The sequence below is a fragment of the Saccharopolyspora sp. NPDC045941 genome (assembly GCF_056431445.1).
In genome coordinates, this window is record NZ_JBWKKU010000007.1 from 1 (window position 1) to 103,458 (window position 103,458).

Annotated in this window: 88 protein-coding genes, 1 tRNA gene and 2 pseudogenes; 46 read left to right on the top strand and 45 right to left on the bottom strand. The window is 71.4% G+C overall.

Translation table 11 applies throughout. The annotated features are described in order from the left end of the window. Nucleotides 1-89: 89 nt before the first annotated feature. The 3 genes from AC07FN_RS07325 to AC07FN_RS07335 all read right to left on the bottom strand — a co-directional run bounded on the left by AC07FN_RS07325 (nucleotide 90) and on the right by AC07FN_RS07335 (nucleotide 2,681). On the bottom strand, nucleotides 90-1,250 hold the full coding sequence (locus AC07FN_RS07325) for an LLM class flavin-dependent oxidoreductase (RefSeq protein ID WP_478394828.1): 1,161 nt from the start codon (nucleotides 1,248-1,250) through the stop codon (nucleotides 90-92). Nucleotides 1,251-1,550: 300 nt separating this feature from the next. Then, nucleotides 1,551-2,552, bottom strand: coding sequence for a selenide, water dikinase SelD (selD, locus tag AC07FN_RS07330; RefSeq protein WP_478394829.1), 1,002 nt, complete (start codon nucleotides 2,550-2,552; stop codon nucleotides 1,551-1,553). A 33-nt stretch (nucleotides 2,553-2,585) separates the two neighbouring features. Next, nucleotides 2,586-2,681 (bottom strand) — tRNA-Sec (locus AC07FN_RS07335). Nucleotides 2,682-2,704: 23 nt separating this feature from the next. On the opposite strand from AC07FN_RS07335, the gene AC07FN_RS07340 reads away from it, so the two are divergent. Then, entirely contained in the window at nucleotides 2,705-3,493 is a 789-nt protein-coding gene (locus tag AC07FN_RS07340; protein WP_478394830.1) for an alpha/beta fold hydrolase, read from the top strand. A 15-nt stretch (nucleotides 3,494-3,508) separates the two neighbouring features. Here AC07FN_RS07340 and AC07FN_RS07345 read toward each other — a convergent pair whose 3' ends face one another. Then, nucleotides 3,509-4,492 carry a sigma-70 family RNA polymerase sigma factor gene (locus AC07FN_RS07345; RefSeq protein WP_478394831.1) on the bottom strand — a complete coding sequence of 328 codons (984 nt, stop codon included), beginning with the start codon at nucleotides 4,490-4,492 and terminating at the stop codon, nucleotides 3,509-3,511. Between the two features lie 80 nt (nucleotides 4,493-4,572). Further along, nucleotides 4,573-5,511 carry a siderophore-interacting protein gene (locus tag AC07FN_RS07350; protein ID WP_478394832.1) on the bottom strand — a complete coding sequence of 313 codons (939 nt, stop codon included), beginning with the start codon at nucleotides 5,509-5,511 and terminating at the stop codon, nucleotides 4,573-4,575. Between the two features lie 61 nt (nucleotides 5,512-5,572). On the opposite strand from AC07FN_RS07350, the gene AC07FN_RS07355 reads away from it, so the two are divergent. Beyond that, complete coding sequence (locus AC07FN_RS07355) at nucleotides 5,573-6,574, top strand: ABC transporter substrate-binding protein (RefSeq protein WP_478394833.1); 1,002 nt, start codon at nucleotides 5,573-5,575, stop codon at nucleotides 6,572-6,574. 60 nt (nucleotides 6,575-6,634) lie between these two features. On the opposite strand, the gene AC07FN_RS07360 is transcribed toward AC07FN_RS07355, so the two are convergent. Continuing rightward, nucleotides 6,635-6,763, bottom strand: coding sequence for a hypothetical protein (locus tag AC07FN_RS07360; RefSeq protein ID WP_478394834.1), 129 nt, complete (start codon nucleotides 6,761-6,763; stop codon nucleotides 6,635-6,637). A gap of 23 nt (nucleotides 6,764-6,786) precedes the next feature. Here AC07FN_RS07360 and AC07FN_RS07365 point away from each other — a divergent pair. Continuing rightward, a pseudogene (locus AC07FN_RS07365) lies at nucleotides 6,787-7,047 on the top strand (MFS transporter); the annotation flags it as partial. A gap of 115 nt (nucleotides 7,048-7,162) precedes the next feature. Here the strand turns inward: AC07FN_RS07365 and AC07FN_RS07370 are convergent. Genes AC07FN_RS07370 through AC07FN_RS07380 form a run of 3 tightly spaced genes read right to left on the bottom strand, consistent with a single transcriptional unit; the run spans nucleotide 7,163 to nucleotide 9,910 of the window. Next, on the bottom strand, nucleotides 7,163-7,798 hold the full coding sequence (locus tag AC07FN_RS07370) for an IclR family transcriptional regulator (protein ID WP_478394835.1): 636 nt from the start codon (nucleotides 7,796-7,798) through the stop codon (nucleotides 7,163-7,165). A 2-nt stretch (nucleotides 7,799-7,800) separates the two neighbouring features. Then, nucleotides 7,801-8,697, bottom strand: a complete 897-nt coding sequence (locus AC07FN_RS07375) for a hydroxymethylglutaryl-CoA lyase (protein ID WP_397525558.1) — start codon at nucleotides 8,695-8,697, stop codon at nucleotides 7,801-7,803. Nucleotide 8,698: 1 nt separating this feature from the next. Continuing rightward, nucleotides 8,699-9,910 (bottom strand): CaiB/BaiF CoA transferase family protein, encoded by a 1,212-nt coding sequence (locus AC07FN_RS07380; protein ID WP_358574323.1) that lies wholly within the window; start codon nucleotides 9,908-9,910, stop codon nucleotides 8,699-8,701. A gap of 306 nt (nucleotides 9,911-10,216) precedes the next feature. Here AC07FN_RS07380 and AC07FN_RS07385 point away from each other — a divergent pair, with 306 nt between their 5' ends. Beyond that, nucleotides 10,217-11,557: a GntP family permease gene (locus AC07FN_RS07385; RefSeq protein ID WP_478394836.1), complete on the top strand. Its 1,341-nt coding sequence runs from the start codon at nucleotides 10,217-10,219 to the stop codon at nucleotides 11,555-11,557. 48 nt (nucleotides 11,558-11,605) lie between these two features. On the opposite strand, the gene AC07FN_RS07390 is transcribed toward AC07FN_RS07385, so the two are convergent. The 11 genes from AC07FN_RS07390 to benA form a co-directional block, all read right to left on the bottom strand. Continuing rightward, complete coding sequence (locus tag AC07FN_RS07390) at nucleotides 11,606-12,400, bottom strand: alpha/beta fold hydrolase (protein WP_478394837.1); 795 nt, start codon at nucleotides 12,398-12,400, stop codon at nucleotides 11,606-11,608. After that, complete coding sequence (locus tag AC07FN_RS07395) at nucleotides 12,400-13,446, bottom strand: ABC transporter ATP-binding protein (RefSeq protein ID WP_478394838.1); 1,047 nt, start codon at nucleotides 13,444-13,446, stop codon at nucleotides 12,400-12,402. The genes AC07FN_RS07390 and AC07FN_RS07395 overlap by 1 nt, the downstream gene beginning before the upstream one ends. Then, a complete protein-coding gene (locus tag AC07FN_RS07400) occupies nucleotides 13,443-14,426 on the bottom strand; it encodes an ABC transporter ATP-binding protein (protein WP_478394839.1) in 984 nt (327 codons plus the stop codon). The genes AC07FN_RS07395 and AC07FN_RS07400 overlap by 4 nt, the downstream gene beginning before the upstream one ends. Next, nucleotides 14,423-15,343 (bottom strand): ABC transporter permease, encoded by a 921-nt coding sequence (locus AC07FN_RS07405; RefSeq protein WP_478394840.1) that lies wholly within the window; start codon nucleotides 15,341-15,343, stop codon nucleotides 14,423-14,425. The genes AC07FN_RS07400 and AC07FN_RS07405 overlap by 4 nt, the downstream gene beginning before the upstream one ends. A 23-nt stretch (nucleotides 15,344-15,366) precedes the next feature. Continuing rightward, nucleotides 15,367-16,311 (bottom strand): ABC transporter permease, encoded by a 945-nt coding sequence (locus AC07FN_RS07410; RefSeq protein ID WP_478394841.1) that lies wholly within the window; start codon nucleotides 16,309-16,311, stop codon nucleotides 15,367-15,369. A 4-nt stretch (nucleotides 16,312-16,315) separates the two neighbouring features. Further along, on the bottom strand, nucleotides 16,316-17,857 hold the full coding sequence (locus tag AC07FN_RS07415; protein ID WP_478394842.1) for an ABC transporter substrate-binding protein: 1,542 nt from the start codon (nucleotides 17,855-17,857) through the stop codon (nucleotides 16,316-16,318). A 364-nt stretch (nucleotides 17,858-18,221) separates the two neighbouring features. Then, a complete protein-coding gene (locus AC07FN_RS07420) occupies nucleotides 18,222-20,861 on the bottom strand; it encodes a helix-turn-helix transcriptional regulator (RefSeq protein ID WP_478394843.1) in 2,640 nt (879 codons plus the stop codon). 28 nt (nucleotides 20,862-20,889) lie between these two features. Continuing rightward, complete coding sequence (locus AC07FN_RS07425) at nucleotides 20,890-21,666, bottom strand: 1,6-dihydroxycyclohexa-2,4-diene-1-carboxylate dehydrogenase (protein WP_478394844.1); 777 nt, start codon at nucleotides 21,664-21,666, stop codon at nucleotides 20,890-20,892. Then, nucleotides 21,663-22,682 carry a benzoate 1,2-dioxygenase electron transfer component BenC gene (benC, locus tag AC07FN_RS07430; protein WP_478394845.1) on the bottom strand — a complete coding sequence of 340 codons (1,020 nt, stop codon included), beginning with the start codon at nucleotides 22,680-22,682 and terminating at the stop codon, nucleotides 21,663-21,665. Before benC ends, AC07FN_RS07425 begins: the two co-directional genes overlap by 4 nt. A gap of 10 nt (nucleotides 22,683-22,692) precedes the next feature. Continuing rightward, nucleotides 22,693-23,190: a benzoate 1,2-dioxygenase small subunit gene (gene benB / locus AC07FN_RS07435; RefSeq protein ID WP_478394996.1), complete on the bottom strand. Its 498-nt coding sequence runs from the start codon at nucleotides 23,188-23,190 to the stop codon at nucleotides 22,693-22,695. 8 nt (nucleotides 23,191-23,198) lie between these two features. After that, a complete protein-coding gene (gene benA, locus AC07FN_RS07440; RefSeq protein WP_478394846.1) occupies nucleotides 23,199-24,560 on the bottom strand; it encodes a benzoate 1,2-dioxygenase large subunit in 1,362 nt (453 codons plus the stop codon). A gap of 251 nt (nucleotides 24,561-24,811) precedes the next feature. Between benA and AC07FN_RS07445 the strand changes: the two genes are divergently transcribed. The 4 genes from AC07FN_RS07445 to catC all read left to right on the top strand — a co-directional run bounded on the left by AC07FN_RS07445 (nucleotide 24,812) and on the right by catC (nucleotide 28,126). Further along, on the top strand, nucleotides 24,812-25,750 hold the full coding sequence (locus AC07FN_RS07445) for a LysR substrate-binding domain-containing protein (RefSeq protein ID WP_478394847.1): 939 nt from the start codon (nucleotides 24,812-24,814) through the stop codon (nucleotides 25,748-25,750). Further along, nucleotides 25,731-26,834, top strand: coding sequence for a mandelate racemase/muconate lactonizing enzyme family protein (locus AC07FN_RS07450; RefSeq protein ID WP_478394848.1), 1,104 nt, complete (start codon nucleotides 25,731-25,733; stop codon nucleotides 26,832-26,834). Before AC07FN_RS07445 ends, AC07FN_RS07450 begins: the two co-directional genes overlap by 20 nt. A 46-nt stretch (nucleotides 26,835-26,880) precedes the next feature. Then, entirely contained in the window at nucleotides 26,881-27,732 is an 852-nt protein-coding gene (catA, locus tag AC07FN_RS07455; RefSeq protein WP_478394849.1) for a catechol 1,2-dioxygenase, read from the top strand. Nucleotides 27,733-27,835: 103 nt separating this feature from the next. After that, complete coding sequence (gene catC, locus AC07FN_RS07460; RefSeq protein WP_478394850.1) at nucleotides 27,836-28,126, top strand: muconolactone Delta-isomerase; 291 nt, start codon at nucleotides 27,836-27,838, stop codon at nucleotides 28,124-28,126. Between the two features lie 10 nt (nucleotides 28,127-28,136). Here catC and AC07FN_RS07465 read toward each other — a convergent pair whose 3' ends face one another. The 3 genes from AC07FN_RS07465 to AC07FN_RS07475 all read right to left on the bottom strand — a co-directional run bounded on the left by AC07FN_RS07465 (nucleotide 28,137) and on the right by AC07FN_RS07475 (nucleotide 30,798). After that, a complete protein-coding gene (locus AC07FN_RS07465) occupies nucleotides 28,137-28,349 on the bottom strand; it encodes a DUF2277 domain-containing protein (protein WP_132483828.1) in 213 nt (70 codons plus the stop codon). 211 nt (nucleotides 28,350-28,560) lie between these two features. Continuing rightward, a complete protein-coding gene (locus AC07FN_RS07470; protein WP_478394851.1) occupies nucleotides 28,561-30,015 on the bottom strand; it encodes a GntT/GntP/DsdX family permease in 1,455 nt (484 codons plus the stop codon). A gap of 180 nt (nucleotides 30,016-30,195) precedes the next feature. Next, nucleotides 30,196-30,798, bottom strand: coding sequence for a TetR/AcrR family transcriptional regulator (locus tag AC07FN_RS07475; RefSeq protein ID WP_478394852.1), 603 nt, complete (start codon nucleotides 30,796-30,798; stop codon nucleotides 30,196-30,198). A gap of 240 nt (nucleotides 30,799-31,038) precedes the next feature. Between AC07FN_RS07475 and AC07FN_RS07480 the strand changes: the two genes are divergently transcribed. The 12 genes from AC07FN_RS07480 (at nucleotide 31,039) to AC07FN_RS07535 (ending at nucleotide 45,944) form a co-directional block, all read left to right on the top strand. Further along, on the top strand, nucleotides 31,039-31,491 hold the full coding sequence (locus tag AC07FN_RS07480) for a (2Fe-2S)-binding protein (protein ID WP_478394853.1): 453 nt from the start codon (nucleotides 31,039-31,041) through the stop codon (nucleotides 31,489-31,491). Then, a complete protein-coding gene (locus AC07FN_RS07485) occupies nucleotides 31,478-32,440 on the top strand; it encodes an FAD binding domain-containing protein (RefSeq protein WP_478394854.1) in 963 nt (320 codons plus the stop codon). Before AC07FN_RS07480 ends, AC07FN_RS07485 begins: the two co-directional genes overlap by 14 nt. Beyond that, nucleotides 32,437-34,599 carry a xanthine dehydrogenase family protein molybdopterin-binding subunit gene (locus tag AC07FN_RS07490; RefSeq protein WP_478394855.1) on the top strand — a complete coding sequence of 721 codons (2,163 nt, stop codon included), beginning with the start codon at nucleotides 32,437-32,439 and terminating at the stop codon, nucleotides 34,597-34,599. Before AC07FN_RS07485 ends, AC07FN_RS07490 begins: the two co-directional genes overlap by 4 nt. A gap of 176 nt (nucleotides 34,600-34,775) precedes the next feature. Then, entirely contained in the window at nucleotides 34,776-35,531 is a 756-nt protein-coding gene (gene hutC, locus AC07FN_RS07495) for a histidine utilization repressor (protein ID WP_478394856.1), read from the top strand. A 193-nt stretch (nucleotides 35,532-35,724) separates the two neighbouring features. Beyond that, nucleotides 35,725-37,140 carry an amino acid permease gene (locus AC07FN_RS07500; protein ID WP_478394857.1) on the top strand — a complete coding sequence of 472 codons (1,416 nt, stop codon included), beginning with the start codon at nucleotides 35,725-35,727 and terminating at the stop codon, nucleotides 37,138-37,140. A gap of 57 nt (nucleotides 37,141-37,197) precedes the next feature. Continuing rightward, complete coding sequence (gene hutH, locus AC07FN_RS07505; RefSeq protein ID WP_478394858.1) at nucleotides 37,198-38,820, top strand: histidine ammonia-lyase; 1,623 nt, start codon at nucleotides 37,198-37,200, stop codon at nucleotides 38,818-38,820. Between the two features lie 160 nt (nucleotides 38,821-38,980). Beyond that, the gene (locus AC07FN_RS07510) at nucleotides 38,981-40,369 is read left to right on the top strand and encodes a purine-cytosine permease family protein (RefSeq protein ID WP_478394859.1); all 1,389 of its coding nucleotides are present in this window, start codon (nucleotides 38,981-38,983) and stop codon (nucleotides 40,367-40,369) included. 1 nt (nucleotide 40,370) lies between these two features. Next, nucleotides 40,371-41,159: an IclR family transcriptional regulator gene (locus AC07FN_RS07515; RefSeq protein WP_478394860.1), complete on the top strand. Its 789-nt coding sequence runs from the start codon at nucleotides 40,371-40,373 to the stop codon at nucleotides 41,157-41,159. Between the two features lie 112 nt (nucleotides 41,160-41,271). After that, on the top strand, nucleotides 41,272-42,933 hold the full coding sequence (gene hutU / locus AC07FN_RS07520; RefSeq protein ID WP_478394861.1) for a urocanate hydratase: 1,662 nt from the start codon (nucleotides 41,272-41,274) through the stop codon (nucleotides 42,931-42,933). 70 nt (nucleotides 42,934-43,003) lie between these two features. Next, the gene (gene hutG / locus AC07FN_RS07525) at nucleotides 43,004-43,954 is read left to right on the top strand and encodes a formimidoylglutamase (RefSeq protein ID WP_478394862.1); all 951 of its coding nucleotides are present in this window, start codon (nucleotides 43,004-43,006) and stop codon (nucleotides 43,952-43,954) included. Nucleotides 43,955-44,154: 200 nt separating this feature from the next. Further along, nucleotides 44,155-44,289: a hypothetical protein gene (locus AC07FN_RS07530; RefSeq protein WP_478394863.1), complete on the top strand. Its 135-nt coding sequence runs from the start codon at nucleotides 44,155-44,157 to the stop codon at nucleotides 44,287-44,289. A 179-nt stretch (nucleotides 44,290-44,468) separates the two neighbouring features. After that, on the top strand, nucleotides 44,469-45,944 hold the full coding sequence (locus AC07FN_RS07535; protein ID WP_478394864.1) for an APC family permease: 1,476 nt from the start codon (nucleotides 44,469-44,471) through the stop codon (nucleotides 45,942-45,944). Between the two features lie 42 nt (nucleotides 45,945-45,986). Here AC07FN_RS07535 and AC07FN_RS07540 read toward each other — a convergent pair whose 3' ends face one another. Both AC07FN_RS07540 and AC07FN_RS07545 read right to left on the bottom strand, forming a co-directional pair. Then, the gene (locus AC07FN_RS07540; protein ID WP_478394865.1) at nucleotides 45,987-47,606 is read right to left on the bottom strand and encodes an ATP-binding cassette domain-containing protein; all 1,620 of its coding nucleotides are present in this window, start codon (nucleotides 47,604-47,606) and stop codon (nucleotides 45,987-45,989) included. Nucleotides 47,607-47,953: 347 nt separating this feature from the next. Then, complete coding sequence (locus AC07FN_RS07545; RefSeq protein ID WP_478394866.1) at nucleotides 47,954-49,222, bottom strand: amidohydrolase family protein; 1,269 nt, start codon at nucleotides 49,220-49,222, stop codon at nucleotides 47,954-47,956. A gap of 271 nt (nucleotides 49,223-49,493) precedes the next feature. Here AC07FN_RS07545 and AC07FN_RS07550 point away from each other — a divergent pair, with 271 nt between their 5' ends. The 3 genes and pseudogenes from AC07FN_RS07550 to AC07FN_RS07560 all read left to right on the top strand — a co-directional run bounded on the left by AC07FN_RS07550 (nucleotide 49,494) and on the right by AC07FN_RS07560 (nucleotide 51,985). After that, the gene (locus AC07FN_RS07550) at nucleotides 49,494-50,411 is read left to right on the top strand and encodes an alpha/beta hydrolase (protein ID WP_478394867.1); all 918 of its coding nucleotides are present in this window, start codon (nucleotides 49,494-49,496) and stop codon (nucleotides 50,409-50,411) included. Between the two features lie 157 nt (nucleotides 50,412-50,568). Beyond that, a pseudogene (locus AC07FN_RS07555) lies at nucleotides 50,569-51,504 on the top strand (amidase); the annotation flags it as partial. 70 nt (nucleotides 51,505-51,574) lie between these two features. Beyond that, nucleotides 51,575-51,985: a GntR family transcriptional regulator gene (locus AC07FN_RS07560; RefSeq protein WP_478394997.1), complete on the top strand. Its 411-nt coding sequence runs from the start codon at nucleotides 51,575-51,577 to the stop codon at nucleotides 51,983-51,985. Here AC07FN_RS07560 and AC07FN_RS07565 read toward each other — a convergent pair. Then, complete coding sequence (locus AC07FN_RS07565) at nucleotides 51,982-52,992, bottom strand: RICIN domain-containing protein (protein WP_478394868.1); 1,011 nt, start codon at nucleotides 52,990-52,992, stop codon at nucleotides 51,982-51,984. The two genes, AC07FN_RS07560 and AC07FN_RS07565, sit on opposite strands and share 4 nt — an antisense overlap. A 124-nt stretch (nucleotides 52,993-53,116) precedes the next feature. Between AC07FN_RS07565 and AC07FN_RS07570 the strand changes: the two genes are divergently transcribed. After that, a complete protein-coding gene (locus AC07FN_RS07570) occupies nucleotides 53,117-53,920 on the top strand; it encodes a hypothetical protein (RefSeq protein WP_478394869.1) in 804 nt (267 codons plus the stop codon). Further along, the gene (locus AC07FN_RS07575; protein ID WP_478394870.1) at nucleotides 53,910-55,586 is read left to right on the top strand and encodes a hypothetical protein; all 1,677 of its coding nucleotides are present in this window, start codon (nucleotides 53,910-53,912) and stop codon (nucleotides 55,584-55,586) included. The genes AC07FN_RS07570 and AC07FN_RS07575 overlap by 11 nt, the downstream gene beginning before the upstream one ends. A gap of 121 nt (nucleotides 55,587-55,707) precedes the next feature. Here AC07FN_RS07575 and AC07FN_RS07580 read toward each other — a convergent pair whose 3' ends face one another. Then, the gene (locus AC07FN_RS07580; RefSeq protein WP_478394871.1) at nucleotides 55,708-56,412 is read right to left on the bottom strand and encodes a TetR/AcrR family transcriptional regulator; all 705 of its coding nucleotides are present in this window, start codon (nucleotides 56,410-56,412) and stop codon (nucleotides 55,708-55,710) included. Between the two features lie 175 nt (nucleotides 56,413-56,587). Between AC07FN_RS07580 and AC07FN_RS07585 the strand changes: the two genes are divergently transcribed. From AC07FN_RS07585 to AC07FN_RS07595, 3 genes are all read left to right on the top strand, one after another. Further along, the gene (locus tag AC07FN_RS07585) at nucleotides 56,588-59,296 is read left to right on the top strand and encodes an MMPL family transporter (RefSeq protein ID WP_478394872.1); all 2,709 of its coding nucleotides are present in this window, start codon (nucleotides 56,588-56,590) and stop codon (nucleotides 59,294-59,296) included. A gap of 18 nt (nucleotides 59,297-59,314) precedes the next feature. Next, nucleotides 59,315-61,270, top strand: coding sequence for a YhgE/Pip domain-containing protein (locus AC07FN_RS07590; protein ID WP_478394873.1), 1,956 nt, complete (start codon nucleotides 59,315-59,317; stop codon nucleotides 61,268-61,270). A gap of 65 nt (nucleotides 61,271-61,335) precedes the next feature. Then, nucleotides 61,336-61,464, top strand: coding sequence for a hypothetical protein (locus AC07FN_RS07595; RefSeq protein WP_478394874.1), 129 nt, complete (start codon nucleotides 61,336-61,338; stop codon nucleotides 61,462-61,464). 6 nt (nucleotides 61,465-61,470) lie between these two features. On the opposite strand, the gene AC07FN_RS07600 is transcribed toward AC07FN_RS07595, so the two are convergent. Both AC07FN_RS07600 and AC07FN_RS07605 read right to left on the bottom strand, forming a co-directional pair. Continuing rightward, nucleotides 61,471-61,917 carry a universal stress protein gene (locus AC07FN_RS07600; RefSeq protein ID WP_478394998.1) on the bottom strand — a complete coding sequence of 149 codons (447 nt, stop codon included), beginning with the start codon at nucleotides 61,915-61,917 and terminating at the stop codon, nucleotides 61,471-61,473. Nucleotides 61,918-62,019: 102 nt separating this feature from the next. Then, the gene (locus tag AC07FN_RS07605; RefSeq protein WP_478394875.1) at nucleotides 62,020-63,483 is read right to left on the bottom strand and encodes a phosphatase PAP2 family protein; all 1,464 of its coding nucleotides are present in this window, start codon (nucleotides 63,481-63,483) and stop codon (nucleotides 62,020-62,022) included. Between the two features lie 66 nt (nucleotides 63,484-63,549). Here AC07FN_RS07605 and AC07FN_RS07610 point away from each other — a divergent pair, with 66 nt between their 5' ends. Continuing rightward, nucleotides 63,550-66,660, top strand: coding sequence for an AfsR/SARP family transcriptional regulator (locus tag AC07FN_RS07610; protein ID WP_478394876.1), 3,111 nt, complete (start codon nucleotides 63,550-63,552; stop codon nucleotides 66,658-66,660). Here the strand turns inward: AC07FN_RS07610 and AC07FN_RS07615 are convergent. Then, entirely contained in the window at nucleotides 66,602-67,762 is a 1,161-nt protein-coding gene (locus AC07FN_RS07615) for an FAD-dependent monooxygenase (RefSeq protein ID WP_478394877.1), read from the bottom strand. The two genes, AC07FN_RS07610 and AC07FN_RS07615, sit on opposite strands and share 59 nt — an antisense overlap. A gap of 109 nt (nucleotides 67,763-67,871) precedes the next feature. Between AC07FN_RS07615 and AC07FN_RS07620 the strand changes: the two genes are divergently transcribed. Further along, nucleotides 67,872-68,309 (top strand): MaoC/PaaZ C-terminal domain-containing protein, encoded by a 438-nt coding sequence (locus AC07FN_RS07620; RefSeq protein ID WP_478394878.1) that lies wholly within the window; start codon nucleotides 67,872-67,874, stop codon nucleotides 68,307-68,309. A 43-nt stretch (nucleotides 68,310-68,352) separates the two neighbouring features. Further along, nucleotides 68,353-69,147 (top strand): MBL fold metallo-hydrolase, encoded by a 795-nt coding sequence (locus AC07FN_RS07625; protein ID WP_478394879.1) that lies wholly within the window; start codon nucleotides 68,353-68,355, stop codon nucleotides 69,145-69,147. A 5-nt stretch (nucleotides 69,148-69,152) separates the two neighbouring features. Here AC07FN_RS07625 and AC07FN_RS07630 read toward each other — a convergent pair whose 3' ends face one another. The 3 genes from AC07FN_RS07630 to dctA are packed head-to-tail and all read right to left on the bottom strand — an operon-like array spanning nucleotide 69,153 to nucleotide 72,383. After that, nucleotides 69,153-69,563: an archease gene (locus AC07FN_RS07630; RefSeq protein ID WP_132483773.1), complete on the bottom strand. Its 411-nt coding sequence runs from the start codon at nucleotides 69,561-69,563 to the stop codon at nucleotides 69,153-69,155. Then, the gene (locus AC07FN_RS07635) at nucleotides 69,560-70,990 is read right to left on the bottom strand and encodes an RtcB family protein (protein ID WP_478394880.1); all 1,431 of its coding nucleotides are present in this window, start codon (nucleotides 70,988-70,990) and stop codon (nucleotides 69,560-69,562) included. The genes AC07FN_RS07630 and AC07FN_RS07635 overlap by 4 nt, the downstream gene beginning before the upstream one ends. A 55-nt stretch (nucleotides 70,991-71,045) precedes the next feature. Beyond that, nucleotides 71,046-72,383: a C4-dicarboxylate transporter DctA gene (gene dctA / locus AC07FN_RS07640; RefSeq protein WP_478394881.1), complete on the bottom strand. Its 1,338-nt coding sequence runs from the start codon at nucleotides 72,381-72,383 to the stop codon at nucleotides 71,046-71,048. A 314-nt stretch (nucleotides 72,384-72,697) separates the two neighbouring features. Here dctA and AC07FN_RS07645 point away from each other — a divergent pair, with 314 nt between their 5' ends. Further along, nucleotides 72,698-73,186, top strand: a complete 489-nt coding sequence (locus AC07FN_RS07645) for a GtrA family protein (protein ID WP_478394882.1) — start codon at nucleotides 72,698-72,700, stop codon at nucleotides 73,184-73,186. 39 nt (nucleotides 73,187-73,225) lie between these two features. On the opposite strand, the gene AC07FN_RS07650 is transcribed toward AC07FN_RS07645, so the two are convergent. The 4 genes from AC07FN_RS07650 to AC07FN_RS07665 all read right to left on the bottom strand — a co-directional run bounded on the left by AC07FN_RS07650 (nucleotide 73,226) and on the right by AC07FN_RS07665 (nucleotide 77,051). Further along, complete coding sequence (locus AC07FN_RS07650; protein WP_478394883.1) at nucleotides 73,226-74,032, bottom strand: IclR family transcriptional regulator; 807 nt, start codon at nucleotides 74,030-74,032, stop codon at nucleotides 73,226-73,228. Nucleotides 74,033-74,096: 64 nt separating this feature from the next. Next, complete coding sequence (locus AC07FN_RS07655; RefSeq protein WP_478394884.1) at nucleotides 74,097-75,380, bottom strand: MFS transporter; 1,284 nt, start codon at nucleotides 75,378-75,380, stop codon at nucleotides 74,097-74,099. Between the two features lie 40 nt (nucleotides 75,381-75,420). Next, complete coding sequence (locus AC07FN_RS07660; protein ID WP_478394885.1) at nucleotides 75,421-76,188, bottom strand: SDR family NAD(P)-dependent oxidoreductase; 768 nt, start codon at nucleotides 76,186-76,188, stop codon at nucleotides 75,421-75,423. 29 nt (nucleotides 76,189-76,217) lie between these two features. After that, a complete protein-coding gene (locus tag AC07FN_RS07665) occupies nucleotides 76,218-77,051 on the bottom strand; it encodes a sugar phosphate isomerase/epimerase family protein (RefSeq protein ID WP_478394886.1) in 834 nt (277 codons plus the stop codon). Nucleotides 77,052-77,393: 342 nt separating this feature from the next. Between AC07FN_RS07665 and AC07FN_RS07670 the strand changes: the two genes are divergently transcribed. Beyond that, nucleotides 77,394-78,266: a LysR family transcriptional regulator gene (locus tag AC07FN_RS07670; RefSeq protein ID WP_478394887.1), complete on the top strand. Its 873-nt coding sequence runs from the start codon at nucleotides 77,394-77,396 to the stop codon at nucleotides 78,264-78,266. Here AC07FN_RS07670 and AC07FN_RS07675 read toward each other — a convergent pair whose 3' ends face one another. Then, nucleotides 78,267-79,142 (bottom strand): nuclease, encoded by an 876-nt coding sequence (locus tag AC07FN_RS07675; RefSeq protein ID WP_478394888.1) that lies wholly within the window; start codon nucleotides 79,140-79,142, stop codon nucleotides 78,267-78,269. Between the two features lie 220 nt (nucleotides 79,143-79,362). Here AC07FN_RS07675 and AC07FN_RS07680 point away from each other — a divergent pair, with 220 nt between their 5' ends. Both AC07FN_RS07680 and AC07FN_RS07685 read left to right on the top strand, forming a co-directional pair. Beyond that, nucleotides 79,363-82,539 (top strand): arabinosyltransferase domain-containing protein, encoded by a 3,177-nt coding sequence (locus AC07FN_RS07680; RefSeq protein WP_478394889.1) that lies wholly within the window; start codon nucleotides 79,363-79,365, stop codon nucleotides 82,537-82,539. A gap of 187 nt (nucleotides 82,540-82,726) precedes the next feature. Then, a complete protein-coding gene (locus AC07FN_RS07685) occupies nucleotides 82,727-83,647 on the top strand; it encodes an AEC family transporter (RefSeq protein ID WP_358574221.1) in 921 nt (306 codons plus the stop codon). 53 nt (nucleotides 83,648-83,700) lie between these two features. Here the strand turns inward: AC07FN_RS07685 and AC07FN_RS07690 are convergent, their stop codons facing one another. Further along, nucleotides 83,701-84,216 (bottom strand): lytic polysaccharide monooxygenase auxiliary activity family 9 protein, encoded by a 516-nt coding sequence (locus AC07FN_RS07690; RefSeq protein ID WP_478394890.1) that lies wholly within the window; start codon nucleotides 84,214-84,216, stop codon nucleotides 83,701-83,703. A 331-nt stretch (nucleotides 84,217-84,547) separates the two neighbouring features. On the opposite strand from AC07FN_RS07690, the gene AC07FN_RS07695 reads away from it, so the two are divergent. From AC07FN_RS07695 to AC07FN_RS07705, 3 genes are all read left to right on the top strand, one after another. Next, nucleotides 84,548-84,847, top strand: coding sequence for a hypothetical protein (locus tag AC07FN_RS07695; protein WP_478394891.1), 300 nt, complete (start codon nucleotides 84,548-84,550; stop codon nucleotides 84,845-84,847). Then, entirely contained in the window at nucleotides 84,844-85,689 is an 846-nt protein-coding gene (locus AC07FN_RS07700; RefSeq protein WP_478394892.1) for a PhzF family phenazine biosynthesis protein, read from the top strand. The genes AC07FN_RS07695 and AC07FN_RS07700 overlap by 4 nt, the downstream gene beginning before the upstream one ends. Nucleotides 85,690-85,799: 110 nt before the next feature. Beyond that, a complete protein-coding gene (locus tag AC07FN_RS07705; protein WP_478394893.1) occupies nucleotides 85,800-86,231 on the top strand; it encodes a protein-tyrosine phosphatase family protein in 432 nt (143 codons plus the stop codon). A gap of 4 nt (nucleotides 86,232-86,235) precedes the next feature. On the opposite strand, the gene AC07FN_RS07710 is transcribed toward AC07FN_RS07705, so the two are convergent. The 3 genes from AC07FN_RS07710 to AC07FN_RS07720 all read right to left on the bottom strand — a co-directional run bounded on the left by AC07FN_RS07710 (nucleotide 86,236) and on the right by AC07FN_RS07720 (nucleotide 90,660). Next, on the bottom strand, nucleotides 86,236-86,511 hold the full coding sequence (locus AC07FN_RS07710) for a hypothetical protein (protein WP_478394894.1): 276 nt from the start codon (nucleotides 86,509-86,511) through the stop codon (nucleotides 86,236-86,238). Between the two features lie 178 nt (nucleotides 86,512-86,689). Next, complete coding sequence (locus AC07FN_RS07715; RefSeq protein ID WP_478394895.1) at nucleotides 86,690-89,665, bottom strand: TIR domain-containing protein; 2,976 nt, start codon at nucleotides 89,663-89,665, stop codon at nucleotides 86,690-86,692. Between the two features lie 149 nt (nucleotides 89,666-89,814). Then, complete coding sequence (locus AC07FN_RS07720) at nucleotides 89,815-90,660, bottom strand: HTD2 family dehydratase (protein ID WP_478394896.1); 846 nt, start codon at nucleotides 90,658-90,660, stop codon at nucleotides 89,815-89,817. Between the two features lie 263 nt (nucleotides 90,661-90,923). Here AC07FN_RS07720 and AC07FN_RS07725 point away from each other — a divergent pair, with 263 nt between their 5' ends. From AC07FN_RS07725 to AC07FN_RS07735, 3 genes are all read left to right on the top strand, one after another. Further along, nucleotides 90,924-92,123, top strand: coding sequence for an MmgE/PrpD family protein (locus AC07FN_RS07725; protein WP_478394897.1), 1,200 nt, complete (start codon nucleotides 90,924-90,926; stop codon nucleotides 92,121-92,123). A gap of 28 nt (nucleotides 92,124-92,151) precedes the next feature. Beyond that, nucleotides 92,152-93,321 (top strand): acyl-CoA dehydrogenase family protein, encoded by a 1,170-nt coding sequence (locus AC07FN_RS07730; RefSeq protein ID WP_478394898.1) that lies wholly within the window; start codon nucleotides 92,152-92,154, stop codon nucleotides 93,319-93,321. Nucleotides 93,322-93,435: 114 nt separating this feature from the next. Next, complete coding sequence (locus tag AC07FN_RS07735) at nucleotides 93,436-94,185, top strand: GntR family transcriptional regulator (protein ID WP_132483733.1); 750 nt, start codon at nucleotides 93,436-93,438, stop codon at nucleotides 94,183-94,185. Between the two features lie 38 nt (nucleotides 94,186-94,223). Here AC07FN_RS07735 and AC07FN_RS07740 read toward each other — a convergent pair whose 3' ends face one another. Beyond that, nucleotides 94,224-95,186: a LysR family transcriptional regulator gene (locus AC07FN_RS07740; RefSeq protein WP_358574211.1), complete on the bottom strand. Its 963-nt coding sequence runs from the start codon at nucleotides 95,184-95,186 to the stop codon at nucleotides 94,224-94,226. Nucleotides 95,187-95,328: 142 nt separating this feature from the next. Here AC07FN_RS07740 and AC07FN_RS07745 point away from each other — a divergent pair, with 142 nt between their 5' ends. From AC07FN_RS07745 to AC07FN_RS07755, 3 genes are all read left to right on the top strand, one after another. Further along, nucleotides 95,329-96,447 (top strand): PrpF domain-containing protein, encoded by a 1,119-nt coding sequence (locus tag AC07FN_RS07745; protein ID WP_478394899.1) that lies wholly within the window; start codon nucleotides 95,329-95,331, stop codon nucleotides 96,445-96,447. Nucleotides 96,448-96,480: 33 nt separating this feature from the next. Next, nucleotides 96,481-97,737 (top strand): SLC13 family permease, encoded by a 1,257-nt coding sequence (locus AC07FN_RS07750; RefSeq protein ID WP_478394900.1) that lies wholly within the window; start codon nucleotides 96,481-96,483, stop codon nucleotides 97,735-97,737. Nucleotides 97,738-97,879: 142 nt separating this feature from the next. Beyond that, the gene (locus tag AC07FN_RS07755) at nucleotides 97,880-98,866 is read left to right on the top strand and encodes a zinc-binding dehydrogenase (RefSeq protein ID WP_478394901.1); all 987 of its coding nucleotides are present in this window, start codon (nucleotides 97,880-97,882) and stop codon (nucleotides 98,864-98,866) included. Between the two features lie 57 nt (nucleotides 98,867-98,923). On the opposite strand, the gene AC07FN_RS07760 is transcribed toward AC07FN_RS07755, so the two are convergent. Together AC07FN_RS07760 and AC07FN_RS07765 are read right to left on the bottom strand one after the other, a co-directional pair. Further along, a complete protein-coding gene (locus AC07FN_RS07760; protein WP_478394902.1) occupies nucleotides 98,924-99,754 on the bottom strand; it encodes a CoA-transferase subunit beta in 831 nt (276 codons plus the stop codon). 26 nt (nucleotides 99,755-99,780) lie between these two features. Then, nucleotides 99,781-100,752: a CoA transferase subunit A gene (locus AC07FN_RS07765; protein ID WP_478394903.1), complete on the bottom strand. Its 972-nt coding sequence runs from the start codon at nucleotides 100,750-100,752 to the stop codon at nucleotides 99,781-99,783. A 140-nt stretch (nucleotides 100,753-100,892) separates the two neighbouring features. Here AC07FN_RS07765 and AC07FN_RS07770 point away from each other — a divergent pair, with 140 nt between their 5' ends. Together AC07FN_RS07770 and AC07FN_RS07775 are read left to right on the top strand one after the other, a co-directional pair. After that, the gene (locus AC07FN_RS07770; protein ID WP_452612343.1) at nucleotides 100,893-101,807 is read left to right on the top strand and encodes a LysR substrate-binding domain-containing protein; all 915 of its coding nucleotides are present in this window, start codon (nucleotides 100,893-100,895) and stop codon (nucleotides 101,805-101,807) included. Nucleotides 101,808-101,983: 176 nt separating this feature from the next. Then, nucleotides 101,984-103,318: an MFS transporter gene (locus tag AC07FN_RS07775; RefSeq protein WP_478394904.1), complete on the top strand. Its 1,335-nt coding sequence runs from the start codon at nucleotides 101,984-101,986 to the stop codon at nucleotides 103,316-103,318. Nucleotides 103,319-103,458: the final 140 nt, after the last annotated feature.

Sequence of the window (103,458 nt, forward strand, 5' to 3'; positions counted from 1 at the left end):
GCCTGCTGGCGCGACAAAACCTGTTACAACCCCGCCCTGCACGAACCCGCCGAACAGACCCAAGCGGCATAGGGGTTGACTCAGGGATCTCACTGGTGTCCTCCGGCGGTGGCGTAGCGGCTGGCGGGCCGGGACAGGCCGAACAGGCCGCGCAGCGTGTCGGCCTCGTACGCGGGGCGGAACGCCCCGCGCCGTTGCAGTTCCGGGACGAGGTCCCGGGTGATCGCGGTCAAGTCGCGCGGGATGGCACCGGGCCGCAGCCGGAATCCGGAAAGCCCCGACTCCCGCCAGGCGAGCAGCCGGTCGGCGAGTTCGGTCGTGGTGCCGGTGAAAACCGGTGCGTCCGATGTGGACACCGAACCGTCCTGCTCGTCCAGCCGCACCTTGCGCTCGGCCGCGCCGTCGCCGAGGAACACGACCAGCTCGCCGAAGACGTGCAGGGCGTCGTGCTCCCGTCCGGCGTCGAGCTGTTCGGTGCGGATCCGCTCGACGATGATCCGCGCCTGCTCCGCGTCGTGCGGGATGGTGAAGGCGATGTCCGCGGCGCGGGCGGCGAACCGGTGCGCGGCCGCGTCCGTCGCGAGCGCCGTCACCAGCGGCTGGCCTTGCGGCGGCCGGGGCGTGATCGACGGTCCCTTGACGTCGAACCACTTCCCGGCGAAGTCGATGTAGTGCAGCTTGTCGCGGTCGATGAAGCGGCCGGTCGCGACGTCGCGGATCTCCGCGTCGTCCTCCCAGCTGTCCCACAGCCGGCGGACCACCTCCACGTAGTCCGCGGCCTCGTCGAACAGCTCCACGGGGTCGACCTCGCGACGGCCGAAGTGCGCGGCTTCGCTGCGGCGCCCCGAAACCTGCGCCTGCCAGCCCGCGCGGCCGGCACTGATGTAGTCCAGGCTGGCGACCGCCTTGGAGATGTGGAACGGCTCGGTGTGGGTGACGACCGCGCTGGGCACCAGTCCGATGTGCGTGGTGCGGGGCGCGACGCGGGCGGCGATCAGCCCGGCGTCGAGCCGGCCGCGCACCTGGTCGGTCCGGTCGTCCGGGCCCTCGTCGAGGGTGGTCTGCGGGCCGAGCGAGTCCTCGATCGTGACGAGGTCGAGAAGTCCGCGTTCCGCTTCCCGCACGACGTCGACCCAGTAGTCGGCGGTGAAGAGCTCGGCGGGGCGGGCGGATTCCTCCCGCCACGCGGCGGGATGCCAGCCGGCGCCGTCCAGCGCCACCGCGAGGTGCAGGTTCGGTCGTGGTGCCATCTGCAGGTCCTTGCTGCCGGGCGGAGTTGACTCCACAGCGGATTGAGGAGGGCGAGCGCGCCGGAGGCGCGCGGGAACGGCGCCGGGGGAAGCGGCGAATGGGACCGGCGAACGATGCCGGGAGAAGCGCGGGACTGCGGGCGCTCAGCGCCGCGGACAGGCGGCGGAGCTCACCCGGAGGAGGTCGACGTGGTCCCTGGTGACCAACTGCACCGACTGAGCCATGCCTAGAACGCTAGAAGCGTCCCCGGGAAGCGTCAATGGATCATCGCGGCTGCCCACGATGTGGGCGGATGCGTTTCAGAGCAGCGAAATCGTCGCGGCGCCAGCGGGGATCACCCGGCCGATCACCGCCGCGCCGGGCACCTCGCCGACCACGAGCAGCCCGCCGGAGGTCTGCGCGTCGGCGAGCAGCAGCAGGTCTTCTCCCGGTGCTGAACCAGGATCGAGGTGCGGCCGGACCCAGTCGAGGTTCCGGCGGGTGCCGCCGCTGACGAACCCGGCCCGCACCGCATCCCGCGCGCCGTCGAGGTAGGGCACGGCGGCCACGTCGATCTCGGCGGCGGTGCCGGAGGCGCGCATCGTCTTGAACAGGTGGCCCAGCAAGCCGAATCCCGTGACGTCGGTCGCGCACACCGCCCCCGCCCGCGCCGCCGCGGCGGCGGCATCGCGGTTCAGCGTCGTCATCGCGTCGATCGCCTGCTCGAAGCGTTCGCCGGTGCTCTTGTGCCGGGCGTTGAGGACGCCGATGCCCAGTGGTTTCGTCAGCGACAGCGGCAGGCCGGGACGCGCGGTGTCGTTGCGCAGCAACCGATCCGGCTCGACCAGGCCGGTGACCGCCAGGCCGTACTTCGGCTCGGGATCGTCGACGCTGTGCCCGCCGCCGACGTGGCAGCCCGCCGCCCCGGCGGCGTCGCAACCGCCGCGCAGCACCTCCGCCGCCAGCTCGAACGGCAGGACGTCGCGCGGCCAGCCGAGCAGGTTGACCGCGACGATCGGGGTCCCGCCCATCGCGTAGACGTCGGACAGCGCGTTCGTGGCGGCGATGCGGCCCCAGTCGTAGGGATCGTCCACGACGGGCGTGAAGAAGTCCGTGGTGGCCACGATCGCCGGCCCGCCGCCGGCGCGCACCACGGCGGCGTCGTCGCCGGTGTCCAGGCCGACGACCAGTTCGGCGTTCGGACGTTCGACGGCGGGCGCCAGGCCGCCGACGACCGACTCCAGTTCGCCGGGCGGGATCTTGCAGGCGCAGCCGCCGCCGTGCGCGTACTGGGTCAGGCGAATCGCCGCGGTTCCGGGCATGGCCCCATTGCAGCACGTCGACGACGGGTTCACTGGCGGAGACGGACGGGAATCGAACCCGCCGCACCGAGGTGCTCGGTGCCACCGGCTTTGAAGGCCGAGGGGGCCACCAGGCGCCCAGACGTCTCCGCTGGCCACTCTAGGATGTTCGCGTGCCGTTCGCGACGACAGCTGACCAAGCCAAGATCTACTACCAGGTCCGGGGTTCCGGCGAACCGCTGGTGCTGCTGAGCGGGCAGGCGAACACCCACCACTGGTGGGACAACGTGCACGCCGATTTCGAGGGCGGCCACCGGACGATCGTGCTGGACTACCTCGGCACCGGGCAGAGCGACAAGCCCGCCGACGCCGAGTACAGCGTCCGCCGTTTCGCGGGCGATGTGATCGCCGTCCTCGACGACCTGGGCTTGGCGCGAGCACACGTCTACGGCACCTCGATGGGCGGCAAGGTGGCGCAGTGGGTGGCGATCGACCACCCGGACCGGGTCGGTGCGCTGATCCTGGGCTGCACCTCGGTCGGCGGCACCCGCGGGCTGCGCGCCGACGCCGAGGTGACGCGGTCCCTGGCGCAGCCGTCGGCGGACGCGGCGCGGCAAGCCCTGATCGACCTGATGTACACGCCGGAATGGGTGCGGGCCCACCCCGGCCCGTACGTCACGCTCGGCGGCCCGATGCCCCACCACGCCCGGCGCGGGCACCTCCGGGCCAGCAACGGCCACGACAGCTGGGCGGAGCTGGACCGGGTGACGGCGCCGACGCTGGTGCTGCACGGCACCGACGACATCTTCAGCCCGGCGGAGAACGCAGCGGTCCTCGCCGAACGCATTGCCGGTGCCGAACTGCACTACCTCGAAGGTGCCCGCCACGCCTATTTCGAGGAGCAGCAAGCCGAATCCTCCGGCGCCGTGCTGCGGTTCCTCGCCGCGCACCCGCTGACCTAGCCGCCCTGCGCGGGATCACGCCGGGCAGGTGTCGGGCAGGCCGAACTTGGGGAACAGGCTGACGTCGAAGAACGCGACGGTGTGCTTGACCTTCGTGCCGTCGAAGTCCAGCACCTGCAGGTGGAACGGCCGGAACACGCCGTCGGGCTCGAGCCGGTACACGCCGAAGGCGACCTGGCCGTTCGCCCGCGCCGGCAGCAGGCGCATCTCGCCCGGACCGGCCGGGCACTTGAGGTCGACCAGCTGGCCGATGTGCTCCGCGCCGCGCACCCACGTCGCGATCGGCGGCATCTCCCAGACCGCGTCGTCGGTGAACATCTGCACGATGGCCGGGATGTCCTTGGCCTCGAACGCCGCCACGTAGCGCTCCAGCAGCTGCCGCTGCTCGGCGGACAGCGGCTGCGGGGTGTCTTCCTCGGACGGCCTGACCTGGTCGAGCTGGGCCCGGGCGCGCTGCAGGACGCTGTTGGCCGCGGCCGTGCTGATGCCGAGCGCGTCGGCGACCTCGGCGGCCTTCCACTTCAGCACGTCGCGCAGGATCAGCACCGCGCGCTGCCGGGCTGGCAGGTGCTGCAGGGCCGCGATGAACGCCAGCCGGGTGCTCTCCCGCGCGCCGACGATCGCCGCGGGATCGGTGTGCTCGTCGGTGACCATGCCGTCGGGGATGGGTTCCAGCCACGCCACCTCGGGGAGTTCGACCAGCTCGCCGCCGGGGTTGTCGGTGGGGCCGCCCAGGCCGGTCGGCAGCGGCCGGCGCTTCCGGTTCTCCAGCGCGGTCAGGCAGGTGGTGGTCGCGATCCGGTAGAGCCAGGTGCGCAGCGACGAGCGGCCCTCGAACCGGTCGTAGGCGCGCCAGGCGCGCAGGTACGTCTCCTGCACCAGGTCCTCGGCGTCGTGCAGCGAGCCGAGCATCCGGTAGCAGTGCGCCAGCAGTTCCCGGCGGTACGGGTCGGCCTGCGCGACGAAATCGTCGGTGGCCATGGTGGTCGTGGCGGCCATGACTGCGCCCCTTCGGCTACCTGTCCTGGACTTTTGGTGTCGCAGAGCACAGTAACCGAAGGCACCGACAGATCAGGAGGTCAGCAGCGGCCCTCGCGCCAATAACCCATGAAGGCGACCGCTTGCTTCGGAATGCCGTAGTCGCTCACCAGCATTCGCCGCAGCCGCTTGATCACCCCCGCCTCGCCGGCCAGCCAGCCGTAGAAGGCGTTGGGGGAGGCCGCGTCGATGGGCGTGTCGGGCACCTCCCACAGCGTCGTGGTGTCCACGTCGACGTCGTCCAGGTCGGCCGCGCCGCCGCGCGACGTCGGGCGCAGCTCGTTCAGCGCCGCGGCGACGCCTTCCTCCAGCAGCTTGCCGTGCGGCATCGCCGCGCATCGGGGGAACCAGCGCACCTCGACGCCGTCGGGCAGGTTCCAGTCCTGCCGGTCGTGCTCCTCCGGCACTTCGAGGCAGACGATGCCGCGGGCGCACGGCGGGAGCGATTCGACGATGGAGGCGACGGCGGGCACGGCGGTCTCGTCGCCGGCGAGGACCAAGTGGCTGGCCGCCGCGGGCGGCGCCCACTCGCAGCCCCACATGCGGCCGGTGCCCGGCCGGTCGGGGCCGAGCAGGCCGATCTCGTCGCCGGGTCGCGCCTGCGCCGCCCAGTTCGAGGCGGGGCCGCCGTGGCCGGGGCCGCCGTGCAGCACGAAGTCGACGTCGAGCTCGGCGGATTCGCCGCGGTAGGCGCGGACCGTGTAGGTGCGCAGGTTCGGGCGGATCTCGTCGGGCATCGCCAGCCACCGCTGGTACCAGTCGGGGCCGCTCGGGAAGTCCGCGAGGGTGCGGCCCGGCTGCGGCAGCACCAGCTTGATCCGCTGGTCGTGCCCGCCGGCGCCGAAGGAGCGCAGGCACTCGGCGGTGAAGGTGATCCGGACGAAGCTCGGGCCGAGCCGTTGCACCCGCGCGACCTCGACCGGGAACGTCCGGTAGACGGGTTTGTGCTCGGTCAACTGCGCGGTCCGCGTACCTGGCATCCGTAACCTCCCGAGATCGAGTGCTAGGTTAGCCTAGCCTTACGGAATTGGGGAGGTTGGTTTGCGTCACAAGATCCGAGCGGCTGCCGCGTTGCTCGTCGCCGCCGGCTCGCTGGCGGCATGCGCTTCGCCTGGTCAGAACGATCAGGCTGGCGCCGGGTGGTCCTACACCGATGATCGCGGGATCACCGTGACGGCGGACAAGCGCCCGGAGCGAGTCGTCGCGCAGGTCTCGGCGGCCGGCGCGCTGAAGGACTTCGGGGTCAACGTGGCCGGCACCTTCGGGCCGCTGGTGCGCGACGACGGCTCCACCGAGCCGGAGGCGGGCAGCATCGATCCCCGCCAGGTCACCGACGTCACCGGGCCGGGCTACGGCGAGGTGAACATGGAGCGGCTGACCTCCCTCGACCCGGATCTGCTGGTCAGCGGCAAGTACGCGGAGTTCGAGGGCCTCTGGCACCTGGTCCAGGACCAGGAGGAGGCGGTCAAGCGGATCGTGCCGACCGTCGGCGTCCAGCAGTCCGGGATCGCGCTGCCCGAGGCCATCCGCAAGTACAAGGAGCTGGCTCGCGCGCTCGGCGGCGACGTCGACTCGGAGCGGGTGAAGGCCGACGAGGACCGGTTCAACGTGGCCGCCCAGCGCCTGCGCGACATCGGGGCGCGGATGCGCGCCGAGGGCAAGTCGATCCTGGCCGTGGGCGGCACCAAGGAGGAGTACTTCGTGGTGGTCCCGGCCCGCAACCCGGACCTGGACTACTACGTCAAGGAGCTGGGCCTGCCGATCACGACGCCGAAGAACCCGGACGTGGCCGGCGGCGGCTACTTCGAGCGGCTGTCCTGGGAGAAGGCCAACGCCTATCCCGGCGACGTCCTGCTGTGGGACGCCCGGCCGGCCTCGATGAAGCCGGAGCAGATGAAGGAGAACCCGGTGTTCGCCTCGCACCCGGCGGCCGCCGCGAACCGCTTCGTCGAATGGGACGCGGTCGCGCCGATGAGCTACGCCAGCTACGCCGGGATCATGAACGAGCTGGCGGACCGGCTGGAGTCCCAGCTGCTCCGCTGAACCGGCCGCGAACCCCCGGCATTGCCGTCCGATGTGGACGGAGGTGCCGGGGGTTCTGCTTCACCTGTCCACGGGATCGCCGTCGAACCCGTTCGCCCAGTGGCGGCCGCGCAAGGACAGGTCCTGGAGCATGCCGGTGATCTCCTCCGGGCTCAGCTCCGGCTGGTCGGCCTCCAGCCACCAGCGCATCACGGATCCTGTTCGTCCTGGCCTTGATCTGGGCGGTCACCCAGCTCCCGGTCGCCGCCGGGGCCGGTTTCGGTCTGCTGCTGGTGAGCCGGATCGTCCTGGGCGCGGCGGAAGGCCCGGCCCAGCCGGTGGCCCTGCACGCCGCGTTCAAGTGGTTCCCGAACGAGAAGCGCAGCATCCCCGGTGCACTGGTCGTCGGTGGCGGCGGGCTGGGCGGCATGCTCGCCGCGCCGCTGCTCACGCTGGTCATCGTCCACTTCGGATGGCGCTGGGCCCCGGGCGTGCTGATGGTGGTCGGTGGACTGGCCGCGCTGGTTTTCGCAAATCCCGAACGGGACGCGGCACGGATCGGCGTGACCGCCACGACGCCGGACCGGGAACCGAGCCGACGACCGTGCACTAGCCGCCGAGGGCCGCTCCGATCCGCTCCGCGGCGGCGACGACCTGGGCGCCGAAGCGCCGGCCGGGGCTCGGCAGGAGTCGTTGCGTCGGTGCCGAAAGGCACACCGCCGCGATCGTGTCGCCGTGCAGGCGCACCGGAGCGCTGACCGAACCGACGCCCGGCGCGCGGGCCTGGACGCTCTCGACCCAGTCGTGGCCGTCCGGGTTCCGCTCGCCGAGCAGCACTTGGCCGGACGATCCGTGCGGGAACGGGAGCAGGGTGCCCACGGGCTGGCTGGCCCGCAGTTCCTCCGGCGACTCGACGCTCACGATGCACAGCCGGTGGTCCGCCCGCCGGACCCACAACTGCACCGATTCCCCCGCCGCCGCGCACAATTCCTCCAGCACCGGCTGCGCGGTCTCGGCCAGCGCCGAGGTCGCGAAGCGCGGGCCGAGGTGGAAGCAGCCCGCCGCGTCGCGCCGCAGCAGGCCGTGCGCGACGAGGGCGGTGGCCAGCCGGTGCGCGGTGGACACCGTCAGGCCGAGCGTCCTGGCCAGTTCGCTGGTGCCCATCGGGTGGCTTTCCACGCAGTCCAGGATGGCCACCGAGCGGTCCAGGACGCCGACACCGGTGGTGAACGGTTCCGCGGCCACGGCTAGCGCCGGACTTCCGCGGGAGCGGCCGGGATCTTCGCCAGCGCCGACGGCAGCGCGTGCCCGACCAGCCCGGCGAGGTGCTCGCGCAGCGCGCCGAGCTTGGACACGTCGATCCCGGTGTCGATGCCTTCCCGGTGGAACAGGTGGATCAGGTCGTCGGCGGCGATGTTGCCGGTCGCGCCCGGCGCGAACGGGCAGCCGCCGAGCCCGCCGAGCGCGGCGTCGAAGCGCCGGATGCCGCAGCGGTAGGCCTCCCAGGCGTTGGCGTCGGCCATGCCGTAGGTGCTGTGCAGGTGAAGACCTGTTCGCTCCACGGGAAAGACGTCGCGCACCGCGGTGACGGCGCGGTTGATGTCGCCCGGCGAAGCCGCGCCGATGGTGTCCGCGAGGTGCAGCACGTCGACGCCGATGTCCGCGTAGTGCCGCGCGACCCGGACGACGCGCTCCACCGGGGTGTCGCCGTCGAAGGGGCAGACGAACGCGGTCGCGATGCAGCCTTCGGTGCGGATTCCCGCGTCGTGCACGATCTCGGCGGCCCGCGCGATGCGCTGCATCGCCTCCGCCGTGCCGACACCGGCGTTCGACACGCTGTGACCCTCGCTGGCCGAAAGCACCAGCCGCACGTTCTTCGCGCCCGCCTCGACGGCGCGCTGCGCGCCCCGCTCGTTGAGCACCAGCGTGTGGAAGGTCGCGGGCTGGTCGGCGAGGCCCGCGACGACCTCGGCGGTGTCGGCCATCGTCGCCACCCGCTTCGGGTTGACGAACGAACCGATCTCCAGGTGCTTGAAACCCGCGTCGACCAGCAGTTCGCCGAAGCGGACCTTGTCGGCGGTGGGCACGATCACCGGCTCGATCTGCAGCCCGTCGCGCAGCGACACCTCGGTGATGAGTACCAATTCAGATCACTCCTTCGGCCCGCAGCCCGGCGGTCTCGGTCGGGGAGAGCCCCAGCTCGGCCAGCACCTCATCGGTGTGCTCGCCCAGTTCCGGGCCGAGCCAGCGGGTGCCGCCCGGTTCTTCGGTCAGCTTCGGGACGATGCCGGGGAACAGCACCTCGCGGGTCTCGTCGCCCTCGATGCGCACCGGGTGCCGTTCGTGCATCCCGCGGGCCGCGAAGTGCGGATCGGCCACGATGTCCGGCACGTCGTAGATGGGTCCACTGGGGACGGACGCCCCGGCGAGCAGCTCCAGCACCCGGGGGCTGTCCAGCCGCGCCGTCCAGGAGCCGATCGCCTCGTCGATCTCCGCGCCCCGCTCGACCCGGCCCACGTTCGTCTGCAGCGCGGGATCGTCGGCCAGGTCGGGGCGGTCGATCAGGTTCATCAGCCGGGCGTAGATGGCGTTGTTGTTGCCACCGACCACCACGTACTTGCCGTCGGCGCACCGGTAGGTGCTCGACGGCACGACCCCGGGGATCGTCGCCCCGGTGGCCTCCCGGGTGACGCCGAAGGCGTCGAAGTCCGGCACCGAGGACTCCATCAGCGAGTAGATCGCTTCGTACAGCGCGACGTCGACGGTCTCGCCGGGCTCGCCGGAGCGGCGGCGCAGCAATCCCATCAACGCGCCGATGACCGCGTAGAGCCCGGCCACCGAGTCCGCCAGGCTGACGCCGGTGCGCACCGGCGGCATGCCCGGGTAGCCGGTCAGGTGCCGCACGCCGCCGAAGGCCTCGGCGACGCCGCCGAAGCCCGGGCGCTCCCGGTACGGCCCGGTCTGCCCGAACCCGGAGATCCGCACCAGCACGGCTCCCGGGTTGGCCCGGCGGATCTCCGCCGGGCCGAGTCCCCACTTCTCCAGCGTGCCGGGCCGGAAGTTCTCCAGCACGATGTCCGCGCCGGCGATCAGCTTCCGCGCGACGTCCTGGCCCGGCGCGGAGCGCAGGTCGAGGGTCATCGAGCGCTTGTTGCGCGCCATGGTGCGGAACAGCAGCGACACGTCGCCGCCGTGCAGCCGCCAGTTGCGCAGCTCGTCGCCGGTCTTGGGGCGTTCGATCTTGATGACGTCGGCGCCGAACTCGGCGAGGATCCGGCCCGCGGTCGGGGCGGCGATGAAGTTGCCGAGCTCGACCACCCGGACCCCGGTGAGGGGCCCGTGTCCGTTGGACGCCATCGGTCTTCTCCTGTTTCACGGTGTTGCGGCGAGGGCGATGTGAGCGCCCGGGGTGTGGAGGTGTCCGTCTCCGCAAGCCCCTGCTTTTCAGTATTTGGGAAACTGATGCCTTTATTCGGCAAGACAGGACCGTAATCACCCGAATGAGGATTCACAAGACCTTGATCGCGCAACGATGATGTGTATGCTTCGCCGGTCCGTCTTCGTAGCCGCCGGTTGGGCAAAACCCGATCCGGCGGGAAAAGCGCTGCTCGCCGCAAAACTCAGGAGTCGGCTCGTGCCGACCCCGACGAATCGGACCCATAGATGTCGGACATCGTTGTCTTCGCCAACGCCGCGATAACCATCGTCGGCGTCGTCGTGCTCATCCTCCGCGCCAAGATCAGCCCGGCCATCGCGCTCGTCCTCGGCGCGATCTACCTGGGCCTGGTCTCCGGACTGGGCCCCGAGCAGACCATCAAGTCCATCACCACCGGCTTCGGCGACCTGATGACCGAGGTCGGGCTGCTGATCGCGTTCGGCGTGCTGCTCGGCTCGCTGATGGCCTCGCTCGGCGCGATCGAGAAGCTCGTCGACCTGCTCGTGCGCACCTTCGGGCCGCGGAGCCTGCCCTACACCTTCGGCGCCACCGTCGGCACGGTCCTGCAGTCGATCTTCGCGGACGTGCTGCTGGTGATCACCGCGCCGCTGGCCAGCCGGCTGTCCCGGCAGATCGGGCCGTACGGCGCGGCCCGGATGTGCGCAGCGATGGCGCTGGGCATCGAGGTCGGCCTGGTGTTCGTGGTGCCCGGCGTCGGGGCCGTCGCGCTGGCCGGCGTGCTGGACCTGCCGTTCGGCAAGATGTTCCTCTTCGGCACCATCACCGCGGTCTTCACCATCGTCGTCACGCTGGCGCTGTTCACCGCGCTGGCCAAGCGCGGCCTGTGGAACCCGAAGCTGGACGAGACCGAGGAGCTGCCGGTCGCCGAGGTCGCGGAGGAGGAAGAGCGGTCGCCGCGCGAACTCCCGCCGCTGCCGCTGCTGCTGGCCCCGCTGCTGCTCGCGCTGGCGCTGATCGCCTTCGGCGCCATCGCGGAGATGGCCGAGTTCTCCTCGCCGTGGGTCGACTTCCTCGGCGACCCGGTGATCGCGCTGCTCATCGGCTTGATCGGGGCGGTGCTCATCGCGCGCTGGAAGCTCCCGGCGGAGCAGACCGCGGCGGCGTTCAAGCGCGGTTTCCACGAGAGCGGCCAGATCCTCATCCTCACCGGTGTCGGCGGTTCGCTGGCGCAGACGGTGAAGGACGTCGGCCTGGGCGAGCTGCTGAAGGACTACTTCTCCACCAGCACGGTCGTGCCGCTGCTGCTGGTGTGGCTGGTGGCCGCGGTGCTGCACATCGCGATCGGCTCGGTGACGCTGGCGTCGATCACCGCCGCGGGCGTGCTGGGCCCGGTGATGCCGCTGCTGGGCATCGACCCGATCTTCGTCGCCCTGGCGGCGGGCGCGGGCTCGCTGTTCGTCATCCACGCGACCAGCAACACGTTCTGGCTGTTGCAGACCCTGCTGCCGCAGACGACGCGGGGAGCGCTGAAGTCGGTGACCCTGACGGTCTCGGCGGCGTCGGTCATCGCCATGGTCCCGATCCAGCTCATGGCCCTCCTGTTCTGAGCCGGGCGGGCCGTGGGCCTTTCGGATCGCTACGACGGCTCGAAAGGCTCACGGCCCTTGCACGGCCAGGGCATTGCGCAGCGCGGCTGTGACGGCTTCCGGGTTGTCGACGTTCATCAGGTGACCCGCGCCGGCGATTTCCTGGTACGTGGCCCGGGGGAGTGCTTCGACGAGGATGTCGGCCGCCTTGCGCGGGCAGAGGACGTCGTGCTCGCCGCCGATCACCGTCACCGGGCACTTGATCGCCGCCAGCTCCGGGGTCAGCGGGTTGCCGCGCAGGCCCGCCATCGCGGTCGCCGCGTTCGCGTATCCGCGGCCGTCGCCGAGGGACTCCGCGCGTCGCGCGATCACCTCGTCGATGTCCACTGTGGAGTTCGAGACCATCATCGCGGTGTCCGCGCGCAGCGAGTCGAGCACGGCGTCGCCGGTCTCCGCGGCCCGCTGCAGGTTGATCTCGGCCGCCGCCCGCCCCACCACCGAGGACGTCCCGAGCACGACGACGCCGGTGACCAGGTCAGGTCGGTGCGCCGCAGCGGAGAGCACCACCGTGCCGCCGAGGGAGAATCCCACGCACACCGCTGGCCCCGAGACCTCGGCGAGGAACGCGAGCAGATCGTCCCGCAGCTGGGCCAGGGTCCCGTTCGCCTCGCCGACCGTGCTGCCGCCGTGCCCGCGCACGTCGTAGGCGTAGGTGCGGTGGTCGGCGAACTCCTCCTGCTGGCGCCGCCAGCTGCGGTGGTCCTCGGCGAGGCCGTGCACGAACACCACGGCCGGGCCGGAACCGCCTGCGCAGTAGTGCGTCTTGATGTCGTTCAGCGCGGCCGTCGCGGTCTGCAAGCCCATCAACTCCCGGTGTCGGTTGCCGCCCCCGATTCTGCGGCACGCAGTTCCAGGACGGAACCGCCGGCCAGCGCGGGCCCGCTGGTGTGCAGGTGGCAGCGCACCGTGCCGCCGCCGTCGACGGGCGTCGGCTCGGGGACGACCGAGCGGCAGACGTCCATCGCGTACGGGCAGCGCGGGTGGAAGGTGCAGCCGCCGGGCGGATCGGTCGGGTCCGGCGGATCGCCGGGGAGCACGATGCGTTCGCGGCGGCGCTGCACCTTCGGGTCGGGCACCGGGACCGCCGACAGCAGCGCCTCGGTGTACGGGTGGGCGGGATGGGAGTAGAGGCGCTGCGACGGGCCTTCCTCCACGAGCCGCCCCAGGTACATCACCGCCACCCGCTGGGCGAGCTGCCGCACCACCGACAGGTCGTGCGAGATGAACAGGTACGAGGTGCCCAGTTCGGCGCGCAGTTCCTCCAGCAGGTTGATGATCTGGTTCTGCGTCGAAACGTCCAATGCGGACACCGCCTCGTCGCAGACCACGACGTCCGGGTCGACAGCCAGCGCGCGGGCGATGGCCAGCCGCTGCCGCTGCCCGCCGGAGAACTCGTACGGGTAGCGCTCCAGGTGGCGGTGCGACAGGCCCACCCGCACCAGCAGGTCCCGGACCCGTTCGTCGCGGGCCTTCCCGCGCAGGCCCTCGTGCACCTCCAGCGGTTCGCCGACGCTCTCGGCGACCACCATCGACGGGTCCAGCGACGAGTAGGGGTCCTGGAACACCATCTGGATGTGCCTGCGGTGCCGCCGCAGCTCGCGGCCGCCGAGCGCGGTCAGCTCGGTGCCCCGCAGCCGGACCGCGCCGCCGTCGGAGTCGACCAGCCGCATCAGGGCCCGGCCGGTGGTCGACTTGCCGGAGCCGGACTCGCCGACCAGCCCGAGGATCTCCCCGGCGGCCACCTCGAACGACACCCCGTCCACCGCGCGCAGCCGCGCCCCGCGCCGGAACAGGCCGCGCTGCAACGGGAAGCTCACCGACAGGTCCTCGACTTCGAGCAGTGCGGTCATGCCGGGCCTCGCAACAGGAGTTCGTCGGAGCGGACGCACCGGGTGGCGCGGTGCAGGTCGAACGGCCGGAGCTCCGGGGCGCCGGTGGCGCAGCGGTCGGCGGCGTACGGGCAGCGGGGGTGGAAGCGGCAGCCGTCGGGCACGGCGCCGGGCGTCGGGGCCTGGCCGGGGATGGTGGCCAGCCGCTCCGCGCCGCCGACCTGCGGCATGGCGGCCAGCAGGCCCTCGGCGTAGGGGTGCGGCGGGTGGCTGAAGAGGTGGTCGACGTCGTCGGCCGCCACCACCTGCCCGGCGTACATCACTACCACCCGGTCGCAGATGTCGGCGACCACGCCCAGGTCGTGGGTGATGAACACCATCCCCATGCCGAGCTCGTCGCGCATCTGCCGCAGCAGGTCGAGCATCTGGGCCTGGATCGTCACGTCCAGCGCCGTCGTCGGCTCGTCGGCGACGAGCACCTTCGGCTCGCAGCAGATCGCCATCGCGATCATCGCCCGCTGCCGCATCCCGCCGGAGAACTCGTGCGGGTAGCTGCGCACCCGGCGCGCCGCGTTCGGGATGCCGACCTGGTCCAGCGCCGCGACGGCGCGGCCCATCGCCGCCTTGCGGGACACCTTTCGGTGCCGCCGCACGGTTTCCGCGATCTGGTCGCCGATGGTGAACGCCGGGTTCAGCGACGACATCGGCTCCTGGAAGATCATCGCGATGTCGTTGCCGCGGATGTCGGCCAGCCGCTTCTGCGGCATGCCGACCAGCTCGGTGCCGTCGAGCCGGATGCTGCCGCGGGACACCCGGCTGGTCCGCGGCGGCAGCAGGCCCAGCATCGCCAGGCTGGTGACGGTCTTGCCGGAGCCGGATTCGCCGACCAGGCCCAGCGTCGCCCCCGCTTCGACGGCGAACGACACGCCTTCGACCACCGTGACCCAGCCGCGGTCGGTGGCGAACCGGACGTCGAGGTCGGACACCTGCAGCACGCTCATCGACCGCTCCTGATCTCCCGGCCCAGCGAGTCGCGCAGCCCGTCGCCGAGGACGTTGAACGCCAGCACCGTCAGCGCGATGGCGACGCCGGGGAGGACGACCAGGTGTGGCGCCAGCGACACGAACCTCGCGCCCTCCTGCAACATCGAGCCCCAGCTCGCCTGCGGCGGCACCACACCGAGGCCGAGGAAGCTCAGCGTCGCCTCCGCGAGCATCGCGAAGGCCGCGACCAGCGAGAGCTGGACCAGCAGCGGCGACAGCACGTTGGGCAGCACGTGCCGGCGGATGATGCGGCCCGCAGGGGTGCCGATGCTGCGGGCCGCCTCGATGTAGGTCTCCTCCCGCACCGACAGCACCGAGCTGCGCACCAGGCGCAGCAGGCGCGGCGCGGTGACCAGGCCGACCGCGAACATCGCGTTGGTCAGGCCCGGGCCGCGGGCGGCGACGATCGCCACCGCCAGGATCAGCGGCGGGAAGCTCATGAACGCGTCCGCCAACCGCACCACCCAGCGGTCGAACCGGCGACCGAGGTACGCGCCGACGAGCCCCAGCGGCACCCCGAGCACCACCGCGACGCCGACGGCTTCCACCGCGGCGAGCAGCGAGATGCGGCTGGCCACCAGCATCCGGCTGAGCATGTCGCGGCCGAACTGGTCGGTGCCCAGCAAATACCCGTCGGCGCCGGGCGCGGCGAGCACGTTGCGCAGGTTCTGGTCATCGGGATCGGCCGGGGCCAGCAGCGGCGCGAACACCGCGACCGCCGTCAGCAGCAGCAAGAACAGCAGCGCGAGCACCGCCGGGCGCTGCCGCCGGAAGCGGCGCCAGAACCGCTGCCTCGGCGACTGCGGCGGGCCGAGGTCGTCCGCGGTGGTCTCCGCGGCGACGTGCCGCGTCCACCGCTGCGTGGTGTCGGTCAACTCCGCTCCTCCCTCGCCGGCGCTCACTGCGCTCGCACCTTCGGGTTGAGGTAGCCGTAGGACAGGTCGACCGCCAGGTTGGCCAGCATCACCATCACGGCGGTGACCACGACGACGCCCTGCACCATCGGCAGATCCCGTTGCAGCACGGCGGTGATCGCCAGCTGGCCGAGGCCGGGGATGCCGAAGATCTGCTCGACGACAACGGTTCCGCCCAGCAGCACCGAGATCCGCATGCCCAGCACCGTGACCACCGGCGTGGCCGCGTTCTTCAGCGCGTGCTTGGCGATGACGCTGGTGGTGCGCAGGCCCTTGGCGCGGGCGGTGCGCAGGTAGTCCTGGTCGAAGACGTCGATCAGCGAGCTGCGCAGCTGGCGGGTGAGTTCGGCGGCGGCCGCCAGGCCCAGCGTGAAACCGGGCAGCAGGAGGTGCGCCAGCCAGGCGACCGGATCGTCGTCCAGCGGCACGTAGCCGGTGGCGGGCAGCAGCCGCAGGTTCAGCGCCAGCGCGGTGGCCAGCAGCAGCCCGAGCCAGAAGTTCGGCATGGCCACGCCCACCGAGGTGCCGACCGTCGCGAACCGGTCCAGCCAGCGGCCCCGGCTGGTGGCTGCGGCGACCGCGGCGGGCACGCTGATCAGCAGCGCCATCACGATGGCGACCGCGGTCAGCGACACGGTGGCCGGGAAGCGCTCCGCGATGGCGCCGGAAACGCTGCGGTTGCTGAACATCGACATGCCCAGGTCGCCCTGGACGGCGTGGCTCGCCCAGCGCCAGTACTGCTCCAGCAGCGAGTCGTTGAGCCCGAGGCGTTCGCGGGTCGCCTCGATCTGGGCCTGGGTGGCGTTCTCCCCGGCGATGGTGATGGCCGGGTCGCCGGGCACCAGCAGCACCAGCCCGAACACGATCAGCGAAACGAGGAACAGCAGCGGAACCATCGCCGCCAGGCGGCGGACAACGAGCTGTAGCACCCGGTCACCTCCCCGTTCCGGCCGTGCCGACGCCGCGGAACTCGGGCTTGTTGGACAACCAGCTGCGCAGGTCGGTGACGCGCGCGGCGTGCCCGTAGTTGGTGTCGGCGAAGACCACCGGCACGTCCAGCGCCTGGTCCAGGACCATCTGGTCGATGCGGTGCAGGAGTTCGGTGCGCGCCGCCGGGTCGATGGTCCGCCGGGCCTGCCCGATCAGCTGCTCCAGCTCGGGCGTGGTGTGCCCGCCGGGGTTGGAGAAACCCTTGCTGGAGTAGAGCAGTCCGAGGGTCTGGATCGGGTCGGCGCGCCCACCCCACGGCGCGACCATCGCGTCGCCCTGCTGCCTGCCGTAGAAAAGGTCGGCCGCTTCGCCGGAGGAGACCTCGCGGATCTTCATCCGCACCCCGATGTCGGCCAGCTGTTCCTGCACGGCGACGGCGGTGCCGGGATCGGTGTTGGGCACGATCGCCTCGAACTCGAAACCGCCGGCCAGGCCGGCCTCGGCGAGCAGCTGCCGCGCCTTCTGCGGGTCGTACGGGTAGGGATCGGGCAGGTCCGGGTCGTGCGCGTAGTACCCGGGCGGGAAGGGCTGCGAGGCAGGTTTCCCGTTGCCGAACAGCACGCCGTGGATGATGGCGTCGCGGTCGATCGCGTGGTTGAGCGCGCGCCGCACCCGGATGTCGCCGAACTCGGCACGGGTGCGGTTGAGCTGCAGGTGGTAGAAGGCGAGGGTCACGTCGCCGACGACGCCGAGGTCGTACTGCCGGGCCTCGGCGACCTGGTTCCCCGCCAGCAGCGCGGCGTCGACCTCGCCGGCGCGCAGCGCGTTCATCCGCGTCGTCGTGTCGGGCTGGATGACGACCGCCATCGTCTCGACCTGCTGGGCGGCGGGATCCCAGTAGCCGGGGAAGCGGCGCAGCACGACGCGGTCGTTCGGGCTGTAGCTGACGATCTGGTACGGCCCGGCGCCGACCGGCCGCAGGTCCAGCTGCGGATCGTCGAACGCCGCCGGGCTGACCATCATCCCGGCCCGGTCGGAGAGCACGCCGATCAGCGAACTGTCCGGCGCGGTGAGCGCCAGCGCGATGGTCAGCGGCCCGAGCACGTCGACCCGTTCCACCGCTTTCAGCTCGGAGGCGACGGTCGAGCCTTGCAGCGTGCGGGCGCGGTCCAGGTTCGCCTTCGCGGCGGCGGCGTCGAACGGGGCGCCGTCGTGGAACCGCACGCCCGGCCGCAGTTCGAAGACCAGCCGCTTGCCGCCGTCGGTGTACTGCCAGCCGGTGGCCAGGCCGGGCACCGGTTCGGCGGCGGTGGTCAGGTGCACCAGGCGGTCGTAGACCGGGAACAGGGAGGCGTTGTCGAAGCTGGACGAGGCGCGGTGCGGGTCGTAGCGGCTGGGGCCGACGGAGTAGGCGAACCGGAAGGTGCTGCCGGCACCGCCGGAGGCCGATCCGGTCGCCTCGGTGTTGATGCCCCCGCACGCCGCGGTGAGCGCGAGCAGCGCGAAAATGGCCGCTGCGGCGAGGAACTTGCGATGTGCGGGCACCCGGACCTCCGGCTCTTCGGCGAGTACGGCGTCGGCGGTTGTCCTGCGCGAGCACGCCTGGTGGTGCGGCCCGAGTCGGAGATCTCGTGATCGGTCGCCTTATTCAAGGAGAGCTGGATCACAGAATCAAATAGCCCTGGGCGAACGGACGAATAGGGCGAAACCATGGCCGCCGAACGGGTGTTGATCGGTGCAGACCCCGTGCGGCGGCCGGTTCGGTGTGCCGGTTCAGCCCCGGATTTCTAGCGCGGGTTGCGCACCACCGGCGCGATGCGGGAGCCGGTGGCGGCTTCCTGGAGCACCCCGGCGAAGCGGAGCACACGACGGCGTGCGGCTCACCCCGGTCGGCAGGCAGCGGCGCTGATCAACCATCGGCCGGTGAGACGTGGCCGCGGGCGGCGAGTTCGCTGCGGGAGCGGATGCCGAGCTTCGCGTAGATCCGGGTCAGGTGGAACTGGACGGTCTTCACCGACACGAACAGCTCGGCGGCGACCTGCTTGTTGGTCATGCCCGCCGCCACCAGCTTGGCCACCGCCTGTTCCTGCGGGGTGAGCTCGGTGAGGTCCACGCCGCCGCGCTTCGGGTGCAGCCCGCCCGCCTTGAGCTCGCGGTCGCAGCGCACCACGTACGCGGTGGCGCCCAGCGCCGCGTAGCCGTCCCGCGCTCGTTGCAGGACGACGTCGGCTTCCCTGCGCTTCCCGGCCCGGCGCAGGGTTTGGCCGTACGCGAAGTGGACCCGGGTGCGTTCGTAGGGCAGCGGCAGCGTCCGGAGATTCGCGAGCGCTGCCTCGAAGGATTCCCGCGCGGCATCGACGTCGCCCGTCGCGGCGAGGATCCGCCCGCGAACGTAGCCGAGTCTGGCCGTCGCCGACCGGTGCCCGCGCTCGGCGGCCAGGGCTTCGTGCGGCCGCAGGAACTCGTCCGCCTCGGCCACCCGGTTGGTCATGACCAGCGCGTTGCCGTAGATGTCCGGCCACGGCCAGAAACCCGGCTCGTCCACGCCCTCCCGGGGCCACGACTGGGCCACCGGTTCGAGCGCGCGCAGCACGCCTTCGTAATCGGATTGGGCCTCGGCGCAGTGCGCGCGGGCCAGGCACGCCGGGATCAGCATGATCTCGTAGTTGTGGGTGGATGCCGACGCCTGCCGCAGGTGGTGCTGGGCGGCGTCGGGATCCCCGCGCAGCGCGTGGATCTGCGCGCCCGTCCAGTGCACCAGCGGCCGTACCAGTTCCAGGCCGGTCTCGGCGAGTTGCACGGCCGCGCGGTCGACGGTTTGCAGTGCCTCGTCCCAGGAGCCGAGCGCGAAGTCGGCGCGCGCCAACCACGCCTGCGCCCACAGGGAGATCCGCAGCGCGCCCATCCGGTACTCGGTGGGCACGGCGATCTCCAGTTCCCGGCGCGCGGTCTGCGGGTCGTCCAGCGCCAGGTCCAGCCAGCCCTTGCCCATCTGCACCCGCTGCGACTGCGCGCCCCGGCTCACCCGCGCCACCACGTCCCGGTAGGTGTCCTGCGCCTCGCGGATCCGCCCGGTCGCCGCCAGACCCAGCCCCATGATCGCTTCGGACTCCACCGCCGACGGGTCCTGCGGGTCGGCCAACGCCACGGCGCGACGCCCCCAGGCGACCAGGTCGGTGCCGTGCCAGCGGCTCAGCGAGTGCAGCACCCGCCGCTGGCAGATCAGCGCCGCGGTCTCCGGCTCGCGGCCGGGGCGGCAGGCCTCCCATGCGCGGGTCAGCAGCAGCTCGGCCTCGGCCGGACGGCCGCGCTGGATCGCCAGGTAGCCCAGCACCGCATCGCGCAGCGGCCCCGGGGGGAAGCTCTCGATCTGCGCGGAGAACGCGCTGGCCTGGGCGAGATCCCCGGCGCCCACCAGCGCGTCGACCGCCCGGACCAGCCGGTGCTCGCGGTCCGCCTTCGCCGGGCTGAGCCGGCTGGCGTCGATCAGCGCCTGCCCGGCGACCGACCACGCGCCGAGCCCGGCCTGCCGGGCGGCGAAGTCGTCGAGCTCGTCGGCCAGCGCGGCATCCGGCGCGGGGGTCTGGGCCACCAGGTGCTTCAGCTTGGCGTGCTCGTCCTCGGCGAGCTGCGCCGCCGTGCCGTGCAGCCCGTACCGCACCAGCGGCGGCACGTCGTGGTAGATCGCGGCGTGCACCAGCGGATCCGGGAACGCCAAGGTCATCAGGCCGTGCCCGGCAACGGTGCCGACGAGCCCGCTTTCGCACGCGGCGTCCAGCGCGGTGATGGGGTCCTTGATGTCGGCCAGTTCGGCGGCCGCGGCGACCGGGACCGTGCGGCCCAGCACCGCAGCCGCCTCGATGAACTCCCGCGTCGCGGCGGAACAGGCGTGCAGCCTCCGGGTGACGTCGGCGGCGACGGCGCGAGGCGCGGGCAGCGCCGGGTGCCATCGCGACCAGGTCTCCGGCGGGAGCTCGTCGAGCAGATCCCTGATGTGGCGGGGATTTCCACCGGTGTGGGCGGCGAGCTGGTGGGCCGTCGGCGCGCTCAGGTCGCGTCCCGCGTGCAGCATCGCCAGCGTCCGCACCTCGGCCGCCACCAATGGTCCTATTCGGACCGTCGCGCCTGGCCGCACCGCAGCGGGGAGTTCGCGCGCGACCAGGACGATCAGGACCGGTTCCGAGGTCAGGCGCCGGAAGGCCGACAGCAGCGCCTCCAGCGACTCGACGTCTGCCCACTGCGCGTCGTCGACGACCACGATGCCGGGACCGGCGGAGCACCAGGCGAGCAGCCCCGCCGCGTCGCGGGGCGCGTCGGATCCGCGCAACAGCTGGTCCAGCACGGCGAAGGCATCCGACTGCTCCCAGGGCAGGCCGACCGCTCGTGCCACGCGGATCTGCGGATGCCGGGACAGGAAGTGCTCGACGACGGCCGTCTTCCCGATCCCGGCCGGACCTGCCACCGCCGCGAAACCGGGCGCGGCGGCGAGCAACCGGTCCAGCTCGGCCAGCTCCCGCTGCCGGCCGATCGGTTCTGCATGCCCGGTCATCTGCCCAATGTAATCGGACGGCGCGCCCTCACCCGAGGTCACCGCCGGCGACCGGCAGCACCGTCCCGGTGATGTAGGAGGCCTCGGGTGAGGCGAGGAACGCGATCGCCGCCGCCTGTTCCGCCAGCGTCCCGTAGCGCCGCATCGGCGACGACGCGACGGTCTGGTCCACGACCTCCTGGTACCACCGCTTCTCCTGGTCGGTCTCGGCGGCCGGGCCGCGCGCGATGCGGCGCGGCGGCGCGTCGGTCCCGCCCGGGGCCGTGGCCACCACCCGGATCCCGTGCCGCGCGGCCTCCATCGCCAGGGCGGTGGTCAGCGCGTTGACCCCGCCCTTCGCCGCCGCGTACGGCACCCGGTTGACGCCGCGGGTGGCCACCGACGAAACGTTCACGATCGTGCCGTGCCCCTGCCGGACCAGGTGCGGCAACGCGGCCCGGCAGCCCCACAGGGTCGGCAGCAGCGATCGCCGCAGCTCCGCTTCGATCTGCTCCGGCGGGTAGTGCTCGAACGGCTTCGCCCAGATCGTGCCGCCGACGGTGTTGATCAGCACGTCGATGCCGCCGTGCAGTTCGCGGGCGCAGGCCACCGCCCGCTCCGCACCGGCGAACTGCTCCAGGTCGACGACCACGGCGTGCGCCTTGCGGCCGCCCGAGACCAGGCCCGCGGCCACCTCGTGGACCAGCTCGGACCGGTCGGCCAGGACCACCTCGGCGGATTCGGCGAACAACCGCTCCGCCACCGCCCGGCCGATGCCCTGCGCGGCTCCGGTGACGACGACGACCTGCCCGGCGAAGCGGTTCACCTGCCCACCTCCGCCGCGACGGTGAACTTCTCGGTGTAGAAGTTCACCGGATCGATCCCGGATTGCCGCAGGTGGCCGCGCACCGCCTCGACCATCGGCGGCGGCCCGCACAGGTAGACGTCGACATCGCCGCCGTGCAGGTGTTCCGGCGTGAGCAGGCTGGTCACGTAGCCCTTGTGAGCGGCGGTGCTCGCTTCGTCGGCGACGCAGTGGTCGAAGCTGAACTGCGGGATCGCGTCCGCGTAGGCACGCAGCCTGTCCAGCTCCACCAGGTCGGTGTCGGAGCTGACCCCGTAGATCAGGTGCACGGGGTGGGTCACCTCGGCGTCGGTGAGCCGCTCCAGCATGGACAGCAGCGGCGCCAACCCGGTGCCACCGGCCAGCAGCAGGGCCGGGCGGACCAGGTCGCGGAGGAAGAAGCTCCCCAGCGGCCCGGTGAACTCGACCCGGTCGCCGACCTCGGCCCGGTCGGCGAGGTAGCCCGACATGGCGCCGCCGGCGGTGATGCGGACCAGGAACGACACGGCTTTCTCGGCCGGCCCGGTGCTGAACGAGTACGACCGCGCCACGCCGGTCCCGGGCACCGCCACGTTCACGTACTGGCCGGGCAGGAACGCCAGCTGATCGCGGTCGTCCAGCTCCACGGTGAAGGCGACCGTGCTCGCCGACAGCCGCCGCACCTCGATGATCGACCCGGCGTGCACCGCGGCGCCCGTCTTGGCGAATTCCGCGGTCGCCGGGATCTCCAGCACGAGGTCGCTGTGCGGCACCATCTGGCATGGCAAGGCGAATCCCGCCGCCGCCTCGTCGTCGGTGAGCGCGTCCTCGATGTAGTCGCCGCCGTCGTACTCGCCGGCGACGCAGCGCGACTTGCAGGTGCCGCAGGCGCCGTCGCGGCAGTCCAGCGGGATGTTGATCCGCGACCGGTAGGACGCCTCGGCGACCGTCTCATGTGGACCGCAGGTGATGAACCGGGTGACGCCGTCCTCGAAGCTCAACGCGACTTGATAGCTCATCTCCGGCCCCTCAGACGTGGTAGATGTCGACGACGTGGTGGATGTAATCGTTCTTCAGCACCACCCGCTTGCTGGTGATCAGCGGTCGCTCGCCGCCGAAGTCGATGGTGTAGAACGACGTTCCGAAGTACGTGTCGACGTGGTGGTAGCGGTAGTACAGGGTGAACCAGTTGAACCGCACGTCCACCAGCAGGCCGCGCTGCTCGACGATCTCCACGTTGGTGATGTTGTGGCCGGTGCGCGGCTCCGGGATGCTGGTCGCCGCCGACCGGTCGGTGCGGATCCGGAACACCCGGTCTTCGAGGCCGCCGCGGTTGGCGTAGTAGATCAGCGAGATCTCGGTCTGCGGATCGGTAGTCGGCTCGTCATCGTCGTCCCACGCGGGCATCCAGAACTCGACGTCCTCGTGGTAGCACTCCAGCCACTCCTCGAACTCGCGGTCGTCGAGGTGGCGCGCCTCGCGGTACAGGAACTGCCGGACTGCTTCGGTCTCGATCGCGGTGGTCATCACGGTCATCACCGGTTTCCCTGGGCTGCGGCGGAATCGACGGCGGCGCGCATCGTGTCGAGCCAGTAGCCGTGCTGGATGGGGTAGAGGCCCTCGTCCTCGGTGCGCACCCCGCTGGCGATCGGCGAGATGCCGAGCCGCTTCGCGTCCTCGTCCGCGCCGGCGATCTGGTGCACCGCGCCGCGGCTGAGGTCGTTCCACGGGGCGGCGGTGGCCCGGTAGGTGTGCTGGCAGGCCCGGAACTCCTCCAGGTCGTCCGGAGTGGCCATGCCGGTGGCGTTGAAGAAGTCCTCGTACTGGCGGATCCGGTTCGCGCGGGCCTCGGCGCTCTCGCCCTTCGGGGCGATGCAGTAGATGGTGACCTCGGTCTTGTCCACCGCGATCGGCCGGAAGTGCCGGATCTGCGAGCTGAACTGGTCCATCAGGTAGACGTTCGGGTACAGGCACAGGTTCCGGGAGTAGCCGATCATCCAGTTCGCCCGGTCCTCGCCGAACCGCGCCACGAGCTCGTCGCGCTTCTCGTTCAGCGACCGGTTGCTGGGATCGGCCCACTCCGTCCACAGCAGCAGGTGGCCGTGCTCGAAGGAGTAGAACCCGCCCTTCTGCCGGGACCAGGTGCCGGCGTCCATGTTCTTGGTGTCGTTGCTGGACTCCCCGGAGGTGCGGCGGGCGGTCGTGGCCGCGTAGTTCCAGTGCGTCGCGGAGACGTGGTAGCCGTCGGCGCCGTTCTCGGCCTGCAGCTTCCAGTTGCCGTCGAAGACGTAGGTGGAGGCGCCGCGCAGGACCTCCAGCCCCTCCGGGGACTGGTCCACCACCATGTCGATGATCTTGGCCGCCTCGCCCAGGTGCTCGGCGAGCGGCTTGACGCCGGGGTTGAGGCTGCCGAACAGGAAGCCGCGGTAGTTGTCGAACCGGGCGACCCGGGTCAGGTCGTGCGAGCCGTCGGTGTTGAACTGCTCCGGGTACCCGGCGTCCCGCGGATCCTTGACCTTCAGCAGCTTGCCGTTGTTGCTGAAGGTCCAGCCGTGGAACGGGCAGGTGAGCGTGGTGCGGTTGTCCCGCTTGCGGCGGCAGAGCATGGCCCCGCGGTGGCTGCAGGCGTTGAGCAGCGCGTTCAGCCGCCCCTGCTTGTCACGGGTGATGACCACGGGCTGACGGCCGATGTGGGTGGTGAAGTAGCCGCCGACCTCGGGGATCTGGCTCTCGTGCGCCAGGTAGATCCAGTTGCCCTCGAAGATGTGCGCCATCTCCAGCTCGAAGAGCTCCGGGTCGGTGAAGATGCTGCGCTTGGCGCGGTGCACGCCGCGCTCGGGGTCTTCGACCAGCGCGTCGGCGAGCGCGGTCCGGATGCGGTCCAGCGCTTCGGACATGGTGCCTCCTCCCGGCGGGCCGCGGTGCCCGCCATCGGACTTCGGTGTCCGGGTTGCCGAAGACGCTGGCACGACCGTGGCCTGGATCACGCCGGGAAAACCCCCAGTCCCGACCTAGGGCCGATTGATATCTGCGACATACCAATCGATCGGGAATGAGTATTTGTTCGAGCTGAATGGCGGACCTAGGCTGACCTGGACGAACGACGTTGTGGCCGCGGCCACCCGGCCTGGCGGGAGGAGGTGCGGCAGTGGAACTGCGACATCTGCGCTACTTCGTCGCGGTGGCCGAGACCCGCCACTTCGGGCGGGCGGCCAAGCGGCTGAACATGGCGCAACCCCCGCTGTCCCAAGCGATCCGGCAGCTGGAAGCCGAACTCGGCGCCGAGCTGTTCGCCCGCACGACCAGGCAGGTGCAGCTGACGCCTGCGGGCGCGGTCTTCCACGACGACGCGCTGCGCATCCTGAAGTCGATCGACGACGCGGCGCGCCGCGTGAAGCGGCTCGCGGACGGGTGTCACGGCGTGCTCCGGCTCGGGCTGACCGGGTCGGCGTCCTACCGGCAGCTGCCGCGGCTGGCGCACATCGTCAAGCGCGACCTGCCCGGGGTCGAGCTGGAGATCCACCCGGACCTGCTCACCCCGGCGCAGGAGAAGGCGTTGCTGCGCAACGAGATCGACGTAGGGATGCTGCGCCCGCCGACCCGCGAGGACCGCATCGCGCACCGCACCATCGCGCGCGAGCCGCTGGTGCTCGTGCTGCCGGAGAACCATCCGCTCGCCGGGGAACCCGACGTCGGGATGGCGCGACTGCGGGCGGAGCAGTTCATCATGTACTCCGCCTCGTCGCGTTCGGTGGTCAACGACGCGGTGGTGCGCAGCTGCCTGGCGGCCGGGTTCTACCCGAACTGCGCGCACGAGATCGGGGAGGCTTCCACCCAGGTCGCGCTGGTCGCGGCCGGCCTCGGGGTGGCGCTCGCCCCGGCCTCGGTGCAGTCCTTTCCGCTGGAGGGGGTGGTGTTCGTGCCGGTGCCCGACGCCGAAAGCGTCGAACTGGCACTGGCCTGGCGCGCCGAGGACGATTCGCCGCTGCTGCGCAACCTGCTGACCGCGCTCGCGGCCAACGACGTGTTCGTCGGCCACGACGACACCCAGGACATCGAGGAAGCACGTGAAGATCACGCGAATTGAGGCGATCCCGTTCGCCATCCCGTACCGCAAGCCGCTGCGGTTCGCCAGCGGCGAGGTGCACGTGGCCGAGCACGTGCTGGTGCGGGTGCACACCGACGACGGGCTGATCGGGGTCGCCGAGGCGCCGCCGCGGCCGTTCACCTACGGCGAGACGCAGGAATCCATCGTCGCGGTGATCGACAAGCTGTTCGCGCCCGACGTGGTCGGCATGTCGGCGCTGGAGCGGGAGGCCATCCACGCGCGGCTGCACCGGACGGTCGGCAACCCCACGGCCAAGGCGGCGCTGGACATGGCGCTGTGGGATCTCATCGGCAAGTCGCTCGGGCTGCCGGTGACCGAGCTGCTCGGCGGCTACACCGACCGGATGCGGGTCGCGCACATGGTCGGTTTCGCCGCGCCGGAGCAGATGGTCGCCGAGGCGGAGCGGATCCGGGCCGAGTACGGCATCACCACCTTCAAGGTCAAGGTCGGCCGCAAACCGTACACAGTGGACGTCGAGGCCTGCCGGGCGCTGCGGGCCGGGCTCGGCGACGACGTCGAGCTCTACGTCGACGGCAACCGCGGCTGGACCGCGTCGGAATCCGCCCGCGCCCTGCGCGAGATGTCCGATCTCGGCCTCACCCTCGCCGAGGAGCTCTGCCCGGCCGACGACGTGCTGGGGCGGCGCTGGCTGGTGCAGCACAGCGAAATCCCCTTCGTGGCGGACGAAAGCGCCACCCGCCCGGGCGAGGTGACCCGGGAACTGCTCGCCGGCGCGGCCACCGCGATCAGCATCAAGACCGCCCGCACCGGCTTCACCACGTCGCAGCGCGTGCTGTTCCAGTGCGAGGGACTGGGCGTGGAAGTGGTGATGGGCAACCAGATCGACGGCCAGATCGGCACCATGTGCAGCGTCGCCTTCGGCGCCGCGTACCAGCTGACGTCGCAGCGGCCCGGGGAGTTGTCCAACTTCCTGGACATGAGCGACGACCTGCTCGCCGAGCCGGTCCGGATCAGCGACGGCACCGTCCAGGTCCGCGCGCAGCCGGGCATCGGCATCGACATCGACCCCGGGAAGCTGGCGCACTACCGCCAGGACGGCTGAGCCGGGAACCGCATCGACAACGCTGTTGAGCAAAGGAATCGGTGACATGACCACGAACCTCTCCGAGCAGACCGCGACCGCCGCCGCATCGGGCGCGGCGGCCACCGAGCGCTTCCGGGCGAAGCAGACGACCGCCGCCACGAGCAAGGAGCGGGTCGACGCGTTGGCCACGGAAGTCATCCGGGCGGTGCACGACGTGATCCGGCGGCAGCAGGTCACCTACGCGGAATACGACGCGCTCAAGGCGTGGCTGATCCAGGTCGGCCAGGACGGCGAATGGCCGCTGTTCCTGGACGTGTGGATCGAGCACGTCGTCGAGGAGGTGGCCAACGAGGACCGGCAGGGCTCCAAGGGCACCATCGAGGGCCCGTACTACGTGCCGGATTCGCCGGAACTGCCCGCCGAAGCCACCCTCCCGATGCGGCCGGACGAGCCGGGCACCCCGCTGCTGTTCCAGGGCCAGGTCACCAGCGTGTCCGGCCAGGCGCTGGCCGGGGCGAAGATCGAGATGTGGCACGCCGACGACCTCGGCTACTACTCGCAGTACGCGCCCGGACTGCCGGAGTGGAACCTGCGCGGCACGGTGATCGCCGACGAGCAGGGCCGGTTCAAGATCCGGACCGTGCAGCCGGCGCCGTACCAGATCCCCACCGACGGCGCGTGCGGCAAGCTGATCGCCGCCGCGGGCTGGCACGCCTGGCGGCCCGCGCACCTGCACCTGAAGGTCTCCGCCCCCGGCCACCGGCTGATCACCACCCAGCTGTACTTCAAGGGCGGGGCCCACGTCGCCGACGACATCGCCCAGGCGGTCAAGCCGGAGCTCGTCCTGGACCCCCGGCCCAACCCCGGCGGCGGGGCGAACGAGGTCACCTACGACTTCGTCCTGGACCCCCGATGACCCGCCGGCAGTGATCAATCGAACGAGATGAGGCGCCACCTCGCCGAGTAATTTGGTCGAGGACGCCCCGCACCGGGGCGAGGAATCTCAGGAAGGACTGACCGTGCTGTTCGCGGTGAAGATGGACGTCGACCTCCCGGTCGAGATGGATCCGGCGGTGAAGGCCGACACGCTCGCGCGGGAGAAGGCCTACTCGCAGAAGTTGCAGCAGGGCGGGGAGTGGGTGCACCTCTGGCGCTGCGTCGGGCAGTACTCGAACCTCAGCGTCTTCGACGTGGCCGACAACGAGCGGCTGCACGAGATCCTCTGGAACCTGCCGCTGTTCCCGTACATGACCATCGAGGCGACCCCGCTGGCCCAGCACCCGTCCGACATCGCCCTGCTCGACTCCTGACGGGCGGCCGTCACCGGGAGCCGCGGACCTCCAGGGACGCCAGCAGCTTCGCGGTGGCTTTCTCGATGTCGTCCACCGCCTGCTCGAAGGCTGCCTCGTTGTGCGCGGCGGGCTTGCGGAACCCGGAGATCTTGCGGACGTACTGCAACGCGGCCGCCCGGATGTCCACTTCGGTGACGTCTTCGGCGTACGGCGGGCGGAGCGTCTTGATGCTGCGGCACATGAGCAATTCCTGGGTAGGTTTCCCCAGCTTTCGCCGGGGCGACGACCGGTGGACGGGGACGGCCCTGGGGCCGTCCCCGTCATGCTAGTTGCAGTGCCCCACGCGTGCGGGTGAACTGCGGGTGCTCGACGATCACCGGAGGAGCGCGCCCTCCGGTGCGGTGGTCTCGCAGATCTCGCGAACGTGGGGATCCCAACTCATCCCCAGGGCGCTAGAGGAACGTCGACAGCAGGAGCGTCAAGGCGAGGCCGACCACGGAGATGATCGTCTCCATCACCGACCAGGACTTGATGGTCTGGCCGATGGTCATGCCGAAGTACTCCTTGACCAGCCAGAAGCCGGCATCGTTGACGTGGGAGAAGAACAGGGAGCCGGCGCCGATGGCCAGCACGACCAGAGCCAGTTGCGTCGGCGGCAGACCGGCGGCGAAGGGGGCCACGATGCCCGACGCGGTCACGGTCGCCACCGTGGCCGACCCGGTCGCCAGCCGCACCAGCACCGCCACCATCCAGCCGAGCAGCAGCGCGGACAGGCTCGCCGCCACGGCGAGCTTCCCGATCGCGGTGCCGGCGCCACCGTCCACGAGCACCTGCTTGAAGCCACCGCCGGCCCCGACGATCATCGTGGCGCCGACGATCGGCATCAGGCTCTCGCCCAGCTTCGTCGTCAGGGTGACCGGCGTGAATCCGACACCGATGCCGAACGTCACCATCGCCAGCAGCACGGCGATCAGCAACGCCACGATCGGTTCCCCGATGAACTGCAGGAACGGGTAGATCCACGCGGTTTCGCTCATCCACACCTCGGCCGCAGCGCGGACCAGCATCAGGACCACCGGGGTGAGAACCGTGATGATGGTCCAGGTGAAGCTCGGGCGACGCGTGCGCTCCGGCTCGCCCGGCACCGTTCCGGACCCGCCGCCATCCTCGCCACCGCCCGGAGAGCCTGCGTCCGGCCCGGGCCCGATGAGGTTTCCGCCCGCTCCGCGGGCACCGATCGGCACCAGGCGCGCCGCCACCATGCCGTACAGCGGTCCGGCGACGATCACGGTGGGGATCGCGATGATCAGGCCGATGGCGAGGGTGACGCCGACGTTGGCGTGCAGGTTCGCGATCGCCACCAGCGGTCCCGGATGCGGGGGGATGAAGCCGTGCAGGACGGAGAGGCCGGCGAGAGCCGGGATCGCCAGGTACATCGCGGGCAGCCTGGACCGGCGGATCGTCAGCATGATGACGGGGATCAGCAGAACGAGGCCGATCTCGAAGAACATCGGGATGCCGATGATGAAGGCGATCAGGGCCATTCGCCACGGCAGCCCGCGGCGACCCCCGGTCATGATCTTGTCCACGATCTCGTCGGCCCCGCCCGAGTCGGCGAGCAGCTTGCCGAGCATCGCACCGAGCACGATCAGCACGCCGACGCTGCCGAGCACGTCGCCAACGCCCTTCTCGAACGAGCCGGCGACCTTGTCCAGCTCGATGCCGGACCCGATCCCGACGAAGAAGGACCCGATGGTCAGCGCGAGGAAGCCGTGCATCTTCGCCACGACGATCAGCAGCACCACGATGGCGATCCCGATGGCCGCCACGACGAGGGTCTGGGTGTCGTGACCGGTCCACGGCTCGTGGATCTTGTCGGCCGGGAAGAGAATGTTCGAGCTGAGCATGTCGCGCTCCTTCGAGCCACCGGAGTGCCAGGTCCGCCATGGCAGCCGTTGTCCCACGTTGCACCAGTTGGGGTCCGAGGGCCTGTCGACCTTGCGGTCAGGCGGGTGCGGCGCGGAGGTGCGCATGTCCATTCAGGACGATGATCGGTCGGGCGACCGCAAGGCGAGGCGCTTGGCGAGTCAGGCTGGCCGGGCGTCGCCATCGGGGTGGCACGTTCCCGTGCACATGCCCCGCCACAGCAGGTCGACGAGCTTCTCGGTCGGGCCCCGCCAGTCGTCGCGGGGGTCGAGGTAGAGCAGGCCGCCGAGCCCGCGCAGGACCGTCTCCGGGTCCAGGTCGGCGCGGACGGTCCCGGCCTCGACGTTGGCCTCCAGCAGCGTGGCGACCGCGCCGACCATGGCCTCGTGGGCCTTCGCGAACATTTCGCCGTGCGACGACGTGGCCGCGCCGAGGGCTCCGGCCAGGCCTCGTTTGGTCATCATGTAATGCGTCAGGTGGTCGGCCGTCCAGATCCGGAACGCCTGTTCCGGCGGGTGTTGCCGGAGCAGGCTCGGGACGACGTCGACGAGGTGCTGCAGCTCGCGCCGGTACACGGCCAGGACGAGCGCCTCCGGGGTGGGGAAGTGCCGGTACACCGTGCCGACGCCCACGCCGGCCTGCTTCGCGATGGCGTTGAACGAAACCGCTCCCGAACCGGCCAGCGACTTCGCCGCCGCGGTGAGGATGCGCTCGTGGTTGCGCCGGGTGTCCGCACGTCGGGAACTGACCGAGCCCGTCGTCATCGTCCCTCCCGGTTGGCTGCCGCGTCCTTCCCTGGAATGTAGTGCACAACCGGCCGTCGACCTGCGGCTACCTTCGGGGGTGGTGCCGTCCTTGCAGAGCGGATAAGTATCCGCTAGCGTCGAGGAGGGGCTGAAACGGATGAATATCCGGTTTCGGCGATGGTCCCAGTTCTGCTCCCACCACCACAAGCGACACCGCTGCGGTCGCCCTGCGCGGGCGACCGGCGGGGAAGAGATCAAGTGGACATCTCACTCGAAGTCAACGGCAGGGCCGAACGGCTGAACGTCGATCCCGGCGTGACGCTGCTGGACGCATTGCGGGAGAACCTCGGCGTCACCGGCCCGAAGAAGGGCTGCGACCGCGGCCAGTGCGGTGCCTGCACCGTGCACGTCGACGGCAGGCCCGTGCTCTCGTGCCTCACCCTCGCCGCCACCGTGAAGCGACCGGTGACGACGGTGGAGGGCCTCTCCGACGGCGACGAGCTGCACCCGGTCCAGCGGGCGTTCGTCGACCAGGACGCCCTGCAGTGCGGGTTCTGCACGTCCGGTCAGGTCATGTCGGCCGTCGCCGCGGTCGAGCAGGGCGTCGAGGACGTCCGGGAGTTCATGTCCGGCAACATCTGCCGCTGCGCTGCCTACCCGAACATCGTCGCGGCGATCGAACAAGCGAGGCAGGCCGATGCGTCCCTTTGAACTCACGGCACCGATGACCGTCGAAGCGGCGCTCGCCTCGCCCGGCACGTTCCTGGCCGGCGGCACCACCCTCGTCGACCTGATGAAGCTCAACGTCCTCGCGCCGCAACAGGTCCAGGACATCAACGAGCTCCCGCTGCGGGGCATCGACACCGGCGACGGGCTGCGCATCGGCGCGCTGGAGCGGATGAGCGACGTCGCCGAGCACCCCGGCGTGTACCCGGCGATCTCCCGGGCCCTGCTGCAGAGCGCCTCCCAGCAGCTGCGCAACATGGCCAGCATCGGCGGGAACCTGATGCAGCGCACCAGGTGCACGTACTTCCGCGACGTCGCCATGCCCTGCAACCGGCGGGAGCCGGGCAGCGGATGCCCGGCGATCTCGGGCGCGAACCGGATGCACGCGGTCCTGGGCACCAGCGACTCGTGCGCGGCAGCGCACGCCAGCGACCTGGCGGTCGCGCTGGTCGCGCTCGACGCGGAGGTCCGGCTGCTCAGCGCCGCCGGGAGCCGCACCGCGAAGCTGGCCGATTTCTACCGCCTGCCGGGCGATTCGCCGGAGGCGGAGCACGATCTGCGCCCCGGCGAGCTGATCGGCGAGGTCGTGGTGCCGCGGCTGGACTGGGCGTCGCGTTCCACGTACGTCAAGGTGCGCGACCGGCAGTCCTACGAGTTCGCGCTCTGCTCCGCAGCGGTCGCGCTGGACGTCCAGGACGGGCACATCGCCGACGCCCGGGTGGCGGTCGGCGGCGTGGCGACCGTGCCGTGGCGGCTGCCCGCGGTCGAGGAGGCCCTGCGCGGCGCGCCCGCGACGCCGGAGTCCTTCGAGGTCGCGGCGTCCCTGGCCGCCGACGGCGCTCGGCCGTTGTCCGGCAACGCTTTCAAGGTTTCCCTGTTGAAGCGGACCGTGGTCCGCGCACTGCTCGAACTGACCGAAGGGAGCCGCCTGTGACCAGTCGGCTGGACGGCCCGCTGAAAGTCACCGGGCAGGCGAAGTACGGCGCGGACAACAACTTCCCGGGCATGGCCTACGGGTACGTCGTGCTCAGCGCGATCGCGCACGGCGAGGTCGAGGCCATGGACGTCACAGCGGCGAAGAGCGCGCCCGGCGTGCTCGGCGTGTACACGCCGTTCGACCCGCTGGACCTGCGCAAGCCGAGTTCCCCGCTCTTCGGCGAGATGTGGGTTCCGCTGCAGGACCGCGAAGTCACCTACTACGGCCAGCCGATCGGCTTCGTGGTGGCGGAGACCTTCGAGCAGGCGCGGGACGCGGCGATGCTGGTCGAGGTCTCCTACCGGGCCCGGCCCGCCCTGACCTCGTTCGACGACGGCCTCGCCGCGGCCGAGGACGCGCCGTCCAACGAGGACATCACGGTCCTCGCGGACGGTGTCGAGTCCATCGAGGACGCGCTGGGGGCGAGCCCGGTGCGCATCGAGGCGACGTACCGCACCGCCACCCAGAACCACGCCGCGATGGAACCGCACTCCGCGGTCGCGGTGTGGGACGCCGGCGTCCTGACCATCTACAGCGGGAACCAGGGCTCGGACCTGCAGGCCGCCGACATCGCCGGGGCGCTGGGCCTGGACCGCGCGTCGGTCCGCGCGCTGAACCCCTTCGTGGGCGGCGCTTTCGGCGGCAAGGCCCGCACCTCCACCCCGGCGTTCCTGGCGGCGGCGGCGGCCAAGGCCCTCGGCCGGCCGGTGAAGGCCGCGCTCACCCGGGAACAGGTCTTCACCGCGACGGCGACCCGCCCGGCGACGCTGCAGAAGATCTCCCTCGGCGCGGACTCCGATGGCACGCTGATCGCGCTGCGCCACGAGTCGTGGTGCACCACGCCGGCGGACCGGTCGTTCGTGGAGCCGACCTCGCACGGCACCTCGCGGGAGTGGTACGCGACCCAGAACCTGGCCGTCAGCCAGAAGATCGTGCCGCTGAACATCCCGCCGACGACGTTCATGCGGGCGCCGGGGGAGGCGCCCGGGTCCTTCGCGCTGGAGAGCGCGATCGACGAGCTGGCGGTCGAGCTGGGCGTGGACCCGATCGAACTGCGCCTGCGGAACAACTCGATCGCGCCGCCGGGCAAGGACCTGCAGTGGTCCAGCAAGCACCTCGACGAGTGCTTCCAGACCGGCGCGGAGCGGTTCGGCTGGGCGGACCGCTCGCCCGGCGGGCGCACCGACGGCGACTGGCTCGTGGGCATGGGCGTGGCCACCGCGATGTTCCCGGCGCTGCGGTTCCCGGCCAGCGTCGAGATCACCCTGCGGGCCGACGGCACGGCCGTGGTGGCGACCAGCGGCTCGGACCCGGGCACCGGCCTGCTGACCGTCCTGTCGCTGGTGGGCGCGGAATCGCTGGCGATTCCGGTCGAGCGGATCACGCCGCGGCTGGGCGACTCGGCGTTGCCGTCGGGCGGCATGTCCGGCGGCTCGACCGGCACGGCGAGCGCGGGTTCGGCCGTCATGATCGCGGCCACCGAGGTGATCGACGCACTGCTGGTGGTGGCGTCGTCGCCGGGCGCGCCGTTCGAGGGCGCGGAGGTGTCCTACGAGGACGGCCGGGTGCTGGCCGGCGACGGCCGCGCGATGGAGTTCGGCGAACTGCTGCGTGCGGTGGGTCGCTCGTCGGTCTCCGCGATCGGTTCCTCGGCGCCCGGCGAGGAGCTGACGAAGCACTCGTTCAGCTCGTTCGGCGCCCAGTTCTGCGAGGTCCGCGTGCACAAGTGGACGCGGGAGGCCCGCCTGTCTCGGATGCTCGGCGTGTTCGACTGCGGCCGGATCATCAACGAGAAGGCGGCCCGCAGCCAGGCGCTCGGCGGGATGATCTGGGGCGTGTCGGCGGCGCTGCACGAGGGCCTGGAGATCGAGGACAGCGGCCGCCTGGCCAACGGCGACTTCGCGGGCTACCTGGTCCCGGTGAACGCCGACATCCCGGACGCCGACGTCCACTTCGTCCGGTACCCGGACACGCTGCACAACGCGGTCGGGGCGAAGGGCCTGGGCGAGATCGGCACGGTGGGCATGGCGGCGGCGGTGGCCAACGCGATCTACAACGCAACGGGAACCCGGGTCCGCCACATCCCGATCACGATCGAGGACCTCCTGGACGACTGAGGCGCTGAAGGCCCGCTGACCGGTGCGAGAACACCGGTCAGCGGGCCTTCAGCTCGCCGGAGTTCCGGGAGACCGGCGGTGTGGCCCGCAAGCCGTAGCCGCTGCTCCCGGCGAGTTTCGGGGGCGGGATAAACTGGGCGCGGGCTGATGATCGATCTCCGAGGTGGGCGGTGCCGGTGGCCATTGATGCGTTGGACGTGGCCGTGCTGTTCCGCGAGAGCCGCCGCGAGTCCGCGCCCGCCTACCGCCGCCTCAAGGACGTGATCATCGAGCAGATCGGCTCCGGGCGGTGGTCCGAGGGCGAGCTGCTGCCGTCGGAGAGCCAGCTGGTGAACGCGCTGGGGCTGTCGCGGATGACCATCAACCGGGCGCTGCGCGAGCTGAGCTCGGAGGGGCTGATCGTCCGGCTCGCCGGCGTGGGGACCTTCGTCGCCGAGCGCAAGAGCAGCTCCGCGCTGTACGAGGTGCGCAACATCGCCGACGAGGTCCAGCGGCGCGGGCACCGGCACCGGACCGACGTGGTGCTGCTGCGGGAGGAACCCGCCGACCTGCGGATGCACCGCCTGTTCGGGATCGCCGAGGGGCGGCCGGTGTTCCACTCGGTCGTGGTGCACTTCGAGGACGAGATCGCGATCCAGCTCGAGGACCGCCACGTCAACCCCGAGCTCGCCCCGGACTACCTCGACCAGGACTTCGCCACGCAGACGCCGAACAGCTACCTGTCGCGGATCGCGCCGCTGGGCAAGGGCGAACACGTCGTCGAGGCCGTGCTGGGCACCGCCGAGGACTGCGCGCTGCTGGGCATCGCGGAAGCCGAGCCGTGCCTGCTGATCCACCGGCGCACCTGGTCGGAGGGGCGGCTCGTGAGCACCGCCCGGCTGCTGCACCCCGGTTCGCGATACCGGCTCGAAGGCACCTTCGACGCGACCTGATCCCCGGATCGTCCCTGTTCACCAGCGTTTGTCCGGTTTCTCCGCGCGCTCCGCCCGGATTTCGGGCCGAGCTCTTGACGAGCTGTATATACAGCACTATACATATCGCACCGCCTCGGATTGTGCCCGGCAGCACAGCCGGCGGTTCCGGTTGCAACGGAGGGGACAACGTGGTTCCCGCAGGGAGGAAAAGGTGAGAAAAGGCGCGGCGGCACTGACCCGTGGCCTCACGGCACGGCACATCCGCTTCATCGCCCTCGGCTCGGCCATCGGCACCGGTCTCTTCTACGGCTCTTCCGAGGCGATCAGCCAGGCCGGCCCTTCGGTGCTGCTGGCCTACCTGATCGGCGGTGCCGTGGTCTTCGTGGTGCTGCGGGCGCTCGGCGAGATGGCCGTGGCCGACCCGGTGCCCGGCTCGTTCGGCGAGTACGCCAGTCGGCACCTGGGGCGCCTGCCGGGCTTCCTGACCGGCTGGACCTACACCTTCGAGATGATCATCGTCTGCATCGCCGACGTCACCGCGCTGGCCGTCTACATGGGATTCTGGTTCCCCGACGTGCCGCGGTGGATCTGGGTGCTGGCCACGCTGTTCGTCATCGGCGCGGTGAACCTGCTGAGCGTCAAGGTCTTCGGCGAGCTCGAATTCTGGTTCTCCGTGGTGAAGATCGCCGCGATCGTCGCGATGATTCTCGGCGGCATCGCCGTCCTCGCCTTCGGCTTCAGCGGCGCCCACGCGGAGACCGGCGTGAGCAACCTGTGGTCGCACGGCGGGTTCTTCCCCAACGGCATCGAGGGATTCCTGATGTCCTTCGCCGTGGTCATGTTCGCCTTCGGCGGCACCGAGATCATCGGCGTCACCGCGGGGGAGGCCGACGAGCCGCACAAGACCATCCCGCGCGCGGTGAACAGCGTTCCGGTGCGCGTGCTGCTGTTCTACGTGCTGACCATCGGTGTCATCATGTCGATCACCCCGTGGCAGTCGATCAGCTCCTCGGGCAGCCCGTTCGTGCAGATCTTCGAGGGCCTCGGTCTGACCTCGGCGGCGACCGTCCTCAACGTCGTGGTGATCACCGCCGCGCTGTCGGCGATCAACAGCGACATCTTCGGCGCGGGCCGCATGCTGTTCGGCATGGCCGAGCGCGGTCAGGCGCCGACGATCATGGGCCGGGTCTCGCGCAACGGCGTGCCCTGGATGACCGTGGTCATCATGACCGGCGCGCTGCTGATCGGCGTGGTGCTCAACTACGTCGTGCCGGAGGACATCTTCACGATCATCGCCTCCATCGCGACCTTCGCCACGGTCTGGGTGTGGCTGATGATCATGCTGGCGCACTTCCAGGCCCGCCGGAAGATGAGCCCGGCCGAGGCGTCGGCGCTCAAGTTCCCGTCGCCGCTGTGGCCGTACGCGCAGATCGCGGCGATCGCCTTCCTGGTCTTCGTCTTCGTGCTGCTGGCGTTCTCCGCGGACACCCGCGTGGCGCTCATCGTCGGCGCCGTGTGGCTCGCCGTTCTCACGATCTTCTACAAGCTCGGTGTCGGCCGCCGCAAGGCCGCCGGCGGGAGCTCCGACGACGACCGGCTCGCCGCGTCCGAGGCCGGGACCGGCTGACCACCGGACACACAGCTGTATAGACAACCCTATGCTCCATCTGGCGCCACCAGCCGGATGAAACGAGCGCGACGCCCCAACTCACGAGGAAGAACGACATTGAGCATTCTCAGCAGCACTGAAGCCAGCGCGGACACCACCGCCCAGCCGGTGGTCGTGGGAGTCGGCCCCGTCAGCCCGGCCGACGTCGTCCGCGTCGCCCGCGGCGGCGCGCGGGTCGAGCTCTCCGGTGAGGCCCGCCAGGCCCTCGCGGACACCCGCGGCCGGATCGAGCGCCTCGCCGAAGAACCGAAGCCGGTCTACGGGATCTCCACCGGGTTCGGCGCGCTCGCGACCCGCCACATCCCGGTGGAACTGCGCCGCCAGCTGCAGAAGAGCCTCGTCCGCTCGCACGCCGCCGGAAGCGGCCCGGAGGTCGAGCGGGAGGTCGTCCGCGGGCTGATGCTGCTGCGCCTGTCCACCCTGGCCACCGGCCGCACCGGCGTCCGCCCCGAGATCGCCGACGCCTACGCCGCGATGCTGTCGGCCGGGATCACGCCGGTGGTCCACGAGTACGGCAGCCTGGGCTGCTCCGGCGACCTCGCGCCGCTCGCGCACGCCGCGCTCGCCCTCATGGGCGAAGGCACCGTGCGGGACGCCGACGGCCGCTCGCTGCCCGCCGCGGAAGCCCTCGCCGCCGCCGGGATCGCCCCGGTCGAGCTCGCCGAGAAGGAAGGGCTCGCGCTGATCAACGGCACCGACGGCATGCTCGGCATGCTCGTGCTGGCCTGCCACGACCTGCGCAAGCTGGTGAAGCTGGCCGACATCACCGCCGCCATGAGCGTGGAGGCCCAGCTCGGCACCGACCGCGTCTTCGCCGCCGACCTGCAGGAACTGCGCCCGCATCCCGGCCAGGCCGCCGCCGCGTCCAACATGCGCCGCGTGCTCGCCGGCTCGGGCATCGTGGCCAGCCACGCCGGCCCCGACTGCAACCGCGTGCAGGACGCCTACTCGCTGCGCTGCGCGCCGCAGGTCGCCGGCGGTGTCCGCGACACCCTCGCCCACGCCGAGTCGGTCGCGGCGGTCGAGCTCGCCAGCGCCGTGGACAACCCCGTGGTCACCCCCGACGGCCGCGTGGAGTCCAACGGCAACTTCCACGGCGCCCCCGTCGCCTACGTGCTGGACTTCCTCGCCATCGTCGCCGCGGACCTGGCCAGCATCAGCGAGCGCCGGACCGACCGGTTCCTGGACCCCGCCCGCAACCACGGCCTGACGCCCTTCCTCGCGGACGACCCCGGCGTCGACAGCGGTCACATGATCGCCCAGTACACCCAGGCCGCGATCGTCTCCGAGCTCAAGCGCCTCGCCGTCCCGGCCAGCGTCGACTCGATCCCGTCCTCGGCCATGCAGGAGGACCACGTCTCGATGGGCTGGTCCGCGGCCCGCAAGCTCCGCCGCGCCGTCGACGGCCTCACCCGCGTCCTGGCGATCGAAGCGCTCACCGCGGCGCGCGCCATGGACATGCGGCAGCCGCTGAGCCCGTCGCCCGCCACCGCAGCCGTGCGCGACCGCATCCGGCAGCACGTCGCCGGTCCCGGCGCCGACCGGCACCTGGCGCCGGAGATGGAGGCCGCCGTCGAGCTGTGCCGGTCCGGCGCACTGGTCGACGCCGTCGAGGAAGTCGTCGGCGCTCTCGACTGAGACCCGTTCGCAGGCAGGACTTCCGGGCGCGGGAGGGGCGGGACCCCTCCCGCGCCCGGACTGTCTGTCATCCTGGACAACTGCTTCCGGCCGGGGATTGCTCCGGGCACCCGCGCGGCGACTAATGGAACGAACGAATTCCGCGGCGCGAGGAGGGCGAATGGCCGGATCGTTGCAGGTCGAGCGCAGATCGATCGACCCGATCCCCGACGGCGAGCGGCACGGCAACCCGCGCAGCCTGTTCACGTTGTGGTTCGCCGGCAACATGCAGATCACCTCGGCCGTGACTGGCGCGCTGACCGTGCTCGTGGGCCTGCACCCGCTGTGGGCGCTGGCGGCCATCGCGCTGGGCAACGCCATCGGCGGCATCCCGATGGCGTTGCACGCCGCGCAGGGGCCGACGCTCGGCATCCCGCAGATGATCCAGAGCCGGGCGCAGTTCGGCGTGTACGGCGCGGTGCTGCCGCTGGTCCTGGTCGTGCTGATGTACCTCGGCTACTTCGCCAGCGGCAACGTGCTGGGCGGCCAGGCGCTGGCCGCGATCACCGGGCTGCCGGTGGACGCCAGCATCCTGCTCTACGCGGCGCTGTCGGCGCTGATCGCGATCGCCGGATACCGGCTGATCCACCGCTTCGGCTGGCTCGCGTCGCTGGTGTCGGTCGTGGTGTTCGTGTACCTGACGTTCCGGCTGGTCACCACGCACGACCTCGGGCCGGTGCTGGCGAACGCGGAACTCGACCTGCCCGCGTTCCTGCTCGCGCTGTCGCTGACCGCGTCCTGGCAGCTCACCTTCGGCCCGTACGTCGCGGACACCTCCCGGTACCTGCCGGCGAGCACCTCGATCCGGGCGACGTTCTGGTGGACCTACGGCGGCACCGCGCTCGGCGCGACGTGGGCGATGTCCTTCGGTGCGCTCGCCTACGCGGTGGCGGGCAAGGAGTTCAAGGGCCACGAGGTGACCTACGTGGTGGGACTCGGCGGCGAGGCGCTGGTGCTGCCGCTGCTGCTGGCCATCGCGCTGGGCAAGCTCACCATCAACGTGCTCAACATCTACGGCGGCTACATGACGGTGGCCACCACGTTGACCGCGTTCACCCGCAGGGCGGTGCTCTCGCAAGGGGCCCGGATCGGTTACATCGCGTTCGTCGGCGTCCTCGGCGGCGTGCTCGCGGTGCTGGGGCGCGGTGACTTCCTGTCGAACTTCGTGCTGTTCCTGCACTTCCTGCTGTACTTCCTCACGCCGTGGAGCGCGATCAACCTGGTCGACTTCTACTTCCTGCGCAAGGAGGACTACGACCTCGACGCGATGTACGACCCGAACGGCCGCTACGGCCGCTGGTGCGTTCCCGCGCTGGTCGCCTACTTCTTCGGCATCGCCGTGCAGATCCCGTTCTCCAACGTGGACAAGGTCTTCACCGGCTTCATGGTTCCGCTGCTCGGCGGCGCGGACATCGCGTGGCTGCTCGGGCTGGTCGTGCCCGGCGCGATCTACTGGGCGGCGATGCGCAACCGGATCCGCGAGAATCGCCCCGTCGCGGGAGGTGCATGAGGTGGCCGAGTCGAGCGCGTCACCGGCCGTCGGGCGGGCGCTGGACGTCCTCGTCCGGCTCGCCGAAGGACCCGGGCCGGTGCGCGCGGCGAGCCTCGCCCGGGATCTCGGCATTCCGCGCTCGTCGCTGTACCACATCCTTTCCGTCCTGGTGGACAAGGGATTCGTGGTGTACCTGGAGGCGGAGCAGGCCTACGGGCTCGGGGTGGTGTCGTTCGAGATCGGCTCCGCCTACCTCCGGCACGAGCCGCTGGAGCGGCGAGCCGCGCCGATCCTGCGCCGGCTGGCCCGCAGCCTCGGGCAGACCGTGCACCTCGGCATCCTGCACGGCGCGGAAACGGTGTACCTGCTGAAGGAGCAGCCGACCTCCGGTGCCGACGTCTCGCTGATCACCGACGTCGGGGTGCGGCTGCCCGCGCACCTGACCGCCAACGGCCGCGCGATCCTCGCCGGCAGCACCGAAGCGCAGATCCGCGCCCTGTTCCCGCACCGCAGCGACTTCATCACCCGCACCGGCCGCGGCCCCCGGACCCTGGCGGAGCTGGGGGAGGGGCTGGCGGTCGACCGGGAGCGCGGCTGGTCGGAGGAGGTGGAGCTGGTCGCGCCCGGCATGCGCTCCGTGGGCGCCGCGGTGTTCGACCACAGTGGACGGCCGGTGGCGGCGTTGAGCACCACGTGGAGCCGGTTCCACGAGCGCCACGAACCGGCCGTGGTCGGCGAGGCGATGCGCGGCGGCGCCGCCGGGCTGACGGCGGCCATCTCCGGCCGCGAGCCGCGCCCGGTCGCCTGAGCGCCGGAAGCAGGTGTCTCGGATCCGAGAAAGACCCGGCTCCGTGCTGTCGGCCGGGCGCGGTGCGGGGTCTGATGGGACCAACGAGAACGGCTCGAACCTGGAGCAGCACATGACCAACGAAGACGCCCGCACCGTCCGCGCCCCGCGCGGCACCGACCTGAACTGCCGCGGCTGGCAGCAGGAAGGCGCCCTGCGGATGCTGATGAACAACCTCGACCCCGAGGTCGCCGAACGCCCCGACGACCTGGTCGTCTACGGCGGCACCGGCAAGGCGGCGCGGAGCTGGGCGGCCTTCGACGCGATCACCGAGACGCTCAAGACCCTGGAGAAGGACGAGACGCTGCTGGTGCAGTCCGGCAAGCCGGTCGGCGTGCTGCGCACCCACGAGTGGGCGCCCCGGGTGCTGATCGCCAACTCCAACCTGGTGGGCGACTGGGCGAACTGGGAGGAGTTCCGCCGCCTCGACTCGCTGGGCCTGACGATGTACGGCCAGATGACCGCCGGGTCGTGGATCTACATCGGCAGCCAGGGCATCCTGCAGGGCACCTACGAGACCTTCGGCGCGGTCGCCCGCAAGCGCTTCGACGGCACCCTCGCCGGCACCATCACGCTGACCGCCGGGCTCGGCGGCATGGGCGGCGCGCAGCCGCTGGCGGTGACCATGAACGAGGGCGTGGCGATCTGCGTGGAGTGCGACCCCTCGCGCATCGAGCGCCGCATCGCCCACCGCTACCTCGACGTCCGCGCCGACGACATCGACGACGCGCTGCGGCTCGCGGTGGAGGCCCGGGACCAGCGCAAGCCGCTGTCGATCGGGCTGCTGGGCAACGCCGCCGAGGTGTTCCCGAAGCTGCTGGAGATGGACGCGCCGATCGACATCGTCACCGACCAGACCTCCGCGCACGACCCGCTCTCCTACCTGCCCGTGGGCGTCGAGCTCGGCGAGTGGGCCGCGCTGGCGGAGCAGGACCCGGCGGCGTTCACCGAGCGGTCCCGCAAGTCGATGGCCGCCCAGGTCGAGGCGATGGTGGGCTTCCTGGACAAGGGCATCGAGGTCTTCGACTACGGCAACTCCATCCGGGACGAGGCCCGCAAGGCCGGCTACGACCGGGCCTTCGCGTTCCCGGGGTTCGTGCCCGCGCACATCCGGCCGCTGTTCGAGGAGGGCCTCGGCCCGTTCCGGTGGGCGGCGCTGTCCGGTGACCCCGCGGACATCGCGGCCACCGACAAGGCGATCATGGAGCTGTTCCCGGAGAACGAGCACCTGCACCGGTGGCTGACGATGGCCGGCGAGCGGGTCTCCTTCGAGGGCCTGCCCGCCCGGATCTGCTGGCTGGGCTACGGCGAACGGCACCGCGCCGGCCTGAAGTTCAACGAGATGGTCGCCTCCGGCGAGCTGTCCGCCCCGGTCGCCATCGGCCGCGACCACCTCGACTCCGGTTCGGTCGCCTCGCCCTACCGGGAGACCGAGTCGATGCTGGACGGCTCCGACGCGATCGCCGACTGGCCGCTGCTGAACGCGCTGGTCAACACCGCCTCGGGCGCGTCGTGGGTGTCGATCCACCACGGCGGCGGCGTCGGCATGGGGCGCTCGATCCACGCCGGGCAGGTCTGCATCGCCGACGGCACCGAGCTGGCCGCCGAGAAGCTGACCCGGGTGCTCACCAACGACCCGGGCATGGGCGTGCTGCGCCACGTCGACGCCGGCTACCAGCACGCGACCGACGTCGCCAGGGAGCGCGGCGTGCGGATCCCGATGCTCGACGCGTGAACCGGCCGGCCCGGAGACGGTAGCGCCTCCGGGCCGCCGGCGACCACATTGGACTTGCAGGAGTGGGAAAGTGATCGTTGAGGCGGTGAACCGCGCGCCGCAGCGCTGGAGCGGCCGCGACGACGGACCGGGGCCCGAACACCTCAGGTGGCACCACGTCGTCGGCGCCGGGGGAGCGGCGGACGTCGCGTTCCTCGGGTTCCGCAGCGATGAAGGCGTCCGCCGCAACAAGGGCCGCCAGGGCGCGGCGGACGGCCCGCGCGCCATCCGCGAGGCGCTGGCCTCGATGGCGCTGCCCGCGCCGGCGCGAGCCGTGGACGCGGGTGACGTCGAGGTCACCGGCGGTGCGCTGGAAGCCGGGCAGGAACGGCTCGGCCGGGCCGTGACGGACCTGCTCGACGACGGCCGGTTCGTCGTCGTCTTCGGCGGCGGCCACGAGATCGCCTACGGCAGCTACCTCGGCATCGCGGAGTCGGCGCGGGTGCGCTCCGGCGCGAAGCTCGGCGTGCTCAACCTCGACGCGCACTTCGACCTCCGCGCCGACGAGACACCGAGCTCCGGCACGCCGTTCCGGCAGATGGCCGACCTGGAGCGGCAGCGCGGCGAGCACCTGCACTACGCGGTGCTGGGCATCAGCCAGCCGAGCAACACCAAAGCCCTGTTCGACACCGCCGACGAGCTGGGCGTGGACTACCTGCTCGACGACCACTGCGGCCCGGCGAACCTGGCCGCCGTGGACGGGTTCGTGGACCGGTTCCTGACCGGCTGCGACGTGGTCTACCTGACGATCGACCTCGACGTGCTGCCCGCGGCGGTGGCGCCCGGCGTGAGCGCCCCGGCGGCCTACGGCGTCCCGCTGGAGACGATCCAGCACGTGTGCGAGCGGGTGGCGGCCAGCGGCAAGCTGGCGCTCTGCGATGTCGCGGAGCTCAATCCCGGGCTCGACATCGACAACCGCACCGCCCGGACCGCGGCCCGCCTGGTCCACCGGATCGTCACCGCGCGACGCACTCACCAGTAGGGGGAGGAATGCCAGAGCACGAAACCGCGGATCCCCGCGAACTCTCCGACGAGGCGTTCACGACCATGCTCGAAGAGGAGCAGGGAACCGTCCAACGTGGACTGGAATAGCGGCCGGGGAGGAGACTGCCGTGCCCGCGCACGATGCGCTCTGCATCGCCTACCTGGTGCGGCCGGACGTCATCACCGCCTCGGGCTCGCGTGGAGACCAACGGCGACGGGACACTGGCCAGATGGTCGTCGGCGCCCGTCACCGCCTCGGCCGACGTCTTCCGCGAGGTGCTGCGCGCCGCGCTCGGCAACACGGTGCGTGACCTGCGGGGTTCGACTAGCTAGACGCCGGGCGGCGGAGGACTATTTCCGGTATCCGCGTTCACGAAATTGGTCCGGGTGCCCGACTTGTTCGTGAGCGAACGGGACCGGTTCGCGAGGCGTCGCCCGGCGTTCGGCTACCCGTTCGAGCGCGAGCGTGAACCCACGGCCGACCCGGTCCGAATCCGACCGAGGGGGCCGCGATGTCCACTTCGGACAGCAAAGCCGGCAGCGACGACGCGCGGCTGAGCGAGCTCGGTTACACCACGGAATTCCGCCGGGACATGAGCCTGTGGGCGAACTTCGCCCTCGGGTTCACCTACCTGTCGCCGGTGGTGAGCACCTACACGCTGTTCGGGGTCGCGCTGGCCGCCGGCGGGCCGCCGATGATCTGGAGCTTCCTGCTCGCCGGCGCCGGGCAGTTCCTGGTCGCCCTGGTGTTCGGGGAGGTCGTCGCGCAGTACCCGCTGGCGGGCGGGATCTACCCCTGGTCCCGGCGGCTGTGGGGAAAGCGCTGGGCGTGGATGTCCGGCTGGGTCTACCTGATGGCACTGCTGGTGACGATCACGAGCGTCGCCTACGGCGCCGGGCCCTACATCGCCCTGCTGTTCGGCTTCCACCCGACGGTCATCAACAACGTGCTGTGCACGGTCGCGCTGATCGTGGCGGCCACCCTGATCAACTACGGCGGCACGAAGGTGCTGTCGATGGCCGCGATCATCGGGTTCACCGCCGAACTGCTGGGCGCGCTGTTCGTGGGCGTCTGGCTGCTGACGACCCACCGCTTCCACGGCCTGGGGGTGCTGTTCGACAACTTCGGCGCCGGCGGATCCGGCCCCTACCTGCCGGTGTTCCTCGCGGCCGCGATCATCGGCTTCTACCAGTACTACGGCTTCGAGGCGTGCGGCGACACCGCCGAAGAAGTCCCGCACCCGGGCCGCAACGTGCCGAAGGCGATGCGGCGCACCATCTACATCGGCGGTGCTGCCGCGACGTTCGCCTGCCTGACCCTGCTGCTGGCGGTGCCCGACTTCGGCAAGGTCATCTCCGGCGAAGACGCCGATCCGCTGATCAACGTGCTCAACAGCGCCTTCGGCGAGACGGGCGCGCGGGCGGTGATGGGCGTGGTGCTGATCTCGTTCCTGTCCTGCACGATCAGCCTGCAGGCGGCGGCCGGGCGGCTGACCTACTCCTACGCCCGCGACGAGATGATCATCGGCTACAAGCTGCTGCGCCGCTTCTCCCACGCCCGCCACGTGCCGCCGTACGCGCTCCTGCTGGCCGGCGTGGTCCCGGCGCTCATCGCGGTGGGGTCGCTGATCTCCACCGACGCGCTCACCAAGATCGTCTCGTTCGCGATCCTGGGGATCTACCTGGCGTTCCAGATGGTCGTGCTCGCCGCCCTGCGCGCGCGGCTGAAGGGCTGGCGACCGACCGGCGAGTTCACCCTCGGCCGGTGGGGGCTCCTGGTCAACGTCGTGGCGCTGGCCTACGGCATCGGCGCGATGGTGAACATCTCGTGGCCGCGAACGCCGCAGGCCGCCTGGTACGACAACTACATCGTGCTGCTCTCCGGTGGAATCGTCGTCGCCGTCGGCGTGATCTACATGTTCACCACGCACCACTACGGCCGCAGCAACGCCCCGGCCGGGGACGCCGTGCCCGCGGACAAGCGGTGAGGCGCGGCTCCACCCCGGTGCGGGTGGAGCCGCGCGAGGCGGTCAGAGCCGCAGCCGCGGCCAGTTCGCGGTGTCGCGCAGCAACTGCCTGTCGTGGGTGGCGACCACGATCGCGGCCGTGGTCGTGGTCAGCGCATCCGTGAGCTCTTCGACCAGCGTCATCGACAGGTGGTTCGTCGGCTCGTCGAGCAGCAGCACGTGCGGCCGCGCAGCCAGCGCGATCGCGAGCTGCAGCCGGCGTTGCTGACCGATCGACAACTCGGCGACCGGCCGGCCGGCGGCGGCATCGGGCAGCAGCCCGAGCTCCGGCAACGGGATCGCGTCGCCGTCGATCAGCCCGGACACGGCGAGCTCGTCGACGGCCCGCTGATACGCCTCGCCGGCGGTCAGCCGTGCCGCAGCAGGCGATTCCTGCGCGAGCCACGAGACCCGCGCCGCGGCGTTGCGCACCACGGCACCCGACGTCGGCTGGAGCTCACCGGCCAGCAGCGAAAGCAGACTCGACTTCCCGGCCCCGTTGCGGCCGGTGACGACGAGGCGATCGCCGGATCGCAGCAGCAGCGACCGGGGTCGCTCCAACCGCCCGCGCAGGATCACCTCGTCGGCGTGCAGGAGCGGAACCCCCGGCATGTTCCCGAGTTCCGGGGCCTGGAAGCGCAGCGGCGGCGCGGGCACGTCCACGCGGTGTGCGTCGAGGTCTTCCTGCCGCCGGTGGACCGCCCGCACGAGCGCGGGCGCCCGCGTGGCGCGGGTGTGCTTGCCGGTGCCCTTCTCCGGTCGCCACCCGGTGGACAGGCGGTCCTGCGCCGCCGAGAGGTCGTCGGCGAGCCGCTGGTGTTCGCGTTGCTGTGCGCGGTATTCGTTCTCCCAGCGCTCGCGTTCGGCACGCTTCCCCTGCTGGTAACCGGCATACCCGCCGCCGTAGGTCCGCGGGCGTCCGTCCCTGGTCGGGTCGAGGTCGAGCACCGAGGTGACGACGTCGGCGAGCAGCGCGCGGTCGTGGCTGACGAGCACGACGCCGCCCGGGTGTTCCCGCAGCCGCGCCGTCAGGTGTTCGAGTCCGGCCGCGTCGAGGTGGTTCGTCGGCTCGTCGAGCAGCAGCAGGTCGTGCCCGGCGCCGAGGAGGCAGGCCAACCGCACCCGGTAGCGCTGGCCGACCGACAGCGCGGCGAGGGGCCGTGCGCGGTCGGCGACGGCGCCGAGCGCGGCCAGCGAGATGTCGACCCGGCGGTCGGCGTCCCAGGCGTTCAGGGCCTCCGCGGCGGCCAGCGCTTCGGCGTACTGCTCGTCGGCGCCGGGGCGCTCCTCGACCAGCGCCGCGGTCGCCGCTTCGAACTCCTGCAGGGCTCGGCGCGCGTCGGCGAGCTCGATGTCGATGAGGTCGCCGACGGTGCGCCCGTCGTCGACCGGGATCTCCTGGTCCGCGACGCCGAAGGTGCCGACCCGGTGCACGGTGCCGCTGTCGGGAACGAGGTTCCCCGCGAGCACCTGCAGCAAGGTGGTCTTGCCTGCGCCGTTGCCGCCCACCACGCCGAGCCGGTCACCCGGGGAAACCGCCAGGTCGACGCCGGTGAGCACGGCGCGACCGCCGCGGGCGAGGTGGATTTCGGCTGCGCTGAGGTGGGTTCGGGCGCGGGCCGGTAGGACGATGCGAGTGGACACGGTTCCTCCGAGACGGATCCCGCGAACACCGGGCACGGTCCAGCGCCGGGCGATGGGGGATCCGGAAATGAAGTGCGTTCAACGACCGATGCGCTCAGCGCGGACCGGCCGAAGGCCGTCCGCCGCCGAGGTCGGCGCTCTCAGAGGAAGTAGTGGAATCGCACGAGCCGACTCTAGCAGGACCACGTCGCGGTTCGCCCGTGATTTCCGACTCGCGGGTCAGGTCGAAGGACCGGCGGCCGTCCCGCGTGCACGTGCCGGAACCGTCCACAAAAGACGAAATGCTGCCGGAACGCCGTGGCGGGCCGGGGAATCGACCACGGCCCGCCACGGTGGAAGCGGTAGGACTAGACGGCCAGCCCCGAACGAACGACGTGCACCGGCGACATCAGGACGGACAGGTCGCGCTGCGGGTCGCCCGAGACGACGATCGCGTTGCCCTGGAAGCCTGCGGTGAGCCGCCCCGCTTCGCGCTCCACGCCGAGGAGCCTGGCGGCGGAGGTCGTCGCGGTGCGGATGGCGTCGAGCGCGGGCAGGCCGGCCTCGTGCATCAGCTGCACCTCGCGGCCGATCGGGTCGACGGTGCCGCCGGAGGAGTCGGTGCCGGCGGCGAGCGGCACGCCCATCTCGTGGGCGGCGCGGACGGCGTCCTTGAGGATGGGCAGGTAGGTGCGCCCGCGTTCGGCCAGGACCGGGTTGGTGGACTCGGCGAGACCGGCCATCGCGGTGAGCGTCGGGGTGAAGTAGGTGTCCCGGCGGCGCATTTCGTGCAGGGTCCGCTCGCCGACGAAGACACCGTGCTCCAGCGAGCGGATGCCCGCGGCCACCGCGTCGTGGCAGCCCTTCTCGCTGTAGCTGTGGCACAGGACGCCCTTGCCGCGCTTCCGGGCCGCGCCCACCACCTCGGCGAGCTGCTCGTAGGAGTAGACCTGGGTCTGCGGATCCTGCTCGGGCAGCCCGGCCCGCTCGTTGACCCGCGTCTTGATCACGTCGGCTCCTCGGGCGAGGTTCACCTCGACGACGCGGCGCAGCGCCTCCGGCGAGCGGACGCCCTCCTTGAGCCGCGCCAGCGGCGTGAGGTCGGGGTCGGCGAGGACGGTGTCGCCGAGATCCGGGGTGACGAAGACGCCCGCGGCCTTCAGGTGCGGCGCCTGCTGCGGCGCCTGCCACGCCAGCTCGCGCACGGCGATGTCCTGGTAGAAGTTCGTGGAACCGCTGCGCGCGCTGGTCGCGCCCTTGCGGACCGCGTCGGCGGCCTCGGCCGCCGTGTTGAGGTGGATGTGCGCGTCGAGGAGGCCGGGCAGGACCCACTTGCCGCGCGCGTCCAGGCGCGGGGCGCCGGCGGGTGCCTGGACGCGGTCGCGGGAACCGGCCGCGCGGACGATGCCGTCGCGGATCACGACGACGCTGTCCTCGATGACCTCACCGGTCGCCGGATCGAGCAGCGTGCCGCCCTCGATGACCAGGTCGCCGCCGTTCGAGCCGGGTCGCGGAGCGGCCTCGGCCGAGCGGGGCGCGGTGGTCAGGGCGGCGGTTCCGGCCAGCACGGCGGCTGCGGCGAGCACCCCGCGGCGGGTGACGCTGCTGGGCGGCGGCGGGGTTGGGTCGAGGCACATCACGAGCTCCTAGAAGTCAAGCTTGGGGTGTTCTGTATACCAAATCATCCCTCAGGTTCGGAACATCCAAGAGAAGGAGTCGCCTCAACTTGATCGGATTAGCATTTGGTATACCCGTGACTATCGGGATGCGTTCCCGGGCAGCCGCGTCGCGAAGACTTCGCGCGCGAGCTCCAGGAGGTCCGGGATGGCCGGGTGCCCAAGCCGCCGCGGTGGCCGGGGCGGCGGCTCTGGCCGCACAATGCGGTGACGTCGGCTAGGGGGTGACGACGTGCACCTGGATCCCGAGCTCGCGGCAGCCCTGCCCGCGCTGCCCGATCTGCACATCCAGGACCTCGCCGGGGCTCGCGCCCGGATGCGGCAGCTGGCCGCGGGCGCGGCGCCCGGTGGGGTCGTCATGACCGACCACGCGGTGCCCGGCCCGGACGGCTCCGTGCGGGTCGGGGTCTGCCGGCCGCCCGATGCCATCGGCCCGCTTCCCGCCTTGTTGTTGTTGCACGGCGGGGGATTCGTGATGGGCGGCCTGGAGACGGTCGCCGCGCAAGCCGCGGACCTGTGCGCCCAAGTGCCCGCGGTCGTCGTGGCCGTCGACTACCGGCTGGCTCCGGAGCATCCGTACCCCGCCGCCCTGCGCGACTGCGAGGCCGCGCTGCGCTGGATCGCATCCGAAAGCGGGGCGTTGGGCGTCGATGCGGGGCGGATCGGGGTGTACGGGATGAGCGCCGGGGGCGGTCTCGCCGCCGCGCTCACGCTGCTCGTCCGCGACCGCGGCGGGCCGCCGCTGTGCTTCCAGCTGCTCGACGCGCCCGAGGTCGACGACCGGCTGGACACCGCCTCGATGCGGGCGTTCGACGACACTCCACTGTGGAACCGGCCCGACGCGGTGCTGAGCTGGCGGTACTACCTGGCGGACTGCGGCGGGGTCGTCCCGCCGTACGCCGCGCCGGCGCGCGCCGATGATCTCTCCGGTCTCCCGCCGGCGTACGTGTCGGTCTACGAGAACGACCCGCTGCGCGATGAGGGCCTGTCCTACGCGTCCGGCCTGTTGCACGGCGGCTCATCGGTCGAGCTGCACCTGTTCCCCGGCACGTTCCACCGGTCGGCCGTCATCACGAGCGCGGCCGTATCCCAGCGTCAGATCGCCGAAACCCTCGATGCGCTCCGCCGCGGATTGAGCCGGTTCGAGTAGAACTGTAACGAGACAGATCGTGCCGGAAATGGCGCTGTTCTCGATTTGTTTCTGCTGGTGGATGCGATGTTCCCGGTTATCGATCTTTCGTGGACGGATGGTATCCGGGATACGAAAACGTTGACAGGGATCCGGGTCGCTGATCGCCACCCGGGGGATGCCCACCGAGGCGGGGTCGGACGTGCTCGCCGGCAACGTGCCCAACGCCGACGCGGCCGTGGTGAGCCGACTCCGGGCCGTCGGCGCGATCATCACCGGCAAGCACCGGACGCACGAGTTCGGCATCGGCATGAACGCGCCGCCGACCCGCAATCCCTGGGACCTCACCCGGTACCCGGGGGGTTCCACGGCCGGTGGCGGGGTGTCGGTGGCGGTCGGCTCCAGCCTGGCCGCCATCGGGACCGACGGCGGCGGTTCCATCCGCAAGCCGGCGCCGATCAACGGGGTGGTGGGCCTCAAACCCACGTTCGGCATGGTGGACGCGGACGGCCTGGTCCCGGGCGGCACCTCGGTGGACCACATCGGATGGCTGACCAGGTCGGTGGCCGATGCGGCACTGCTGCACGACGTCCTGTCCGATCAGCCGGGCTCCGACCGGCCGGTCCGGGCGGCCCGCCCCCGGATCGGCTGCCCGGCGTACTTCTTCGACGGCATCGAGGAGGGCATCGCCGAGGTGGTGCAGCGTGCCGTCGAGTCGCTGGCCGAGCGCGGCGCCGAAGTGGTTCTCATGGACATCCCGGGAATGAGCGAGACGCCGAGGGCGCACACCCTGCTCGTGTCGTGGGAAAGCGCGCAGCTCCACCGGGAGTGGATGGACGCGTGCCCGCAGCGGTACCACCCGGCGAGCCTGCGCGCCCTGCGGGCCGGGTCGCGGGTCGCGGACGCGGACCTGCAGTGGGCCCGCGACCAGCGGCGCCGGGTGCGGATCGCGATCGACGACGCGATGGACGAGCACGACCTGGATGCGCTGTGCACTCCCACGCTCGCGCTCGCCCCGGTCCCGATGTCGGAGATGGATCCCGAGCGGCTGCTGCCGGAGTACTGCCGGCTCACCCTGCCGTTCAACCTCAGCGGTCATCCCGCGGCGAGCGTCAACTGCGGCACGAGCCTGCTCGGGCTGCCGGTGGGGCTGCAGATCGTGGGGCGCCAGTACTCTCTTCGACATCCGGGAAGCGTTGGAGGTCCTGGTGTTCCGGCTGGCGGCCGACCGCGCGACCCCGCGCGACGTGCGGCGCCTGGAGAAGCTGCTGGAGCGTGCCAAGGCCGCGATGGCGAAGGAGCGCCACAGCGACGTCACGCAGATCAACGCGGATTTCCACGAGGCCGTCACGGACCTGGCCGGAAACCCGTTCCTGCACGGCATGCTCGAACCGCTCACCGGCTGCCTGCGGGTGCTGATCGGCCGGAGCCACGAGTACGAACGCCAGGCCGCGGAGCACGCGGGCCTCGTCGAGGCCCTGGCCGACCGCGATCCCGACCGGGCGGCGGCGCTGGCGCTGGCCCACATCCGGACCAGCCGGGCCCACGCCCTGGCGCAGTACGACGCCGCGCACGCGCAGGAAGGCTCGGCCTAGCTCCCCTCCACCAGGAAGACCTGCGCGAGACTGCCGTCGCAGCGGTCCTGGATGAGCTGCACGCCCGGCTCGACGCGGTGCTGGAAGACGCCGATGCACCACTTGGAACCCGGCACCGAGTGCATCCGGTAGCCGTTGGCCGGGGAACCGACCGGTTCGAAGGTGAACCGCTGGTCCGGGCGGCCGTCCTCGCATTCGTCCCCCGAGAGCAGCACCTCGGCGTGCTCGCCGCCGTAATCGGTGGTCACGCAACCAAGCCCGTTCTCCGAGGAGTTCAGCAGCAGGCGAAAACTCCCGTCCGGGGCCGCCTCCACACCGATCGGGGGGCCGGCCGACGCGCAGTCGTGCTGGCCGAGCACGTCTCGGCCGGAAGCGGCGAACTTCTCCGGTCCTTCGCCCAGGCACAGCCCGGTGTGCGCGAGGCGGATCCGCTGGACCGAGGCGAGCGGGCCGGCCGCCTTCTCGTCGAGCGGCAGCGGTGGCGTGATGGGCGATCCCTGCCGTTGCGCGGGTGGTGCTGGCGTTTCCGGCTGTCCGAAGGCCAGGCTCAACGCGATGATCGCGGCCGCCGCGCCGACGGCCGCGACCGCGACGACCGCCGCCCGTCGCCAGGTGGCTCGACTGGTCGGGGCCGGCACGAACTCGGCTTCGACCGCCGGTTCCACCTCGTCCCCGCCTGCTGATCCGGGTGGGCCCTCGGCCCTGGCTGCCAGCTCGTTGCGGGCCGCGACCCAGGTCTCGACGGTCGGCTCGTCGCCGCCGCAGGCTCGGACGAACGCGGCGACGAGATCGGCGCGGGGCAGCTTGTCGCGGGACAGCGCCGCGTTGATGGTCGAACTCGGCAGCACGTCACCGGCCCGCTCCGCGCGGCGTTCCAGCGCGCGGAAGCTGAGGTCGGCCCGCACGCGCATTTGCCGCAATGCGGCGACGAAAGCGGCGGTGTCGTCGATGTTCTTCGGATCGGGCCAGTCCTGAGATATCGGAGCTTCCTCCCCAGCGGAACTCATGCGTCCACCTTATTGCGTCCCGGGCGGTGTCCGGGACTGTTCCGGACAGCCCGGAACCTTGTTCCCCCAGGTGGCAGCGGATTGCCTCGGTGGTGCATCCACAGCGATCGACAGGGAGTTCGCAATGCCGATTCGACGAATGAGCCGCCGCCGGCGGCGGAGCCGGAGAACGTTGGTCTGCGCGGGGTTCGCCGGGGGAGTGACGATGGGGGCGCTCGCGGTCGGCCTGGTGACCGTCGGGTACGGGAGCCGGATGGTCGCGAGCGAGGCACCGGAGCCGGCGGCCGCGGTGCTCCCCGCGGATCTCGGCCGACTCATCGACGAGTACCTCGAACGGAAGGGGTACGTCCCGGAGGCGGATCTGCTGCTGCCGGATCTCACCGAGGTTCCCGCCGCACCGGTTCCCGCCCTGCCGGAACCGGTCGCACCGGCGAACGTCCCGCTCTCGCAGGTGCCGGTCCCGCTCCGCTCCCGGGCGGAGCAGGTCGAGATCGTCGACATCCCCGCGCAGGTGGACGTCGCGATCGGGGAAGCCGTGCCGGAGGTGGTCGGTGCGATCGAGGAAACCGCGCCGGAGGCGGTCGACGAGGTGGCCGCCGAGCTCATCGACGCAGCAGAACCACCCCCGGTCGTTCTCCTGGGATCTCCGGCGGAGGAGGGCCAGGAGGCGGAGGAACTCATGACGGCTCCGCAACCGGTATCCGTCGAGCCGGAATCCGTTCCGGTGGAGGAAGAACCCGTGACCGCGTTGGTCGTGTCGGAGCCGCGGCACCGGGGTGCGGAGGACCGGCCGGCGGAAGTGTGGGGCGAGCCGTCGGGCGAGATCGCCGAACCGGATGCCTTGATCGGGTCGAGCGTGGCGGAGTACGAGCCCGCGCCGATGCGAGTGGAGCCCTACGAGGTGGCGGGGGTGGCCGGTGAGTACTGATCAGGACAAGCTGGAGGAGGCGCGTCGACGGTTGCGCAAGCTGGGTGTCCAGGTGCTGGTGGGCGCGACGATGGCGACTGGGGTGGCGCTGGTCGGGCCGGCGGCGGTCGCTTCGGCCGAACCGCCGCCGGCGAGCGCGACGCCGAATCCCGGCCAGGGGCAGCCGGGCGGTGCCCGGAAGGTGATCCAGAAGATCAAGGGCGTCATCTACGAAATCCGCTTCCCCGACACGCTGGATCCCAGCGACCCGCGCTTCCGCGAGAAGGTCATTGCCAGCGTCGTGGTGCGGCGCCTGGAAAAGGGGCTGAGCACGGGGAAGACCACGGTGTCGATCGCCGACGCGCCGGATCTGGCCGACGACGTCGCCGAGGCCATCAGGCGGACGGGTCAGACCACCGAAAGGCTCAAGAAACGGCTCAACGGAGCCGAGGAGCGCATCACGAAGCGCAAGGACCAGCTGGCCAACGCCAAGACGCCGAGAGCCAGGACGACGGCCGCCCGGAGGCTGGAGCAGGCGCGCAACAGGTACAACAGCGTCTTCAGGGAGTACATGAAGGCGAAGAAGGCGGCGGAGCCCTTCGACTGGGACAAGGAGGTCAGCCGCCTCACCAACCGGCTCAAGGATTTCGAACGGGCGGCCAAGAGCCCCCGGCTGACCGCGCACGGCCGTCAGCAGGCCAAGAAGCAGGTTGACGAGGCTCGTGCGGAATTGGAGCAGGCGCAGGAAGACCGTGATCGGGTCCGCTCCGCCGGCCGGGACGACGACGAAGGCGGGGACACCACAGGAACCGGTGCCAAGCCGAAGAAACCCGACAACGGTGGTACCGACGGCACCACCGCCAAGCAGTCGAGCACCGGCAAGGTGCGGACGCAGGGCCGCCTGGGCAGGCTCGGCACCATCCGGATGCCGCGTGGCTACCGGGGCGGAGGCACCGGCCTGAGCCAGGTCTACGGCGAACTGCTCGGGCAGGCGTACGCCGACCACGTGGCCGCGGAGCACCAGGAAACGCTGCGGAAGGCGATGCGGGATCCCGCGCTGCGCAAGCGCATCATCGATGACTACAACGACATCAAGGACAACAACCACCTGGAGACCTTCGGCCGCGCTTTCGACACGTCCAAGGGGTTCACCCAGGGCACCACCCGGGACATCGGCCCGAAGCTGGTCGAGTACCAGAAACAGCTCGATACGACGAGGAAGAACGCGGACGAGTCCAACGCCGACCCGCTCTACCGGCAGGCCAGGCACGAGTGCGGCGGATACGACACCTGCGTGACAGAGCGGACGAAGAGGCTGCGGGAGCGGAACGCACGCGAGGTGGCTGATTCGACGAAGAAGGCGCGCACGTCGAATGCGGATCCGAGCTATCAGCAGGCGCGGCGGGAGTGCGGCGGCTACGACACCTGCGTGACCGACCGGACGAAGAGGCTGCGCGACCAGAAGAAGACCAACGACCGGGCTGTCGCGGATGCCACGAAGCAGGCCCGCCGCTCGGCCAACGACCCCCTTTACCAGCAGGCGCAGCGGGAATGCGGCGGCTACGACACCTGCGTCCAGAGCCGGGTGAAGAAGCTGCGGTCCGAGAAGACCGCCCGCACCGACACCAAGACGCCGAAGACCAAGGCGCAGACCAAGAAGCCGAGCCGGGTGAAGGTCGCCAGCTGATCCGTGCTCCGAGGGCCTTCAGGATTTGCACCGCACGCGGGATCGCCCCTCGACGTCGAGGGGCGATCTTCCGCCGTGCTCGCGTGTCTCTCCACTGAGGACGGTCGTGCTCGGCGGCGGGTCACTGCTCCGCGGGTTCGCGGACCTCGGCGAGGGTGTGCACCAGGCGTGGCAGGGTGAGCATGATGTAGTCGCGGACCGTTCGCACCGGGTCGTCGTCGCCGGAGAGGATCGCGTCCTGCATCGCCGACTCGAACTGGGCGAGCAGGAGCCGCGTCAGGTGCATCGAGTCGATCGCGAAGCGCAGTCCCACCGATTCCAGCGCGGCGTCGATCATGTCGGACAGCTGCTGCTGGAACGCGCGCGTGGACTCCAGGAATCGCGGCGCGATCTGCGGTTCGCGCATCGCGAGCAGCCGGAACTCGCTGTTGAGCAGGCACCACTGCCGCTCCTCCGGGAGGAACGCCAGCAGGTCTGCGAGAGCCTCCTCGATCAGCTCCGGGCCGGGCTTGCCCTCGGTTCGGCCGAGCGGGGCGACCGCGTCGTCGAACCTCTCCCGCAGCGCCTCCAGCCGCAGGCGGTTCTCCCGCTCGGCCAGCGCCACGAACAGCTCTTCCTTGCTGGCGAAGTTGGAGTGGAAGGCGCCGCGCGTGAACCCGGCCGCGTCCGCGATGGCCTCGATGGAGATGCCGTTGATGCCGTGCTCGCAGAACTGCTCGTACGCGGCGTCCATCAGTCGTTCCCGGGTCTTGGCCCGCCGGGCCGTCTCCCGATTGCCGGGCTCGGTTGCGCCGCCCGCCGTCGCGGCCGACCTGGTCTTGCTCACGCGAACTTTCCCTCCCCGCAAATGGTTCCGTGATCTTTCGCACGCGCCCGGAACCTACCCCATCGTAGTCGATACGGCGCGGTATCGGATACCGTGACGTATCCGATACGGCGCGGTATCGGTTCTCGTCCGGTGACATCGACATCGTCCGGCCAGACCGGCGACAGGAGTCTGCGTGTCCTCCTTCCTCTACTCCGTCGGCCGCAGAGCGTTCGCGGCCCGCAAGGCAGTGCTGGCGCTGTGGCTGCTGGTCCTAGCCGTCGCAGGTGGTGCGGCGGGCCTGTTGAACAAGGGCCTGGACAACTCCATCAGCATTCCCGGCACCGAGTCGCAGGAGGCGCTCGACCGGCTGTCGGTGACGTTCCCGCAGACCAGCGGAGCCTCGGCGCAGATCGTGGTGGTGGCACCGGGCGGCATGCGGGATCCGGCCGTGCAGCGCGAGGTGGAGCGGGCGGTCGACGAGCTGAACGACGTGCCGCAGCGGTCCCAGGTCGTCTCGCCCTACCAGACGGAGTTCGGCGGGGCGATCAGCGAGAACGGCCAGGCCGGGCTGATCATGGTCCAGCTCGACGGCGAGATCTTCGCGATCGGCGAGCCCGCCAAGGACCGCATCGTCCAGATCACCCACGAGCTGCAGGAGCGCCTGCCGGCGGGATCGCAGGCCTCCTACGGCGGCCAACTGTTCTCGCAGAAGCTCCCCGGCGTGACCGTCACCGAGGCGCTCGGCCTGGTGATCGCGATCGTGGTCCTGATGATCACCCTGGGTTCGTTCCTCGCCGCCGGGATGCCGCTGATCAACGCGCTGGTGGGCGTCGGCATCTCCATGACGCTGATCTTCATCGCGACCGCGTTCGGGCCGATCACCGCGACCACGCCGCTGCTCTCGCTGATGCTGGGCCTCGCGGTCGGCATCGACTACGCCTTGTTCATCGTGTCGCGCCACCAGCAGGAACTCGCCGGGGGAGCGTCGGCGCAGGAGGCCGCCGCGCGCGCCAACGCCACCGCGGGCTCGGCGGTGATCTTCGCCGGGCTGACGGTGATGATCGCGCTGGTCGGGCTCGGCGTCGCGGGCATCCCGTTCCTGACCACGATGGGCGTCGCGGCGGCCGTCGGCGTCGGCGTCGCGGTGCTCGTCTCGGTCACCCTGATGCCCGCGCTGCTGGGCTTCGCCGGCGACCGGATGCGCCCGCGCCCGCGCCCGCGCAAGCGGCGCACCAAGCCCGCCTTCGGGGAGCGGTTCTTCGGCGGCTGGGTGCGCGCGGTGACCCGCTTCCCGATCGTCACCGTGCTCGCCGTGATCGCGGTGCTCGGCCTCGCCGCGGTGCCCGCCGCCGGGCTGCGGCTCGCGCTGCCCGACGCCGGCGCGCTGCCGAAGGACGAGTCCGCCCGCGTGACCTACGACCTGATCGACGAGCACTTCCCGAAGGGCTTCAACGGCCCGCTGATCGTGACCGCCAACATCGTCACCAGCACAGACCCGCTCGGGCTGATGGCCGACCTGAAGGCGGAGATCGAGCGGCTGCCCGGCGTGGCCGACGTGCCGCTGGCCACCCCGAACCCCACCGCCGACACCGGGATCGTGCAGGTGGTCCCGGAAGGCGAGCCGGACTCGCCGGAGACCAAGCAGCTGGTGGACGACATCCGGTCGCTGCACGGGCACTTCAAGGACACCTACGGCATCGACATCGCCGTCACCGGCTTCACCGCGGTGGGCATCGACGTGTCGGCCAAGCTGGGCTCGGCGCTGCTGCCGTTCGGCGTGGTCGTCGTCGGGCTCTCGCTGGTGCTGCTGACGATGGTGTTCCGGTCCATCGCGGTGCCGATCAAGGCGACGCTGGGCTACCTGCTGAGCATCGGCGCCTCCCTGGGCGTGGTGAAGCTGGTGTTCCAGGACGGCTGGCTGGCCGGCGCGTTCAACGTCGAGAACACCGGGCCGGTCATCAGCTTCATGCCGATCGTGCTGATGGGTGTCCTGTTCGGACTGGCCATGGACTACGAGGTGTTCCTGGTCGCCCGCATGCGCGAGGAGTTCGTGCACACCGGTGACGCGCGCGGCTCGATCAACTCCGGGTTCGTCTCCTCGGCGCGGGTCGTGACGGCCGCGGCGGTGATCATGTTCGCGGTGTTCATCGCGTTCGTCCCGGAGGGCGATGCGAACATCAAGCCCATCGCGCTCGGGCTCGCGGTCGGCGTGTTCGTCGACGCCTTCATCGTGCGCATGACGCTGGTTCCCGCCGTGCTCGCGCTGATGGGCGACAAGGCGTGGTGGATGCCGCGGCGGCTGAACCGGGTGCTGCCGTCCTTCGACGTGGAGGGCGAGAACCTCCGCGAGGAGCTGGCGCTGGCGGACTGGCCGCGGCCCGGCGCCGACGACGCGATCGCCTGCGACGGCCTGCGGCTGGCCGACCCGTCCTCGGGTCGCTCGATCTACGCGGGCGTCGGTTTCTTCTTGCCGCGCAGAGGAGTGCACGTCGTCCGCGGCGGCGCGGAGCCGGCGGTGACGGCGTTGCTGCTGACCCTGTCCGGACGGCTGAAGCCGGACGCGGGCAAGTTGAAGGTGCTCGGCCACGTCCTGCCCGCGCGGGCCGCGACGGTGCGCTCGCAGGTCGCCTACGTCGACGCGGGCGAAGGCGGCGCGGAGGCGGTTCGGCTGGCGCTCCGCGAAGAACCGGCCGTGCTCGTGCTCGACCGCACCGACCGGGTTTCCGATCCCGGCGAGCGGCGAGCGATCCGGGGCCTGCTCGCCGGAACCGGCATCACCGTGGTCGCGGGCACCACCGGCCTGGCCGAGGTGGGCGACGTCCTGCCGGACTCGCCGTGGGCCACCGCCTCCGACCTCCGCCCGGCCGGGCGGACCCGCACCCTCTCCGGCGCGATCCGCTAGAAAGCAGAGGTAATCGCAGTGCGTTCGTGGAACAACGGCCGGTCCCGCTTCCGGCTCCCGGTGCTGGCCGTGGTCGGCCTGCTGCTGGTGCCGCTCGCCGTCGCGGGGCTGCTGACGTGGTCGCTGGGCAAGCCCGAGGACCGGCTGAGCGGCGTCAAGGCCGCCATCGTCAACAACGACGAGCCGGTGGAGATCAACGGGCAGCTCACGCCGCTGGGGCGGCAGCTGTCGGCGAAGCTCGTCGGCGACGAGATCGAGAGCAACTACGCCTGGGAGTTCGCCACCGAGCAGACCGCGGCCGACGGCCTGCGGGACGGCACCTACGCGGCCGTGGTGACCATCCCGAAGAACTTCTCCGCGGCCGCCACCTCCTTCTCCGGTGACCCGGCGAACGCCACGCGGGCGACGATCGACGTCACCACCGGCGACCGCGGCCGCCTCGTGGACGAGACGATCAGCCGCGCGGTGACCACCACCGCGGCGAACCTGCTCGGGCAGCAGCTGACCACGACCTACCTGGACAACGTCTACGTCGGGTTCAACACGCTGGGCGACAAGCTCGGCGAGGCCGCGGACGGCGCGACGTCGCTGGCCGACGGCGCCAAGCAGCTCGCCGGCGGGACCGACCAGCTCGCCGGCGGCGCCGACCAGCTGGCGAGCGGCTCGAAGGCGCTCGCCGACGGCCTCGGCAAGCTCGACGACGGGGCGGCGCAACTGACCCAGGGCACCGGCGGGTTGTCCGACGGCCTCGCCGCGATGCGCGACCAGACCAAGAACCTTCCGCAGCAGGCCGCGACCCTGGCCGATGTCTCGGCGAAGGAGGCGCAGGGCGTGCAGCAGCTCAACACCGGCCTGGACGGCCTCGCGCAGAGCCTGGAGGAGTCGGCGAAGGAATGCGGGGTCGCCGTGCTGCCGAGTTGCCAGAAGCTCGCGGGGCAGGCCGCGGCGGCGCGGGCGCTCAGCGACGGCGCCGGACAGCTGCAGCAGGCGAGCCAGGGCGTGGCCGGCGGCCTCGACGCGCTCGCCGGGCGCACGCCGGCGTCCGGTGGCGGACTTCCCGCGCTGTCCCAGGGAATCGACCAGCTGGCGGGCGGCGCGGCCCAGCTCGACGACGGCGCGACGAAGCTCGCGGACGGGCTTTCGCAGACCCGCGGCGGCGCCGACCAGCTCGCCACCGGTGCCGAGCAGCTCGCCGGCGGGGTGCGGCAGCTGGGTGACGGCGCCCGGCAGCTCGGCGACGGCTCGGGGCAGCTGTCCTCGGGCCTGGGCCAGGCCGTGGACCAGTTGCCCAGCTACCCGGACGGCGACCGGGACAAGCTCGCGCAGGCGGTCGCGAACCCGGTCACGACCGCGAACGGCACGACCCTCGGCTTCGGCTCCTCGGGGCCGTCGCTGTACGCGGTGCTGGCGCTGTGGATCGGCGCGATCGCGACGTTCCTGGTGCTGCGGCCCTTGCCCGAGCGGGTGCTGGGCTCGACCCGGTCGTCGTTGCGGCTCACCGCGCGGCAGTTCGCCCTCCCCGCCGGGATCGCGGCGGTGCAGGGGCTGCTGGTGACCGCGGTGTTCGGGATCGCGCAGGACCTGTCGGTCGGTCAGTGGTTCGGCGCCGCCGCGCTGCTGGTGCTGATCGCGGTGGCGTTCGCCGCGATCAACCACGCGCTCGCGGCGTTCGGCGGAGCCGGGCGGTTCGGCGCGATGCTGGTGGCCGTGCTGATGCTGGCGAGTGGATTCGTCGCCGCCGTACCGGAAGCACTGCGCGCGGTCTCGGGGGTCTTGCCGACGGCGACCGCGCAGGACGCGTTGCGCGCGGTCGTGGAAGGGGCCGCCCCGAGCGGCGGGCTGATCGCGGCGCTGGTGGCCTGGGCGCTGTGCGGTCTCGTGGTCACCTTCCTGGCCATCGAGCGCGGACGCACGGCCCGCGCCACCCGGCTGCGCCCGGCCCACGCGCTGCGCGGCGACTTCGGGACGGCGTGATCCCAGGGCCGGCCGGTCGTGAACGGCCGGCCGGCCCTTTTCCCCGGCGATCAGCCCGGACCGCCATGGCACAGTCGATCCGGGGCCCGGAGCCCACCGGGTTCGTCGCGGCCAGCCACCTGGCGTGGTGGCTGCTGGCGGACTGCGGCCGGCTCACCACCAGCCGCTCGGCCCGGCGCCCCGCGGACGAGTAGCGCGTGTCAGGACTTCTGCTCCTCGGGCTGCCGGACCACGACCACGGGGCAGCGCGCGTGGTGCACGACGTGCTGGGTCACCGAGCCCAGCAGCGCCCCGGTGAATCCGCCGTACCCGCGATTGCCGACGACGATCAGATCGGCGGCGGCATCCTTGGCCGAGTCCAGGAGGGCACCTGCGGGATGCCCTTGCGCCACTTCCATGTGCACTTCGGCAGCCGCGTCGCCGAGGGCTTCGTTGATCACGCGGTGCAATTCCGTCGCGGTCTGGCGCGCGAAGTTCTGATCACCGGGCGGTTCCCAGTTGTAGATCATCGGCATGTCCCAGACCATGACCGCGGTGACGCGCCCGCCGACCAGGCCCGCGTGCCAGACGGCCCAGCGCAACGCGGCATCCGAGGACGACGATCCGTCCACCCCGACGACGACTGCGTACTGGTGTTCGCTGCTCATGACGGCCTCCCCAGCTGTGCCCGCCCCCAGGATGTGCCGCGCCCGGACGGCGCGCACGGTCAGCGGGCGCCTGGCGAAGAGCTCGACGAACATCATCCTGGGTCAGTCGGCGGCAGGCGCTTCCGCGGGGCGGTAGACGTGCAGAGCCGCGTCGTGGACGGCGAAGTCGAAGCTGTGCCCGGTCGCCATGACCTCGCCGTCGCAGGCGAGCGCCAGCGGCTCGCTGAGCACTTCGAGGTGCAGCGCGGTCCGCTCCTCCTGCACGTAGGTGTGGCTGTTGAACAGCGCTCCGGACAGCGCCGCGAAGGCGAACCGGATGCGGGACAGCGACACGTCGGCCCGGATGTAGCGGACGTCCAGCACGCCGTCGTGCAGGCATGGGCGCCACGCCGGCGCGAAACCCTTCGGCTGGTAGCCGCTGTTGCCGACGAACAGCAGCCAGATCTTGCGGGTCCGGCCGTCGATGCGAACCGTGATCGGCTCGGCCTCGGCCAGGACCCGGACGAGCGCGGCGGCGGCCGCGGGCCACTTTCCCCAGCGGCGCTCCCACTTCTCGCGCAGCCGGACCATGTCGGGATAGCCGCCGAGGCTGGCGGTGTTGATGAACCACCGGACCGGCCGGCCGTCGAAGCGCACCGCGCCGAGGCCGACCTGGACCGCCGACCCGGACGCCACCGCCCGCGCGAGGTCCTGCGGGTCCTCCACGCCGAGGTCGCGGGCGAAGTGGTTCAGCGTGCCGGCGGGGACGACGGCGAGCGGGAGCTCGCGGACGGCGGCCACGGATGCCGCGGCGGCGACCGTGCCGTCGCCGCCCGCGACGGCCAGCGCGCGCACCCCGGCGCCGGCCGCGTCGAGTTCGCGGTGGAGCTCCGCGATCAGATCGCCGTCCGGATCCGGGTGCAGGCGCTTGGCGGCCGGCCACAGCGCGGCCAGCTCGGCGGACGGGGCGTGGTCGCCGTCGCCGGACGCGGAGTTGACCAGCAGCGCCAAGCCGTCGCCCGAGGTCATCTCGGCGACGTGCTCGCTCGGCCGCGCCAGCGCCGGGGTGGACGGGCGCACCGGCCACCACCGCCGGGTGACCAGGCCGACCCCGACGCCGATGGCCGCTCCGACGGCGACGTCGGTCGGCCAGTGCACCCCGGTGTGGACGCGGGAGTAGGCGACCGCCGCGGCGACCGGGGCGATGATCGCGCCGGCGGCGGGGGATTCCATGCAGACGGCGGTGGTGAACGCCGCGGCGGAGGCTGTGTGTCCGGACGGGAACGACGAGGATTCCGGTGGTGCCGCGAGGCGCCGGTGCCTCGGCAGGAGACCTGTCGCCGGGCGGCGGCGCGGCAGCAGCGGCTTGGCGACGACGTTCGTGACGGCGCTCGACGCGGCGATGGCCGCGACGCCGCGCAGTGCCGCCCGGCGGGTGGGGCCCTTCTTCGCCGCCAGCACCGCCGCGACCGCGAACCACAGCTTGCTGTGGTCGGCGAGCATGGTGAGCGCCTTCAGCGCGGGATCCGCGGCCGTCCGGGGAAACCTGGCGGACCACTCGACGAACTTCCGATCAGCGTTCTTCATTCCCTCGCCTTCGTGTGTGCTGCCCCGGATTGTCCACGACCGCCCGCGCGAACGCTGCCATTCCGGGTGAGCGAGAATCCTCGGGTGTTGTTCGGCATCCTGGGCTCGGTCGAGATGCGCGGCCCGGACGGGGTGGCCCGGGGTGTGGACGCGCCGCGAACGCGCGCCCTTCTGGCGTTGCTGCTGCTCGACGCGGGCCGGATCGTCCTGTCGGAACGGCTGGTCGACGGCCTCTACGGGCAGCGGCCGCCGAACGACGCGGGTAACGCGCTGCAGGCGCAGGTGTCGAGGCTGCGCCGCAAGCTCCGCGAGTACGGATCGACGGCGGCGGTCGAATTCCACCCGGCGGGATACCGGCTGGTGGTCGACCCGGACGAGGTCGACGCGCACCGCTTCGCCCGCCTCACCGACGCCGCGCGGCGGGCCGCCGAGCCCGGCGAGCGGGTGGTGTTGCTGGACGAAGCCCTCGCGTTCTGGCGCGGCCCGGCACTGGCGGACGTCGCCGAGGAACCATTCGCCGCGCAGCAGATCGCGCGGCTGGACGAAGCACGGCTGGCCGCGATCGAGGACCGGGCCGAGGCGCGGCTGGAGCTCGGCACCACCGACGTGGCGGAGCTGCGCGTCGAGGCGGACGCGCATCCGTTGCGCGAGCGGCTGCGCGGGCTGCTGATGCGCGCACTGCACGCGGAGGGCCGCAACGCCGAGGCGCTGGCGGAGTTCGCCGCCGTCCGGCAGCTCCTCGCCGACGAGCTCGGCGCCGACCCTTCGGCGGAACTGGCCGAGCTGCACCTCGCACTGTTGCGCGCCGACGAACCCCCGGCGATGCGGGTCCCGGTGCCGCTGACCGGTTTCGTCGGGCGCGGCGCGGAACTCGACCGGATCGGCCGGCTGCTCGCCTCGGCCAGGCTGGTGACCGTGCTCGGCCCGGGTGGTGCGGGCAAGACCCGGATCGCGCTGGAGGCCGCCGCCCGGCATGCCGGCGAGGTCGCGTTCGCCGACCTGAGCCAGCTGCGCGACGGCAGCCAGCTGCCGCGGGCGGTGCTGACCTCCCTCGGCTTGCGCGAGACCCTGCCGGTGGCGCCGGTGCGGCGGCTGCTCGAAGCGCTCGCCGGCCGCGATCTGCTGCTGCTCCTGGACAACTGCGAACACCTCGTCGCCGATGTCGTCGACCTGGTGCACCGGTTGCTGGCCGGCTGCCCCGGCCTGCGGGTCCTGGCGACCAGCCGGGAGGCGCTGGGCATCACCGGCGAAGCGCTGTGCCCGCTGGGCCCGCTGCCGGTCCCGGAACCGGCCGCCGCGCCGGGCGTGGCCTTGGAGTTCCCGGCGGTGCGCCTGTTCACCGACCGCGCGACGGCGGTCGACGCCGAGTTCCGGCTCACCGAGGACACCGCCGGCCAGGTGATCCGCATCTGCGCCGCGCTGGACGGGTTGCCGCTGGCGATCGAGCTCGCCGCCGCCCGGCTGCGCTCGTTGCGCCTCGACGACATCGAGGCACGGCTGTCCGACACCGGATTCTCCTTGCTGTCACGCGGGAATCGCGCGGCCGCCCCGAGGCACCGGAGCCTGCGGGCGGTCGTGCAGTGGAGTTGGGACCTCCTCGACGCGGACGGGCAACGCCTGGTCCGCCGCCTGACGGTGTTCGCCGGCGGCGCGACCGCGCGGTCCGCGGCCGAGGTCTGCGGGCTCCCGCCGGACGCCGCCGACGAGCTGCTGGCCGGACTTGTCGACAAGTCGCTGATCACCGGGCGCGGGCGCTACCGGATGCTGGACACGATCCGCGCGTTCGGCGCCGAGCGGCTCGACGAGGCCGGGGAGCGTGCGCAGATCTCCCGTGCCCACGCGGAATACTTCCTGGCGCTGGCCCGCGCCGCCGACCCGCACTTGCGGCGCGGCGAGCAGCTCGAATGGCTGACGGCGCTGCGCGACGAGCACGCGAACACGACCGCGGCGCTGCAGTGGGCGGTCCGCAACGACCCCGGGCTGGCCCTGCGGCTGATCGGCGCGTTGTCCGGCTACTGGTACCTGCACGGGGTGCGCAGCGACATCGCCCCGCTGGCCGCGGAACTGCTGGAGGTGGTCGGCACCGATCCGCCGCAGCTGACCGAGGAATACGCCCTCTGCGTGCTGCACGCGGTGTCCACCGGCGCGGCACCGCAGCTGGAGCGGCACCTCCGGCGCGCGGAGGTGATCATGAACGGCCTGGACGCGCCGGTGCGGCAGCCGTTCGTGCTGTCGGCCTGGGCGGTGTTCGCCGGGCCGCCGGGACGGGGCGCGCCGAGCCATCCAGGGGAGGAGCAGATCCGCGCGGCCACCGATCCGTGGGTGCGGGCGATCATCGGGTTCGGCGACGGCTTCTCCCGCTGGCTGGTGCACGGCGACCTGGCCGCGGCCGAACGCGAGGTCGCCGGGGCGCTCGCGACGTTCCGCGAGCTGGGCGAGCGGTGGGGGATGGCGCAGGCGCTCGACGGGCTGGCGATGCTGGCGGACGCACGCGGAGCGTCGGCGGAAGCGCTGTCGCTGACCGATGAGGCGCTGGACCTCGTCGACCAGCTCGGTGCTCGCGAGGACTCGGCCGATCTGCGCTGCCGGCGGGCCGACCGCCTGCTGGGCGCGGGTGACCTCGCGGCGGCGGAAGCCGACTACGAGCGGGCGATGGCGCTGGCCCGCGCCACCGGCCTCCCGTCGGTGCTGGCGGCGGCTCGGCTCGGCCTCGGTGAGATCGCTCGGCTGCGTGGCGAGTTCGCCACGGCCCGCGAGTGGTGCGACCAGGCGTTGGAGGACTGCGCGCGAGATTGGACCAACACCGCCGTCCGCGCGACCGTGCACACAGCGCTGGGCAGGCTCGCGGAGGTCGACGGCGACCTGGCGCGGGCGGCGGAGCACCACAGCACCGCCGTGGCGGCGGCGCTGGCCAACCGGACGATGCCGGTCCTGGCGACGGCGGTGGAGGGACTCGCCGGGCTCGCGGCGCTCGACGGCGACGGCGAGCGCGCCGCGCTGCTGTTCGGGATCGCGACGGCCCTCCGGGGCCGCGCTTCGGACCACGCCCCGGACGAGGAGTTCGACGCGGCGTTCGACCGGGGCGCGGCGCTCGGCTACGAGCAGGCGATCGAGCTGCTCACCGGAGAAATCGCGAGTAGTCGGCGAGCCGGATCGCATTCGCCGCCTTCGTGGTGATCTTGTTGAACGGCTTCGCCATGCCCGGCAGCGACAACACCCGGTACATGAGGTTGCGCTGCCGGATCTTCGCCGGCGTGGCAGGCGCCATGAACGGCCCGGCATTGCCCGCGATCTTCTGGCAGCCGCGCGCGAAGTCCTTGATCTGGTGCTCGTATCGGGCGTAGGCGGTCCGGTGATCGCCGCCCGCCGCGGCCAGCTCTCCGGCGAGCACGTAGGCGGTGACCAGCGCCTGGCCCGCGCCCAGCCCGCCGAGGGTGGCGCCGTAGCCGGCGTCGCCGAGCAGCGCGATGCGGCCCGCGCTGAAGCGGTCGATGTGGATCTGGGCGATCGGGTCGAAGAAGAGGTCGGGCGCCGCCCACATCGCCTCGATGATCTCCGGCGCCCGCCAGCCCATCCCGTGGCACGCGTCGGCGACCAGCTTCTTCTGCTGCGCGACGTCGTGGCGGTCGTAGTCCAGCTCGGGGGAGGCGAACACCACCAGGCCCGGGCTGACCATCCGTCCCGGCTCGCTGTACATCCGCACCTCGCCCGGCGTTCGCAGCTCGTCGGGCACGCTGAACCCGGCGATGTAGTGGTCCAGGAACCGCCGGAACCCGGTTTCGGGGCCGAAGGCCAGCGCCCGCACGCCGGAGTGCAGGCCGTCGGCGCCCACGACGAGGTCGAAGGTGCGCGGCGGCGCGTCGTTGAACGTCACCCGCACTCCGTCGGCGGTCTCGGTCAGCGAGGTGATCCAGTCGCCGAAGACGTATTCGGTGTCGTCGCGGGTCAGGTCGTAGAGCAAGGCGGCGAGGTCGCCGCGCAGGATCTCGACCTCGCCACCGGCGAACTCCGCGGGCAGCGCCGCCCGTGGCCGCCCGGCGGCGTCGATCACCACCATCTTGGTGCGCTCGGTCTGCCTGCGGCGCACCTTGTCGAGGATGCCCATGCGCCGCAGGACGGTCAGGTGCGCGGTGCCGCGGAAGTCGACGGCCTGCCCGCCTTCGCGCAGCGCCGGGGCGCGTTCGACGATGGTCGGCCGGAATCCGTAGCGGCGCAGCCAGTGCGCCAGCGCCGGCCCGGCGATACCCGCCCCGGAGATGAGGATGTTCTCGTTGTGCATCGTCGCTCCCTGCTCTGTCGTGGTCGACGGAGAGAGCTTCGGTGGCGGCGCTGACCGCACGCTGACCGGAGGCTGACGGCCGGGCGCGCGGTGTCGGATGATGGGCGGCATGGCCGAGGAAACGACCGTCGAGCTGCCGCCCCTGAGCCTGCCGCCCATCAGCCGCGCCGCGCTCGCGCTGTTCGCGGGGGCCTCCGGCGACCACAACCCGATCCACATCGACCTGGACAACGCGCGCAGCGCGGGCTTCGACGACGTCTTCGCCCACGGCATGCTGTCCATGGCCTACCTGGGGAGGCTGCTGACCGGCTGGGTGCCGCAGTCGGCGCTGCGGTCGTTCTCGGTGCGCTTCGTCGCGATCACCCCGGTGCACGGCCGGCCGACCTGCACGGGCAAGGTCACCGGGTTCGAGGACGTCGGCGGCGAGCATCGCGCGCACCTGGACCTGGCGGTCGTGCTGGCCGACGGGACGGTGACCCTGCGTGGTGACGCCGTGGTGGCGGTGCCGCCGGATTTTCCGGCCCGCGCGGCGGATACCGCGCGGTAACCTGACTGCTCGCACGTCAGAGGACGAAGGGACCGCAACGACCATGACAGCGATGCCGATCTGCGCCACCTGCGGCACGCAGTACGCCCGGCCCCGGCCGGACTGCCCGATCTGCGAGGACGAACGCCAGTACGTGCCGCCGGGCGGTCAGCAGTGGACGGACCTCGCAGGGGTGCGCGCGGACGGCCGCACCGCGCTGATCCGCGAGCAGGGCGAGGTGCTCGGGATCGGCTGCGAGCCGAGGTTCGCCATCGGCCAGCGGGCGCTGCTGCTGCGCACCGAAGCGGGCAACGTGCTCTGGGACTGCGTGTCCTATTTGGACGACGAGATCATCCGCACCATCAACGACCTCGGGGGCCTGATCGGCATCGCGATCAGCCACCCGCACTACTACACCACGATGGTCGAGTGGGCCCGCGCCTTCGACGTGCCGGTGCACCTGCACGCCAACGACCAGCAGTGGATCGGCCGCCCGGACCCGGCGATCCGGCTGTGGGAGGGCGCCACCAGCGAGCTCGCTCCCGGGCTCACCCTGATCAACCTCGGCGTGCACTTCGCCGGCGGCACGGTGCTGCACTGGGACCACGGCGACGGGAAGCTGTTCACCGGGGACATCGTGCAGGTCATCCCGGACCGCGAGCACGTGGCCTTCATGTACAGCTACCCCAACCTGATCCCGGAACGCCCGAACGTCGTCCGCCGCGCCGCGAAGATGCTCGAGCCCTACCGCTTCGACGCGCTCTACGGCGCGTGGTGGGACACGGTGATCCCCACTGGTGCGCACGAGATCGTCCAGCGCTCCGCCGCCCGCTATCTCCGCTTCCTCTCCGAGGACTGAGCGGCTCAGACGTCGACGGTCGCGGCGCAACGCCAGCCCCGGTCGCCGTGGCCGATGTGCAGGCCGTGCAGCGCAACGGCTTTGGGTGTCGCGCCGACGATCTCCGCCCGCGCCACGGCGACAACGCCCAGCTCCAGCGCGATTCCGGCGGGCCGCGGCGCGACGCCGATGTCCAGCGGCACCACGCCCTCGGCGTCCAGCAGGTAGATGATCTCGTCGAGCACCGCGAGCAGGAGCTGCTCGTCGGTGCCGGCGAGTTCGGCGGTTCTGGTGCTTTCCGGCGCGCCCGCGGGGAATTCGGCGAAGGAGGCCACCAGGGCGCGGGCCGCGGCGGCCAGGCAGTCGTCCCGCGTCGAGCCCCACGCCTCGAACCGGATGTCGGCGGTGTGCGGCAGGAAGCGGAAGCCGCCGGTCACCCCTTCACCACGCCCAGCGGCACGAGCCTGGCGATCCGGCGGCACAACCCGGCTCCCTCGGCGACGGCGACGACCGCATCGACGTCCTTGTAGGCGGTCGGCGCCTCCTCGGCCAGCCCGCGAGCGGAGCTGCCGCGCACGACGATGCCGTCGTGCTCCAGCTCGCGGCGCAGCCGGTGGGCATCGATGGTGCGGACCGCCTGGTGGCGGCTCTGCGTGCGCCCCGCGCCGTGGCACGTCGAGAAGAACGCGTCGCCGGTCGGCACGCCCGCGAGCACGTACGACGCGGTGCCCATCGAGCCGGGGATCAGAACCGGCTGCCCCGCCTCCCGCAGGCCCGGCGGCAGTTCCGGGTGCCCGGGCGGCAGCGCCCGCGTCGCGCCCTTGCGGTGGACGCACAGCGTTCGCCGCCGGCCCGCCACCTCGTGCGCCTCGATCTTGGCGAGGTTGTGCGAGATGTCGTAGACCAGGTCGAGACCGCAGCCGGTCACCTCCTCCAGCACCTCGCCGGCGACCACGCCGAGCACGTGCCGGTTCGCGCGGGCGTAGTTCGCCGCGGCCGCCATCGCGCCGAGGTAGGCGCGGCCGGCCGGCGAATCGACCGGCGTGCAGGCCAGTTGCCGGTCGGGCACGACCAGGCCGTGATCGGCCATGCTCTCGTCCATGCTCCGCAGGTGGTCGGTGCAGATCTGGTGGCCCAGCCCGCGCGAACCGCAGTGGATCATCACGCACAGCTGGTCGAGGCGGAGCCCGAACACCCCGGCGATTCCCTCGTCGTAGATCTCGGCGACGGCCTGGACCTCCAGGAAGTGGTTGCCGGAACCCAGGCTGCCGAGCTGCCCCAGGCCGCGGTCCCGCGCCCGCGCGCTCACCCGCCCCGGCTCCGCGTCGGCCATCACGCCGCCGTCCTCGCAGCGCTCCAGGTCGCGCGGCGTGCCGCGCCCGCGCGCGACGGCGTAGTGGCAACCCTCTTCCAGCACCCGTTCGAGAGCGTCGCGGGGCAGTTCCCACACCGCGCCGCGACCCGCCCCGCGAGGCGTCGCCCGGCTGAGCCCGTTCATGATCCGCTCCGCCACCCGGCGGAAGTCCGACCGGTCCAGCTCGGCGGCCAGCAGCCGCACCCCGCAGGAGATGTCGAAGCCGACGCCGCCGGGCGAGACGACGCCGCCGGCGCGGACATCGGTGGCGGCGACGCCGCCGATCGGGAACCCGTAGCCCCAGTGCATGTCCGGCATGGCGTAGGACGCGCCGACGATGCCGGGCAGCGTCGCGACGTTCACGACCTGGTCGAGCGCGCCGTCACCCTTCGGCGGCAACAGCCGCCGCGAGGCGAAGACGACCCCCGGCACGCGCATCTCGCCGTGCCGTTCGATCCGGAACCGGTACGGCGTCTCCTCGACGAGTTCCACCCGGACCTCCCGCGTCACCCGCCCCGGCAATACCCACCGGAGCCCGCCCCGACACGCGCCCGGCACGGGCAGGTCAGGCCTTGGCGGGTTCGTCCTCCTCGCGGGGGAGCGGGGGTGCGGACGCAGGGTCGGCGAGGGTGGCGGCGGCCCGGTCGCGATCGAGCGCTCCGTCCCACTTGGACACGATGAACGTCGCCACGCAGTTGCCCAGCAGGTTGGTCACGACCCGCATGGTGTCCATGATCCGGTCCGCGCCGAGCATCAGGGCGACCGCGGCCACCGGGATGACGCCGACCGCCGAGGCCGTCGCGGACAGCGCGATGAACGCCGAGCCGGGGATGCCGGCCATGCCCTTGGAGGTGAGGATCAGCACCAGCACCACGGTGATCTGCTGCCCGATGGTGAGGTCCACGCCGACGGCCTGGGCCATGAACAGCGTCGCCAGCGACAGGTAGATGGACGCGCCGTCGAGGTTGAACGAGTACCCGGTCGGGATGACGAGTCCGACCGCTTCCTTGCGGCAGCCCGCGCGTTCGAGCTTCTCCATGATCCGCGGCATCACGACCTCGCTGGACGCGGTGCCGATGGCCAGCGCGAATTCCTCCCGCGTGTAGCGCAGGAACTTCAGGATGCTCAAGCCGGTGAACGCCTTGAGCAGCGCGCCGAGCACGACGCAGAACAGCAGTGCCGCGCCGTAGCAGGCGCCGATCAGGGTGGCGTAGGTGCTCAGCGAGGAGAGCCCGTACTGGCCGATGAGGTAGGCCATCGAGCCGAACACGGCGATCGGGGCCAGCCGCATCACGTAGCCGATGATCTTGAAGATGATCTCGCCGGTCTGCTCGATGAAGGCGAACACCTGCGGTGCGCGCCCGATCCCGATGTGCAGCAGCCCGGCGGCGAACAGCACCGCCAGCAGAAGGACCTGCAGCAGCTCGTTGTCGGCGAAGGCCGCCACCGCGCTCTCCGGGATCATGTGCAGCACGAACTCGGCCGGACCGGGCATCTGCTCGCCGTGCGTCTTGGCGGTCACGCCGGAGGTGTCCAGCGTCGCCGGGTCGATGTCCAGCCCCGCGCCGGGCTGGACGAGGTTGCCGGCGACGAGGCCGAGGGCGAGGGCGGCGGTGGTGACCACCTCGAAGTAGATCAGCGCTTTGAGCCCGATCCGCCCGACCGAACGCATGTCGCCGGCCTTGGCGATGCCGACCACGACCACGCAGAAGATCAGCGGCGCGATCACCATCTTGATCAGCCGGATGAACCCGTCGCCGATCGGTTTGAGGGCACCGCCGAACTCGGGCCAGAAGTGGCCGACTGCGATGCCGATGACGGCTGCGATGAGCACCTGGACGAACAGCGAGGACAGCACCCTCGACACGCGGCCGCGCCGGACCGGCGACGTTGGCTGAGCCACGTCGGCCTCCCAATTCCTCAATGCGGAAGTATACTTCGCAAATTTCTGGGAGTGTGCGTGCCCGGTCGGCCGGAGTCAAGGGGCCGGATCGCGATCGGTCCGCCGCCGAACGGCGTCCTCGCTCGTCGGCCCCAAGATCACCAGATCGGTCGAATCATGATCTGTGACGAGTCGATCACGATGGGTCACATGCACCGGTGGGCCCGGGAGGGCAGCCGCCGTTCCCAGCGTTCTCCCAGGTTGTTCATGCGGCCCTCCCGCACGGCCGAACTAGCTTGACCGCAGATCTGAACCGTCGCGTTGGAGTGGGGTCGATGAAGGGCGTGGCTGCGCACGAACCGAAGGCGGTCACCCCCGGTGCGGTCGATCGGATTCGTCCGGCCAAGCGCGACGACGTCGTCGGCCAGGCCGCGCTGTTCGCCGTCGTCGGCGTGTTCGCCACCGCGGCGAACGCGGTGCTCTACGTGCTGCTGCGGGGCATCTTCCCGGTCGGTGCCTCGAACTTCTGCTCGCTGCTGATCACGACCGCGGCCAGCAGTGCGGCGCACCGGCACTTCGCGTTCGCCGCCCGCGACGAGCACCGGGTCCGGATGCACTTGCAGACCCTCGCGGTGTTCGCCTTCTACTGCGTGTCCAACAACATCGCGCTGGGCCTGCTCGGGCTGGCCGTCGAAGATCCCTCCAGCGTCGCGGAGGCCGCCGCTGTCGCCGCGCTGAGCGTCATCGGCGGCACCACCCGCTTCGCCGTGATGCGGCTGTGGGTGTTCAGCCGCTCAGCCGGTCACCGCGCCAGCTGGGAGTAGTGCGAGGCGTCGCCGCTGCGGGTGGTGCTGCGGACGGACTCACGGCCCGGAGCGTTCGTGGGTGGCTGTCGGGGGCAGGGCTGCGGCTCGGGGAGAGCCGAGGGCCCGGGAGAGGCCGCGGGCGGCCGCCCGGACCACCGGGACCAGCGTCATCGGGTCGCTGGTCTCGGCCGGGACGACCAGGGACAGCGCCGCGATCACGTTGTCCGCAGCGCCGCGGACCGGGGCCGCCACCGAGAGGGTGGAGAGCTCGATCTGCCGGTCGCTGATCGCGAAGCCGTTCTTGCGGACGTCGGCCAGCACCCCGCGCAGCCGTCGCGGGTCGGCGAGCGTCAGATCCGTGAACCGCTTCAGCGGCCCTTCCAACACCACCTCCTGCAACTCGCGGTCGGCGTGCGCGAGCAGGACGAGGCCGACGCCGGTGGCGTGCAGCGGCAGCCTGCCGCCCGGCCGGGACACCACCGGCACGGCATCCCGTCCGGAAATGCGCTCCAGGTAGACGACCTCGTGGCCGTCGAGGACGCCGAGCTGCGCGTTCTGCCGGGTGGCCTCGTAGAGGTCGCCGAGAAACGGCATGGCGACCTCGCGCAGGAACGTGCCGCGCGGCGTCAGCGCGGCGAGCTCGTAGATCCGCAGGCCGATGCGGTAGCAGCCGTCGTCGTCGCGCTCCAGCGCGCCCCACCCGGCGAGCTCGCCGACCAAGCGGTGCGTCGTAGTCAGCGACAGGCCGCTCTGGCGGCTGATCGCCGACAGCGTCAGGGACGGCCGCTCCGGCGAGAAGGTCTCCAGGATCCGGAACAGCCTGGAGGCCACGCTCGGCGCTCCCGCCCCGCTGCGCTCGCCCACGACATCCCCCTTGGTGCTCCGACCGGCCCATTCTCGCCCGGCCGGAGACACGAGGCGGAACCCCCTACCGCGCGATGCGCCGCACGTCGCGCTCCGGGTTCACCAGCAGCGCGAAGCACAGCCCGCCGAAGGCGACGAGACCGCCGAACACCAGGAACGCGAGCGTGTAACCGGCCTGCGGGGTTTCGGCCACGTCGAGCAGCTTGCCGGTGAAGATCGGGCTCAGCACGCCCGCGCTCGTGCCCAGCGCGGTCAGCACACCGAGGGCCCCGGCGCGCTGACCCGGCGGCACGATCTCGGCGACCACCGGGTTGCTGACCGTCTGCACGGTGGTGGACACGCCGTAGCCGATCATCAGCGTGATCACGGCCAGCACCGGGCTGTGGACCCACGGCAGCAGGCACAGCACCAGCCCGGCGAGCACCAGGCACGCCCCGCCGAACAAACCCCGCGCGACGCGGGAGCGCACACCCCGGCGCAGCATCCGGTCGCTGACCGCGCCCACCGCGAGCAGCGCCACGATCGCCATCGCGCTCGGCAGGCCGAACAACGAACCGGAGACCGCCGCGGAGAAACCGAGCCCGTGCTGGAAGTACGACGGCAACCAGGTGAAGATCACCGCGGCCAGCGCGCCCTGCGTGAAGTAGGCGAGCAGCGCGCCGATGAACGTGCCGCTGAACAGGAAACGACGCCACGGAACGCGTTCGGCGGGAGCCGCGGCGGCGATTTCCGAGGCGGTGGAGTGCGGCCCCATCTTGCCGACGGCCAGCCAGGCCGCGCTCCACACCAGCGCGAGCAGCCCGACCGTGACGAACCCGGCGCGCCAGCCGAAGGCGACGATGATCAGCGTGACCACCGGGGCGAACGCGATCTTGGCGATGGCCGCGCCGCTGGTGATCAGCGACGCGGGCAGGCCGCGCCGGTGGTTGGGGAACCAGGAGTACGCCGTGACGTGCGACATCGGCTGGGCCGGGCCTTCCGCCGCGCCGACCGCCAGCCGGCTCGCGAACAGCACGCCGCCGGTCACCGCGAACAGGGCGGGCACCTGGCCGAGCGCCCACATCAGCCCGCACGCGAGCAGCACCCAGCGCGGCGAGATTCGGTCGGCGAGGAAGCCGACGACCAGGCAGGTGATGCCGAACAGCAGGTAGGACGCGCCGCTGATGGAGCCGAACTCGGCCGACGAAAGGTGCAGCTCCTGCTTCAGCGGCTGCGCCACCAGCCCCAGCAGGGCCTTGTCCAGGAACACGACCACCGAGCAGGCCACCACCACGGCCAGCACGGTCCAGGCGCGCCGCCTGCTCGGTTCGACGGCCGCGGCCGTCGACTGGTCTTGGGTTGTCGTCACAGTCGTTCCTCCACGTTGAGGGTTCGGGTGCTGGATCCGCTCACGGGGCGGGAGCGAGCTGCGCGCCGCCGCAGACGTGCAGCACCTCGCCGGTGATGAAGCCCGCCTGCGGGGAGGCGAGGAAGGCGACCGCGCCGGCCACGTCCTCGGGCGTGGCCAGCCGCCGGATCGGCGTCATCTTCTGGTGGCGCGCGAGGAATTCCGCGAATTCCTCGTCGCTGCGGCCCTGCCTGGTGAACGGGGTCACGACCATGCTCGGGGCGACCGCGTTCACGGTGACGTCCAGCGGCGCCAGCTCCAGCGCGAGCGCGCGGGTCAGGCCGACCACGCCCGCCTTGGACGCCGTGTAGGCCAGTGGCCCGCCGGAGAGCCAGGTCCGCGAGGAGATGTTCACGACGCGGCCGGCCCCGGCGGCCCGCCACAGCGGAACGGCGGCCTGGCACAACGCCGTCGGGCCCCAGAGGTTGACCCGCATCACCGGATCCCAGTCCCGCGGGCCGACCGAAGCCAGATCGGCGCGCCGGTTGACCGCGGCGTTGTTGACCAGCTGGTCGAGCCGGCCGAACTCGTCCCGCAACCGCGTCATCGCGCGTTCCACGGAATTTACATCGGACACATCGGCGGCCCAGCCCTCGACGCGGCGGTCGGTACCGGACCGCAACCGGGCGGCCTCGCGCGCGACGCCATCGGCGTCCACGTCGAGCAGCACCACGTCGGAGCCGTCGGCGGCCAGTCGGGCGGCGATCGCGGCGCCGAGCGCGCCGGCGCCACCGGTCACCAGCGCAACGCGCCGGTCAGCAGCATTCATCTCTTCCGAATCCTTCGGGTCGAACTGGATCAGTGCGCGAAATCGCCGTGGCGGCGCAGGAATTCCGCGTTGTGTCGAAGCGCCTCGACCGGTGCCCGGTCGGTGCCGAAGTCCTCAACGGACACCCAGCCGTCGTAGCCCGCATCGGCGAGCACCCGCAGGAATGCGGGCACGTCGAGCACGCCGTCGTCGATCGGCGTCCACCGCGGCCGCCAGACCCCGCCGCCGTCGGGGCGGGTGAACGCGGCGTTCTTCACATGCACGTGCGCGAGGTGCGGGCCCAGCAGCTCCACGGCCATCCGGTGGTCCTCGTAGCCTTCGAGGACCAGGTTCCCGGCGTCGTAGATGACGCCCACGCAGTCCGGGTCGAAGCGCGAGACCAGCCTTTCGGCCAGCGAAGCGCTCGGCGCGATGCTGCGCTGGTGGATCTCCAGCAGCCCGCGAACCCCGGTCCGCCGGGAAAGCCGCTCGACACCGGAGAAGAACTCGACGGCGCGGGCGAACAGGTCGCTGAACGGCTCGTCGTTGCGCCACGGCGCGCGAAGGCGGATCCACGGCGCGCCGCAAGCCCGGGCCAGCGACATCCCGTGCGCCACGCCGTCGAGGTCGCCGGTGTCCACATAGGTGCCCAGCCCGATGACGTGCAGCTGGGCTGCTTCGCACAGCGCAGCCGCGCGGGCGACGGCGTCGTGCGTCGGTGCGACGGTGCACCGGTTGTTGGTGAAGAAGTCCGGCACCCCGGCGTCGCCGGGCGGAGTGCCGATGCGCCATTCGATTCCCGAATAGGTGGCGGCCTTCGCCTCGTTCACCGCCTGCGCCGGGGTCAGGTCGGGCAGGCAGATCGAGTACACGCCGAGCTTCATCGAAATTCCTCGTCTTGCGCTTGTTCGTGCGACGCCGGAGGGGCGCGCCGACTCATTAGAAGCCATCCCGCTCCGCCCGGTCCAAGTCCCAGTACGTATCCCCAGTTATGCTCCAGCGCTATAACTACTTGTTTCCAGGCTCGTTCTGCTTGGCGGTGCGGGTGGCGGAACCTCAGAGGCCTTCTCGCTGTGGGATCCCCGACTCATGAATGCCGATTCACCACGTCGGGGCTGTCCTCGCGAGAAGGCCTCTGAGAACCCGCGGCGGTGCGAGTTGCGAGGGTGGGCTAAGCGGCTGCGCCGCTTCAAAGCACAAAACAACGGTTATAACCGGGAGGGGACGTGGATTTTCGGCAGCTGCGCTACTTCCTCGCGATCGCCGAGCAGGGCTCGTTCAACAAGGCCGCCGCACAGCTCCTGGTCTCGCAGCCTTCGCTGACCCGGCAGATGGCGGCGCTCGAACGGCAACTCGGGCAGGCGCTGTTCGAGCGGACGCCGCGCGGCGTGACGCTCACCGCGGCGGGTTCGGCGCTGCTCGGGCACGCCCGGCAGCTGCTCGCGCTGGAGCGCTCCACCCGGGACGTCGTCGCCGGGGCGCAGCCCCCGCGCGAGATCGTGGTGATCGGCGTGCCGCCGGGTGTCCCGGACGACTGGCTGGTGCGGCTCGTCGGCGAGCTCCAGCGGGAGGTGCCGCGCTGCGACCTGAACTACCGCGAAGCGGGCAGCACCGAGCAGCTCCTGCTGCTGCGGCAGGGCCGGCTCGACATCGGCATCGTGCACCAGGCGCCGCCGGCCGAGTACGACTCCAAGCTGCTGTGGCAGGAACCGCTCGGGGTCGCGGTCCGGCCGACGCACCCGCTGGCCGGCAACGACGACTGGCGGCTCGCCGACCTCGACGGGCTGCGGGTGCTGGTGCACTCCCGCGAGCAGGTGCCGACCCAGCAGGACAGCCTGACGGCCGCGGCCACCGCCGCGGACGTGCGCCCGCAGTGGATGTTCCAGCACTTCGTCGCGCACGCGCGGGCCTGCGCCGAGGCGGCGCGGGCCGACGCGGTGCTGGTCGGCAGGCACACCGCGGCGCAGCAGCTGCCCGACTGGCCGTGGCGGCGGTTGCGGGACCTGTCGCTGGCGATGACCACCTGGCTCGCGCGACCGGTGAACACCCGCACCGTCGTGCAGGACGTCGCCGACGCGTTGATCGGGATGGGCCGGTGATCAGGCCTCGGTGAAGACGATCCGTTCCGGCTCGACCGTCAGGCGGATGTTCTGGCGGCGGACCTCGACGAGGGTCTCCAGCTCGGTGGCGTGGCCGTCGGGGACCGTGAACAGCCGGTCGTCGCGGGTGTCGAGGTACTCGGCGAAACCACCCAGCGACGCCCCGCCGGACTCCTCCAGTTCGAGGTAGTCGGCCAGCCGCCGGAACAGCTTCGGCAGCAGCACCGCCTCGTCTTGGAGCTGCTCGCGGGAGCGCACCCGCAGCCCTTCCAGCGTCGCGTCCGCCGCCCACACGCCCTGCTTCGCGTCCCGGGCGGCGATCGCGGCCTCGGCCATGTTCTGGCGCAGGTCGGGGAACAGCTTGGAGTAGAAGGTCGGGTACACCAGGCCCGCGGTCAGCAGCGCGTGGTTCGCCGACGCCTGCAGGCCCTTCGGGGCCAGGTGGACTTCGCCGCCATCGGTGGAGCGGCCCGGTCGCCGGCCGGGGAAGGCGAAGGCCACCGCCCGGCCGTACTTGTCCGCGAACCGGGTCAGGATGTGGCCGGGCGCCTCTTCGGGGGTGCTCGCCGTGACCGCACCGTCATCGTTGCGCTCGAAAGCGGTGAAACCCAGGTGCCGCAGCAGCGCTTCCGAGGCGGCGTTCGCCAGTTCGGCCGGCTGGTGCCACATCTCGCTTCCGCGCGCCTGCGGCCGGTAGTGCGTCTCCAGCGCGTCGATGCCCTCTAATCGGAGCTGGGCGCCGCCGCGCGAGTTCAGCCGCACGGACAGGCCCGCCTTGGCGAACGCCTTCGGGTCGGTCGGGTAGAAGCGGATCGAGTCGCCGTCGGGCGAGGCGCCGATGATCCGGAAAGCGCCCTTGATCAACGTGAAAGTCATGCTGATCACGGTAATGAAGGCGTCGTCCGCAGTGGACCGCTTCCACCCGGACAGCCCAGCCCCCGAGAACCGCCTCGCAGCACCAGTGCCGGCGGGAAGATCGCACTGCGTACCGGTCCGGGTGCGTAGCGCGATGAGGTTCCGCCGGTTGTCGGTTCGTCGGCGCGCCTCTCTAAGCTCTTCGGGTTGGGACTTTTCGGGAAGCAGAGGTGGCGGTCGCGTGACTGAGCGGTCCGTGCAGGTCACGCGTCGTGGACCGGCGTCGAAATCGGCGCGCCGCTGGGCGGCTGTGCTGGGCCTGTTCTCCGCGCTGCTGGCGCTCGCGGTGCCGTTCTTACCCGTCGAGCACGAAATCACGACGCTGCGGTGGCCGACCGCGCGGGGCACCGAACCGGTGTCGGCGCCGCTGGTCGGGCACGCGCCGCTGTGGCTCTCGGCGGAGGTGCCGTGCGCGGCGGCGCGCAGCCTGGACGCGCGCATCGACGGCCCCGGCGTGCTGGTCGCCACCAACGCCCCGTCGTCGGAGTACGGCGGGCTGACCGGGCTCACGCTGCAGGTCGACGGCGGGCAGGTCGCGCTGTGGTCCAGGGGGCATCAGGCCGGCACTGCCGCGCTGCCCGCGGGCGACTGCTCGATCTCGGTGCGCTCGGACGCCGCCGGCATGCAGGCCGCGGTGGGCGGCGTCGCGCTGGCTGCCGTGCCCGGCGACACCCGGCCCCAGCTGACCGGCATCTACTCGCAGCTCGACGCGGCGGCCGACGACGTCCGCGGCCTGTCCTTCGAGGCGCGGGTGGACAACCGCTTCGCGACCCAGGCGACGCCGCTGAAGGTCGCCGTGATGGTGCTGGCCGTCCTGGCGTTCCTCGGCTCGATGGTGGCGTTGCGGCGCATGGAGGTCCGCCGCGCGCCGCGCTGGGCGTCCGAGCGGTGGTGGCGGCCGAAAGTCCGCGACGTGGTCGTCCTCGGCGCGCTGGGCGTGTGGTGGTTGATCGGTGCGATGACCGCTGACGACGGCTACATCCTGACCATGCTGCGCGCCTCCGACAGCGCCGGGTACGTCACCAACTACTTCCGCTGGTTCGGCAACCCGGAATCGCCGTTCGGGTGGTTCTACGAGCTCTACGCGCTGTGGGTGCAGATCTCGCCCGCGACGCCGTGGGTGCGGTTGCCCGCGTTGTTCCTCGGCGTCGTCAGTTGGCTGCTCGTCAGCCGCGGCGTGCTGCCGCGGCTCGGGCAGCAGGTGCGCCGCAGCGAGTCCGCTGGCTGGGCCGCCGCCGCGGTGTTCCTGGCCTTCTGGCTGCCGTACAACAACGGCCTCCGCCCGGAACCGGTCGTCGTGGCGTTCTTCTTGCTCGCGCTGTGCGCGGTCGAACGCGCCGTGGCCACCCGGCGGCTGACGCCCGCCGCGCTCGGGCTGCTCGCGGCGGCGCTGGGCCTGGGGGCGAACCCGCACGGCATGGTCGCGATCCTGCCGTTCGTCGTGGCCGCCAAGCCGCTGCTCCGGATGCTGTGGCAGCGGGTGCGGGAACGCGGCGCGCTGCCGGTGCTGGCTCCCGTCGCGGCGGCCGGGCTGGTGATCCTGGTCGGCGTCTTCTTCGACCAGACGCTGCAGTCCGTGCTGGATTCGGTGGCGCTGAAGACCAAGTTCGGGCCGAACGAGCAGTGGTTCGAGGAGCTCAGCCGCTACGACCGGCTGTTCGGGCCGTGGCCGGACGGGTCGCTGACGCGCCGGTTCCCCGTGCTGCTGCTCATCCTGTGCATCGTGGCCAGCGGCGTCGTGCTGCTGCGCCGGCACAAGATCCGGGGCGCCGCGCTCGGCCCGAGCCGCCGCGTGCTGGCGGTCGCCGCGCTGAGCTTCGTGGTGCTGGCCATGACCCCGACGAAGCACACGCACCACTTCGGGATGCTCGCCGGGATCGGCGCGGTGGTGGCCGCGCTGACGGCGCTGGCGACGAGCGAGGCGGTGCTGCGGTCCCGGCGCAACAGGGCCGGTTTCTTCGCCGGCCTCATGGTCATCTGCGCGTTCTCGGTCACCGGCACGAACTCGTGGTGGTACGTCTCCGGCTGGGGTGTGCCGTGGTTCGACCGGGCGCCGAGCCTCGACGGGCGCAGCGCGAGCACGTACTTCCTGGCGGCCGCGGCGATCGCCGGCATCGTCGCCATGGTCGAGCACCTGCGGCACGACGAACTGCCGGTGATCACGCCGGAGGCGCGGCGGCGGGTGCTCAGCCTCGGCGCCGCCCCGCTGACGTTCACCTGCGCGGTCCTGCTGGTCGGCGAGGTGGCGCTGTTCGCGGCGGGCATGCAGCGGCAGCGCGACGGCTACAGCCTCGGCGCGGACAACGTCAAGCAGCTCGCCGGTTCCAGCTGCGGGCTCTCCGACTACGTCGGCGTCGAGACCGATCCGCGCAGCGGCGTGCTGGCGCAGTCGCACATCCAGCCGCGGACCGAGAGCGCGGTGTCGGCGAGCCGCCGCACCGAGCAGAAGTCCGGCGACTACCTCGCCGCCACCGCAACGGGTTTCCACCGCTTCGGCTACCCGGAGGGCAAGCACTGGACCCCGCCGTTCGGGTTCGGCGGCGACGACGCGCCGGTGTGGGGCACCTACGCCGCCGACGGGCCGCTCACCGGCGAGCTGCGCACCCCGTGGTTCGACCTGCCCCCGCAGGCCACCAGCGGCGAGGCCCCGGTGGTGCTGTCCTTCGGCGGCGACGCGACGGGCGTGAACGCGCTCGGCGTCGAATGGGGCCGGGACACCCCGGAGGGCTTCGAGATCCTGGGCCGCGTCGACGTTGCCCAGCTCAGCGGCATGTGGTTCGACCGCCGGTTCGTCGTGAGCGACGCGACCAAGGTCCGGGTGGTCGCCGTGGACCGCAAGATCGATTCCGGCGGCTGGATCGCCGTCAGCGCGCCGCGCGTCCCGCGGCTGACCAGCATGACGCAGGTGGTCGGCGACGCGCCGACCTTCGTGGAGTGGACCGCCGCGCTGGTGCACCCCTGCCTGAACCTGGCGCGCCTGCACAACGGGGTCGCCGAGCTGCCGCGGTTCCGGGTGGCCGGCGGCGGGATCATGCGCGACATGGGCCAGAGCTGGTCGGCGCCGGGCGCCGGCGGCCCGTTCGGCTGGCTCAACGTGGCGGGCAGCGTGCGGACGATGCCGACCTACCTCAAGGGCGACCTGCACCGCGACTGGGGCACGCTGTACCTGGTGGACGCCTACGAGGCGGACGCGTTGCCGGCGGAGGCCGCGATGGAGGTCCACCGCGAAACGCATTGGGGGCTTTGGAGTCCGGGCCCGCTGACGAAGGCGGTGAAGCTGCCCGGCGGCGCGCCCAGTTCGACCGGGCGCACCGACATCCGCCCGCTCGAGGAGATTCCGGCCGACGACGCCGCGTGATCGGCTGTGAGCATCGCCATTCCGGCGGGGTAGCGGCGACCTAGATCGCTTAGGATCGCTAACCAACCAGTCGGAACCAGCCCGGAAGACGAAGCATGCCTCGCGCTCGAGAGCGGGTGGCCCGGCGCCGCCCGGCCGCCATCATCGTCCACTGTGGAATTCGCGCGCACCGGGAAGCGGAGGCGTCGTGTCCGGTGTGATCCAGGGCTTCGGCGTCATCGCCGCCATCGTGCTGATCGGCTACCTGCTGGGTCGCGGCGAGCTGCTCGGCGAGAACGCGCGCGAGGCGCTGACCCGGTTGTCGTTCTACGTCGGAACTCCCGCGCTGCTGCTGCAAATGCTCTCGGAATCCGACGTCTCGATCATCTTCTCCACCCCGCTGCTGGTCAGCGCGCTGAGCACGTTCGCCGCGGCGGGCCTGTTCGTGCTGGTCGGCCTGCTGCGCAGGTGGAACATCCGGCGCACGACCATCGGCGCGCTGTGCTCCAGCTACGTCAACGCCGGCAACCTCGGCATCCCGATCGCCGTTTACGTGCTCGGCGACGCGAGCCTGATCGCGCCGGTGATGCTGTTCCAGCTGCTGGTCATGACGCCCATCGGGCTGACCGTGATCGACTTCTCGCAGGGCGGGGAGCGTTCCTCGGCCTGGCTGCGGATCCTCGCGCCGTTCCGCAACCCGATCGTCATCTGCTCGCTGATCGGCGTCGCGATCTCGTTGAGCGGCTGGCGGATTCCGGCCCCGGTGCTGGAGCCGATCACCCTGCTCGGGCACCTGTCCGTGCCGACGGTGCTGCTGGCGTTCGGCATCTCGTTGCGCGGCAGCTCGTTGCCCGCGGGCGGCGCGGAACGCTGGCCGGTTCTGCTGTCGGTGGGCCTGAAGTCGGTGGTGCACCCGGTGATCGCCTGGGCGATCGGCGCGGGCCTGTTCGGGCTGGAGGGCGCGACGCTGTTCGCGGCGGTGGTGATTTCCGCGCTCCCGGCGGCGCAGAACCTCTTCGTCTACGCCTCGCGCTACAACGTGGGCGTGCGGCTGGCGCGCGAATCGATCCTGCTGTCCACGATCCTTTCGGTGCCGGTGCTTTTCGCCGTCACGGCACTGCTGGGCTGACGTGCCCGTGCGCCTCCGGGCGGCACCCCGGAGGCGCAGGGCCCCCTCGCCGGTCAGCCCACGTTGAGGTCGACGCAGGCGTAGAAGGCGTTGGCGGTGTCGGCGATGTTCCAGACGGCGAGCAGCTTCTGGCGGCCGCTCACCCCGCCGAGGTCGACGGTGTGGGAGAAGCGGTCCGGCGGCTGGGCGCCGTGGTCGTCGAACACCGCGACCCGGTTGCCGCCGATGAAGTACTCCCACGTCGTGGTGGAGTGGTTGGCGGTGATCGTCCAGTTGAAGTTCACCGTGTTGCCGACCTGCGTGGCCTTCCAGCCCTTGCTGTCGTCGTCGAGGTCGGAGAACCGGCCGTTCCCGCCGCTGCAGCTGGTCAGGCCCTTCGGGCCCTCGACGCTCTGCGGCTCCCACTTGATCTCGCCGCAGGGCACCGTCCCGGCGGCGCACTGGGCCTGGCGGCTCGGCGGCGAGTCGATGTAGCCGTGCGCGCCGGCGGTGCTGGTGGGTATCGCCACCAGGAAGGGTGCGATCGCCGCGCCGACGGCAGCGGCGGCGAGCTTTCGCTTCGAGTTCATTTCAGCTCCTTGTCGGTGCGGCCGGTGTTCCCGGCCGGCGTACCCCCCCGAAATCCGGATCGGCGGTCGGCGGAGCGGCGCTCGGCGCCGGAGGAGCGGGAGGAGACCGGCCTGTCGACGACCGCTCATCGACTGGGCCTTCCCCGGAGTTCAGTGTGGTCTGGACCATACTGAGGCGGCGGAATCCGGTCAACGCCTGCGAAAACAGTCACCGCGATGGACCAGGACCACTCCGAGAAGTGGTCCGCCGGCGGGAATCGCGAAAATTGTCAGGGGTGCGCGGGAACATTCGGGTGTTCGCCGAAGTCGGGCCGTCGAGGGGGCGACCGGCATGAACCCGCAGCAGCACATCGCCAACGCCCGCACCGCGCTGGGCGCCGCCGAGCTCGGCGCGGCCGGTGATCCGGTCGTCGTCCTCGCCGACCTGGCGGCGATCGCCGAACTCCTCGGCCGCCTGGCCGAACAGGCCCGCCGGGACCTGGCGAGCTGGGCGACCGTCGGCCCGCACCTGGCGCAGGCCGGAGATCACGCCGCCGCGCTGGCGCGCAGCCTGCAGCACGCGGGCGGCACCCTCGCCTACAACACGTCGCCGCCGCGCGCGGCGGCGCTCCTGCGAGGATGGGAGGCGTGACAACTTCTGGCGCTACAGCACGGCGTTTCGCCCAGGTCGACGTGTTCGCAGGCCCCGCCTACACCGGCAACCCGCTCGCGGTCGTGCTGGACGCGGAAGGCCTGAGCGACGACATGATGCAGCGGTTCGCCAGGTGGACGGACCTCTCCGAGACGACGTTCCTCCTGCCGCCGACCGAGTCCGGCGCCGACTACTGGGTGCGGATCTTCACGCCGTCCGGCGAGCTGCCCTTCGCCGGGCATCCCACCCTGGGCAGCTGCCACGCCTGGGCGAGCAGCCGGCCGGGACCCGTTCCGGACCGGATCGTCCAGGAGTGCGCCGCGGGGCTCGTCGAGGTCCGCCGGACCGATGCCGGATACGCGTTCGCCGCCCCGCCGCTGCTGCGCTCCGGCCCGGTCGACGGGCGGCTTCGGGACGAGCTGGCGAGCGCGCTGAGCCTTGCGCCTGAAGCGATTCGCGACGCGCAGTGGGTCGACAACGGGCCGGGATGGGTTGCCGTCCTGCTCGACAGCGCGCAGTCGGTCCTGGACGTTCCACTGCCCTCGGGAACGCACAAGATCGGCGTTGTCGGGCCGCATCCGGCGGGTGCGCCCTACGACTTCGAGGTGCGCGCCTTCTTCCCGGAGCAGAGCGGGGTGATCGAAGATCCCGTCACCGGCAGCCTGAACGCGGGGATCGCGCAGTGGCTGATCGGCACCGGGCAGGCCCCCGAGCACTACACCGCCCACCAGGGCACCGCGGTGGGTGCGGACGGCCGCGTCGTGATCGATCGCGACCCGGACGGCGCCATCTGGGTCGGCGGCGCGGCGGTCACCCGCATCCAGGGCGAAGTGTGGCTCTGATCCCGCTGCGGCAACGGGAATTCCGATCGGACACTGTGGACATCGATGTGATCGACGGGCGAATCCGGATGGCTCACCACGATAGTACGCCCGCCGCGTAGGGTGGCCGGGTGGGTGATTTGTGGGATCCCGCCGGGGCTGGAGTGCTCCGGTTGCCGTCCGGCCGCCTCGTCAGGGGACGCGGCCTGCGAAATCCGCTGCCTTCCGGGGCGGCGCCGTCCTTCGGCGTCTACCTGCTCGGCAAGCCGCCGCCGGAGGTCGAGTGGGAGAGCCGCTGGCTGCGCTGGCCGGACTTCCGCCTGCCCGGCGACCGGGCGCAGGCGCGCGAGGTCCTGCGCGAAGCGTGGGAACGCGCCGATGCCGAGCGGGTGGAGCTCGCGTGTGCCGGCGGGCGGGGCCGGACCGGCACGGCGCTGGCCTGCCTAGCAGTCATCGACGGCGTCCCGGCGGGCGAAGCGGTCGCCTACGTCCGGGAGTACTACAACTCCCACGCGGTCGAGACGCCCTGGCAGAAGCGCTACGTCGCCCGCTTCTCCGCCTGATCGATCAGCCGGGGTCCTCCTGCCGCGTTTCCGCGATGAGCTTCTCGCACAGTTCGAGGCCGACCCTGAGGACGTCGGCGGGCAGCTGGCCGCGGCCGGCGGCGAGCGCCAGCTCGTCCAGGAAGCCGACCAGCACGTACCTGTCGGCGGGCACGATCGGCGCGCGGCCGACCGCGCTCTCGGCCTGCTGCCTGCGGGCGTGGCGGCGGACCGACTCGGCGGCCCGCGCGATGCGGTCGTGGTCGGCGCGGCGCTGGTAGAGCTGTCGTTGCGTGGTCACCGCCTTCGGCCCCGCACGGACGAAGGTGATTGCGCAAGCAAGTACTCGAACACGCGTTCTAGTCTGGCAGGGTCGCCCCTTGATCGCATCTCGCCGCTGACCTGCGGCGACAGCGCGATCGGAGGCGTGCGCCGCCCGCGACACCGACTGCTTCGGTACGGCCCTGCTCGACTTCGAACTACCGTGACCGGCACACGTCCAGGAAGTCCGCCCCAGGCAGATGTCGGTTCCACTCGTCGGGGGTGAGGGTGCGCCGAGCGGTCTCGCACAGCGTTGCGGGGACATCTTCGGCGGCCCGGACGTCCCAGAACCGGATGGCTGCGTCCTCCCCAGCGCTGGCCAAGATCTTGCCGTCCGGGCTGAACGCGATCGCGCGGACGGGTTGCCGGTGGCCGACGTGCGATGCGCTGATCTGCTTGCGTGCCGACACATTCCACAGTCGGACCGAGTTGTCCCCGCCGCCGCTGGCCAGCGTCCGGCCGTCCGGGTGGAACGCCAGCGAGTAGACCGCACCAGAATGCCCGACCAGGGGATCGCCGGTCATCTGGCGGGTGGACACGTCCCACAGCCGGATTGCGCCGTCGTCGCCCGCGCTGGCCAGTCGCGTGCCGTCCGGGCTGAAGGCCAGCGTGCCGATCGGTCCGGTGTGGCCTTTCAACACTTCGCCGATCGGCTGCCTCGTGCCGGTGTCCCAGAGCCGGACCTCGCCTTGGTGATCGCCGGTGGCCAAGATCGACCCGTTGGGGCTGAACGCCACCGCGTAGACGGTGTTCCCGGCGTCGATAGCGCTGAGCCGCTCGTAGCTCTTGGCGTCCCAGAACGTGAGCCCGGTCGGCTTGTCGCCCTGGTTCATGCCCGCGGTGACGAGCACACCACCGTCCGGGCTGAACGCTGCGGCGCGGACCAGCGACAGCTCGTCGGGCAGCGGCTGCGTACGCGGGGTGCGGTTGGCGTGGTCCCACAGGGTGGTGCCGTCGCCTTCGCCGCTGTTCATGCCGCCGGCAGCCACGGTCGCGCCGTCCGGGCTGAACGCCACCGCCAGCACCGGAGTACGGTCGTGGGTCGGCAGGTCGGTGACCGCCTTGCGTTGCGCCACGTCCCACAGCATGAGCGTGCGCGGCGGTCCTGCGGGCGGCGGTGGTGTGTCGAGTGGGCGGTAGAACTGCACAGTCGTGCCGCCGATCGTGATCAACTGGCCGCGGTCGACGTAGCAGACACCCCAACCGGTGTGGCCGCATACTTCCATGCTCCGCTGGTCGCCAGCGGTCTCGCCGTTGTCGCCGCCGGTCACGATAGTCTCGCCGTCAGGACTGAACGCGAGCGCGTACAGCATGCCCGAGTGCTCGATCGCCGGGTGGGCGAGTTGGAGGTGTTCGGCCACGTTCCACAGCCGCGCTGTGCCGTCCCGCGCGCCGCTGGCGAGCGTCCGGCCGTCCGGGCTGAACGCCAGCGACGTGACGGCGCGGGTGTGACCGCTCAGCGGTGCGCCAAGCAGGTTGCGGGTGCGAACGTCCCAGAGGCGAACCGTGCCATCCTCACTGCCCGCTGCGAACATGCGCCCGTCGGGGCTGAATGCCAGCGACTGCGCGAGGGACGTGCGATCGGGTCTGGTGTGGCCGGTAAGGGGCGCGCCGACCGGTTGACGGGTGGTGGTGTCCCAGAACCGGATCGTGCCGTCCGTGCCTCCGGTGGCGAATAGGGCGCCGTCCGGGCTGAACACGATCACCGGGCCGACAAGGCTCGCGTTGTCACCGGAGTGGGCCGGCAGCGGTTCGCCCAGCTGGATGCCGGTCGCGGTATCCCAGAACCGGACCGCGCCGTCCGTGCCGAGCGCGGCGAACAGGGAACCGCTGGGGTGGAAGGCGACCGACGGCCGCACGGTGTTGCGCTGGAACGGGTCGACCTGCGGTGTCTCGACGGTCTGGACCGCCTTCTTGCTCGCGATGTCCCACAGCGTCACGCCGTGGCCGGGATCGCCGAGGGCGAGTCTCGCGCCGTCCGGGCTGAACGCCGCGCTGATCGAAGCGTGCCGCCACGGAGAAGTCGTGTCTTCCTGGTAGGGCTGGGCCGACCGCTTGCCGGTCTCGATGTCCCACAACTGCGCGGACGGCCCTTTCCCTGCGGTAAGCAATGTCTTGCCGTCCGGGCTGAACTGCACGGTCTCCACGGTGGTGCCCTCGTGGGGGTTGATCGTCTCGCCGACCTGCCGCCGCGTGGCGGTGTCCCACACTCGGACGGCGTCGCCACCGGTCACCAGGCTCTTGCCGTCCGGACTGAACGTGACAGCCTCGACACTGTCGCCACTGACGATTCGGCCGACGCCGGGACGCGCGGCCGTCTGCAACATCGCCGCCTCGGCCTCCGGCGTCCCACCGACCCGCCACGCCGCCAGCGCGAGGAGCCGAGACAGTTCCGGATCGCTGTCGCCCATCAGTTCACTCTTCGCCGCCACCGCCCGGGACAACGCCTGCCGTCCCTGTTCGATCGCCTCCTGTTGCTGGAGAATCGTCCGCACACCCAACCCGAGTACGGCGACGAGCAAAACCGTCAACGCCGTCGAGACTCCCAGACGCATCCGCGTCGCGACCCGGTATCGCCGAACGTCCTCGCTGTCCAGCTCCTCCTTGGCCTTGCCGTGCACCGGAGCCGCCAACGTCGCGACGTCGAACCGAAACCGACTGTGCCGCACCGACAACTCCGGCTCGTTCCGAGCCCAGGAAAGGTCAACCCACAACGGTTCAGCGGGAAACCACCTCCGCAGCGCCTCGGGCAACGCGGTGGTCCGTCCCCAGTCGAAATCCCCGGCGGCGTCGTCCCACACGATCTCCCCACCGGTCAAGGCGATGAGAAACGTGCCCTGCTCCCGTTCCGCCCGCCAGTACTCGACCTCCCGCCTTACCCAAGGTGAAGCCGCGGCCTCCGGCGAGGCCAACAGGATGAAGAACCGGGACCCGCGCAACGCCTTGTCGATGGTGTCCCACAGGTCGGGATTGGCGGCGAGGCTCTCCTTGTCCTGAAAGACCCGCAACGCCCGAACCTGGTTCCACTGCCGCGCCAACTGATGCAAACCCCGCCGCACGACTGGCGCGATCCGTCGGTCCGCCGCATGGCTGTAGGACAGAAACGCGTCGTAACGCGTCCCGGACTCATCCATCGCCTCTCCCGACTTCTCCGCCCGTCCGCACGGTAGCGAACGCCCTCACCTCCGATGTGCCATTCGGCCAAACACCACCCCGGTACCACCATGGCCTGTGGATCGATGCGTACACAGCACGGCGACGGAGGGATGCGGGGCTGGACGGGTCAGCGGAAGGTCACCGACGCTTCGGCCATCACCTCGTCCGGCTCGGTCCGCACGGTCATGTTCCCGTCCGGCCCGCCGCAGGCCAGCACCGGATCGCCGGCGAACACCGGGCGCCGCAGCCGGTAGGCGATGCTCGCGATCTCGCGTTCCGGCTCCCGCTGCCGGGCCAGCTCGCTCATCAGCAGCACCAGGATCGGGCCGTGCACGACCAGGCCCGGGTACGCCTCGACGTCGCGCGCGTACGGCGCGTCGTAGTGGATGCGGTGCGAGTTCGCGGTGAGCGCGCTGAACCGGAACAGTCGCACCGGGTCGCCGGTGAAGGGCTGCTGCCATGCCGCATCCGAGACGGGCAGCGAGGTGGGGCGCGGCGCGTTCGGGCTCTTGGCGGCGCCTTCGCCGCTGCGGTAGACGAAATCCTGCTCCTCGACGAACCGGACCTCGCCGTCCTGCCGGTACTCGCCGCGCACCGTCACGAACGCCATCTCGCCGGAACGGCCCTGCTTGACCACCACGTCGGACAACGACGACGTGCGCTCGGCCGGGACGCCCAGCCGCAGCGGGCCGGTGATCGTCAGGCGGCCGCCGGCGAACATCCGGCGCCGGTCGGGGATGGGTGGCAGGAAGTGGCCGCCGGCCGGATGCCCGTCCTGGCCGAGCTCGTCGTGCCGCGGCCAGCTCAGGAAGTGCACCCAATGCCAGAGCGGCGGCAGCGCCTCGGCATCGGCGAACTCCGCCGGCGTCTCCAGCACCGCGGCCAGCGCCCGCGACGGCTCGGGGGACAGCGCGTCCGCCTCCGCCAGCGGCTCGGGTCGCCAGCCCTGCAGGTAGGTGTCGAGACCGGGCACGGGTCCTCCTTCCGGTCCGGGCCTGCGCCGGCCCGGCCGCTGCGCTGATTGGGCCGTACAAACTGTGGGCAAGTCTGTGCCCACCGCCGCGCGGCGTCAACGACGAGGTTGCGGAGTCGGCGGTGATTCCACCAACAAGTCGCGGTTTCCGGCGGATGGCGCCGGGTCTTGACCGGGCGATGTATTTGGCCGTACAAAGGTTGACGTCCGGCTGATCGACGTGGCGACGCCGCAGGGCGTGGCGCGCTGGCGGAAAGGTCCCAATGGCATCCATCGCTGAGTCCCTCGCGCAGTGGGCGGCCGAGCTCGAACCGAGCGCGGAGGATCTCGCGCTCGCCCAGCGCTCCCTCGTCGACACCGCCGCGGTCACCCTGGCCGCCCGGAACCACCCGCTGACCGGGATCGCGGCCGGGCTGCCGGACGCGGCGCGCTGGGCTGCCATCGGTCACGTGCTGGACTTCGACGACCTGCACATCGAGTCGACCACGCACATCAGCGTCGTGACCGTCCCGGTCGTGCTCGCCACCGGCGGCGACGCCCGGGCGTACCTGGCGGGGGCGGGCGTGATGGCGCGCCTGGGCAGCGCACTGGGCTGGTCGCACTACTCGGCCGGCTGGCACGCCACCTGCACGGCCGGCGCACCGGCCGCCGCGGTCGCGGCCGGAATCGCGCTGGGCCTGTACACCGAGCAGCTGGCGACCGCGATGGCGCTGGCCGTCCCGGCCGCGGGCGGCGTGCAGAACGCCTTCGGCACCCACGGGAAGTCGCTGCAGGTCGGGTTCGCCGCGCAGGCCGGGGTCCGCGCGGCCGAGCTCGCGCGGGCGGGCGCGACGGCGGACCCGAGCGCGCTGGACGCCTGGCTGGACCTGGTCGGCGGCACCGGCCGGCTGGACCTGGCGGGCCCGGCGGTGCCCGGCGGCCTGGCAATCAAGGTCTACCCCTGCTGCTACGCGATGCAGCGGCCGATCGCCGCGCTGCGCGACATCCGCCACGACATCCGGGGAGCGGTGCGCGGCGTGCGCGTCAGCACGCCGGAACCGACGGTCAAACCGCTGATCCACGACCGGCCCGGCACCGGTCTGGAGGGCAAGTTCAGCCTGCCCTACGCGGTGGCCACCGCGCTGCTCGACCACTACCCGGACTTCGCCGCGTTCACCGACGACGCCGTCAGCCGGGAGAGCGCCCAGAGCCTGCTGCGGCAGGTCGAGGTGTCCTACACGCCGGGCGAGGAGGGCCTGCTCACCGGCGAGGTGGACATCGAGGTCGAACACGACGGGCCGGCCCTGAGGGTGAGCCTGGCGCAGCCGCCGGGCGCGCCGTCGCGGCCGCCGACCGAAGCGGAACTGCGCGAGAAGTTCACCGCCTGCGGCGAGGACGTGCCCGGGCTGCTGGCGGCGGCGGACTGGAAGTCCGTCCGCGAGCTGCTGCAGCGGACGTTCCCCCGCACCGGAGCGGTCGAGTGAGGATTTGGCACGGCAAGGGAGCGATGCATTGAGCACATTGGACATCCTCAGCGCCGACGAGAAGCTCGCCGTGGAAACGGTGCGCGACTTCGTCGACAAGTCCGTCAAGCCCGTGGTGCAGGAGCTGGAGCACTCCAACACCTACCCGGAGGCCCTCATCGAGAAGATGAAGGAACTGGGCATCTTCGGGTTGGCGATCCCCGAGGAGTACGGCGGCACACCGGTTTCCACGCCCTGCTACGTGCTGATCGTCGAGGAGCTGGCCCGCGGCTGGATGAGCCTGGCCGGCGCGATGGGCGGCCACACCGTGGTGTCCAAGCTGCTGCTGAACTTCGGCACCGAGGAGCAGAAGCGCAAGTACCTGCCGAAGATGGCCACCGGCGAGATCCGCGCGACGATGGCGCTGACCGAGCCGGGCGGCGGCTCCGACCTGCAGGCGATGACCACCAACGCCCGCAAGGACGGTGGGGGAGAGTACGTCGTCAACGGCGCCAAGACCTGGATCACCAACTCGCGCCGGTCCGAGCTGATCGCGCTGATGTGCAAGACCGACCCAGCCGCGAAGCCCGGCCACAAGGGCATTTCGATCCTGCTCGTCGAGCACGGCCCGGGCCTGACCGTCTCCCGCGACCTGCCCAAGCTCGGCTACAAGGGCGTGGAGAGCTGCGAACTGTCCTTCGAGGACTACCGCGCACCGGCATCGGCGCTGCTGGGCACCGAGGAGGGCCGGGGCTTCGCGCAGATGATGAAGGGCCTGGAGACCGGCCGCATCCAGGTCGCCTCCCGCGCGCTGGGCGTGGGCAAGGCGGCCCTGGAGGACGCGCTGCGCTACGCCCAGGAGCGGGAGAGCTTCGGCAAGCCGATCTGGCAGCACCAGTCGGTGGGCAACTACCTGGCGGACATGGCCACCAAGCTCACCGCCGCCCGCCAGCTCACCCTGCACGCCGCCCGGGAGTACGACGCGGGCCGCCGGGTGGACATGGAGGCGGGGATGGCCAAGCTGTTCGCCTCGGAGGTGGCCATGGAGATCGCGCTGAACGCGGTGCGCATCCACGGCGGCTACGGCTATTCCACGGAATTCGACGTGGAGCGCTACTTCCGCGACGCGCCGCTGATGATCGTCGGCGAGGGCACCAACGAGATCCAGCGCAACGTCATCGCGGCGCAGCTGGTCAAACGCGGCGGCCTCGACGCCTGAGAGCCCGTTTCCAGACTCGTCTCGCGGAGTTCGTGAGCGCTCGCTCCGGTAAGAGCCGGAACGAGCGCCCACGAGTTTCCGCTACGGTCAGGAGCGACAAGCCGGGAGGTGACGGTGGCACAGCGGACCGATGGCCGGGAGAGCGCGTACCTGCGCCTGGCGCGGGAGCTGCGGGCGGCGATCCTGCAGCACGACTACCCCGAGGGCAAACGGCTGCCCACCGAGGCGGAGCTCGCCGAGACGCACCGCGTCAGCAGGCAGACGGTCCGCCGCGCCTTCCAGGACCTCGTCGCCGAGGGCATGGTCTACCGGATCCCGGGGCGCGGCACCTTCGCGGCACCGCGGGAAGAGCAGTACCTGCGCCAGTTCGGCTCCATCGACGACCTGATGGGCCTGTCGATCGACACCACGATGGAGCTGATCACTCCGCTGCGCCAGCAGGTCGACCTGGACGCCGCGGGCCGCCTGCGGCTGCAGTCCGACCGGGTGCACACCCTGGAGTTCCGGCGGCTGCACGACGACGTGCCGTTCTGCCTGACGACGGTGTTCCTGCCGCCGGCGGTGGGCAAGCTCGTCGAATCGGTGCCGGAGCTGACCGAGCCCGGCGCGCGCAGCGGCGTGACGATCATCGGGCTGCTCGACGACCGGCTGACCGATCCGATCGCGGAGGCCGAGCAGAGCATCACGGTGGGCTTGGCGACCCCGGAGATCGCCGAACACCTCGGCTGCGAGCAGCAGCGGCCGCTGCTGCGGATCGACCGCATGTACCAGTCGACGACGGGCCAGCCCGTCGAGCTGGCGGTCAGCTACTTCCTGCCGGAGCACTACTCCTACCGGGTCCGCCTCCGCCGCAACGTCCGCTGAGCCTGGCTGCTCCCGTGCGCGGGCATCCATTGTGGACTTCATGACGTGCTCCTCGCCCGGACGGTGCCGAGCTGGGCGAGGTGCAGGTTGGTGTCGGTGAACTTCTGCGACACCGCGTGCAGGATCTCCGTCATCGCCACCGTCGCCGGGGTCGGCGTTCGGTTCGCCAGCCGTGCCAACAGGATTCGTCTCGTCGGCGCCGGGACGTCGGTGGCGAAGTTGACCAGCCGCACGTCGTGGCGACGGTTGGTCAGGGCCAGCCGCGGCGCGATCGCGATGCCGAGACCGGCCGCGACCATCGCCTGCGCCTCCTGGTAGTCATGCGATTCGTAGGAAATCATCGGCTCGAACCCGGCAAGCCGGCAGCTGCGCCGCAGCACCTCGGCCACCGGGTGGTTGTCCGCGCGGATGATCCACTTGTGCTCGGCCAGGTCCGCCAGCCCGATGGCGGGTTCGTCGAGCAGTTCCGAGTTCGCCGGCACCACCAGCACCGTCGGGTCGTCCAGCAGGTGGTCGACTTCCAGCGACGTGTCGTCGATGCGGCCCCACTCGTAGTCCCACAGCATCGCGAGCTCGATTTCGCCGGTGTGCAACAACTCCATCAGCTCGGCGAACAGCGCCGAGCGGACGCTGGTGCGCATTCCGGGGTGCTTGCGGGAGAAGCGCGTTAAAGCCAGCGGCAGCAGCGAGGCGCTGGCCGTCGGGAACGAGCCCAGCCGCAACGTGCCCTGGTCCAACCTGGCGAGTGAATCCAGATCCGCCTGCGCGCCGCGCAGTTCGCGGCGGATCGCGCGGCCGCGCTCGGCGAGCGCCCGGCCCGCGTCGGTGAGCTGCACGCCGCGGGGCAGCCGGTACAGCAGCGGTTGGCCGACCTCCGCTTCCAGCCGGGACATCTGCTGGGAGGCCGCGGAGGGCGTGATCATCAACGACTCGGCGGCCGCCGTGAGGGAGCCGCGATCGGCGGCCTCGACCAGCAACAACACGCGCCGAACGTCCAGCATGGGGCTCCCTCCCGCCGGCCCGGGCCGCCGGGCCAGCTATTAGCGCTGCTTAAGCCAGCGTAAGGATTTGAACATTGTACTGAATGCTCGGTCTTGTCAGGGTGAACGCCGACGAACCCACCTGAGTAGGAAGAACGTTCCAGTGCACGTATCCGCAACGCTGGTGCGCGGCGGCACCAGCAAGTGTTGGCTCTTCGACGAGTCGACGCTCCCCGCCACTGTGGTATCCACTGTGGACAGTCTCGAAGGCTTGCTCGTCAACGCCTACGGGGCCGCCGACCCGGTGCAGTTGGACGGCGTGGGCGGCGCGACCCCGACTACTTCGAAGGCGGCCATCGTCCGAGCCTCCGACTCCCCTGGAGTCGACGTCGAGTACCTGTTCGGCCAGGTCGGCATCGGGATCGGGAGGGTGGAATGGGGCAGCAACTGCGGCAACTGCGCCACCGCGATCGCGCTGTGGGCCGTGACCCGCGGCTTCGTGCCCGTGACCGGCGATCTCACCCGCGTGGTGCTGCGCAACACCAACACCGGCGCCGTCCTGGAGGCCGAAGTGGACACCACCGGCGGCCACGTCCACGAGTTCGGCACCCAGACGGTCCCGGGCACCCGGGCCGGGGGAGTGGCGGTCGGCCTGACCTTCCTCGACCCGGCCGGACGCACCACCGGATCGGTCATCCCGGCCGGCGGGGTCGCCGACCAGCTGACCTGGGGCGGACTCCCCGCGACGGTAAGCATGATCGACGCCGGCGCGCCCATGGCGCTGCTCGACGCCGCCGGAATCGGCTGCACCGCGGCGGAATCGCTGGCCGAGATGCGAGAGCTCGTCGCCCCGCTGCGCGCGGTCCGGCACGAGGCTGCGCGCCGCATGGGTTTGGCCGAACCCGGTGCCGAGCCGAGCGACGCCGTGCCGAAGGTCGGCATCGTCGGCAAACCTGCGGCCTACCGGACGACCATGGGCGACGAGATCGCCGCCGAAGACTACGACGTGGCCGTGCGGATGCTGTCCATGAATGTGCCGCACCCGGCCATCGGACTCACCTCCGCCGTAGGCATCGCCGTGGCGAACCTCCTCGGCGGAACCGTCGTGAGTGGTGCGTCGGCGAGCGCTGGCCCGACGCTGCGAATCGGAACTCCGGCCGGTGTCGTCGCCGTCACCTGCGGTGATCTCGCCGGGTCAACGCCCCGCCGGGTCACCGTTCGGCGAGCCGCTCGCATCCTCTGCGACGCCGACATCTTGGTTCCGGACCTCATCCCGGCCTAACATCCGCCCGATCCCCAACCGCATAGGACAACGATGTCTGCCGAAATGATCTCCATCGGTGCGCTCGGCGTCATGTTCGTCGTGGCCACCGTGCTGCCCATCAACATCGGGATCCTCGCCTTCATCGGCGCATTCGTCGTCGGCACCGCCTCGCTGGGGCTGTCCGAGGACGAGATCTTCGAAGGTTTCCCCGTCTCGCTGTTCGTGACGATCGTCGGTGTCACCTACCTGTTCTCGGTCGCCCAGCGCAACGGCACGATCGACGTGCTGGTGCGCGCCGGGATCAGACTCGTGCGCGGCAAGGCCGCACTGATCCCGTGGGTGCTGTTCGCGGTGGCTGCCGTGCTCACCGCGTTCGGCACGTTCACCCCGGCAGCCGTGGCGCTGCTGGCGCCGGTCGGCATGAACTTCGCCTACCGCTTCGGCATCAGCCAGCTGATGGTCGGCATGATGGTGATCAGCGGTGCGCACGCCGGTGCGTTCTCGCCGATCGCCGTGTCCGGTGCCCTGGTGCTGGGCATGGTCGACGAGACGCCGCTGCACGTGGCGCCGCACCTGCTGTTCCTGGCCAGCTTCGGCTTCAACTTCCTGCTGTCGCTGATCACCTTCTTCCTGCTGGGCGGATTCGCCAAGCGGCGAGCCCAGGAAGTCGCGCCCGCCGAGGCCGACGAACCCGAGCTGTCGACCGGCAAGCTCACCTGGCGGCAGGGAGTCACGCTCGTTGCGTTGGCCGGGCTGGTCGTCGGTGCCCTGGTGTTCCACCTGGAGATCGGATTCCTCGCGCTGCTGGCGGCCACCGCGCTGACGCTGGTCGACATCAAGAACCAGTCCAAGGCGGTCGAGGGCATCAGCTGGTCCACGATCCTGCTGGTCGCGGGCATGGTCACCTACGTGGAGATCCTGGAGAAGGCGGGCACCATCGAGGCCGTCTCGCACGGCGCGGCGGGCATGGGCGCGCCGCTGTTCGTGGCCCTCCTGCTGTGCTTCGTGGTCGCGATCGTCTCGGCGTTCGCCTCTTCGACGGCGATCCTCACCGCGATCATCCCGATCGCCGTGCCGCTGCTCTTGGCGAGCCACATCAGCTCGGTCGGCCTGGTGGCGGCGTTGGCGATCTCCACGACGATCGTCGACACCTCGCCGTTCTCGACGAACGGAGCCCTGGTGCTCAGCAACGCCCGGGGCGTGGACCGGGATCGCTTCTACAAGCAGATCATCGGCTACACCGCGGGAATCGTGGGTGCCGGCCCGATCCTGGCGTGGGGCTTCCTGGTGCTGCCGTCCTCGATGTGATCGCGCGGTGGAGCCGGAGCCCCGTGCCGGGCTCCGGCTCCACTGTTCTCGGCGATCTGAGATTCGCGTCACAGGCGGATGATCTCCGGTGCGGTCGAAGTTGGAGATTGGTGCGCAGGAGACGGAGATCTGAGGAGCGGTCATGCGGGTTGTGCGGGTGAGCGAGTTCGGTGGGCCTGAGGTGCTCGTCGCGGGGGAGGCGCCCGATCCGGTCGCCGGTGCCGGGCAGGTCGTGATCGGTGTCGAGGTCGCCGCCATCGACTTCGTCCAAACCCAGCTGCGCCAGGGCTTCTCGCCGGGACCACCGCTGCCGGAGCTGCCGTACGTGCCCGGCGCGACGGTGGCCGGAACGGTGCTTTCGGCCGGCGACGGCGTCGACGCGAGCTGGATCGGCCGCCGGGTGGTCGCGCACACCGCCGACGGGCTAGGCGGGAACGCCGAGAAGGCGGTAGCCGACGAGGACGCGCTGTTCCCGGTCCCGGACGGGCTGGGGCTCGCGGAGGCGGCGGCGTTGTTCGACGACGGCGCCACGGCGATCGGCCTGGCCGAAAACGCGGCGATCAAGCCAGGGGAGTGGGTGCTCGTCGAGGCAGCCGGTGGCGGCGTCGGCAGCCTGCTGGTGCAGCTGGCACGCGCCGCCGGCGCGCGCGTCATCGGCGCGGCGAGGGGCGAGCGCAAGCGCGAGCTGGTGCTCTCGCTGGGAGCCGAGCTGGCGGTCGACTACTCGGAATCCGGTTGGCGCGAACAGGTCCTGGCGGCGACGGACGGCCGGGGCCCGGACCTGGTCTTCGACGGCATCGGCGGAACCATCGGCCGGGAGGCGTTCGAGCTGACCGCGCGCGGCGGGCGGTTCTCGGTGCACGGCGCCTCCAGCGGCACGCCGAGCGAGATCGACGGGGCGGAGGCCGAGCGCCGTGAGGTCACCGTGATCGGCCTCGACCAGCTCTTCGGCTTCGCGGCGACCGCGCGCCCGCGCAAGGAACGAGCGCTTTCCCGAGCGGCGGCGGGATTGCTGACCCCGACCATCGGCCAGACCTTCCCGCTGGAGCGCGCCGCCGACGCCCACGCGGCGATGCAGAACCGCCAGGTGATCGGCAAGACCCTGCTCCAGGTGCAGACGGGAGCATGATCGGGACTCGTGAGCACTTCGGGCTGTTGCAGCGGTCCAAAGTGCTCACGAGCCGGGTCAGCGGAGGTAGACCCGGTCCGGGTCGACGTCCTCGCGGAGCAGGCGGAGTTCCGCCGCCGTGGGCGGCTCGATGGTGGTCAGCTCATCGGCCACCTGGAGGCCCCAGCCGGTTGCCGCGCGGACCTGGTCCACCGTGACGCCGGGGTGCGTCGCCACCAGCCGCAGCTCCTCGCCGACACCGTCGCGCGCCAGGATGCCGAGGTCGGTGATCACCCGCGTGACGCCCGCGCCCAGCGGCCGGATCCCGTCCTGCAGCGCCCGGTCCGGGCCCGGCGAGGTGCAGAAGTCCAGTTCGGACATGAAGGAACGCGGGTCGTGGCGGCGCATCACCACGAACACCTCGCGGGAGTTGGCCATCACCTCCATCGCCCCGCCCGAGCCGGGCAGCCGCACCTTCGGCGCGTGCCAGTCGCCGATGACCGACGAGTTCAGGTTGCCCCACCTGTCGATCTGCGCCGCGCCGAGGAACCCGACGTCGATCCGGCCGCCCTGCAGGACGTAGCCGAACAGCGCCGTCATCGGCAGCACCGCCTCGGAATCGGTGATCAGCACCGCGTCGGCGATCGTCTCCGGCAGCTGCGACGGGTGCGCCCCGCACACCCCGGACTCGTAGACGATCTCGATGCCGGGCGCGACGGTCAGCTGAGCCAGCGACACCGCCAGCGTCGGCAGCCCGATCCCGGCGAAGACGGTGTTCTTGCCGGCCAGCTCCCGCGACGCGACCGCGGCGAGCAGCTCGGAGGACGTAACGGCCACAGTGGACCCCGTCGAACCGGTGGACACCGTCGAACCGGTGGACACCGTCGAACTGGTGGATACAGCGTTCATCACGACAAATCCCTTCGTTCTGCCCGTCAGAGCCGGCGCCCGTAGTTGACCGGTTCGCTCCACGCCTCGCCCACCGCCAGGCCCGCCCAGTGCTCGGCGCCGAGCTTCTCGAGGTACTCGGCGTGGTCGCGGGTGCCGCGGATCCACTCGTCCAGCCAGACCTGCAGCCGCTCGGGATCCTTGCTGATGTGCGACCAGCTGCGGTAGAAGTCGCCGTCCCGGTCGTAGTAGCCCTGCGCGAAGGCCGGGTGCGCGCCGCGCGGGCACTCCACCACCGCGTCCACCGCGTGCGCCGGGATGACCGTGCGGTTGGGGTCGGAGCGGATCACCTCGTCGGCCACCACCTCCTCCACCACGATGATCGCGTGCTTCGCGGCGTAGACGGCCTCGGCCTGGATGCCGGTCAGGCCCCAGATCTGGGTGTTGCCGGCCCGGTCGGCGCGCTGCGCGTGCACGATCGTGACGTCCGGGTTCAGCGGCGGCACCACGTAGATCTGCTCCGCTTCGCCGTCCGGGCCCGGGAACGGCGAGGTCACCTTGCGGATGCCGGGGTTCACCGCAGGCACGTCGCTGCCGCCGTAGGAGCGCAGCGGGTAGAACGGCAGCCGCTGGGCGCCGGCGAGGTACCGGCAGATCATCCCGTAGTGGCTGTACTCCTCGAACTCCAGCGGCGCGGGCTGCCCGGTCTCGATGCGGCGGCGCAGCTCGCCGAGCGAGCCGGCGGTGGAGTTGCCGACGAACGACGACACGAGCTTGCGGACGCAGCCGCCGGCGATGAGCTGATCGGTCACGATGTCGGCGGTCATCCGCGCGACGGTGAGGTCCTTGCGGCCCTGCCTGATGATCTCGTGCCCGGCCGCGGTGGGGATCAGGTGCGTGAAGCCCTCCAGCGCCACCGTCGCCCCGTCCGGGACGAACGCGGCGATCGCGTCCCGCATCGTCATGGTCTTGTCGGGCCGGGGGACCGGCGTCGTCGACTTGGCGACCGGGTTCTGCATCGTCGGGGCTCCTCGGTGTGCGCTTCGAATGCACAGCACATTGCCAGGCGGCATTGATAGCTGTCTAATACTGAATTAGTGTCGGATCAAGAGTAATTTCTTATGGATTCCCCGGGTTCCGGGGTGAACAGAGGTCGACCGTGGAGCTGCGCTACCTCACCGCATTCGTCGCCGTCGCCGAGGAACTCCACTTCGGCCGCGCAGCCAAGCGGCTGCAGATGGCGCAGCCGCCGCTGAGCCAGCAGATCCGCCAGCTGGAGAAGGAGCTCGGCGTCCAGCTCTTCGAGCGCAACACCCGCTCGGTCCGGCTCACCAGCGCCGGCGAGTCGTTCCTGGAGCCCGCCCGCACGGCGCTCGACGACGTCGACATCGCGGTGCGCGCCGCGAAGGCCGCCGGCCGCGGTGAGTACGGGCGGGTCACCGTCGGCTTCGCCGGCGCCTCCAGCCACGAGTCGCTGCCCCGGCTGACCCGCGCGGTGCGCGCCGCGCATCCCGGCCTGGAGCTCGTGATGCGCGGCCAGACCTACGCGAACGTGGCGCTGGCGAAGGTCGCCGACGGCTCGCTGGACCTGGGTTTCGTGCGGCTGCCGGTCAACCAGGTCGGCTCGCCGACCCCGGGCGTGCAGACCCGGGTGATCGAGGTGGAGGAGCTGATCTGCGCGCTGCCGACGGATCACCCGCTGGCCGGGCGGGAGCGGATCGCGATCGAGGACCTCGCCGACGAGCCGTTCGTCAGCTTCCCGTCCAACGCCGGGTCCACGGTGCGCGACGCGTTGGTCAAGGCGTGCGTGTCCGCCGGGTTCAACCCGCGCGTGGTGCAGGAGGCGCCGGATTCCTACACCATCCTCGCGCTGGTGGCCGCGGGCGTCGGCGTCACGCTGACGCTGACGTCCTGCCAGCACATCCAGCAGACCGGCACGGTCTACCGGCCGCTGGCGGGCGCACCGATGCTGCTGCACGCGGCGCTGGCCTGGCGCACCGACAACACCTCCGCGGCCCTGCGCACCGTCCTCGGCATCGCCGAGGAAGCCCTGCCCACGCCCGTGGGCGGCTGATCGCCGGCGGCCGCTCACCTGGGGCGTTCCCGCGAATTAATAAGCCTGACGTCTCACTGTTGCACTGATTCTGTATTGGACACGTCTAGGTTTGGGTGGCACGGTTACCGCCATCACATCGGGACGCGGGCGCCGTTCGAGGACGCCCGCCGGCACCGAGCTTCAAGGGAGAATGCATGGGTGCGGCCAACGCGCGCGAACAGAGCCGAACGGCCAACCGCGCCGGGATCGGGGCCTTCATCGGCTCGACCATCGAGTGGTTCGACTTCTACATCTACGGCACGGCCTCGGCCCTGGTCTTCGACAAGGTCTTCTTCCCGGAGCTCGACGGTGCGATCGGCACCCTGGTCGCGTTCGCGACCTTCTGGGTCGGCTTCCTGGCCCGCCCGATCGGCGGCATCATCTTCGGCCACATCGGCGACCGGCTGGGCCGCAAGAAGACCCTGGTCATCACGCTGCTGCTGATGGGCATTTCAACGACCCTGATCGGCGTGCTGCCCGGCTACGCCCAGATCGGCGTGTGGGCGCCGATCCTGCTGGTGACCATCCGCATGGTGCAGGGCATCGGCCTCGGCGGCGAGTGGGGCGGCTCGGTGCTGATCGCCTCGGAGCACGCGCCCAAGGGCAAGTCCATCCTCTACGGCGCGTTCGCCCAGCAGGGCTCGCCGGTCGGCAACACCCTGAGCACGGTCAGCTTCCTGGCCATCAGCCAGCTCCCGGACGAGGCGTTCCTGGGCTGGGGCTGGCGCGTCCCGTTCCTGGCCTCGGCGCTGCTGGTGCTGGTCGGCCTGTTCATCCGGATGCGGGTCACCGAGTCGCCGGCGATGGCGAACCTCATCGAGCGCAAGAAGGTCGCCAAGCTGCCGGTGTGGGAGGTCGTCCGCTCGCACCCGGCGCTGCTGGCGCTGGGCATCGGGGCTTGCACGATCGGCCTGTCGGCGACCTACTTCAAGTCGACCTTCGCGCTGTCCTGGGCCACCAGCCACCTCAGCTTCGACAAGAGCTCGTTCCTGACGATCATCCTGGTCGCCAACATCACCCAGATCATCGTGCAGCCCTTCGGCGCCGTCATCGCCACCAAGATGCGCAGCTGGTCCCGCGCGGTGACCGTGATGCTGCTGCCCGAGGTCGTGCTGCTGCCGCTGATGTTCGTGCTGATCAGCACCGAGAACTACGGGCTGGCGATGTTCGGCGTGGCGATCGCGACGATCCCGCACTGCCTGTACTACGCGGCCCTGGCGGGCATGCTCGCCAGCCGGTTCCCGGCGCACGTGCGCTACACCGGCATCTCGCTGTGCTACCAGATGTGCGGCACGCTGCTCGGCGGCACGACGCCGATCGTCGGCCAGTTCCTGCTGAACCTGTCCGGTTCGATCACCGCGGTGATCGCCTACGCGATCTTCCAGGTGGTGCTGACCCTCGGCTGCATGCTGTTGCTGCTGCGCCGCCCGAACTACGACGAGCGTGCCGAGGCCGACCAGGAGCCGCGCGCCGAGGCGGTTCCCGCGTAACCGGGCGCGACCGGGTGCGGGTTTCCCCTCCGGGGGGGGAGCCGCACCCCACTCTTCTTGGGGGACAGAGGGGGAAGCCCCGGTTGGGGTGGGGTCCCAAAGGGTTCAAACGGGGGGAGTTTGGGGCGGGAGAAAAACCG

Bases quoted from the DNA above. Each gene is read 5' to 3' on its own strand.
- AC07FN_RS07325 (WP_478394828.1), bottom strand. From the start codon at position 1,250: ATGGCACCACGACCGAACCTGCACCTCGCGGTGGCGCTGGACGGCGCC.
- selD (WP_478394829.1), bottom strand. From the start codon at position 2,552: ATGCCCGGAACCGCGGCGATTCGCCTGACCCAGTACGCGCACGGCGGC.
- AC07FN_RS07345 (WP_478394831.1), bottom strand. From the start codon at position 4,492: ATGGCCGCCACGACCACCATGGCCACCGACGATTTCGTCGCGCAGGCC.
- AC07FN_RS07350 (WP_478394832.1), bottom strand. From the start codon at position 5,511: ATGCCAGGTACGCGGACCGCGCAGTTGACCGAGCACAAACCCGTCTAC.
- AC07FN_RS07360 (WP_478394834.1), bottom strand. From the start codon at position 6,763: ATGCGCTGGTGGCTGGAGGCCGACCAGCCGGAGCTGAGCCCGGAGGAG.
- AC07FN_RS07380 (WP_358574323.1), bottom strand. From the start codon at position 9,910: ATGGCGTCCAACGGACACGGGCCCCTCACCGGGGTCCGGGTGGTCGAG.
- AC07FN_RS07385 (WP_478394836.1), top strand. From the start codon at position 10,217: ATGTCGGACATCGTTGTCTTCGCCAACGCCGCGATAACCATCGTCGGC.
- AC07FN_RS07390 (WP_478394837.1), bottom strand. From the start codon at position 12,400: ATGGGCTTGCAGACCGCGACGGCCGCGCTGAACGACATCAAGACGCAC.
- AC07FN_RS07395 (WP_478394838.1), bottom strand. From the start codon at position 13,446: ATGACCGCACTGCTCGAAGTCGAGGACCTGTCGGTGAGCTTCCCGTTG.
- AC07FN_RS07400 (WP_478394839.1), bottom strand. From the start codon at position 14,426: ATGAGCGTGCTGCAGGTGTCCGACCTCGACGTCCGGTTCGCCACCGAC.
- AC07FN_RS07420 (WP_478394843.1), bottom strand. From the start codon at position 20,861: ATGACCGGGCATGCAGAACCGATCGGCCGGCAGCGGGAGCTGGCCGAG.
- benC (WP_478394845.1), bottom strand. From the start codon at position 22,682: ATGAGCTATCAAGTCGCGTTGAGCTTCGAGGACGGCGTCACCCGGTTC.
- benB (WP_478394996.1), bottom strand. From the start codon at position 23,190: ATGACCACCGCGATCGAGACCGAAGCAGTCCGGCAGTTCCTGTACCGC.
- benA (WP_478394846.1), bottom strand. From the start codon at position 24,560: ATGTCCGAAGCGCTGGACCGCATCCGGACCGCGCTCGCCGACGCGCTG.
- catA (WP_478394849.1), top strand. From the start codon at position 26,881: ATGACCACGAACCTCTCCGAGCAGACCGCGACCGCCGCCGCATCGGGC.
- AC07FN_RS07465 (WP_132483828.1), bottom strand. From the start codon at position 28,349: ATGTGCCGCAGCATCAAGACGCTCCGCCCGCCGTACGCCGAAGACGTC.
- AC07FN_RS07470 (WP_478394851.1), bottom strand. From the start codon at position 30,015: ATGCTCAGCTCGAACATTCTCTTCCCGGCCGACAAGATCCACGAGCCG.
- AC07FN_RS07475 (WP_478394852.1), bottom strand. From the start codon at position 30,798: ATGACGACGGGCTCGGTCAGTTCCCGACGTGCGGACACCCGGCGCAAC.
- AC07FN_RS07485 (WP_478394854.1), top strand. From the start codon at position 31,478: ATGCGTCCCTTTGAACTCACGGCACCGATGACCGTCGAAGCGGCGCTC.
- hutH (WP_478394858.1), top strand. From the start codon at position 37,198: ATGAAACGAGCGCGACGCCCCAACTCACGAGGAAGAACGACATTGAGC.
- AC07FN_RS07510 (WP_478394859.1), top strand. From the start codon at position 38,981: ATGGCCGGATCGTTGCAGGTCGAGCGCAGATCGATCGACCCGATCCCC.
- hutU (WP_478394861.1), top strand. From the start codon at position 41,272: ATGACCAACGAAGACGCCCGCACCGTCCGCGCCCCGCGCGGCACCGAC.
- AC07FN_RS07535 (WP_478394864.1), top strand. From the start codon at position 44,469: ATGTCCACTTCGGACAGCAAAGCCGGCAGCGACGACGCGCGGCTGAGC.
- AC07FN_RS07545 (WP_478394866.1), bottom strand. From the start codon at position 49,222: ATGTGCCTCGACCCAACCCCGCCGCCGCCCAGCAGCGTCACCCGCCGC.
- AC07FN_RS07565 (WP_478394868.1), bottom strand. From the start codon at position 52,992: ATGAGTTCCGCTGGGGAGGAAGCTCCGATATCTCAGGACTGGCCCGAT.
- AC07FN_RS07570 (WP_478394869.1), top strand. From the start codon at position 53,117: ATGCCGATTCGACGAATGAGCCGCCGCCGGCGGCGGAGCCGGAGAACG.
- AC07FN_RS07595 (WP_478394874.1), top strand. From the start codon at position 61,336: ATGGCACAGTCGATCCGGGGCCCGGAGCCCACCGGGTTCGTCGCGGCC.
- AC07FN_RS07600 (WP_478394998.1), bottom strand. From the start codon at position 61,917: ATGAGCAGCGAACACCAGTACGCAGTCGTCGTCGGGGTGGACGGATCG.
- AC07FN_RS07605 (WP_478394875.1), bottom strand. From the start codon at position 63,483: ATGAAGAACGCTGATCGGAAGTTCGTCGAGTGGTCCGCCAGGTTTCCC.
- AC07FN_RS07615 (WP_478394877.1), bottom strand. From the start codon at position 67,762: ATGCACAACGAGAACATCCTCATCTCCGGGGCGGGTATCGCCGGGCCG.
- AC07FN_RS07620 (WP_478394878.1), top strand. From the start codon at position 67,872: ATGGCCGAGGAAACGACCGTCGAGCTGCCGCCCCTGAGCCTGCCGCCC.
- AC07FN_RS07625 (WP_478394879.1), top strand. From the start codon at position 68,353: ATGACAGCGATGCCGATCTGCGCCACCTGCGGCACGCAGTACGCCCGG.
- AC07FN_RS07645 (WP_478394882.1), top strand. From the start codon at position 72,698: ATGAAGGGCGTGGCTGCGCACGAACCGAAGGCGGTCACCCCCGGTGCG.
- AC07FN_RS07660 (WP_478394885.1), bottom strand. From the start codon at position 76,188: ATGAATGCTGCTGACCGGCGCGTTGCGCTGGTGACCGGTGGCGCCGGC.
- AC07FN_RS07665 (WP_478394886.1), bottom strand. From the start codon at position 77,051: ATGAAGCTCGGCGTGTACTCGATCTGCCTGCCCGACCTGACCCCGGCG.
- AC07FN_RS07675 (WP_478394888.1), bottom strand. From the start codon at position 79,142: ATGACTTTCACGTTGATCAAGGGCGCTTTCCGGATCATCGGCGCCTCG.
- AC07FN_RS07690 (WP_478394890.1), bottom strand. From the start codon at position 84,216: ATGAACTCGAAGCGAAAGCTCGCCGCCGCTGCCGTCGGCGCGGCGATC.
- AC07FN_RS07695 (WP_478394891.1), top strand. From the start codon at position 84,548: ATGAACCCGCAGCAGCACATCGCCAACGCCCGCACCGCGCTGGGCGCC.
- AC07FN_RS07715 (WP_478394895.1), bottom strand. From the start codon at position 89,665: ATGGATGAGTCCGGGACGCGTTACGACGCGTTTCTGTCCTACAGCCAT.
- AC07FN_RS07725 (WP_478394897.1), top strand. From the start codon at position 90,924: ATGGCATCCATCGCTGAGTCCCTCGCGCAGTGGGCGGCCGAGCTCGAA.
- AC07FN_RS07740 (WP_358574211.1), bottom strand. From the start codon at position 95,186: ATGCTGGACGTTCGGCGCGTGTTGTTGCTGGTCGAGGCCGCCGATCGC.
- AC07FN_RS07750 (WP_478394900.1), top strand. From the start codon at position 96,481: ATGTCTGCCGAAATGATCTCCATCGGTGCGCTCGGCGTCATGTTCGTC.
- AC07FN_RS07755 (WP_478394901.1), top strand. From the start codon at position 97,880: ATGCGGGTTGTGCGGGTGAGCGAGTTCGGTGGGCCTGAGGTGCTCGTC.
- AC07FN_RS07760 (WP_478394902.1), bottom strand. From the start codon at position 99,754: ATGAACGCTGTATCCACCAGTTCGACGGTGTCCACCGGTTCGACGGTG.
- AC07FN_RS07765 (WP_478394903.1), bottom strand. From the start codon at position 100,752: ATGCAGAACCCGGTCGCCAAGTCGACGACGCCGGTCCCCCGGCCCGAC.
- AC07FN_RS07775 (WP_478394904.1), top strand. From the start codon at position 101,984: ATGGGTGCGGCCAACGCGCGCGAACAGAGCCGAACGGCCAACCGCGCC.